Source organism: Streptomyces sp. NPDC052023 (assembly GCF_044548465.1).
GTDB lineage: Bacteria > Actinomycetota > Actinomycetes > Streptomycetales > Streptomycetaceae > Streptomyces.
In genome coordinates, this window is the sequence record NZ_JBIUBW010000018.1 from 56,754 (window position 1) to 169,506 (window position 112,753).

A 112,753-nucleotide genomic window follows, 5' to 3' on the forward strand; every position below is an offset into this window, starting at 1 on the left:
TGCTCAAGAAAACCGCAGGTCGGCGCTATGCGTGCTGGTACGCCACCAGGGAGATCCCCACGTAGTGCACGACGAACGCCGCCAGCGTGAGGGAGTGGAACACCTCGTGGAAACCGAACCAGCGCGGTGACGGGTTCGGCCGCTTGATGCCGTAGACGACTCCGCCCGCGCTGTAGAGCAGACCGCCGACGATCACCAGGACCAGGACCGCGATACCGCCGGTGCGCATGAAGTCGGGCAGGAAGAAGACCGCCGCCCAGCCCATCGCGATGTAGCAGGGCGTGTAGAGCCAGCGCGGAGCCCCCACCCAGAAGACGCGGAACAGGATGCCCGCCAGTGCCGCGGCCCAGATGCCCCACAGCAGCAAGCGGCCCTTGCTGCCCGGCAGGAGCAGCATGGTCAGCGGGGTGTAGGTGCCGGCGATGATCAGGAAGATGTTGGAGTGGTCCAGGCGGCGCAGTACGCCGTCCATCCGGGGGCTCCAGGTGCCCCGGTGGTAGAGCGCGCTCACGCCGAAGAGCAGGCAGGCCGTGAGGGCGTAGACGCCGCAGGCGACGCGGCCGCGCGGCGAGTCCGCGAGGGCGGTCAGGACCAGCCCCGCGACCAGCACCGCCGGGAACATGCCGAGGTGCAGCCAGCCGCGCAGCTTGGGCTTGACCGGGTGCGGCAGGGAGAGCGCTTCGGAGATCCGGTCGGCGACCGGCGTCTGCGAGGGCGTGTCGGGGGCGGACGCAGTCATGCGCCGCATCGTACCTACGGAACCGTAGGTTACGAATCAGGTCACCCGCGGGAGTGGCCATCATCTCACGGCAGTTGGATTCCGCGCACCCTCAAGGGTCGGTCATGCGAACTCAACGTGCACGTAAAGAAACGCAGGGGAACATAGAGGTGGTGGCGTTCCTCACGCCGCTCAGTTGGGCGGCCCTCTGGACAAATGCGCAGTAGACTCGGATGATCAAATGAGTGCGGTCGGCACCGGATGAGCGCCAAAGGGAGTAAGCGAAGCATCCGGGTCGCGGCCCCCACGGGGCAGACAGAGAAAAAAATCCCTCATTTAGGAGCGATCGTGGCGCGCGACATCGCGGCTCCCCCCGTCATCCCCACCAACCACCAGGAACTGATCTCCTGGGTGAACGAGATCGCCGAACTGACCCAGCCGGACAGCGTGGTCTGGTGTGACGGATCCGAGGCCGAGTACGAGCGACTGTGCGAAGAGCTCGTCGCGAAGGGCACCTTCCGCAAACTCGACCCGATCAAGCGCCCCAACTCCTACTACGCGGCGTCCGACCCGACGGACGTCGCCCGCGTCGAGGACCGGACCTTCATCTGCTCCGAGAAGGAGGAGGACGCCGGCCCGACCAACCACTGGAAGGACCCCGCCGAGATGCGGGAGATCTTCGCCGGTGACAAGGGCGTCTTCCGTGGCTCCATGCGCGGCCGGACGATGTACGTCGTCCCGTTCTGCATGGGCCCGCTCGGCTCCGACCTGTCCGCGATCGGCGTCGAGATCACCGACTCCGCCTACGTGGCCGTGTCCATGCGCACCATGACCCGCATGGGACAGCCCGTCCTGGACGAGCTCGGCTCCGACGGCTTCTTCGTGCGTGCCGTGCACACGCTCGGAGCGCCGCTGGAGCAGGGCGAGCAGGACGTGCCCTGGCCGTGCAACAGCACCAAGTACATCTCGCACTTCCCGGAGACCCGCGAGATCTGGTCCTACGGCTCCGGCTACGGCGGCAACGCCCTGCTCGGCAAGAAGTGCTACGCCCTGCGCATCGCCTCCGTGATGGCCCGCGACGAGGGCTGGCTGGCCGAGCACATGCTCGTCCTCAAGCTCACCCCGCCGCACGGCGAGCCCAAGTACGTCGCCGCCGCCTTCCCGTCCGCCTGCGGCAAGACCAACCTCGCCATGCTGGAGCCCACCATCTCCGGCTGGACGGTCGAGACGATCGGCGACGACATCGCCTGGATGCGCTTCGGCGAGGACGGCCGTCTGTACGCCATCAACCCCGAGGCCGGTTTCTTCGGCGTCGCGCCCGGCACCGGTGAGCACACCAACGCCAACGCGATGAAGACCCTGTGGGGCAACTCCGTCTTCACCAACGTCGCCCTCACCGACGACAACGACATCTGGTGGGAGGGCATGACGGAGGAGACTCCGGCCCACCTCACCGACTGGAAGGGCAACGACTGGACGCCCGAGTCGGGCACCCCGGCCGCGCACCCCAACGCCCGTTTCACGGTCCCGGCCGCGCAGTGCCCGATCATCGCGCCCGAGTGGGAGGACCCCAAGGGCGTGCCGATCTCCGCGATCCTCTTCGGCGGGCGGCGCGCCACCGCCGTACCGCTGGTGACGGAGTCCTTCGACTGGAACCACGGCGTCTTCCTCGGCGCCAACGTGGCCAGCGAGAAGACCGCCGCCGCCGAGGGCAAGGTCGGCGAGCTGCGCCGCGACCCGTTCGCGATGCTGCCGTTCTGCGGCTACAACATGGGCGACTACATGGGCCACTGGGTCGACGTCGCCAAGGGCAAGGACCAGTCGAAGCTCCCGAAGATCTACTACGTCAACTGGTTCCGCAAGGACGCCGAGGGCAAGTTCGTCTGGCCCGGCTTCGGTGAGAACAGCCGGGTCCTGAAGTGGATCGTGGAGCGCCTCGAAGGCAAGGCCGAGGGCGTCGAGACGCCGATCGGCATTCTGCCGACCAAGGACGCCCTGGACACCGACGGCCTGGAACTGGCCGACGCCGACCTGGACTTCCTGCTCACGGTGGACAAGGAAGTGTGGCGTGAGGAGGCCGGGCTCGTCCCCGGCCACCTCAACACCTTCGGCGACCACACGCCGAAGGAGCTGTGGGACGAGTACCACGCCCTGGTGCGGCGCCTGGGCTGACGTCCCGCGTGAAAGACCCCGCGGCCGGTCCAGCCGACAGTGCCCTGACCAGCAACATCGTCACGGCCGGCCGCGGTTCACTCCGTGGGTGGGGTGGGGGCGCCTGGTAGCTAGGGGGGCGCTGCGCGTCGGCGGGTGCGGGTCGTCTTCGGCTCGTCGCGAAGTTCCCCGCGCCCCTTGAGGCCGGCTACGGGGAGCGGTCCTCCAAATAGCGGGTGTGGGATTCCTGGCGGCGGGCCTCGGTTTCCCTGAGGTTAGCCGCCAGCCGTTCCGCCTCCTCGTGGAGCAGGGTGAGCTGCCGTTCCAGATGCTGCTCGGGCGGCTCCCCTCCCGGTGTCATGCGGTGCCACCAGCGGGTGCGCACGAAGGCGTCGACCGCCTCGGGTACGTCCTGCCGGACGGCCCGGGACAGCGCGTGCACGCCCTCGGGGTCCTGCGCCAGTACCTCGGCGACCCAGCCGGGCTCCAGCAGCGCCGCCAGCAGATCGCTCAGTCCGGCCAGGCGCCCCGACGCGGCCGGCGGCAGCTCCACCTCGGTGAGGTAGTCGCGCAGCCTGCCGAAGTCGCGGCGCAGCTCGTCCAGTTGCGCCGACGGGTCCGGGAAGTCGGGAAGAGCGGGCCGCTCCGGCGGCGCGATCAGCGCGCCCGCCCCGTACAGACCCGCGACCACGACGGGCCAGTACGGCCCTGCCACGCCCGTGAAGGTGAGCACCAGCCCCAGGAGCCCGCAGGCGCAGCCCGTGAGGTTCTTGCGGGACTCCAGGTACGTCAGTGCCTTACTGGTAGCCACGGATCTCCTCGAAGGCGCCGTCCAGGGAGCCCTGCTGGGCATCGAAGAGACGGCCGCCGGTCAGCTCGGCGATGCGTTCCAGCTCGGAGCGGTCGGAGTCGCCGAAGAGGATCGGGAAGACGGGGATGTCGCGCTGCTCGCCGGTGAGCCGGGCGTGGAACGCCCCGAACTCCGCCGCGGTCGCGCCGGCGGTGTTCTCCCCGTCGGTCATCAGCACGATCGAGGTGAACGTGTCGTCGTCGGCGCCCAGATGCTCGTACGCCTTCTCCAGCGAGGTGTAGATCGCCGTGTCGCCGTCGGCCTGGAGCGCCCGGGTGTCGCGGCGGATCCCGTCGAGGCCGGTCCCCGGATCCTCCGGATCCACGACATGCGTGCGCACGCTCTTCACGGCCGATCCGAACGGCATCAGCGTCACCTCCTCACGGTCCCGGAAGTCCGCGGTCAGTCCGGTGAGTGCCGCCTTCAGCCGGGTCAGCCGCTCGCCCACCATGGAGCCGGAGGTGTCCAGTACGTACACCGTGCGGGAAGGGCGGCGCAGTTCGTTCTCGTACGAGTCGAGCAGCCCGTCGGCGACGGAACGACTGCCCGGGAAGGGCAGTTCGCGCCGTCGCGTGGTGTCCAGGCCGGAGGCCGGGGTGACGGACGCGACGACCGGGCGGCGGTGGGTGCGGTCCGTGATCGCGCGCTGGATCCCGGGGCTGCGCAGGGCCTCGGCGAGGCGGCCCACGTCCTCGCGGGCCGCCGGGGTCGCGGCGGCGAGGGAGGAGAGCGGATAGTCGGCGGTGACCACGCCGTCCTTGGGGCGGATCACCGTCAGGTCCGGGATGCTCTTGAGGACCGACTCGTAGTTCAGCAGCGCGTCGACGTTGCCGCGCCGGGTGTACGCGCCGGCGAGCCAGCCCGACGAACCCGACGTCAGCTTCTGCCCCTTGAAGAACTCCCGCAGCCGCGGCGTCGCCTCACGCACATCGGCGTCGGTGAGCGCGGACTGGGCGCCGGAGAGGGCGGAGGCGACGGATACCAGGGTGGCGAAACCGGAGTTGGAGCGGGCCGGGTCGGTCATGCCGTAGGTCAGCTCACCGTCCCGGACGGCCCTCTCGACCTGGGACCAGGTGACGTCCTCGGGCGTCCAGCCGAGGGCACGGACGGTGGCCGGCTTGACGCCGACGGCGACCGGGCTCGTCATGACCGGCGTCTGCGACACCACCTTCCTCCGCGCCTCCGGGCGCAGTCGCAGATAGTCGTTGGAGGCCAGCCACACCGCGTCGTACGCCTGGTCCGCCCTGCCCCGGGCCAGCAGGTCGACGGCGTCGAGAGTGCCCAGGTAGGTGGGCCGCACGGTGATGCCGGTCTGCTCGCGGACCTGCTCCAGGACGGGAGCCATGTCGCTGAGCTCGCTGGAGGCGAGGACGCGCAGGGTGCCGGGAGCGTAGGCCGTGGGGTCGTCGTCGGGGGTGTCCCGCCCGGTGGTGCAGGCGGTGAGGAGGGTGAGGGCCGCGAGGGTGAGGGCCGCGATCCGGCGTCTCATGTCTGGCCTCCTTCCAGCGCGCCCTGCGAGCGGCTGCGCTCCAGGTGGGCGCCGGCGCTGCGGAGTTCGTTCGTCAGCGACTCCACGGTGACCGCCATCGCCTCCGTGGCCTGCGCCTTGTAGGTGTCGATGGCGTCGAGCGTGCGGTAGATCTGCTGGAAGGCGGTCCGCAGGGTCTCCGCGCCGACCGCCGGGTCCGCGGCGATCCGCTGGATCTCGCCGGACTGCGTCGCGAGCATCTCCGCGTTGCCCCGGATGAGGTCCTCGGTGGTGCCGCGCAGGGCGTTGACCTGGTCGACCACCTTCTTCTGGTGGTCGAGGGCGGAGGCCAGCATGACCGAGATGCGCAGCGCCGACACGGTGGTCGTGGCCGCCCGGTCGACGCCCTTGATCAGTTCCTCGTTGTTGCGGCGTACGACGTCCATGGCGAGATAGCCCTGTGCGCACACCGCGAGCTGGGTGAGCAGGTCCTGGTGCTTCTGCCGGACGGGGAAGAGGACGTCGGCGCGCAGGGTGTCGGCCTGCTGGGGGTCGGCGACCCTGCCGATGTGCTCCTCGACGGCGCCGTCGAGGGCCTCGGTCAGCACCACGTACTCCTGGAGCTTGCCCATGGTCTCCCACAGCCGGACGCGCTCGGTCTGCAGCGCGGCGCTGTCACGGCGCAGTTCGTCCTGTCCGCCGCGCAGCGACCCCACGATCTTGTTCAGGGTGCCCTGCGCGGAGGCGTACTTGGCGACGTGGTCGCGCAGCTTGTTGCCGCCGGGCAGCCGGGAGAGGAACGTGCGGCCCTTGCCGGCGGGCAGGTCGCGCGGGTCGAGGTCCTCGACGACCCGCCGCAGCTCCACCAGCGACCCGGCGACCTTCGTCTGCGCGTCCCCGCCCTTGCTGGGCAGGCTGCGTACGGTCCGCTCCAGCATGCGGTTGGACTGCGCGGCCGCGGTGCGCATCTCGCCGGCGCCGAGCGCGGTGATCTCACCGACCTTGCCGGCGAACTCGGGCGAGCGGGCGTCGAGGGCGGCAAGACCGGCGACGTAGTCGGCGGCCTTGCGGGCCATGTCCGTACGGACGCCGTCGTCGACGGGGACGAGCCCGCCGGCCTTCTCCCGCGGGACCGGCGAGACCGGCTCGGGCGGGGTGAGGCTGAAGGAGTCGTCGCGGCTGGCGCTGGTGTTCTGACTGGCGCTGTGGCCGAGGTCGTAGTCGCTCATCTGGCTGATCCCCCTATCCGCGCGCCCGGCGCGCCATCTCGTGCAGCACCTCGGAGGTGGGCACGGGCACCTGCCGCACGTTCAGCTTCTGCATCAGGTAGTCGGTGTGGTCGGCGGTGGCCGCGGTGAATTCGCGGGAGGCGCCCTGCGGGCGGAACCCGTACCGTACGGCCAGCTCGCGCAACGCCGGGTCGTTGAACAGCAGTTGCCCCAGTGCGCGGCCCTCCTCGGTCAGCGGCACGACGGTGTGGTCGCTGGTGGCTGTGATGTCCGGGTAAAGGACGACGAGGTCGTCGATGCCCTGGCCCGCGGCGAGCAGCGAGGCGACCTGGGACTCGTAGACGAGGACGAGCGGGTTGCCGGCGCCGCTGATGAAGTCCCGGAAGGCACCGTCCGAGCTGGACTGCTGGGCGCCCTGCACGGTGACCAGCTTGCGCAGCAGCGGCGCGGTGCGCTTCACGTCGGCCTTGCTCACGACGACGTTGCCGTCGTTGTCGACGTAGGAGGCGGCGGCCAGGTACAGGGCACCGGAGTTGGAGGTGACGGGATCGGTGCTGGCGATGTAGAGCGTGCCGCTCAACTCCCCGTACTTGCCGGCTCCCTTGAGCTGCTGCCAGGTGCGGTCCTCCCGGGCGGCGTCGAGATAGGAGTCCATCTTCAGCGTGCCGCGGTGGGGTTCGTCGAGCTTGGCGAGCCCGTTGGCCGCGAGCACCTCGGCGGCGCCCCGGTGGGCGACGACGACGAGCGGCGAGTAGAAGGGGCGCGGCAGCGGCTTCTGCGCACGGTACTTGTCGGCCAGCGCGTCGGCGGGCGCCGTGCTGGACGGAAAGGCGAAGTCGTAGCCCTTCAGGTCCAGGTCCTCCATGGCCCACGACCCGGACGGCTCCGTCTTCACGGTGTAGCCCTTGGCGGCAAGGGCGTCCACGACCTGCGGATCGGCGAAGAACTCCGCCTTCTCCGACCCGACCACGCCGCGCACGGTCTTCGTTGCCGTGCTCTGGTCCCCGTTGTCCCGGCCCGCCACGACGGCCGCCACCACGCCGCCGATCAGCAACACCGCGAGGACAATCCCTGAGATTCGTCTCACGCCGGGGAGCGTGCTCCCGGAACCCAACGTTCCCCGGCGTCCGCGGTGAACGACGGGTGACTTGAAGGTCCCGGTACGCAACGACGCTTCAGGGGCACGGGAAATCGCGCGATCACCCCGGGACGACGGAAAGCCGCAGGGCGACGAGGCGTCCTACGGCGAACAGTCCGGCTCGGTGACGACGCGGCGGCTTACGGCCTGTTGTCCGGCCCGGTCCGGCTCGGTGTGTGGCACCCGGTCCGCGCGTCGCTGCGGGTGCACGCGGACCGGGGCCGATCGAGAGGCCCGGGAGGGGCTCAGCGGGCGGCGAGATCGCGGGGCGCGAGCATGGCCGCGTGGGCGTCCATCCGCTCGGCCGTCAGGATCGCCACCGCCGTGTCGGCGCGGGACGCGGCGACCACCAGCGCGCGGCCGGCGAGGGTGTGGGCGCGCCGGTGCAGCGCGGCGAGATGCGGCTCGGCGGCCGTGGTCGCCGAGGTGCGGGCCGGCGGCCGGCCTCCCCGCAGCCGGGCCACCTGCTCCGCGAGCCGCGCGGCGGCGGTCTCCAGGTCGGCCGACGGGGCCAGCGCGCGCATCTCGTCGGTGACGGCGAGCAGCGCGGCGAGGTGGCCCGCGAGCTGGATGTCCAGCTCTTCCTCACGGGAACGGTGGGGGAAGTCGGAGGAGGTGCCGGCCATCGTGTGGACCGACTTGGCGCGGATCGGTTCGTACATGGGATGGCCTCCTGTCCTCGACAGAAGCCATCCTACCTTAGATTTCGTCTAAAGTTGAGTCGTTCACAAATCGGGGGACCCGCGTATCCGCAGCGTGAGCGTCAGGGCTGGCCGTAGCCGTCCAGGAAGCTGCCGATCCGGCCGACCGCGTCCCGCAGATCCGCGACCGTGGGCAGGGTCACGACCCGGAAGTGGTCGGGTTCGGGCCAGTTGAAGCCCGTCCCGTGCACGACCATGATCTTCTCGCGCCTGAGCAGGTCCAGAACCAGCCGGCGGTCGTCCTTGACCTTGAAGATCTTGGGGTCGAGGCGGGGGAAGAGGTACAGGGCGCCCTTGGGGCGCACGCACGTCACGCCCGGGATCTGCGTGAGCAGCTCGTAGGCGACCTCCATCTGCTCCTTCAGGCGGCCGCCGGGCAGCACCAGGTCGTTGATCGACTGGCGCCCGCTCAGCGCGGCGACCACGCCGTGCTGGCCCGGCATGTTCGCGCACAGGCGCATGTTCGCCAGGATCGTCAGGCCCTCGATGTAGGAGTCGGCGTGCGCGCGCGGGCCGGAGATCGACATCCAGCCGACCCGGTAGCCGGCCACCCGGTACGCCTTCGACATGCCGTTGAAGGTGAGGGTGAGCAGGTCGGGGGCGACCGAGGCCGTCGGGATGTGCGTGGCGTCGCCGTACAGGATCTTGTCGTAGATCTCGTCCGAGCAGACCAGCAGGTTGTGGCGGCGAGCGATGTCGGTCAGGCCCTTGAGCACCGCCTCGTCGTACACCGCCCCGGTGGGGTTGTTCGGGTTGATGATCACGATCGCCTTGGTGCGGTCGGTGACCTTGCGCTCGACGTCGGCGAGGTCCGGCATCCAGTCGGACTGCTCGTCGCAGCGGTAGTGCACGGCCGTACCGCCGGACAGCGACACGGCGGCCGTCCACAGCGGGTAGTCCGGCGCCGGTACGAGGACCTCGTCGCCGTCGTCCAGCAGGCCCTGCATGGCCATGGTGATCAGCTCGGAGACGCCGTTGCCGATGAAGACGTGCTCGACGTCCGTCTCGATGCCGAGGGTCTGGTTGTGCATGACGACCGCACGGCGGGCGGCCAGCAGACCCTTCGCGTCGCCGTAGCCGTGGGCCGTCGAGACGTTGCGGAGGATGTCCTCCAGGATCTCCGGCGGGCATTCGAAGCCGAAGGCGGCCGGGTTGCCGGTGTTCAGCTTCAGGATGCGGTGGCCGGCCGCTTCCAGGCGCATCGCCTCTTCGAGTACCGGGCCCCGGATCTCGTAACAGACGTTGGCGAGCTTCGTCGACTGGATCACCTGCATGTCTGGGAGCTTACGGCCGCCCGCCGCCCCCGGCGTCGTGTTTTCCACCACGTGAGACGCCCCGCGGCGAGGGCTGTGCACCCCTCGTCGCCCTCGCGGCCACGGCATATCCCTGGAATGCGGCGCCATGTCAGAGCCCCCCAGAACGGGTGACCCCCAGGATCCGCCGAACGTGTACGTGCAGCGGGAGCCGGTACGCCCGCCCGCCTACGAGGAGGACACCGACCCGGCCGCCGCGCACGGCCGGCAGAACGCCTACGACGAGACGCGGGAACTGCCCCCGGTGACGGTCCCGGTCCCGCGCGGCTCCCGCCGCAAGCCCGGGCCCTGGCGTCACCGGCGGGTGGCGGTGGCGGCCGGCGCGGTGGGCACGGTGTCCGCAGCGGCGCTGATCGCGGGTTTCGCCGGGCCGGGCTCCGGCGCTGGCACGCAGGGCGGTCAGGACCGGACGAGGTCGACCCCGGGCACCTCCGGGGGCGCCGGGCCCTCGTCCTCCTCCAGGGCGGACGAGGGCGCCTCCGCCGTGCCGGCGCGGGACAGCGCGAGCCCCTCGACGCCCGCTCCGGGCCCGGACCCGTCGCGGAGCGCGGGTGACGTCAGCGCCTCACCCACCCCCACCGGGGCCGGCCCCACGGCGTCCGCCGCGACTCCCACCGCCACGGAGAGCCCGTCAGCCGACGGACCGGGCAACGCCGACGGCGATCCCGGGCACGGCCGCGGTGGCATCAAAGGGCCCAAGTGAACTGTCACAGGGGCGTCCGGCGCACCGCCCGCCCCGCCAGTACGTCCGTCCGCCGGCCGTCCTCGATCACGAAGCGGCCGTCGATCAGCACATGAGGGATGCCGGTCGGGAGCGTGCGGGGCTTGTCGAAGGTGGAGCCCGCGGCGACCGTGACCGGATCGAAGAGGACCAGGTCGGCCCGGTACCCCTCACGGACCACGCCCCGGTCCGGCAGTCGCAGCCGGGCCGCCGGGCGTGCGGTCAGCCGGGCCACGCACTCCTCCAGCGACAGCACCCCCAGCTCCCGCACGTACCTGCCGAGGTAGTGCGGGAACGTGCCGTACGCGCGCGGGTGCGGCTTGGCGCCCTGGAGGATGCCGTCCGAGCCGCCCGTGTGCACGCGGTGCCGCATGATCGCCCGGACGTTCTCCTCGTGGCCGACGTGCTGGAGGATCGTGGGCCCGAGACGGTCCTCGACCAGCAGCCGGCGGGCGGTGACCCAGGGCGCCTCGCCGCGCAGGGCCGCCGAGTCCTCGACCGTGCGGCCGACGTACGCCTCCAGGGCCGGGTCGGTCACGCCGGAGATCTCGATCGTGTCCCACTCGACCGGTACGCCGTGACAGCCGTCCGCGCCGGCGACCTCCAGGTCGTGCCGGATCCGCTCGGCCGTCGCGTCGTCCGCCAGCCGCCGCAGGATCTGCTCCGGCCCGCCCTCGCCCGCCCAGCTCGGCAGGAGCGCCACCAGCGTCGTGCAGCCGGGCGTGTAGGGGTACGTGTCCAGGCTGATGTCCGCACCGGCGGCGAGGGCGTCGTCCAGCAGGGACAGCAGTTCGGGGGCGCGGCCCTTGTTGACGCCGAAATTCATGGTGGCGTGGGCCAGGTGCAGCGGGCAGCCGGCCTCCCGGGTCAGGGCGACCATCTCCTCGTAGGCCTCAAGGGCCCCGGCCCCGTACGAGCGGTGGTGCGGGCAGTAGTAGCCGCCGTAGCGCGCCACCACCCGGCACAGCTCGGTCAGTTCGGTGTCCGGGGCGTACATGCCGGGCGTGTAGGTGAGCCCGGACGACATGCCGACCGCGCCCTGCTCCAGTCCCTCCGCCACGAGCCGCCGCATCCGGTCCAGCTCCTGGGGGGTGGCCTCGCGGTCCTCCCAGCCGACGGCCAGCGCGCGGACCGTTCCCTGCGGGATCAGATAGGCGGCGTTGACCGCGATGCCCCGGTCCAGCCGGCCGAGGTACTCGCCGACCGAACGCCAGTCGAAGTCGACGTCGTCGCCGTGGCCGTTCCAGCCGGTGATGGCACGGCGGACCTCGCCGAGGGTGCGGTCGTCCACGGGGGCGTACGACAGCCCGTCCTGACCGATCACTTCGAGGGTCACGCCCTGCGCGGCCTTCGCGCTGTGGTCGGGGTCGCGCAGCAGGGCGAGGTCGCTGTGGGCGTGCATGTCGACGAAGCCGGGGGACAGGACGAGGCCGTCGGCGTCCAGCTCCCTGGTGGCGGTGGGGCGCTGGCAGCCCGCGGCCGCCGCCTCCTTGACGATCGAGACGATCCGGCCGTCGTCCACCACCACATCTGCGCGGTAGGCGGGGGCGCCGGTGCCGTCGACGACGTCCGCGTCACGGATGACGAGGTCTGCCATGCCGGGCCTCCTAGAAGAACGTGCGGATGTATTCGACGACCGTGCCGTCCGCCTCGGCCACCGGGATCAGCTGCCACTTGTCGAACGACGTGCACGGGTGGGACAGGCCCATGCCGAGCCAGTCACCGACCTCGAGATCCGCCTCCGGGGCGGTGCGCAGCCAGGCGTGCTGGTCGGACAGCGCGGTGACCTCGATCCCGGTCACCGGGCGCTCGGTGCCGTCCCGGCGGACGACCTGCGCGACGGGCAGGTCCAGGTCGTAGGCCGCGTCCCGCTTCCCGGCGTTGACGAAGGCCTGCTCCGCCGACGGCCGCGACACCACCTGCGCCCAGAGCCGGAACGCGGGCTCCAGGGCGCCCTCCCCGGTGACCCGGTTGAAGGGGGTCAGTTTGCGGTAGTGCCCGTCGTCGTGCGAGACGTACGCGCCGGAACGCAGCAGCTTCAGGACCGGCAGGCTCAGTTCGGGGATCTCGGCGAACACCTCGGCCACCGCGTCGAACCAGGCGCTGCCGCCCGCGCTGACCACGATCTCGTCCAGTCCCTGGAAGCGACCCGCCTTGTCGAAGTCCGCCGCCAGCGCCACCAGCCGGCGCAGCCAGGCGTGCACCCGCTCGGGGTCCGCGTCCGGTACCTCGCCCTCGTAGCCCGCGACGCCGGCCAGGCGCAGGGTGGGCGCGGCGGCCACCGCGTCGGCGACCCGCGCGCATTCCGCCTCGGTACGCACGCCGGTGCGGGCGCCGTCACCGGCGGCCAGTTCGACGACGACGTCCACGGGGCGTTCCGTGCCGCGCAGTGCCGCGTCCATCAGTTCGACGCCGCGTACGGAGTCGACGTAACAGACGAACGCGAAGGAGGGGTCGGCGGCCAGCTCGGCGGCGATCCAGCGCAGGGCCGCCGCGTCCACCAGCTCGTTGGCCAGGAAGATCCGCCGGATCCCGAACGCCCGCGCCACCCGCACCTGGTGCGGCACGGCGAGCGTGATGCCCCAGGCGCCGCGCTCGATCTGCCGCTGGAAGAGCTGCGGCGCCATCGTGGTCTTGCCGTGCGGGGCGAAGGCGAGGCCGTGGCGGGTGGTGTACGTCGCCATCAGCCTCAGGTTGTGTTCCAGGTGCTCGGCGGAGAGGGCGAGGACCGGGGTAGTGAAGCCGCCGGTGAAGAGGTTGCGGCGCTGGGCGGCCAGGTCCGCCACGGACAGTCCGCCGGTGTCGGGCGGGAGGCCCTTGAAGCGGTGGTCGACGCGTTCCTCGGCGAGGTCGGCCAGCGCTTCGGTGGCGATGCTGCCGGGGTCGAGGGCCATGGAGCCTCCCTGATCTGGTGCGTTGCGTTCTGTGCAACGTCCATTGCGTATGTCGCTTACTGCTGTCTAACATCTCGGCCAACGCGGGGTCAACGAAACCCGCACCAGCGCCGAGGAGCTACGACGATCGTGACCGCCACCGGAGCCGGCAACGCCCCCGACGTCGTGGACGTCGTCGCGCTCGGCGAGTCCATGGTCACGTTCCTGCCCACCCGGCCGGGCCGCCTCGCCGACGTCCCGTCCTTCGACCGGGGCATCGGCGGCGCCGAGTCCAACGTGGCCTGCGTGCTGGCGGCGGCCGGGCACACCACGCGGTGGGTCAGCAGGGTCGGTGCGGACGGCTTCGGCGACCACCTGGTCGAGGCCGTCGGAGCGTACGGCGTCGACGTGTCGGCGGTCCGGCGGGACCCGGCGCGCCCCACCGGCGTGTACTTCCGCACCGCGGGGGACCGGGCGGGCGACGGTCACGAGGTGGCGTACTACCGGGCCGGGTCGGCGGCGTCCGCGATGAGCGCGCGGAACGTCGACCTGGCGGCGGTGCGCGCCGCCCGCGTCCTGCACCTCTCCGGCATCACGGCCGCACTGTCGGCGGACTGCCTGAGCCTGCTGCGCGAGCTGACCGCCCCCCTGGCCGGGCGCCCGCTGATCTCCTTCGACGTGAACCACCGGCCCGGTCTGTGGCGGGACGCCGGCGGCGCCGGGGTCCTGCTGGAACTCGCGCGGCGCGCGGACCTCGTGTTCGTGGGGGAGGACGAGGCCGAGGAGGCCTGGGGGGCCACAGGGGGTCCGGAGGCGATCCGGGAACTGCTGCCCGAGCCGCGGTCGCTGGTCGTGAAGCAGGGCGCCGCAGGAGCCACGGTGTTCGAGCGGGGGCCGGAGCGGGAGGGCCGCGCCGACGCCCATGCAGCCCCCGACGCCGATGCCGCCCCCGGCACCGATGCCGCCCCCGGCACCGATGCCGACCCCGCGGGCGACGGCGGGGCGGCCGGGCCCGGCCGGGTCAGCGAACCCGCTCCTCGCGTCGACGTCGTCGCCTCCGTCGGCGCCGGGGACGCCTTCGCCGCCGGGTTCCTCTCCGCCACCCTGCGCGGTCTGCCCACCCGGGACCGGCTGCGGCACGGGCACCTCATGGCCGCCGCCGCCCTGACCGTCCCCGGCGACCTCGCCACCCCTGCGACGCGACAGCACGCCGACCGGCTCGCGGCCCTGGACGACGCCACGTGGGGGACACTTCGACTCGGCCCCGGCTGGACGCACGCCGTTGATCGGGCCCCCGAGGAGGTACGTACGCCATGAGTCAGACCGTCGACCGCGCGCTGAGCATCCTGCCGCTGCTCGCGGAGGGCCCCGCCGACCTCGGGCAGGTCGCCGACCGGCTCGGCGTGCACAAGTCCACCGCGCTGCGCCTGCTGCGCACCCTGCACGAGCACGGCTTCGTCTACCGCCAGTCCGACCAGCGCTACCGACTCGGCGCGCGCCTCTTCGCCCTCGCCCAGGAGGCGATGGAGAACCTCGACATCCGCGAGATCGGCCACCCCCACCTCGTACGGCTCAACGAGCAGTGCGGGCACACCGTGCACCTCGCGGTGTACGAGGAGAACGAGGTCCTCTACATCGACAAGGTGGAGAGCCGCTACCCGGTGCGGATGTACTCCCGGATCGGCAAACCCGTCGCCATCACGGTCGCCGCCGTCGCCAAGCTGCTGCTCGCCGACCTCCCCGAGCACGAGCGCCGCGCCCTCGCGGAGAAGCTCGACTACCCCATGTACACGGCCAGTTCGACACCGAACCCCGAGGCCTTCCTGCGGGAGCTGGCCAAGGTGCGCGAACAGGGCTGGGCCACCGACCTCGGTGGCCACGAGGAGTCCATCAACTGCGTCGCCGCACCGATCCGCGGCGCGGACGGCCGGGTCGTCGCCGCGATGTCGGTCTCGGCGCCCAACGTCGTCGTCACCGGCGACGAACTCCTCACCCTGCTCCCGCTGGTCCGCCGTACGGCGGACGCCATCAGCGGCGAGTACTCCGGCAGGACCCCGACGAAAGAGCTGGCATGACCGAGAAGACCGCCCTCACCCCCACGACCCACACCACCCCGCCCGCGAAGTTCTCCCACGGCGTGCGGAAGGGCAACATCCTCCAGGTCGCCGGCCAGGTCGGCTTCCTGCCCGCGGTCGAGGGCCGGCCCCCGACGCCGGCCGGCCCGACCCTGCGTGAGCAGACCCTCCAGACGCTCGCCAACGTGAAGGCGATCCTCGAGGAGGGCGGCGCCTCCTGGGACGACGTGATGATGATCCGCGTCTACCTCACGGACGTGGACCACTTCGCCGAGATGAACGCGATCTACAACGCGTACTTCGAGGAGCAGGGCCTCACCCAGCCCCCGGCCGCCCGGACCACCGTGTACGTCGGACTGCCCGCCGGTCTCCTGATCGAGATCGACGCCCTCGCCGTTCTCGGCTGAGCCCCCCTCACCTTCCGCACCCCGTTTGCCGTCACGGCACGGCGCCCTCTCCCCTTGGGCGCCGTGCCGTGAGCCCCCATGCCCGAAAGCACCAAGTGCTGACGCAGAGGACCCCCGAATGTCCTACATATCCGCGGCGCCGGCCCCCGAGACCCCGCCCCACACCGGCGGGCTGCTGCTCCTCGTCGACGGGACGGCAGGGCTCCTGACCGTCGCCGCAATCGGCATCGCGCTGCTGCTCTTCCTGATCATCAAGGTCCGGCTCCAGCCGTTCGTCGCCCTGCTCGCGGTCTCCATCGCCGTCGGCCTGATGGCGGGCCTGTCGGTCACCGAACTCTTCGGCACCGTCCAGAAGTCCGACGCCGTCTCCACCATCGAGTCCGGCATGGGCGGCATCCTCGGCCATGTCGCGATCATCATCGGCCTTGGCACCATGCTCGGCGCGATCCTCGAAGTCAGCGGCGGGGCCGAGGTGCTGGCCTCCCGCCTGCTGGGTCTGTTCGGCGAGAAGCGCGCCCCCCTCGCCATGGGCCTCACCGGCCTGATCTTCGGCATCCCGGTCTTCTTCGACGTCGGCATCTTCGTCCTCGCGCCGCTCGTGTACGCCGCCGCCAAGCGCTCCGGCAAGTCGGTGCTGCTCTACTGCCTGCCGCTGCTGGCCGGCCTGTCGATGACCCATGCCTTCCTGCCCCCGCACCCGGGTCCCGTCGCCGCCGCCGGTCTGCTGCACGTGGACCTCGGCTGGGTCATCCTGATGGGCATCGTCTGCGGCATCCCGGCCGTGCTGGCCGCCTGGGCGTACTCGGCGTGGATCGGCCGCCGCATCTTCGTGCCGGTCCCGCAGGACATGGCCGAGGCGGCCGAGGAGGCCAAGCGCGCCGTGCTCGACGAGCAGCGGGCGGGAGGCGTGGAGCCCCGTGAGGCGCCGGTCGGGCTCGGCACCGTCCTCGCCATCATCGGCACGCCGCTCGTCCTGATCCTCGCGGCGACCTTCTCCTCCATCGCGCTGGACCCCTCCACCGCGCGTTCGGTGATCGAGTTCTTCGGCCACCCCTTCGTGGCCCTCACCATCGCGCTGCTGCTGGCGTACTACCTGCTCGGCATCCGGCGCGGCTGGTCCCGCAAGTCCCTGGAGACGGTGTCGACCTCGTCCCTGAAGCCCGTCGGCAACATCCTGCTGGTGGTCGGCGCCGGCGGCGTCTTCGGCGCGGTCCTGAAGGCGAGCGGTGTGGCCCAGGCCCTGTCGGACACCTTCAACGACGTCGGCCTGCCGGTGATCGTCCTCTCCTACCTGATCTCGCTCGTGCTGCGGGTCGCCCAGGGCTCGGCGACGGTGGCGATCGTGACGACGGCGGGCATCGTGGCCCCGCTGCTCGCGGAGGGCGACCACTCGCAGGCGTTCGTGGCCCTGGTCATCATGGCCATCTCCGCGGGCTCCATCTTCGCCTCGCACGTCAACGACGGAGGCTTCTGGATCGTCGCCAAGTACTTCGGCATCAGCGAACGGGACACGCTGAAGACGTGGACGGTGCTGGAGTCCGTGCTGTCGCTGGCCGGGTTCGCGGCGGCGGCGGTGCTGAGCCTCCTCGTCTAGGCGGTGCCGCGAGAGGGCGCGTCCACGGCCGGGTCGGGCCCTGACGCGCCCTGATTTTCGCCCCGTTCGCGAGGTGGGCAGACCGCCGGAGTCGGCGACGTCACGGAGGCCGCAGGCGAGACGTGGTGGGCGCCCGTGCGACAGCGGCGCCGTGTTCTGCGCACCTGCGCGGCGTGACGGCCGCCCAGCGGGCCGGGTCCGAGGCGAAGCGGCCGCCCAGCGCGCCGAACTCGCGGCCCTCGACGGTCGCGCAGGAACTCGGGGCCCGGCTGAAACCGGCGTTCGTCCTGGACGCCTTCGCCGGCACCGTGCCGCTGTGCCGGGTCCACCCCGAGCAGATCGAGGAGATCCGTGCGTGGGGCCGGGAGCGGGCGGTACCGGCCGGTCGCGCCGTGACGACCGCGGGGGCGGGCGCCGCCACGCCGTCGCGGCGGATCGTCTTCAGGGACGAGTGACCTCATTCGCCCCCGGCGCCCCACGGCACAGGGATGTCCGCCATACTGCCCGCTGTGGAGCAGCGCATAGGTACGAGCAGTCAGCCCCTGGACGCCGGGATGAACCCGGCCCACATCCCCGGGCTCACCGGCCCGGACAAGGCCGCCGAGCCCGAGCCCGAGGACGCCGCGCCGGTCGGCGAGGAGGCCGGCGAGGAGGCCTCCGCTCCGGTGGAGCCCGAGGCGGAGGCCGAGGAGGCGGACGCCGGGCAGTCCGGCGGCCCCGTGTTCGAGGCCGCCGACCGCCGGGCCCGCATCGTCGCCGACGCCAAGGGCGTACGCCTCAGCCTCGACGACGAGAGCTGCGAGTTCCGCTGGGACGAGATCGGTGCGATCGAGACGGAGTCGCCGCGCTTCGGCAAGCGGTTCACGGTGACCGTGCACACGCCGGAGCGCCGCTGGTACCCGATCGAGATCGAGGCCGAGTCGAAGTCCCGTCACAAGGAGTGGGACGAGCAGCTGGACGCCGTCCTGGACGCGTACTTCGAGGCCGACGGCGACGACGACGCGGCCCAGGACGACGGGGAACCGCGCGACTAGCTGCAGTACTGGGCTTCCTTTCCGATCGACCGGTACATGCAGTCGGCGTTCTCCAGCAGTTGCAGCACCGCGTCCCGGTTCCGTGAGGTCTCCCGCTCGATCACCTCGTCGGGCGGGTAGAACCCACCTCCGGAGAAGCCTCGCGGATACATCTCGAACGTGTACCCGAAGATCTTCTGCGAGCCCCACAGCCAGTCGTCGATCGACCCGTCCGTGATGTACAGATCGCTGGACTGCTCAGGTGTGTAGCCGTTGCTCGCGGCCATCTTCTGCCCCACGGTGGCGAACGCGTTCCGGTCGTCCGCCGTCATCCCGGTGGTGGTGTCGGAGTAGGTGTACCCGAACGGCCAGAGCACCAGTTCGCTGTAGGTGTGGAAGTCGATCCCGGCCTTGATCTGCTGCTTGCCGCCCACGACGCGGCTGCGCACGAAGTCGGCGACGACCTTCACCTCGGGCGCCGACTCCGGCGCACGGCCGCGGTAGGTGTCGGAGGACGGCGAGCCGGACGACCCACCGCAGCAACCCCACCGGTAGTTCCAGTTCCGGTTCAGGTCCGTACCGACGGCCGACGAACCGGAGTTGGGCTGCCGGTTCTTGCGCCACGACCGGTACGAGCCGGTGGCGATGTCGTACTCGCCGCCGTCCGGGTTGAGGTCGGGCACGATCCAGATCTCCCGGCTGTTCACCAGGTTCGTGACGCGGGAGTCCGTGCCGTAGTCGGTCGTCAGCTCCCGCAGCAGGTACAGCGCCATCTCGACGGTGAGGTGCTCGCGGGCGTGCTGGTGGTGGGTGAAGAGCACCTCGGGCTCGGCCTCGTCCGTGCCGACGTTGTCGCTGATCTTGACGGCGACGATGTTCCTGCCCTGGTACGAGGTGCCGATCACCCGCTGGCTGACGAGGCCCGGGTAGGCCGCGACGGCCGAGTTGATCTCGCTCGTCATCTCCGCGTGGTTGTGGTAGCGGGAGTCGGCGGAGGGGAAGTCGAAGAGCCGGACGTCGTCCTCGCCGGCCGAGCGGTCGGGGGCGGCGCCGAGCGGGGTGATCTCGTAGCCGAGCGAGCGTAGCTTCCTGATCTGGTCCGCGCGGCCGGAGACGAAGACGGTGTGGTCGTCGGCGTCGTCCACGGTGACGCCCGCCCGCTGGATCGCGGTGCGGTCCTCGGGGGTCGAGTGGGTGTGGATCTCGTACTGGCGGATGTCGTCCGCCGAGGCCGCCGCCCTGCCCGCGCTGTCGGCGGTGGCGTCGGACGCCGTCGCCGAGAGCGGGGCCGCGAGGGCGAGGGCCAGCAGGGTGGCGAGCGCGGCGGTGCGTCTGCCGCCTCGGACGCCCGAGCCGCGGATGCGAAGTCGCATGAAGTCTCCTTGGGTCTCCAGGAATTCCGGGGTCTTCCGGAAGTGGGGAGTGGAGTTGTGGGGGTGGTTCTTCCGTGCGACGTACGACGTTCTGGTGCGGGTGTGGCGCTCATGGTGCGGGCATGGCATGACCAGGTCAAGAAGGGTTTCCGAACTGGCCGCCGAAACCGGCGGAAAACGGCCGCGGCGGACGCCGGGCGAGGGCCGCGCAGTGTACGCGGGCCGCCCCCGCCGGAATGGGTCCCCGGCAAATTCCACCCGCCGGTGTGAGCGGCGCGTGCATATATGTACACGGCGAGGAAGAGTGAGGCTCGCGCACACGACCCCACCCTCCAAGGACTGGCTGATCATGGGCGGATCAGCGCCACGACGGGACTGCCGACCGGCGGTGGAGACGACCAGCTTCGTCGACCGGCGGGCCGAACTCGCCGAAGGCCGCGAACTGCTGGCACGAGCCCGTCTGGTCACGCTCACCGGACCCGGGGGCGTCGGCAAGACCCGGCTCGCCGGACGCATCGCGGCCCGCGTGGCCCGCGCCTTCCCCGACGGCGTGCACGTCGTCCACCTCTCCGGCCTGCACGACCCGGCGCTCGTGGCGCTGGCAGCCGCGGACGCCCTCGGCCTGCACGACCACTCCGCCCAGCCACCGCTGGACGCGCTGGTGACCCAGGTACGGGACCGCAGGCTGCTGCTCCTCATCGACAACTGCGAGCATCTGCTGGGCGCCTGCGCGGAGTTGGCCGCGGCGCTGCTGCACGGCACTGCCGGTGTACGGGTCCTCGCCACCAGCCGGCACCGGCTGGGGCTCACCGAGGAGCACCTCCTGGAAGTACGGCCGCTGCCCGTGCCCGACCCGGACGGTGACCCGTCCGGTGCCGAACCAGGACCGGCGCTCGCCCTGTTCGCCGACCGAGCCGCCGCCGTCGTCCCCGGCTTCCGCCTCACCCCCGCGAACAGGTCCGCGGTGGCCCGCCTGTGCCGGCGCCTCGACGGACTGCCGCTCGCCATCGAACTCGCCGCCGTGCGGATGCGCGTGCTCTCGGTCGAGCAGCTCCTGGAACGCCTCGACGACCGCTACCGCCTGCTGTCCGCGGGCAGCCCCGCCGTCCCGCCCCGGCACCGGACACTGCGGGCGGCCGTCGACTGGAGCCACGACCTGTGCACCGGGCCGGAACAACTGGTGTGGGCACGCCTGTCGGTGCTCGCCGGAAGTTTCGACCTGGAGACGGCGGAGGCGGTGTGCGCGGACGGTGCGCGGATCCGGGCGTACGACGTCATGGAGGCCGTGGCCGGCCTGGTCGACAAGTCCGTACTGTGCCGTGAGCCCGGCCCCGACGGCGTGCGCTACCGCCTCCTCGACACCCTGTGCCACTACGGCCTGGAACGGCTGCGGGAACAGGCCGGCGAGGAACTCGCCACGCGGCGCAGGCAGCGGGACTGGATGCAGCAGCGGGCCGCCGCTTGCGAGGAGGCCTGGTTCGGCCCGGGCCAGCGCGAGATCGTGGCCCGCCTCCACGCCGACCAGGACAATCTGCGAGCCGCCCTCGCCTTCGGCCTGAACGAGCCCACCACCCCCGACGGCGTCCTCGCCACCCTGCGGCTGGCCGGCACCCTCTGGTTCTACTGGCATGCCTGTGGTGCGCCGCGGGAGGGCCGGTACTGGCTCGACCGGGCGCTCGAAGCCGGCCCCGAGCCCACACCCGAACGCGCCCGTGCCCTGTGGGTCGCCGGGCTCCTCGCCGGCTGCCCCGAGGACCTCACCCGGGGCCGCCGGCGTGCGCAGGAGGCGCGGACGCTGGCCCGGCGGCTCGGAGACGAGGCGGAGGCGGCACACGCCGAGTACGTGATCGGCGTGATCCTGCTGTTCAGCGACGATCTGCGGGCCGCCCTCGCCCACTTCCGCGCCGGAGTCGCGCGCGGCCCTGTCCCCGGCCAGCACCTCAGCCTCGTCGGCCTCGACCGCGTCGAACTCGCGTGCGCGCTGGGGTTCCTGGGCGAGGCCGACCAGGCCATCGCGGTCTGCGAGGAGACCCGGCGGATGTGCGAGCGGCACGGCGAGGAATGGGTGCTGTCGTATGTGCACCGCATGCTCGCCCTCGCCCACACCGTGAAGAAGGACCGCCGCCGGGCCGAACGGCACGCCCGCGAGGCCCTGCGGCTCAAACTCGCCGTCAACGACGTCACCGGCATCGGCCTCACGCTCGATCTGCTGGCCCAGATCGCGGGCCAGGGCGGTGCCCACGACCGCGCGGCCGTGCTGCTCGGCGGCGCCGACCGGGTCTGGGCCGACGTCGACCGTGACCGGTGGGGCTCCGCGGCCCTCGGCACCACCCGGCGCGGTACCGAGACCCGGTGCCGCGAAGCCCTCGGCACGGCCGCCTACGAGCGGTCCTACGAGCAGGGCGCCGCCCTTCGCCTCACCGGCATCGTGGGCTACGCCCTGGACGAGCAACGCCGCGAACCGCACGGCCCCGAACGCGCGCATCCCGGCGTCCGGCTCACCCGCCGCGAGACGCAGGTCGCCGAACTGGTCGCCGAGGGGCTGGCCAACCAGCAGATCGCCGACCGCCTGGTGATCGCCCGCCGCACCGCCGAGGGGCACGTCGAACGCATCCTCAGCAAGCTCGGCTTCAGCAACCGCAGCCAGATCGCCGCCTGGATCACCGCCCGCCGCTGACCGCACCACCGCCTCCCCGGCACCACCTCACGGCTACGCCGGGCAACCGCACTTCCCGCAGCACCGGCTACACCGCACCGCAGCACCGGACACGCCGCTTGACCGCACCACCCCGCAGCACCCGCACCAACGCCTCACCGCTTCACCGCTTCACCCACGCTCCGCACCACCGCTGTACCTGGCCACCGCGAAACCCACGCGACCAGTACTCGCCCCACCGCCCACCGCCCGACCGGCCGTTCGCAACACAGCGACACACCCCCGAATCGCCCACCCACCGGGGAACCCCGCGCCGACCACCCCCGGCAGGACCCCGGCCGGCCCCCGCCAGACAACCGCCCCACCCACCACCACCGACAGGAACCCCATGTCCACCCCACCGGCACTTGCCCAAGGCACCTTCGATCACCGCATGGCCGTCTTCTCCACCGACGAGGAGTTCGTCGCCGCCGCCCTGCCCTTCCTCGCCGAGGGGCTGGCCGCCCCCGACGAGCCCCCGCCCGTCGCCATCGCCGCCCCCGGCAGGCTCGACCTGCTCCGTGACGCCCTCGGCGGTGACGCCCGGAACGTCGGATTCGTGCCGCACACCGAGTGGTACACCGGTTCGGCCGCCAACGCCGTGGCGCAGGGCGCCGGTTACCTGGCCGCGCACGCCGGCCCCCAGGGCCGTATCCACCTGCTGATGGAACCCGACTGGGGCGGACGTGCCGGGCGCTCCGTGCGCGAGAGCAGCGAGTGGATCCGCTACGAGGCCTTCGCCAACCTCCTGTTCGCCCCGCTCGCGACCACCGCCCTGTGTGCCTACGACACCCGCACCGCGGGCCCGGCCGTGATCGCCGCCGCCCGCCGTACCCACCCCCGCACCGGCGTCTACGAGGACCCGCTGCGGATCGCCGCCGAGCTGGACGCCGTACCGCTGTCGCCGGTCCCGCGTGACGCACGGCCGCTGCCCGCGCCCGAACCGCGTGCCGTGCGCACCTGGGCCACCGGGCAAGGCCTGCCCGTGGCCGACGCGGAACTGTTCGCCGCGGCCGTGTCCGAGGCGGCGGAGCCGCTCGACCCCGTCAGCCAGGTCCTGCTGTGGGGCGAGGCCCCCGGCTGCGTCTGTGAGCTGCGCTCGCCGCGCCGCGTCGACGACCCGCTGGCCGGCTTCGTACCGCCGCCCGCCGTCGAACCGGCGTCCGGGCAGGGGCTGTGGTTCGCACGGCAGGTGTGCGCCTACGTCGACGTACGCGACGACGAGGCGGGCGCGGTCGTACGCCTGCAGTACGCGTAGCCCGATCCGTATGCGCACCCCCAGGCAGGTATGGAATCAGGTAGTCCTCCCCGTGTGCCCGGGACCCGGCACGCAGCACTGTGAAGCCATGCTGGAACTCTCCGGGGCTGGCCGCCCGGACCCTGACCCCCGGTACGGCGCCTATCCTCAACCACCCATAGGAGCGGGCCATGTGAGCGTCGCGTACGACCCGCGTCCGTCCGCCGTCCGGGAGGCGCGCGCGGAGGTGCGCCGGCAGCTGGAATGCTGGGGGCTGGCCGAGCCGGACGGCGTCGGCGGCGACCTGGTCGCCACCGCCCAGCTGCTGGTGAGCGAGCTGGCCACCAACGCCCTGGTGCACGCCGCGAGCCACTTCCGGCTCACGCTGTCCGCCGCCCACGGCGTCCTGCGCTGCGAGGTCTCCGACGGCGGCCGGCGGGTCCCGCAGGTGCTCGACGCGGGCACCTCCGAGAGCGGCCGGGGGATGTTCCTGGTGGAGGCGCTCGCCCGGCGCTGGGGCTGCCACCAGGACGGCCCGGGCAAGACCGTCTGGTTCGAGCTCGGCACCTGCGCGTGCGGCGGCTGCGGCCGGCGGCAGTCGTAGCGTGCCGGTCCCAGCCTCCCGGCGGCGCGCCAGGCCGCCGGGAGGCCCGCTCCTCGAACACATCGGGTGAAGATCCCGCACGCCCTCTTGTCCACCGACCGTCCATGGGCTTTCTTGACCTGCATGGCGGACACCACGGGAAACACCAGTGAAGCAGGGGCCGCAACCGACGCGAACTCCAACTCGGCTCCGCGTAAATCCAGTTGGAAGTACATCGGTCCCGGAATCGTCGTCGCCGCGACCGGTGTGGGGGCCGGCGACCTGGTCGCGACGCTGATCGCGGGCAGCAACTTCGGCTACACGCTCCTGTGGGCGGCGATCATCGGCTGCCTGGTGAAGATCTCCCTCGCGGAGGCGGCCGGCCGCTGGCATCTGTCGACCGGCCGCACGCTGTTCGACGGCTGGGCCGGCCTGGGCCGCTGGACCACGTACTTCTTCGTCGTGTACGTCGTGATCTGGGGCTTCGTCTACGGTGCGGCGGCCATGTCGTCGAGCGCGCTGCCCTTGCAGGCGCTGTTCCCGGACGTGATGGACCTGAAGTGGTGGGGGATCGCCTGCGGCCTGGTGGGCCTCGTCTTCGTCTGGTTCAACAAGTACGCCGTCTTCGAGAAGGTCATGACGGTCCTGGTCGGCGTCATGTTCGTGGTGACGGTGTACCTGGCGATCCGGGTCACGCCGAACCTGGGGGACGCCTTCGCCGGCCTGCTGCCCGTCCTGCCCGACGAGAAGGACTCGGTCCTCAACACCCTCGGCCTGATCGGCGGTGTCGGCGGCACCATCACGCTGGCCGCATACGGGTACTGGGTCAACGCCAAGGGCTGGACCAACACCGGCTGGATGAAGGTCATGCGCCTGGACAACCGGGTCGCCTACGCCACCACCGGTGTCTTCGTCATCGCGATGCTCTTCGTCGGCGCCGAGCTGCTGCACGCCCGCAACATCGCCATCGAGGGCGGCGACAAGGGACTCGTCCAGCTGAGCGACATCCTGGCGGCCGAATACGGCACGGTGACCGCGAAGTTCTTCCTGATCGGCTTCTTCGCCACCTCCTTCACCTCCCTGATCGGCGTCTGGCACGGCGTGAGCCTGATGTTCGCGGACTTCGTGGCGCGCTACCGGAAGCGGGCGCAGACCAAGGGCGAGGAGATCGCCTCGGGCGAGCGGGAACGGTCCTGGCCGTTCCGCGCGTACCTGCTCTGGCTGACCTTCCCGCCCATGGTGCTGCTCTTCGAGGGCCAGCCGTTCCGGCTGGTCATCATCTACGGCGTGCTCGGCGCGGCGTTCCTGCCGTTCCTCGCCGGCACGCTGATCTGGCTGCTCAACAGCGACCGCACGCCCCGGGAATGGCGCAACGGCTGGGTCAGCAACGGGATGCTGACGATCGCAGGCCTGCTCTTCCTGGTGCTGTGCGTGAAGCAGATCTGGGACCAGCCGTGGGCGGACTTCTTCTAGTGCCTGTCCGGCAGGCCCTGGCTGCCACCCTCACTTCAGCAGGGCGGGCCACTCGGGGGCGAGGGCGATGCCTCGAAGCTGCCCGATGGTCAGGGCGGGGGCTTCGCGGGTCGCCGGTGTCTGCTGGGAGCCGGAGTTGAAGGCGCTGATCACCACGCGCAGGCCGTCCGTGCGCAGGGTGTCCACGGTCCACATGACGACGCCCGCGCCGCCCTTCTCGCCGGGCACCTGCCGGTCGGTCACCAGTGTGCCGTCCGGCAGGGTCTCGGCCTCGCCGAACAGCTCGCCGGCGACGTCGGCCATGCCGGGCTGCACATTGATCTGCACGAGGCTCTGCCCCTTGCCGTCGTCGACGACCACGTAGCCGAAGTCGCCCGCGCCGCCCCTGCCCACCACCTTCGCGTCCGCGGGGAGCAGCGTCGCCAGCGTGTCCACGGCCGAGCCGGAGAACGTCGGCTGCGGGGCGGCGGGTCGGCCGTCCTGCCCCTGCCCCTGCCTCTTCGCTTCGTCGGGGGTGGCGGGGACGAGGGCCCGCCACTCCGCGGCCGTTGCGACCTTCTTCAACTGCGACAGGGAAAGCGGCGGTTCGGCCCGTGTGATCGGCGCGTCCTTCTCCGCCTCGGCGTTCCACTCGCTGACGCCGACGTGCTCGCCCTCGGGGGTGACGAGTTCGGCACGCCACAGCTTGGTGTCCACCCGGCGGTCCGGATACTCGTACCCCTGGAACAGCATCAGCACCGAGCCGTCGGACAGCCTGCTGGTGGTGCAACTGTCGTGCGGGACATAGACCTTGTCCGGGCAGGTGATGGCCTCGCGGGCCACCTGGCTGCCCGGTTCGACCCGGTTCAGTGCGACACTGATCGCGCCGCCGCCCTCGCCGTCGTCGTGGACCAGCCGCACGGACGGCATCGGGAGATCGCCCCCGCCGCCCCAGGCCTCCGCGCCGCTGACCTTCCCCTCGGGAAGCAGCCGCTCCAACGTGGCGATCAGGCGCTCGCCGGAGACGGGCTGCGGGGCGATCGAGGTGGCGGGCGGCGGAGTCGTACGCCTGGCTGCGGCGGGCTGCCGTTCCCGGGTGTCCTGGCCGCTTCCGCCGCCCGGCAGGACCAGCGCCCCCGTGACGCCCACCAGGGCGATGCCCGCGGCGCCACCGGCCACCGCGGCCCGGCGGCGCAGCCGCAGTCGGCGCCCGCGGGCCTGGCCTGCGGCGATCAGGGCGGGGCGGTCGGTGCCGAAGGTGTCCCCGGTCTGCCGCAGCGCGGTGCCGAGGCGGTGCTCGAAGGGGTCGTCCCGGTGGTCTGTGGGCATGGCGGATCACCGTCTCCTTGAGGGTGGTGGAAAGAAGATGGGGGGTGGGCGGGTGTGCGGGGTGGGACCGGTGGTCAGGTGGCCGCGTACTCGGCGAGCTCTTCGCCGAGCAGCTCGCGGAGCCGGGCGAGGGCGCGGGAGCAGCGGGTCCGTACGGCGGCCGAGCTGGTGTTCATGGCGTCGGCGGTCTCCTCGACGCTGCGGTCCTCCCAGTAGCGCAGCACGACGACGGCCCGGTCCTTGACGGGCAGCCGCGCGAGCGCGTCCAGCAGCGTCACCCGGAGGGTGGCGTCGCCACCGGAGACGGCCTCTTCGGGGAGTACGTCGGTGGCGCGCTCGGTGCTGCTGCGCCGCCGCCTCTGGGCGAGGAAGGTGCGGGTGAGGACGGTCTGCGCGTACGCCGCGGGATTGTCGACCCGGGAGACGCGCCCCCATCTCAGGTACAGCCGCCCGAGGGTCTCCTGCACGAGGTCCTCGGCGAGATGGGTGTCGCCGGCGGTGAGCAGGCAGGCGGCCCGGTAGAGGTGCCCCGCGCGCGCCGCGGCGAACTCCGCGTACTCGTCCCCGCGGACCTGCATGGCCGTCTCCCCCCGTCGTAGGCGCCGGCACCGCACGAATGCCGTCACCTCATTGATGCGGTGGGCCCGGGGAAATGTTTCACGCCCTTCGCAAGGCCTGCGTCCTGGGGCGTGCCGAAACCGTTGACAGGGCGCAGGCCAGACGAACAACTGCCGCCCCGCCGGACCTTGTCGGAGTGCTTCACCCCCGCCTCGCCCCACCGCCGTAACAGAAGCCCCACCGCCGTGGCAGAAAGTGAGTGTCGACCCGTGGCATCGACCCCGCCCCCTCCCGATCGCTCCTTCCGGACCGTCGGGGTGGTCATCGCCCTGTGCTGGCTGGCCGTTTTCTTCGACGGCATGGACGTCAACATCTACGGCGCGACCATGCCGCACCTGCTCGCCGACGAGAGCCTCGGCTTCAGCACCGCGCTCGCCGGGACCATCGGCAGCTGGACCACGTTCGGCATGCTGATCGGCGCGCTGGCCGCGGGCTCGCTCACCGACTGGCTGGGCCGCAAACCGCTGGTGACGGCGAGCGTGGTGCTCTTCTCGCTGGGCTCCGCCCTGTGCGCGCTCGCGCCGGGCGCGGCGGTCTTCGGAGCGGGCCGTTTCGTCTCCGGCCTCGGGCTCGGCGGCCTCATGCCGATCGGCCTGGCGATCGTCGCGGAGTTCGCGCCGCCCCGCCGGGCGGCCCTGGCGACCGGCCTGATGATGACCTCGTATCACGCGGGCGGCATGGCGGACCGGTTCGGCCCGGTGAAGGTCTCGGCGCTGTGGTTCCTCCTCACGGCCTGCGGCACATTCCTCCTCCGGACCGAACTACCGCTCGGCGCCGCGTACGCCGTCGTCTTCGTCACCGGCATCTGGCTGTTCAGCGCGCAGGTCATGGTCTACGCCGCCACGTCCCGCGTCTACGCCCCGAGCGAGCGTGCCACCGGCCTCGGCTGGGTCACCGGCATCGGTCGCACCGGCGCGGTGGTCGGCCCCACGGTGGGCGGCGTGGTCCTGGCGGGCGGCAACGCGGGCCTCGGCTTCACGACGTTCGCGCTGACGGCGGTGCTGGGGGCGGCGGCGATCTCCCTGGTCCCTCTGGCGAGGCCCGGCCACCGCGACACGATCCCACCACCCCTGACAGCGGCCGGCCGGCCGTCCCGGACCTGATACCGGCAAAGGCCGGCGCCGTCCGTGTCGCGGGGACACGGACGGCGCCATCCGTCCGGGGCCAGGAGTTAGGGCAGTGCGTCCACGTGCGGGCCCACCGTGTTCGACCAGGCGTTGCCGCTCGTCGCGTCCCAGTTGGTCGACCATGTCATCGCGCCGCGCAGGGCCGGGTACGTCCGCGGAGGCCTGAAGGAGCCGCAGTTCGTCGCGCGGGTCAGGCAGTCCAGGGCGTTGTTGACCACCGTCGGTGAGACATAGCCGCCGCCCGCCGCCCGCGTCGACGCCGGGAGGCCGAGGCCGACCTGGGACGGGGCGAGGCCGTTCTCCAGCTGGATGCAGGCCAGGGCCGTCAGGAAGTCCACCGAACCCTGGCTGTAGACCTTGCCGTCGCAGCCGAGCATCGAACCGCTGTTGTAGTACTGCATGTTGACGACGGTGAGGATGTCCTTCACGTTCAGCGCCGTCTGGAAGTAGGAGTTCGACGGCGACTGCATGTCGATCGTCTGCGGGGCCATCGTGAGGACCATCGAGGGCCCCGCCTTCGCGGACAGCGAGCGCAGTGCCTGCGTCATGTATGTCGCGTTGAGGCCGTTCTCCAGGTCGATGTCGACGCCGTCGAAGCCGTACGTCTGCATCAGTGAGTACACCGAGTCGGCGAAGTTCGCCGCCGAGGCGGAGTCGTTGACCGCGACCCGGCCCAGCTCACCGCCCACCGAGATGACGACCTTCTTCCCGGCGGCCTGCTTCGCCCGGAGGTCGGCCTTGAACTGGTCCACGGTGTAGCCGCCCAGGCCCGCCGAGTCCAGGTTGAAGGTGACGGCCCCCGGCGTCGCCGTCGCGTCCGCGAACGCCACCGCGATGATGTCGTAGTGGCCCGGCACGTCCGACAGCCGCTGCACGGTGGCGCCGTTGTTGAAGTTCTGCCAGTAGCCCGTCACCGCGTGCCGCGGGACGCCGGAGCCGCCGTCACCCGTGGGCGCCGTCGTGCCCGTCACCGTCGCCGACCTGGGCGACTCACCCGCCGCGTTGGCCGCCGTGACCTGGAAGGTGTACGACGTGGAGGCCGCGAGCCCGGTCACCGTCGCCGAAGTGCCGGTCACCGCGGTCACCTTCGTGCCGTTGCGGTAGACGTGGTAGCCCGTCGCACCCGAGACCGCGTTCCAGGACAGGGAGACGGAGGACGACGTCGTACCGGCGACCGACAGGCCGGCCGGGGCGCCCGGGATCGTCGGGGCCGGGTCGCCGCCTCCGCCGCCGTCGGGGCCGAACACCGAGACGTCGTCCACGTGGTACGCGGCCTGGCCGTACCAGCCGTGCGTGTAGACGGTCACCGAGCGCGTCGAGGAGCCGGTGGTGAAGGTCGTCGACAGCTTCTTCCACGACGGCGAATCCGGCGTCCATGTCGACACGTCCGTGGTGCCCGTGCCCGTGGCACCCAGGTAGGCGTACCCGCCCTGCACCCACGCGCTCAGCGTGTACGTCGAGTTGGGCTGGACCGCCACCGACTGCGTGCAGCGTGCGTTGTCCTGCCCGGCCGGGGTCGCCTTGAGTGCGGACGAGCCGGCGTGCACCGGTGAGGAGACGGCCGTACCGCTGCCCGCCGAGCAGCTCCAGTTGGTCAGGCCCGACTCGAAGCCGGCGTTCTTGGCGTTGTTGATGTCCGCGGCGGATGCCGGGCTGATCGCCGGCACGGTGAGCGCCAGGGCGGCGATCACCGCTCCCGGCCACAAGCGGGTACGTCTGCGTGCGCGGTCCACGGGGGGCCTCCGGTGGGGGGAGTGGGGACTCGACTTCGACGCCATCAAGTTGGTCCAGACCAATTCCGCTGTCAAGGGGTCCGGCTCGCCCACTCTTTTGGGTTCGGTCGGGATGCTCCCCCTGCCCCGATTTGACGTGTCTTGTGCAATAAGAGTTGCTGCTGGGCTACGGAAACGCTGTTCTCCGGTCATGGAGGCGTGGATACAGTGCTGAGGTAGTCACGCAATGAAGTCGTTCCGGTGCACGAGAGTTGCGTCGGCGGGCCGGACCTGGGTGGGGAGCGGGGAGCTGCGGTGCCAACAGCCGTTGCCGTGACCAGCGCCGACATGGCGCTGCCGGCGCAGGACGAGCGGACCCTGCCCGCCGTCGTCCTGCGTGAGGTGGACAAGTGCCCGCTGGACCAGGCGCTGGCCGAGATGCAGGCCCTGATCGAGGCGCACGGCCATGTGATCGTGGTGTGCTCGAGGGCCGTCCCGGCGGGAGTGGAGCAGCGGCTGCACACCATCCGCTCCATCCTGGAGAGCGACCGGATCGCCCTGTTCCGGCCCGGCCTGCCCCCGTTGGGACTCGCCGTCCTGGCACGCCAGTTGAGACAGCTCGCCTCCTGCGACCTCAACCCGGGCGTCCTCGCCTCGGCCGGCCGGCTCCTCACCCACTACATCCACGCCGGCGCGGTCCTCGGCAGCGTCGCCCGGCTCGACCGCGTGCCCGTCGGACTCACGTCGCACGCGAAGTCCTGGATGCCGGGGAGCCAGTTCGGCGTCGTCGCCCATCCCGAGCCGCAGCTGGTGCGGATCGGGCCCGAAGCGGCGCTGCGGGGGCCGGAGTTCGGCACCTCGATGCTGCTCGCCCGAGGACAGCTCCAGACCGACTGGGTCACCGCCGCGCTCGCTCCGTCCTGGCGTGTGCAGGGCCTGCGCGAGGCCCGGCTGCCCGCCGAGTCCGCCGACTGGTGGGGGACCGGCAAGCTTGTCGAGTTCTGCACCTACCTGCCCGACCTGTCCGTGCTCTACCAGCTGGTCGGCTCGGTCCGCCGGAGCAGCTGCCACTGGTGCGGCATCGACGTCATCGGTGACCGCTGCGTGTTCTGCTCCGCGACCGCGCCGTCGTACGACCACCAGCTCCAGCTTCCGGCGGGGTGACCCGCCGCCCGACGAGACCCAGACCCGTTCGACCCCACCCCCAACGAGGTTGCACGCTTCATGAACTCCCGTCAGCGCCGCGGCGTCATACTCCTGCTTCTGTCCGTCCTGTGCGCCCTCGGCGCGTTCGCGGGCGTGCTCTCCGTCATCAACGACGTGCAGTCCAAGGTCGGTCCCGAGGTCACCGCGTACCGTCTGAAGGACGATGTGGCGCCCTACACCGCCCTCACCGCCGACAAGTTCGAGCAGGTCGAGATGCCCGAGCGCTGGCTGTCCGAGAACGCGGTCACCGATCTGCGGCAGCTCAGCGGCAAGATCGCTGTCACCACCCTGCGCGAGGGCTCCCTGCTGCAGAGCGACATGATCGTCGATCAGCCGGCCCTGCGGGCCGGGCAGCAGGAGGTCGCCATCATGATCGACGCGGCGACCGGAGTGGCCGGCAAGATCACGCCGGGATCCACGGTCAACGTGTACGCCACCTTCGAGGGTGAGCGAGAGGGCGCCCCCGCCCAGTCGAAGATCATCGTGACGAACGCCCAGGTGATCGACGTCGGGAAGCTGACCTCCCTCAACCCCGACAGCGACGACCGCACCCGGCGATCCACCGACGCCGTGCCCATCACCTTCGCGCTGTCCACCCTCGACGCCCAGCGCCTCACGTACGCCGAGTCGTTCGCCGAGCGCGTCCGGCTCGCCCTGGTCGCGCCCGGCAGCGACACCACCGTCCCCGACGCGGACCGCACCTACGAACTCGCGAAGGACAAGTGAGGCCCGCATGCCCACGAGGATCCTGCCGGCCGTCGGCGACGCGGACGCGGTCCGCTCGGTCACGACCCTGCTCAGCCAGCTCCCGGACGCCGAACCGGTCGCGCCCGTGGTCGACTCCACCCAGCTGATCGACACCCTCGCCCGGCTGGCCGCCGAGTCCGTCGACGAACTGCCCGAAGTCGTCGTCGTCCACGAACGCATCGGCCCGGTACCGGCCCTGGAGCTGATCCGCGAGGTGGCGCTCCGCTTCCCCGCCGTCGGCGTCGTCCTCGTCACCTCCGACACGAGCCCCGGCCTCTTCCAGGCCGCCATGGATTCCGGCGCACGCGGCCTCGTCGCGCTGCCGCTGTCGTACGAGGAACTGGCCACCCGTGTGCAGGCGGTGGCCCAGTGGTCGGTGGGCGTCCGGCGGCACCTGGGCCACGGCGGCGACGTCTTCACCGGCGTCGGCGGCACGGTCGTCACCGTGAGCGGAGCCAAGGGCGGCGTCGGGGCGACGCTCACCGCGATCCAGCTGGCGCTCGCCTCCCAGGCGTCGGGCCGCTCCACCGCGGTGGTCGACATGGACCTCCAGACCGGGGACGTCGCCTCGTACCTGGACGTGCAGTTCCGGCGCAGCGTCGCCGACCTCGCCGGCATCACGGACATCTCACCGCGGGTCCTCGCCGACGCCGTCTTCCGGCACGACACCGGCGTCGCCCTGCTGCTCGCCCCCGGCGAGGGCGAACGCGGCGAGGAGGTCACCGACCGCGCCGCCCGCCAGATCGTCAGCGCCCTGCGCTCGCGCTACGAGACCGTCGTCATCGACTGCGGCGCCCAGCTCAGCGGCGCGGGGGCCGCCGCCGTCGAGATGGCAGACACCGCCCTGCTGGTCACCACGCCGGACGTGGTCGCGGTCCGGGGCGCCAAGCGGACGGTACGGATGTGGGACCGGCTCCAGATCCGCAAGGCCGAGGAGACCACGATCGTCGTCAACCGGCACACCCGGGGCACGGAGATCCAGCCGACTCTCATCCGGAGGATCACCGGCACACCGGTCGCCGCGACGGCCGTGCCCGCCAACTTCAAGGAACTGCAGGGCGTCGTGGACGCCGGCCGCGTCCACGAGCTGGACAGCAGAAGCGCGGTGAAACAGGCCCTGTGGGGCCTCGCGGGGGAGCTCGGCCTGGCCAAGGCCCCCGCGAGCGACCGAAGGAGCGGCCGGGCACGCGGGGACCGCGGCTCGATGACCTTCCGGCGACGGAGGGACGGATGAAGCCGGCTCCCGACCTCTCGACGCCGCCACGGGCCGACGCCCTCGCCCCGGCGACACACGCGGGACGGGGACCCGACGGGGCGCGGGGGCGCGCGTTTCGGGGGTTGTCGGGCTGGGCGGTGCTGCAGGGGCGAGGGTTTCGGGGGCTGTCGCGTGGGGCGGTGTCGCAGGGGCGCGCGCTTCTGGCGGTGTTGCCGGGGGTCGGGTGGCGGGCAGTGCTGATGCAGGGGCGGGAGATTCCGGCGGTGGTACGGGGTCGTGGGCCTCGGGCGGCGTTGCGGGGTCGTGAGCGTCGGGTGGCGTTGCGGGGGCGTGGGCGTCGGGTGGCGTTGCGGGGGCGTGGGGCTGCGGCGGTGTGGCTGGGGCGTGAGAGTCGGGCGGCGTTGCGGGGGCCTGGGCCTGCGGCGGTGTGGCGGGGGCGTGAGCGTCGGGTGGCGTTGCGGGGGCCTGGGGCTGCGGCGGTGTGGCGGGGGCGTGAGCGTCGGGTGGCGTTGCGGGGGCGTGGGCGTCGGGTGGCGTTGCGGTGGCGTGGGGCTGCGGCGGTGTGGCGGGGGCGTGAGCGTCGGGGCGGGGCACAGGTCGGTGGGTCTCGTGCGGTGTTGCGGGGTCCTGGGCGGCAGACGGCGGCGCAGGTCTGTGGGGTGCGGGCGGGGGGGCCGGGCCGTGAGGTTCCGGCGGCGGCGCCGGTTCGCGGGCCCCGGGCGGTGATGGCGGGGCGCGGGCTTCCGGCGGGAAGGCAGCGCCCTGGTCTCCCGGCGGCGACGCCCGGCCGTGGGCACCCGGCGGTGCGGCCCCCTCGCGGGTTTCCCGAGGCCGGGCAGGGGTGCCGGGTCGCGGTGATGCGGGGGAGTCTCGAGGACGGTGCGGCGAGGGCGCGGAAGGCTCCCCGCGTGACGGCCCGCCGGGGGCGCGACCGGGGCCAGGTCACCATCGAGTTCCTCGGCATGACCCCGCTGATCGTCCTGACCCTGGTGCTGCTGTGGCAGTTCGTGCTCGTGGGGTACACCTACACGCTCGCGGGGAACGCTGCGGACGAGGCGGCACGGGCGGGCACGGCGGCCACGGACCGTCAGGCGGCCTGTGAGGCGGCGGGCCGGGAGCATCTGCCGTCCGCGTGGGAGGGGGGTGCCGAGGTGTCCTGCGGCGAGAGCGGCGGCCTGGTCACGGCCGACGTACGGCTCGACGTGCCGGTCCTCTTCCCCGGCTCGGTCGGCTTCCCCTTCCCCGGCGTCGTGGGCCACGCGGGGGCCGTCGTCGAGGAGACGGACTGACATGACGTACCGGCGGCACGAGCACCGCAGTGACCGGGGCCAAGTGGCCCTGGAGTACTTGGGGTTCATCCCGATCCTGGTCCTCGTCGCGATCGCCGCCGTCCAGATCGGCCTGATCGCCTACACCGCCCAGCAGGCCGGCACGGCAGCCCGCACCGGAGCGCGCAGCGCCTCCCTCGACGGGCCGTACCAGCAGGACTGCGGGAACGCCGTCAGCTCCTGGCTGGAAGCCGACTGCACGAGTGCGCACCTGGGCGACGAGGTCGAGGTGACCGCCACGATCGACATCCCGTCGATCGTCCCCGGCTGGGACTTCGGCCCGGCCCGCAAGTCCGCCACCATGCCGATGGACCACTGAGCAGGGAGTTACGGCGATGAGTCTGCGCGCACGGATCAACTCCCCCGAGGAGACCGGCAGCCGGGGCGAGGACGGGCACCTGGTCGCCTCGTACCGGGCCAAGCTCCTGGAGGAGATCGACCTCGCGGAGATGAGCTCGCTCGCGGCCGCCGAGCGCAGGGCCCGGCTGGAGCGGGTGCTCGGGCACATCATCAGCCGTGAGGGCCCGGTGCTGTCGACGGCCGAGCGCTCGCAGCTGATCCGCAGGGTGGTCGACGAGGCGCTGGGCCTCGGCATCCTGGAGCCGCTGCTCGAGGACGCGTCGATCACCGAGATCATGGTGAACGGCCCGGACGCGATCTTCGTGGAGCGCGGTGGCCGGGTGGAGCAACTGCCCCTGCGGTTCGCCTCCAACGACCAGCTCATGCAGACCATCGAGCGGATCGTCTCGACGGTCAACCGCCGGGTGGACGAGTCGAATCCGATGGTCGACGCCCGTCTCCCGTCCGGTGAGCGTGTCAACGTCATCATCCCGCCCCTGTCCCTCACCGGCGCCACGCTCACGATCCGCCGCTTCCCGCGCTCCTTCACGCTCCAGGAGCTGATCCAGTTCGGCTCGCTGGAGGAGCCGATGGTGTACCTGCTGGCGGGGCTGGTGCAGGCGCGGTTCAACATCATCGTGTCGGGCGCGACGGGCACCGGCAAGACAACCCTGCTGAACGCGCTGTCGGGCCTGATCCCCGAGAGCGAGCGGATCATCACCATCGAGGACTCGGCGGAACTCCAGCTCCAGCAGCAGCACGTGGTCCGCCTGGAGTCCCGGCCGCCGAACGTCGAGGGCCAGGGCCAGGTGACCATCCGCGACCTGGTCCGCAACTCGCTGCGCATGCGCCCCGACCGGATCGTGGTCGGTGAGGTCCGTGGCGGTGAGTCGCTGGACATGCTCCAGGCGATGTCGACCGGTCACGACGGCTCCCTGGCCACCGTCCACGCCAACAGCGCGGAGGACGCGCTGATGCGCCTGCAGACCCTGGCCTCCATGTCCGACGTCGAGGTCCCCTTCGCCGCGCTGCACGACCAGATCAACAGCGCGGTCGACGTGATCGTGCAGCTCACCCGGTTCGCCGACGGGCTGCGCCGGGTCACCGAGGTCGCGCTGCTCGACAGCCACGGCGGTGAGCCGTACCGGCTGGCCACGGTCGCCCGCTTCAACGCCCGGCCCATGACCCCCGACGGCCGCATCCACGGCGGCTTCCAGTACTTCCCGCTCACCCGCCGCACCGCCGACCGCCTCTACATGGCGAGCCAGCCCATACCGCAGGCCTTCGGCGTCGCCCAGTCCGCAGACCAGCTGGCCACCCGAGAAGCCAGGTAGGCAGGAGCCGACCATGGAACTGACGACCCTCGTCTCCCTCACCACCGGTGTCACCCTGCTGACCTGCGTCCTCGCCGTGGCCGGCCTGCACGCGTACGCCATGGGGAGGGCGCAGCGCCAGGCCCTGGTGGAGCGTCTGTCCGCCACCGGACAGGTCCAGGCCACGGGCCGCCGGCGCCGGTTCCGCGATCTGGACCGCCGCCTGCGCCGTACGCGACCGGGCCGCAAGCTGGAGCTGCGGCTGCTGTCGACGGGCCTGGACGTGACCCCGGGCGAGTTCTTCGTCGCGATGCTCGCCACGGTCGCCGGCCTGTGGCTGGTCGGACAGGCCACCCTCGCCCCCTTCTTCGGCCCGATCGCCGGGCTGCTGGGCATCTGGGCGGCCGTGCAGTTCCTCAACTGGCAACGCCAGAAACGCATCGAGAAGTTCATCAACCAACTCCCCGAACTGGCCCGCATCCTGGCCAACGCCACCCAGGCCGGTCTCGCCCTGCGCACCGCGATCGGCATGGCGGCGGAGGAGCTGGAGGCCCCGGCAGGAGAGGAACTGGCCAAGGTGGCCGACCAGCTGTCGGTGGGCGCGTCGATGGACGAGGCGCTGGGCGAGATGGCCGAGCGCCTCCCGTCGCGCGAGCTGGTGGTCCTGGTCACCACGCTCGTGCTGTCCAACCGGGCGGGCGGCCAGCTGGTCAGCGCGCTCAGAAACCTCACGGAGACGCTGGAGGAGCGCAAGGAGACCCGCCGCGAGATCCGCACCCAGCTCTCGCAGGTGAGCATGACGTCGTACGCGGTCCCGGTGATGGGCGTGGGCTCGCTGTTCCTGATGAACGGCGTCAAGGACGGCGCCCTGGACCGGATGACGGGCTCTCCCGTCGGCCAGGCCTGCGTGATCGTCGCGTTCGCGCTCTACGCCGTCGGCTTCGTCATGATCCGCCGCATGTCCCGCATCGACGTCTGAGAGTCCGGGAAAGGGAGGGCACCGGCATGGCACTTCTGCTGGCACTCGTCATGGGCCTCAGCGTCTGGGGCGTCTTCGCCGGGATCCGGATGTACCGGGCGGAGGCGAAACTCCCCGGCGACCTCGTCCTGGCCCTGGAGGTCGGCTCCACCCGCACGGGCGCGGTGGACTCGCTGGTCGACCGGATGGGCATGCGGTACGCGCCCGCCGTACTGCGTCTGATGGGCCCCAAACAGGTTGCCCGGTACCGCCGCAGGATCGACCTGGCGGGCAACCCCGGTGGCCTCACGATCGACCGCTACGCGGCGCGCCGCGCGGTCTACGGCTTCCTCGGCGGCGTCGGCGGCCTGGTGTTCCTGCTCCAGGGCAACGTACTGATGACCCTGCTGCTGTTCGCCTTCGGCGCGTTCTGGACGGAGGTCGGCATCTGGTCGGCGATCCGGATCCGCAAGGACGTCATCGACCGCACCCTGCCCGACTTCCTCGACGTCCTCGCCGTCGTGGTCAGCGCCGGCCTCGGCTTCCGCCAGGCCCTCGACCGGGTCGCCTCACGGTACGAGGGTCCCTGGGCCGACGAGATCCGCATCACCCTGCGCCAGATGGACCTCGGCATGAGCCGCCGCCAGGCCTTCGCGGAACTGCGCCGGCGCAACGACTCCGAGCAGGTCGCCATGTTCGTGACGGCGCTGCAGCAGGGCGAGGAGCTGGGGGCGCCGATCGTGGACACGCTGGTGTCCCTGGCCAAGGACATGCGGCGTACGGACGCGCAGAACGCACGGCGCAAGGCGGCGCGGGCGGTGCCCAAGGCCACCATGATGATCACGACGTTCATGGTCCCGGCGACGATGCTGCTGCTGGGCGCCGGGCTGCTCCTGGGCTCCGGCACCGACTTCGGCACGCTGACGGGCGAGTGAGGACCATGACACTCACACCGACGGAGGGCGCGGGCCTGCGGGGGCGTCGCCGCCCGAGGCGACCGGCGATCACGGCGTCCACGCCGGGGACCGGGCTGCCCGCGCCTGCCTGCCCGAGGGCGCCGGGCGGTCCAGTGCCCCCGGGGCCGGCGTGGAGGGAGCGGATGGGACCCTCGGACGAGGCGGCGGAGGGAGCGGCGGAGCGAGCTGCGGGGCCGGCTGGGGCGCCTGGGACGGCGGACGAGGAAGCGCCGAAGCCGGTGGAGCGGCCCGGGACGAACGAACCGCCGGATGCGACGAGCCGCCGGCAGGGCGGGCCGGACGCCGACGGTGCCCCACAGAGGTCGTCCGCACCCGCATTGTCGATCCAGGTCAACGCCCTCCAGGCCCTGTGCCGTCAAGTCTTCGGCTTCCGCCTGGCCATGATCGCCCTGGCCGCCCCCGCCGCGCTTCTCAACGCCTCCCCCGGCCTGGGCGTACGTCTCGTCGGGGCGGCCGTGATCATCACCTTCATGGCCTCCTACGTCCTGTTCAGGGACTGGGAACGCTTCGCGCCCCTCCTCCTTCGCCACCCCACCCTCCTGGCCCTCGACACCCTCGTCGGGTCCCTGCCCCTCATCTCCGCGGGCCCCGACAGCACCCTCGCCTACGTCAGCGTCTGCACGCCCCTCCTGGCCGGACTCGTCTACAGCTGGCGCGGCGCCGCGGTCTTCGCCTCCCTCCAGTCCCTGATCCTGCTCCTGGTGCACGCCACCCTCGCGAGGAATCCCGACGCCGGGCCCGCCGAGACACTGCTGCTCCCCGGCCTCTGCGTCATCACCGGCGCGGCCGGCTCCACCCTCCGCAACCTCATGCTCCGCTTCGGCGAAGCCACCCACGCGCTGACCACGGTTCAGGCCCGGCTGGCCGTCACGGAAGCGGTGGCGGCGGAACGCGCCCGCCTGGCCCGCGAACTGCACGACACGGTGGCAAAGACCCTGCACGGCGTGGCCCTCGCGGCGGACGGCCTGGCGAACTCGGCCGGCGAACTGGACCCGTCCCTGGTCAAGGACCGGGCCGAGCTGGTGGCCCGCTCGGCCCGGCGGGCCGCGGCGGAATCCCGCGAACTCCTCGCGGACCTGCGCCGGGAAGCGGACCCGGCCCAGGGCACGGACATACTCGCCGAACTCGCGGCCCGGGTAGCCGACTTCACGGCGCGCACCGGCGTCCCCGCCACCTGCCACCCCGTGGCCGGCACCCCCGTGCCCCCGGTGCCCCCGGCGGTGGCCCGCCAGCTCCTGACCATCGCCACGGAGGCCATGGAGAACGCCCACCGCCACGCCGCCCCCACCCGCGTCGAGGTGACGGCAGGCGTCGACGGCGACCAGCTCCTCCTCAGCGTCCACGACGACGGGCGGGGCATGCCACCGGAGACCGACCTCGAACAACTGTGCAAGGCGGGCCACTTCGGCGTGGTGGGCATGGTCGAACGCGCTGCCTCGGTGGGCGCCCGCATCCGCATCGGCCGAGGCGACCACCCGGGCGGCACGGAAGTACGCCTGGAACTCCCGCTGGCGGCACTCGATCCCACCCCTGAGAGGCGGCCGAACGATGCCGGACGCTAGACACCCCGCAGCCGACGTCCCCCCACCGCCGGACCCGGCCGCCACGTCCTTGCGCGTGGTCGTGGCCGACGACAACCCCGTCGTCCGTGCGGGCCTCACGGCCCTGCTCTCCGGCCGCGAGGACATCACGGTGGTGGCGCAGGCACGGGACGGCCGCGAGGCCTACGAGGCGGCCCGAGCCCACCAGCCGGACGTGGTCCTCCTGGACGTCCGCATGCCGGGCGTGGACGGCATCTCGGCGCTCCCTCACCTCGTGCGGCTGGCCCCGGTCGTCATGCTCACCTACAGCCGGGAGCCGGACGTGGTCGAGGAGGCCTTGCGGCGGGGCGCGAGCGGCTATCTCGTCCACGGCGAGTTCACCGCGGACGAACTGGTGGCGGCGGTACGGGACATCAGGAGCGGCAGGCCGCACTTCACATCGACGGCGGCAGAGGCGCTCCTGACCCAGCTCCGCCAGAGCGCGCCCCCACCCGGCCGCCCGCCACTCCCGGACGACCTGGGCGCGAAAAGTGCGACTGCAAACTCCGCATTCCGAACGCCCATCGGCGGCTTCTCCGCACGGCGCATCCCACCACGGGCTACTTCTCCGGAAAACCTTTCGCAAGTGCAACCAGGTGTGGCACAGTCGTCGTCATACCGGTCACAGTCCCAACTCAGCACGCGGGAGGCGGAGATCATGGACCTCATCGCATCCGGCATGACCAACCAGCAAATCGCCGCCACCTGCTTCATCAGCGAGAAGACGGTCAAGAACCACATCAACCGCATCTTCGCCAAGCTCCACAGCACCAGCCGCTCGGAGGCCACCGCGAAGTGGCTGGGACTGGGGTGACCGCGATGCATCGTCCGCCGGCTCATGATTGGGCCCACGATTGGGCCCTGGGACCCTCTGCCGACCCGCCTGTCCCCGCATACGGTCGCGACCCAGAAGCCGCCACACCGGGAGGGCAACGCCATGAACAACCGGATGAACACCACCACGTCACAGCTCCGCACCCGCCCCACTCGCGACGACAAGGGCCAGACGGCGGTGGAGTACCTGGGGATCATCGCGGTTGTCGTGGCGATTGTGCTGGCTATTACGGGGACGGATATCGGCCAGTCCATTTACAACGCGATCACCGACAAGATCACCGAGGTGACCGGAGGCTGACCCGGCTTCGGAGGTCTCGCGACGCGGGGCAGGCTTTCCCCATCTACATCACGGTGGTGGCGGGCCTGCTCTTTCTCGCGTTCGCGTACCTTGCGGTCGGCCAGGCCGCTGCCACGCGTAGCGAGGCCCAGACGGCGGCAGACGCCGCCGCGCTCGCGGCGGCCCAGAACTTGCGGGAGCAGCTCGCGGGCGAGTGGCTCGAGAACGTGCTGGACCCCACATCCTGGCAGGGCATCTTCGAGGGTGACCTGGAACTGTTCGAGGACCCCTGTGAACGCGCCGGCCAGCTCGCGGCACAGAACGACGCTCACGTCGACGATTGCCAGGAGGACGGCCCCCTGGGCTACCGGGTCGCAGTGACGACCGACGAACCTGTCGGGGACACCATCGTGCCTGGTACGGAGAACCGACATGCGAGGGCGTTCGCTTCTGCCGTCGTGGAGCGGCGCTGCAACTTCGAACTCCCCGGTGAAGAGGCAGGGGACGACATCCTGCCCAGCCTCGACTGCGAGGGCGAGCAGTGGGACCCGGATCCGGAAGCCCCCGACACCCTTCCGGACCCCGAGGACCTCTTCGACGTCCATCTGGCCGACTGACAAGCGAACGACGAGTGATGAAGGAAGCAGAAGCATGAGCATTCGGTTCACCACGAAGGCCCGCAGGGGGATGGCCGCATTGACCGTTGCGGTCGGCCTGGCCCTCGGCGTGGCCGGCTGCGGCGGCGGTGGGAGTGACGATGAGAAGCCGAACGCCTCGGCTTCCGCGTCCAAGGACAACGGATCACGGCCGAGTGCTCAGGAAGGTCAGTCGGGCGCCCCGCTGGCCGAGCTGAAGGGCCCCGACAGTCTGCTCCTTCAGATCACTTCAGCTGTGCGGGACTCCGGGGGATTCGTCACCGTGAGCGGCACCTTGAAGAACGACGGCGCTGGGACGGTGAACGTGCCCGCCCAGCTGAGTGGAAACGAGACGGAGATCATCCGGAACGGAAGGTCGCTTGGAGGGGCCACCCTTGTGGACTCGCAGGGGAAGAAGCGCTACTACGTCCTGCGGGATACGGACGGCCGCCCCCTGACGACGACGAACTTTCCCGCCCTCAAGTCCGGAGAGTCGGTCCCTGTCTTCATGCAGTTCCCGGCGCCCCCGGACGGCACGTCTGAGGTCGCCTTCCAACTCCCGATGTTCGCCGCCGCCTCCATCGAGATCTCCGGTTGAGGCCACCCATGACCCGATCTCGCCTCCCCCTGGCCCTCACCACAACCTCACTCCTCCTCGCCACCACCCTCTGCACCACCACGACAGCCCACGCCGACGACGACCCCAGCGTCCCCCCAGGCACCGAGGCCACCGCCTCCGCCCCCGTCGAGGTCGACGCCAACGACCCCGATCTGAAGATCCCGGAAGGCGCCACCCTCGCCGAACCGAAAGTTCTCGACATCAAGCAGGTCGTGGAGGACCAGAGCGGTGAGGAACGCCGTGAGGACACCAACGCCGACGTGAAGTTCGCCCTCCAGGCGGAAGTCCTCTTCGGCAAGGACAGCGCCCGGCTCAGCGCCGAGTCGAAGGCCCGTATCGCCGCGATCGCGAGCGAGATCAAGACGCAGAACGCGACCAAGGTCCGCGTCTTCGGCTTCACGGACAACCTCGGCTCCTCCGCCCACGGCGACACCCTCTCCCGCCGCCGCGCCAACGCCGTCCACGACATCCTCGACTCGGAACTGAACGACCCGGACATCACCTTCGAGGTGCGCGGCTACGGCGAGCAGTACCCCATCGCGGACAACTCGTCGGAATCGGGCCGCAAGAAGAACCGCCGCGTCGAGGTCTCCTTCCCCCGCACCGGCAACTGACGCCCCGCCGGGCGGCCCACCCGGCGGCGGCCCATCACTCGAACGGGCCGGACTGAATGACCCCCGTGAAACTCACGCCACGGGGCAAGTGATTTCGATGGGACTCGGCTGGCGGACTCCACTCCGGAAGGAGCCTTTGTCAGACCTCACTGGCAAAGTGCCCAGCCATGGACACCTCTGAGTTCTGGACGATCATCGAGGCCGCCCGCTCGGCCGTCGGGGCAGACAAGCGTTTCGACGAAGCCCTGGTTGATGAACTGGCCACCCGCACCCAGGATGACATCCTCCGTTACCAGGAACGCTTCGACGAGGTGCATGACGCCATGTACCGATGGAACGTGTGGGCCGCCGCCTACCTAGTCGGCGGCGGCTGCTCGGACGACAGCTTCACGGACTTCCGCGCCGGCCTGATCGCGCTGGGTCGCGATTGGTACGAGAAAGCAGCGGCATGCCCAGACAGTCTTGCTGAGCACCCGGCAGTGATCGCCGCCGTGGAAGTGCAGCGTGACGATGCTCTCTTCTACGAGGAGGTCAACTACGCCGCCAGCGAGGCGTTCGAGCGCGTCACCGGCGGTGGAAAGGACTTCTACGAGGCATGGGACGAGTACAGAGCCTCACGGGACAGTACCGAACGGGACGCCGATGGCATGGGCGAAGACTTCGACTTCGATGACCCCCATGAGATGCGGCGTCGACTCCCGCGGCTCGCCGCCCTCTGTCTGCGTGACACCCCATGACAGACTTCGCCAAGCATCGACTCCGCAGTGCGATGTCCACCGTCGCGCAGCATGACCCCGGGCTTGGGAACATCGGTACAGCAGTTGGCGCTGAGATTGATCTAGGACGACAGGTGCTGATCCGCTAGCACAGGTGATCTGTCCCGTGGGGGGGCCTCGGCCAAAGCGCCACGGTCTGTCGTGGTGAGGTGGTTGTCTCCGCCGCATGCCGGTGGAATTTCTAACGGATGAGCAGGCTGAGGCGTACGGGAAGTTCGTCGAGGAGCCGACGCGCCCGGAGCTGGAGCGCTTCTTCTTCCTGGACGACGTGGACCGTGATCTGATCGCGCTGCGGCGTACGCGGTACCACCAACTGGGCTTCGCCCTTCAGATGTGCACGGTGCGCTACATCGGCAGGTTCCTGCCGGACGATCCGCTGGGTGTGCCGTGGCCGGTGGTGGAGCACCTGGCCGAGCAGCTCGGCATTGAGGACGTCTCGGTCGTGAAGCGGTACACCGAGCGGCCGAAGACCGCGTACGAGCACGCGTGGGAGATCCGGGACGCGTACGAGTACCACGAGTACGACGACCCGGAGTGGGGGCGGAAGTTCCGGACGTTCCTGCACGGGCGGGCATGGACCGCGCAGTCGGAGGGGCCGAAGGCTCTGTTCGACCACGCCGTGGGCTGGTTGCGCAAGCACCGGGTGCTGCTGCCCGGTGTTTCCGTGCTCGCGCGGGAGGTGTCCGAGGTCCGCAAGACCGCGGACAAGCGCCTGCACCCGACGGTCGCCAGGGCGGCCTGGCGGGCGGACCGGTCGCTGCCCGCGGATCTGGTGGCGCTGCCGGAGACACCGGAGGGCAGGCGGTACTCGTACCTGGAGACCTTTCGCCGGCCGCCGACGAAGACCACCGGTACGGCGATGAAGCGGGCGCTGGAGCGGGTGGACGAGATCGCCGTGTACCGGCTGGGGCGGGTGAAGCTGGACAAGCTCCCGCCGAACCGGCTGGCCGCGCTGGCCCGGTACGGCCTGGGGTCGAAGGCGACGAGCCTGGAGCGGGCGAGCGAGCCGAAGCGCACCGCGATGCTGACCGCGGTGATGCGGCACCTGGAGGCCAAGGCGATCGACGACGCGCTGGAGCTGTTCATGGTGCTGATGTCGACCAAGCTGATCAGCACCGCGAAGCGGCTCACGAACAAGGACCGGCTCTCCACGCTGCCGCAGCTGGAGAAGGCGTCCCGCATCACCGCCCGCATCTCGAAGGTGTTCATGGAGGAGCTGGAACACATCGAGGAGAGCGGCAAGGCGGTGGACGCGGCCGCGATGTGGAAGGCCCTGAAGGAGGTCGCACCCAGGGCCCAGCTGTGGAGCGCGGCCACCACGGTGGCGAGCCTGGTCCCGGAGGACGACGACTCGGCGGAGATCGCGATCCGCGAGGCGCTGGCCAACCGCTACAACACGGTGCGCCCGTTCCTGTCGCTGCTAGGCGACACCAAGATGCTCGGCGCGGCCCCGGCCGGGGAGCGGGTCCTGGCCGCGGTCAAGGGCCTGCCCGCGCTCAGCCGGCGCCAGGTGACGAAGAAGCCGCTGCTGAAGCGGGAGGTCGACGACAGGGTGGTGCCGCCGTACTGGCGCAAGGCGGTGTACGCGAACAAGGACCTGCCGCAGGGCGCGGTCGACCGCGACGCGTATGTGGTGTGCGTGCTGGAGCAGCTGTACCGGGCGCTGGTCAGCCGGAACATCTTCGCTTCCCCCTCGCACCGTTTCTCCAACCCGCGTGCCCGGCTGCTGGACGGCAAGCCGTGGCTGGCGGTGCGCGAGGACGTGCTGGCGGGCCTGAGCCTGGAGGCGCCGGTCGAGGAGCATCTGGCGGAGTTGGTGCGGGTGCTGGACGCGGCGTGGAAGCAGATGGCCGAACGCCTCGAAGAGGCCGGCGCGGATGCGAAGGTCAGCATCGAGATACCCGAGGGCGGCGGCCGCGCGAAGCTGAACGTCGACAAGCTCGGGGCGCTGGGGGTGCCCAAGTCGCCGGCCTGGCTGCGGCGCCGGGTGGAGAAGATGCTCCCGAAGATCGACCTGCCGGACCTGTTGTTTGAGGTGCACTCCTGGACCGGGTTCCTGGACGCCTTCGTGCACCTGGGCGACGGCAAGACCCGCATGAAGGACCTCACCACCTCGGTCGTCGCGCTGCTCGTCTCGGAGGCGTGCAACATCGGCATGACCCCGGTGACCAACCCCGGCCACGAGGCGCTGACCCGCTCCCGGCTGGTCCACGTCGACCAGTACTACCTGCGTGCCGACACCATCGCCGCGGCCAACGCCGCCCTGATCGAGGCCCAGGCGAAGGTGCCGATCGTGGCGCACTGGGGCAACGGGCTGCTCGCCTCCGTCGACGGACTGCGCTTCGTCGTCCCGGTGAAGTCCATCAGCACCGCCCCGAATCCGAAGTACTTCGGCTTCAAGCGCGGCATCACCTGGCTGAACGCAGTAAACGACCAGGTCTTCGGGATCGGGCAGATGGTGGTCCCGGGCACGCCCCGCGACTCCCTGCACATCCTGGACGCCCTGCTGAACCTGGACGGCGGGGTGAAGCCGGAGATGGTCGCCACCGACAACGCCTCGTACAGCGACATGGTGTTCGGCCTGTTCAAGATCCTGGGCTACAACTTCTCCCCGCGGTTCAAGGACCTGGACGACCAGCGGTTCTGGCGGGCGGAGATGGATGGGATCGAGACCGGCGGCTACGGGCCGCTGGCCGATCTTGCCCGCAACAACAAGGTGAACCTGAAGAAGGTGACCGCAGAGTGGGAGGAGATGCTGAAGGTGGCCGGCTCGCTGGTCACCAACCAGGTGCGGGCCTACGACCTGCTGCGGATGTTCGGCAATCATGGACGGCCCACGCCGCTGGGGCAGGCGTTCGCCGAGTACGGGAGGATCGCCAAGACCCTGCACCTGCTCCAGGTCGTCAACCCGGTCGATGACACCTACCGGCGGCAGATGGGCAAGCAGCTGTCCGTCCAGGAGTCCCGCCACACCCTCGCCCGGGACATCTGCCACGGCAAGCGCGGCACCATCCACCAGGCATACCGGGACGCCATGGAGGACCAGCTCGGGTCACTGGGACTGGTCTTGAACGCCGTCGTGCCCTGGACGACGAAGTACATCGACGCCGCGGTCGCCCAGCTGCGTGCCGAGGGCCACGAAATCAGCGACGAGGACGTCGCCCGCCTCTCCCCGCTGAAGTTCAAGAACCTCAACGTCCTGGGCCGCTACAACTTCATCCCCTCCACCCCGCCCCAGGGCCTGCGCCCGCTGCGCGATCCCGACGCCCCCGATCTCGACGACGACGAAGACGGCGACGTGTCAACAGCCCCCCGGGGCCCGGTCAGCTGTCGAGTTCGTGGCGGACGCGTCGGGAGGGGCTGAACGTGTAGAGGTCGAGGATGTCGGGTGCCTCGGCGAGGCCGGGGCCGCCGTTCTTGACCCAGGCAGTGATGTCGGCAGCGGCGCCGGGGTCGTTGACCTGGCCGAGCCAGACTGGGCGTCCGCCGGCCTTGCGGCCTTCGGCGGAGGGCTGGATGACGATGACGTTGGCGCGCTCGCATGCGTCCAGGCAGTCGGTTCGCCGGACCATCGCGACCCCGGCCAGCTGGGTGCGCAGGTCGGTGAGCTGAGCTTCGTGGTCCAGGTGCGGCACCTTGGCCGGGGTGCCGCAGCAGCAGCCTCGGCAAACGGTGACGGTGGGCCGGGCCGCCCCCGGTGCGGGGGCGGTCTTCCTGGTGCGGCGGCTCACCGCATGTCCTGTGCGGCGCGGTTCCAGGCGGCGTCGCGCAGCAGGCGCAGGCCGTTGAGGCCGACGATGACGGTTGAGCCCTCGTGGCCGAGCACACCGAGCGGCAGCGGCAGGTGACCGGCCAAGTCCCAGACGACCAGGCCGGAGATGAACACTGCGGCGATGACCAGGTTCTGCACCACCAGGCGGCGGGCCGCCCGCGACAGGCTCACGACCGTGGGGACGGTGGCGAGTTCGTCGCGGACGATGACGGCATCGGCGGTCTCCAGGGCAAGGTCGGATCCGGCGCGGCCCATGGCGATACCGCTGTGGGCGGCGGCCAGTGCGGGGGCGTCGTTGACTCCGTCGCCGATGACCAGGACCTTGCGCCCCCGGGCCTCCAGCCGCCGTACGGCTTCGACCTTGTCCTCGGGCAGGAGACCAGCGTGGACCTCGTCGCCGGTGATGCCGACCTCGGCGGCCAGGCGGGCGGCGGCGCGCGGGTTGTCCCCCGTCACCAGCATCGGAGAGCTGCCGGTCAGCGCGCTCAGCGCGGCGACAGTCGCGGCGGCGTCGGGCCGCAGCCGGTCGGCGATGCCCAGCACCCCGACCGGGGAGCTGTCGCGCAGGACCAGGACGGCCGTGCGGCCGCTGTCCTCCAACTCGGCCGCGACCTCGGCGGCGCAGGCCGCCTCGGTGTCGTCCGTGCCGTCGAGGAGGCGAGCGGGTGCGCCGACCGCGACCGTGTGGCCGCCGACGGTGGCGGTGACACCGACGCCGGGAGTGGAGGTGAAGTCCCGCATGTCGGCGATGGCCAGGCCGCGCGTGCGGGCGGCGTCGACGACGGCGCGGGCCAGGGGGTGTTCGCTGGGGTGCTCGGCGGCCGCTGCGAGCGCGAGCAGGGCGTCCTCGTCCAGGCCGGAGCCGTTCAGGGGGCGGATGTCGGTGACGCGGGGGGTGCCCTCGGTGAGGGTGCCGGTCTTGTCCAGGGCGACCGCGTCGACCTGCCCGAGACGCTCCATCACCACGGCGGACTTCACCAGGACGCCGTGGCGTCCGGCGTTCGCGATGGCCGACAGCAGTGGCGGCATCGTCGCCAGGACCACCGCGCACGGCGAGGCCACGATCATGAAGGTCATCGCCCGCAGCAGCGAGCCGGTCAGGTCCGCGCCGAACGCGAGGGGGACCAGGAAGACCGCCAGGGTCGCGAAGACCATGCCCAGGCTGTAGCGCTGCTCGACCTTCTCGATGAACAGCTGGGTGGGCGCCTTGGTCTCCGAAGCCTCCTCGACCATCGCCACGATCCGGGCGATCACCGAATCCGAGGCGTCCCGCTCGACCTTCACCCGCAGCGCACCCGTGCCGTTGAGGGTGCCGGCGAAGACCTCGTCCCCGGTCTCCTTCGCGACCGGCAGCGGCTCGCCGGTGATGGTGGCCTGGTCCACCTCACTGGCCCCGGTCAGGACGCGGCCGTCCGCGCCGACCCGCTCGCCGGGGCGGACCAGGATGGTGTCCCCGACCACCAGGTCCTCGGTGGCCACCGTCGCCTCGCTCCCGTCGTCGGCCAGCCGGGTGGCCGTGGTGGGTGCGAGGTCGAGCAGACCGCGCACAGCGTCCTGCGTACGGGCGGTGGCCAGGGCCTCCAGCGCGCCGGAGGTGGCGAAGATGACGATCAGCAGCGCGCCGTCCATCACCTGCCCGATAGAGGCCGCGCCGATCGCAGCGACGATCATCAGCAGGTCCACGTCCAGGGTCTTCTCCCGCAGCGCCGTCAGCCCCGCCCAGGCCGGTTCCCACCCGCCGGTGACGTAGGCGGCGGCATAGAGAGGGCCCCACGACCAGGCGGGAGCGCCGCTCAGCTGGAGCGGCAGCGCGATCAGGAACAGCACCAGCGCCGCGGCGGCCCAGCGAGCCTCGGCCAAGGCGAACACCCGGGTACGCCGCTTCGGTGCCGTACGCGAAGCGGCCGGAGCCGCCCGTTCGGGCCGCTGGAGCAGGTCAGAAGGCATGACAAAACAACCCTTCAGGGCAGAAGCAAGGCGACACATCCACGGTACAGGAACATCTGAACAGGTCTTCAGGTGTGCCCGGTAGGATGGGCGGCATGGGTCACGGAGTCGACGACAAGAACCACGCCACCCCCCGCGAGCGCCTGGACGCGGCAGGGGCCACCGACGTCGCCGCGACCCTCCAGGCCCTGGCCACCCCTTCGCGGCTGTATATCCTGGCCCGCCTCCAGGAAGGCCCGTGCGCAGTCGGCGACCTCGCCGAGGCCGTGGGCATGGAAGCCTCCGCCTGCTCCCACCAGCTCCGCCTGCTGCGCAACCTCGGGCTCGTCACCGGAGAACGCCGGGGCCGCTCCATCGTCTACGCCCTCTACGACAACCACGTCGCCGAGCTCCTGGAGCAGGCTCTCTTCCACGTCGAGCACCTGCGGCTCGGCCTGCGCGACACCCCCGCCGCCGAAGCGGCCCCGGCCGCGGTCCGGCGGTAGCCGGTCGCATTCCGCGACTCTCACAAACGGTCCTTTGCCCGAGCAAGATCAAATATGGCGGTCCGGTGATCACGAAGCGCCGGTTCGGTTCGCAGAACTCGTTCTCACTCAAAGGTGGGTTCGGGGTACTTCTGAGAATCGTTTGTGACAGCATCCGGTGCCATGACGGTCCCTCAAGACGCCTCCCCGAGCCACGCGGACGACGTCGAGCGCCATCCCTGCCCGCGCTGCCGGGCCGAACCCGGCTCGCCGTGCCGCTCACGCTCCGGCGCGGTCGCCGGCACCTACCACACCGGCCGTTTCACCAAGGTGCCCCGGCTCGCCAAACTCCTGCGCGTGCCCACCCCCGCCGACCGCGCCCCCGGCCAGCCGTGGCGCCCGGGTACTCCCGTACCGCTCGCCCTCGCGCCGGACACCCCGAGCGCCGACATCCGCATCGGGTACGCCCGGTGCTCGACGCTCACCCAGGAACTCCAGTCCCAGCTCGACGCCCTCGCCAAGCACGGCATCCCGCGCGACAAGGTGTTCTCCGAGAAGATCAGCACCCGCGTACGGGTGAGGCCCCAGTTCGAGGCCGCGCTCGCGCTCGCCCGCCAGATCAAGGCCCACGCCCCGCACTGCCGCGTCATCTTCACCGTCTACGAGATGAAGCGCCTGGGCCGCGACGCCGCCGAACTCACCGCGCTCGCCGACCACCTCACCGCCCACGGCCTGGTGCTGGAGATGCTCGCCGGGCCGCTGCCCGGGATGTACGACCCGAGCGGGCCCGGACGCCTGCTGTTCGCGTTCTTCGCGGCGATGGCGGAGACCGAGCGGGAGAACATCCGGGAGTCGACCCTCGAAGGACTCGACGCGGCGGCCCGCAAGGGCAAGCACGGCGGTCGGCCGCCCGTCATCACCGAGGACATGCTGCACACCGTGCTGCGGCGCCGGGCGAACGGCGAGTCGGTCGAGCAGGTCCAGCCCGACCTGATCATCCCCACCGGCAAGCGCAAGGGCCAGGCCCCCAGCGTCGCGAGCATCTACCGCGCACTCGCCGAGCACGAGAAGAAGGAGGCGTACCCCGACGCCATCGAGGCGGCGCACGCCGACTTCGCTGACCTCCAGGACATCGACGACATCCCTCGCCCCCGCCGAGTCCGCATCCGGCGCCCGGACGATCCGCTCACACCAGAGGAAGCCGGTCTCCGCCAGCGACTCCAGACCCAGCCCCACCCGAACTCGGAGACCGTCACCCAGGAAGCATGATCGTTCTCAGCGCCAACCGCTGTACCGATGTTCCCCAAGCCCGGACCCGTACCAACTCCAGCCCGACAGCGAGCGGCACCTTCGCTCCGTCGTAGAAGCCGGCCACGCCAGTTGGGAAGAGCCCGTTCAGCCCGAAGTCGTCCAGCGGCCGCTCCATGCCGAAGTGTGCGAGAGACGGGACCTGCGGCTCACGCACGGCCAGGTGATCGATGCCGGTGTCCAAGGCGAACGCCTCGATCGCTTGAAGGTAGGCATCCTCGACCTGACCGTGGTCGCTGACCGTCTCCTCGGCCCCGGTGTAGCGGTCGTGTTCATCACGGTCGGCAGGGTCGTACTTGGTGACGCGATGTACGTAGGGCAGCACACCCCATCTTCTCGTACGGCGTGGACGCGGCCCGAGGAATTGCCATGTTCACCCCGCCCCAGTCACCCCGGTCGCCCGGCCACGTCCCGGACCTCCACCCGTACCCCCGCGCGAAGCCCCCAGCCCGCCATCACCCCGGCCCCGGCCTCCAGCACATGCCGCGCCCGCCACCGGGGCATGCCTAGCCGCCCCGGCCTCATCGTCCGAACCGCGATGACGGTCAGCCCGCGGTCGAGATAGGCGACGTCGATGGGCATGCGCATCCGGAAGGTGTGGACGCTGTTGGCGGGGGACAGCAGCATCGCGCCCTCCACCGCGTCCCGCCCGAGCAGCCCCCGCGTACGGGCCCGGTACGACGTCGCGATCTCCAGCGGCACCCTCGTGCCCCCCGTCACACCCCCGTGCACGACCAACTCCCCCGGCCCGTCCCGCCAACGCCGCCCCGCGCCCATGCCCAGGCTCCTCCACGGTCCGCCCGCACCAGCTGTGCCAACCGACCGTACCCGCCACGAACAGCCCAGGCACCGGCGCCGGAACCACCTCACCGCCGCAACGCCCGCCGTTGCACCGACTCCAACGGCCCGTGCGGGAAACGCCGTAGCCACAGCGTCGAGGCCGCGACGAGCAGCGCGCACACGACCGCCCACATGGCCATCACCCACCACGGCCCGTCCTCCGCCGCGAACCGCTCGGCCAGGCCGAGGCCGAAGCCGTAGCAGAGCAGCATGCACAGCACGTTCTGGAGGACGTACGACGACAGGGCGGTGCGGCCGACCGCGGACAAACCGCTGGTGACCGCGGCGGGCAGGCGTCCGCGATCGAGAACGACGCCGATCAGACCCAGGTACCCGAGCGCGACCACCGGGGCCGCCACATAGCGGCCGAGGAAGAAGAAGTCCTCGCCGCCCAGTGCCGCGGCCGCGTTGAACGGGAGGCCCACGCCCAGTCCCCACACCGCCATCCTGGCCCGCAGCCTGCGGCCCCGTTCGGTGGGGCCGAAGGCTCCGGCGCGGTAGAGGCGGACGCCGAGCAGGAAGAGGAAGACCAGCAGGCCGAAGGTGACGACGGGCTCCATGCGCAGAGCGATCGCGTTCTCCAGGCGGAAAGCGATCTGGTCCGGCCAGCTGCCGTGCGCGTAGAGGTCCACCGCTTCGGCCCAGACCCCGCCCGACGGGGAGTCGTCCGCCGGCAGGGCCAGAGTGATCAGCGACATCAGCGTCACGTGCAGGCTCAGCGAGACCCACATCAGCACGCGCCGCAGCCGCTCCGAGCACACCAGCAACCGCGCGACGAGCAGCGCGGTGACGGCGTACCCCATCAGGACGTCGAAGCCGAAGACCAGGACGAAGTGGAGCGTGCCCTCGGCGAAGAGGAACAGGGCGCGGGGGCGGTAGCCACGCGGCCACGGGGTGCCGTGCCGGCGGGCGGAGTCGTACTGAACGGCCAGGCCCACGCCGAAGAGGATCGTCAGCAGCGCCAGGAACTTGCCGTCCGCGAGAAAGCGGAACAGCGCCTCCACCGGTTCGTCCAGTGGGCCGGCCATCGGCGCACCCCGCAGGAACGCCCACTCCGAACCGGGTGTGGCGAAGATCCACACGTTCGTCATCAGAGTGCCGAGGATCGCGACCCCGCGCAGCACGTCAAGCAGGGGCAGCCGGCCGCCGTCGGCGGGGGAGGGGCGGGAGGCAGGGGCGTCCGCGGGCGCGCGCGTGCTGTTCGGCGGGATACCAGGCATACCTCCAGCCTCCCGGCCCGACCCGCCCCGAACGTCCTGCGGCCGAACGAAACCGGCGTACATCCTTCGATGCAGCGAAGCCGCCGCAGAACCCCTGGCGGCGCGGCAACACGCCCACAGCACCAAGCGGTTGTCCGCGTCCCCCACCCCCAGGTAGGAAGTCCGCATGACAGGACTCGGCGCTGTGTTCCGTCCCCAGCTTCCCCCCGAGCGGCTGCGCGCCCTCGCCCGACTGGCCGACGACACCGGCCTCGACGAACTCTGGCTGTGGGAGGACTGCTTCCGCGAAGGCGGTGTCTCCACCGCCGCGGCCGCCCTCGCCTGGACCGAGCGGGTCCGGATCGGCGTGGGGCTGCTCCCCGTGCCGCTGCGCAACGTCGCCATCACCGCGATGGAGGCCGCCTCGCTGCACCGTATGTTCCCCGGCCGCCCGGTCCTCGCCGTCGGGCACGGTGTGCAGGACTGGATGGGCCAGGTCGGCGCACGTGCCGGTTCCCCGCTGACGCTGCTCCGAGAGCACCTCGACGCGCTGCGCGCGCTGTTGCGCGGGGAGCGGCTCACCACCGGGGGCCGGTACGTCAAGCTCGACGACGTCGCCCTCGACTGGCCGCCGCCGGACCCGGTCGAGATCCTCGCCGGTGCCACCGGCCCGCGTACCCTCCAGCTGTCCGGCGCGGCGGCGGACGGCACGGTCCTCACCGCGAACACACCCCCGGACGGCGTACGCCGGGCCCGTCAGCTCGTCGAGGAGGGGCGGGCCGCGGCCGGCCGAACCGACCCGCACCGCATCGTCGTCTACCTCCTCACCGCCACCGGCCCCGACGCCTCCGTCCGCCTGCGCGCGGAACTCGCCGCCGAGGGCGTCGCCGACGTCCCCGACCTCGGCGTCGCCGGGGACGCGGCGGCCGTCGCCGAGGCAGTCGAGCAACTCACCGAGGCGGGCGCCGACACGGTGATCCTCCAGCCCACAGCCGACGAACCCGACCCCGAGGCCTTCGTCCGCTTCACCGCCGAGGAGGTCAGGCCGCTGGTGGCGTAGCGGCTAGGCAGCGGGGCGGTGGTCGCCCGTCGTCCCGTCGATGAGTTCCCGCACGACGTCCATGTGCCCTGCGTGTCTGGCCGTCTCCTCGATCATGTGGACGATCACCCAGCGCAGGGACACGCTCCTCTCCCGCCATGCCGGGCTGCCTGTGTCGTCGAGCGACAGCTCGCCGATGGTGCGGTCGGCGGCGGCGCGGGCGCGGCCGTAGAAGTCGATGATCTGCTGGGTCGTCTCGCCCTGGTCGGCCCGCATGTCCTCGTTCTCGTACGGGTCGAACCACAGCGGCTCGACCTCACGGCCGAACGTCTCCACCAGCCAGCCGTACTCCACCGAACCAAGATGCTTCACCAGGCCGAGCAGGCTGGTGCCCGACGGTGTCATGGGCCGTCGCAACTGCTCGTCGTCAAGGCCCTCCAGCTTCCACAGCACCGCGTCCCGGTGCCGGTCCAGGCTCGCGTGCAGCGTCGCCTTCTCGCCGCCCCGGTACGGCATGCCTGCCCCGCCCTCGTTCGCCACACCCTCGTTCACCATGCCGGAAAATTAGCAGCGGCCACTGACAACGCCCTGCGACGATCAAGCCCATGCAGCACGAGCACCGAGACGCCCAGCCCCGCCCCACCTTCGAGGAACTTCTCGCCGAAGGGGCCGCCGTGCCCACCGAGGGCTGGGACTTCTCCTGGTTCGCAGGCCGCGCCACCGAAGCCCGGCCGTCCTGGCGGTACGCCGAGTCGCTCGCCGGACGCCTCGCACGCGCGCGTGCCGCCCTCGACATCCAGACCGGCGGCGGCGAGGTCCTCGACTTCGCGCTCGGCGCCGCCGCGCGCCGGCCCCCGCTTGCCGCGGCGACGGAGGGCTGGCCGCCGAACGTCGCCAAGGCCACCGGCCTGCTCCGCCCGCGTGGCGTCGTGGTCGTCGCCGCGCCGGAGGACGCCCCGCTGCCCTTCGCCGACGGCACCTTCGACCTCGTCTCCAGCCGCCACCCCGTACGGCCGCACTGGGACGAGATCGCGCGCGTGCTCCAGCCCGGCGGCACCTACTTCGCGCAGCACGTCGGACCCGGCAGTGTCTTCGAGCTTGTCGAGTACTTCCTCGGCCCGCAGCCCGAGGAGGTGCGCGCCGGCCGCCACCCGGACCACGAGCGCGCAGGCGCGGAGGCGGCCGGACTGGAGGTGGTCGAACTGCGCGCGGAGCGGCTGCGGATGGAGTTCCATGACATCGCCGCCGTCGTCCACTTCCTGCGCAAGGTGATCTGGATGGTGCCGGGCTTCACCGTCGAGGCGTACGCGGACGGGCTCCGCTCCCTGCACGAGCGGATCGAGACGCAGGGCCCCTTCGTGGCCCACAGCACCCGCCACCTCTTCGACGCCCGCAAGCCCACCGACTGACCGCCCCAGCAAGCTCTCCGACCGCCCCACCCGGCCCGGGCGCGCCGCCCGCCCCGCCGCCGGCCCCGCCAGGCACCCCCGCTGCGGGCCCCGCCAGGCACCCTCGCTGCCCCGCGCCCGCAAGCCACCCGACCGCCAATGCCCCGCCTTCAGCAGACCCACCGCGCCCGCAACCCACAAGACGCACCGCGCCCCCACCCCCGGCCCCTCAAGCCCCCACCCCACCGCGCTCAAGCATGGGCCCCCGCCGTCACCTCGCCGATCACCAGTTCCGCCCCGGCCCCGGCCTCCAGTGCCGCCGCCACCCGTTCGGCCTGCTCCGCCAGCTCCCGCTCCCGGCGTGCCGTCAGCGGGCCCAGCGGCTCCACCGTGACCGTCAGCCGCCGTCCCCGGCGCCGCTGGTGCCAGACCCCGGCCACCACGCCGTCGATCAGCAGCAGCGGATAGTTGCCCGCCTGGCCGCGCGCCAGCGCCCGTTCGCGGGCGCGCCCCGGGAACAGCAGCTCGCGGGGCTGCGCGGCGATGCCGTAGGCGTCGAAGTACGGCAGCAGCCGTACGCCCCGCACCGGTCCCTGCGGGAACTCCGTGTCGCCGGCCGCCACCCACGCGCGCGTGCCCTCGAACACGACCTCCTCGATCTCCCCGCCGGCGGCCAGCGTGGCGAACAGCTCGATGGCCCAAGCGGGTGACGCCGCCAGCCACTTCGCGAAGTGCCGCGGGGTGGCCGGCCCGTAGGCGTGCAGATGCCGGCGTACGAGAAGGCGCAGCGCCTCCTCCTGGGGCAGCGGAGTGCACAGGGGCGGGCGGGTGTACGTCGTCCTGCGGCCGCGGTTGGGGCCGAAACACGCGGCGCCGGACTGGCCGGCCAGATGCAGCACCGTCCGCCAGCGCGGCCACAGTTCCTGGAAGGCCGGCATCACCCGTTCGCCGGCCCATGGCCCGGTGCGCGCGACGATCGCCTCGCCCAGCTCGTCCACGGTGAGGCACACGCCGGTCAGCGCCTCACCGATGGCGGCGAGGACCTGCCCGGTCTGTTCGCCGGTGAGCCGCACACCGGGGGGAAAGGGGTCGGCGCCGGTGCGCACGGCGGTCAGGGCGGCGCTCCACAGGCGCAGTTCCCGGCTGTCCAGCAGATGCACGGTCCCGCGCGGGCCGTACGTCTTGATGAGCGAGCGTTCCTCCCAGAGCGCGGCGCGTACGTCCGCCCGGGTGACGCCCGTGGCCCGGATCCCGACGGACAGTTCCGCCGCCCCCATCACCTGGGCGTGCGCCCCGCGCATCGCGGCCACGACGTCGGCGACCGGAGTGGCGGCCGGTGCCGGATCGGCAAGGAACTGCCGCTCCAGCCGGCGGGCGCCCGCCAGCTCCCGCGTGATCCCTTTGCTCTTCACGGTCATGGGAGGACGGTAGGACCCAAGTAGGCCACCTCACGTCCTCCATGCGGCTTCCGGCCCTCCGCCGTCCTCCGTGCAGCTTCCACCCCCCGCTACGGCCCGCGCGCCGCCCCTGCGTGCCGCGGAACGGCGTGACGTATGGCCAAGGTTTTCCACATTGTTATCACCAACCGCTCGCGTCACCCCTGACACATCACGTAAGTTCAGACCAAGGTAATTCGCGTCAGCAAAGCTGCGCGGGGCGGCACCGCGCAGTGGAGGGGGCTGCGCGGTGCCCGGAACCTGTTCCCGCGCGTCAAGCCGCCGGCGGCCGGCAGGTCGCCCATCAGGGGGACGCCGTACGAGCCCCCTCATCCCCTGTGATCCGGCCATGAAGAGGCTCTGAAGAGGCTGCGAAGAGGCCCTGAAGCGGGCATTCCGCGGCCACCGGGGCGTCGCCACGTGATTTCGGAGAGTAGTTGTGTCGCGCCGATGCACGCAGCAGCCCTTACGAAGGGTTATGGTGGAAGCCCCCCCTCGGGCCGGTCCGTCTCCCCCCCACGGACCGGCCCGTTTTTCTGCCCTCACACCCGTTGAGGGCTCCGCGTACCACGGGGGTAGGCTTCGCCCCCGGGGACCGCCATGCGGACAGGGGGTCGCGCTCGGCCGCATCTGTCCGATCCGTACGGAGGGGCTGACAATCACGTGAACCTGCGCGACAAGCTGCGCGGCCTGCTGGTCAGGCTGTACGCACGCCGGGTGGAAGGCCACCTGGACCACGCTCAGGTGCCCAAGCACATCGGCGTCATCATGGACGGCAACCGGCGCTGGGCGAAGGCCTCGGGTTCCACCACGGTGCACGGTCACCGGGCCGGTGCCGAGAAGATCGGGGAGTTCCTCGGCTGGTGCACCGAGACGGACGTCGAGGTGGTCACCCTCTGGCTGCTTTCCACGGACAACTTCGACCGGCCCCAGGAGGAACTCGGCCCCCTGCTCGGCATCATCGAGGACGTCGTGCGCTCCCTGGCCGCCGACGGCCGCTGGCGGGTGCACCACGTCGGCACCCCGGACCTGCTGCCGTCCCCGATGCGCAACGCGCTGAAGGAGGCCGAGGAGGTCACCGCGCACGTCGACGGGATACTGGTCAACGTCGCCATCGGCTACGGCGGCCGCCAGGAGATCGCCGACGCGGTCCGTTCGATGCTGCTGGACGCCGCCGACCAGGGCCGCTCGGTCGAGGAGATCGCCGAGGCCGTCGACGTCGACATGATCGGCCGCCACCTCTACACGGGTGCTCAGCCCGACCCCGACCTGGTGATCCGCACCAGCGGTGAGCAGCGGCTGTCCGGTTTCATGCTGTGGCAGACGGCCCACTCGGAGTACTACTTCTGTGAGGTTTTCTGGCCGGCCTTCCGTAAGGTCGACTTCCTGCGCGCCCTGCGTGACTACGCGGCGCGGCATCGCCGCTACGGCGGCTGACGGAGCCGTCCCACCCCTTGCGGACGTAGAGCGCTTCACACGGAGTTCACCGGCGCGCCGTCATATGCCGTGGCATGGCGGCGCGTTTTCGAGGGCATAAGGCAAGCAGGTCGACACCCGAACCACGGGTGCCGTATCTCAGCGGACGGCACGGGGCCGTCCGCCCGGGAGGCCCCTTGCACCAGCCCGATCGTGCGGTCACAGCACGGACGAAGAGGCGACGGGCCGGTTTCCGGCCCGTGCATCGCGGCCGGCAACCGGTCCAGATTGTCTCCGTCGCTCCCCGACCTCATCCGAGGGGGTACGTCCTTCCGTGGTGACCAGCACAAAGCGCCACAAGCCCGACCGGCGCACCTATGTTCTCGACACCAGCGTCCTGCTGGCCGACCCGAACGCTTTGAGCCGCTTCGACGAGCACGAGGTCGTGCTCCCGGTCGTGGTGGTCACGGAGCTGGAGGCGAAGCGGCACCATCCCGAACTCGGCTACTTCGCCCGGCAGGCGCTGCGTCTGCTCGACGACTACCGCGTGCGGTACGGCCGTCTGGACGCCCCCATCCCGATCGGGGACCTCGGCGGCAGTCTCCGTGTCGAGCTCAACCACTCGGACCCCAGTGTGCTGCCGACCGGCTACCGCCTGGGGGACAACGACTCCCGCATCCTCGCGGTCGCCCGGAACCTGCAGGCCGAGGGGTTCGACGTCACCGTCGTGTCGAAGGACCTCCCGCTCAGGATCAAGGCGTCCTCCGTCGGCCTCCTCGCCGAGGAGTACCGCGCCGAACTCGCCATCACGGACTCGTCCGGCTGGACCGGAATGTCCGAACTGACCCTGCCCGGCGAGCAGGTGGACATCCTCTTCGAGGAGGGCCACGTCCACGTCCCCGAGGCCGCCGGACTGCCCGTCCACACCGGCCTGACGATCCAGTCCGAGCGCGGCAGGGCGCTCGGCCGGGTGACACCGGAGGGCAACGTCCGGCTGGTGCGCGGCGACCGGGAGGCCTTCGGCATCAAGGGGCGCAGCGCGGAGCAGCGCATCGCGCTGGATCTGCTGCTCGACTCCGAGGTCGGCATCGTGTCGATGGGCGGCCGGGCCGGCACCGGCAAGTCGGCGCTGGCGCTGTGCGCGGGCCTGGAGGCGGTCCTGGAGCGCCGCCAGCACGAGAAGATCATGGTCTTCCGCCCGCTGTACGCGGTGGGCGGGCAGGAGCTGGGCTATCTGCCCGGCTCCGAGGCCGAGAAGATGAGCCCTTGGGCGCAGGCGGTCTTCGACACGCTGTCGGCGGTCACCAGCCGCGAGGTCATCGAAGAGGTCACCGCGCGCGGGATGCTGGAGGTGCTCCCGCTCACCCATATCCGCGGCCGCTCGCTGCACGACGCGTTCGTGATCGTGGACGAGGCGCAGTCGCTGGAACGCAATGTGCTGCTGACCGTTCTGTCCAGAATCGGCGCCAATTCACGGGTCGTTCTGACGCACGATGTGGCGCAAAGGGACAATTTGCGGGTCGGGCGGTACGACGGTGTGGTCGCCGTCGTCGAGAAGCTGAAGGGGCATCCGCTCTTCGCCCATGTGACCCTGACGCGGTCCGAGAGGTCCCAGATCGCGGCGCTTGTGACCGAAATGCTGGAGGAGGGGGCGATCTGACCCTCGCGCCCCATCCCGGGGCGCTCGCACGGTAGTTGGCGCCGTTCGGCAAAGGCTCAGAGCCTAGCCGGGCGGCGCCTTCGCGTGTCGCTGTTTCTCGAAATCACAGGGGCCGAACAGCATGTGAGCTTTCACACGCAACTCGGAATTGCCTTGCGGTGTCGGGTTACGGCAGAGTCTCACTCCTGTCAGGCCCCGCATACGACACATCTGTACCCCTGGGGGTACCCCCACACTTTCGTAGTGGGGGAGGTACGGCACCACAGGAGCACCACCTCTAACTCCACAGCGTCGTCGTATGCCGCCCGAGCACCATGCGGCGCTCCTCCCGCAGGAGTTGCCCACCGGGCCCGTGCCTCCCGTGACCCGCAGTTGGGGAGGCCAGCGCCAGGGGCACGATTGCGTCCGCCAGGGTCACCGAGCGGGCGATGCTGGAAGGAAAACCGTGTGAGCCGGATTTCGGTCCGGGGATTCGCAGTGGCCTCGGCCACCGCGGTCACCGCTGTCGGAAGCGTCGTCGGCGTTGCCTCGGGCAGCACCGCGCAGACCAATGACGCCGAGGCGGCGGCAACCGACCTGACGCTCCTCGCGGACATCCCCGCGGGCCAGCACGCTCAGGTGCAGACCGCGTCCCTGACGCAGCAGGCCGACGTTCAGGCCATCGCGGCGGACGCGAGCGCCAAGAAGGACGCCGAGGAGGCCGCGCGCAAGGCGGCCGCCGACACCGCGATCGCGAAGAAGGAAGCCGCCGAGAAGGCGGCCCAGGAAGCCAAGGAGCGCGAGGAGGCGGAGGAGGCGGCCAGCCGTTCCGCCACCCGGGACGCGTCCAGCTTCGCGGTCCAGAGCTCGTACTCCATCTCCGAGATCCAGTCGATGGCTGCCGCGATGGTGCCGGGCGACCAGTTCCAGTGCTTCAGCAACATCGTGGACCACGAGTCCGACTGGAACTACCAGGCGGTCAACCCCTCCTCCGGTGCCTACGGCCTGTTCCAGGCGCTGCCCGCCTCGAAGATGTCCTCCGTCGGCGCCGACTGGCAGACCAACCCGGCCACCCAGATCAAGTGGGGCCTGAACTACATGAACGACCGCTACGGCAGCCCCTGCGGCGCCTGGTCGTTCTGGCAGGCCAACCACTGGTACTGAGCCCCCGGTCGGGCGACGTCCCACTCAACTTCCCCGAGCCCCTCACCGTCCTTCGGTGAGGGGCTTCGGCCATGTACGGTCTGACGGGACGACTCCGGGGGGAGTGGTGGGGACAGTTGGGGGAAAGGGACGGATCATGTCGCGAGTGCCAGGGTGGCTCGGTCGGGTCGGCACCCGGCTGACCGAGATGGGGCAACGGTGGGAGGCACGCCGGGCCGAGGCGGAGCGGGCTCATGGCGAGCCGGAGCCGGAGCCCGAGGAGCCGGCCGGCACGACGGGCTCCCCTTCCTACGTCCGTGCCGCTCCGGTCGTCCCCCGTCCCGACCCGGCGCAGGCCGTGCCGTGGGGCATGCGGGTGGCGGCGGAGGCCGGATGGCGGCTGCTGGTGCTCGCGGGCACGCTGTGGGTGCTGATGCGGGTCATCAGCGCCGTACAGCTGGTCGTGCTGGCCTTCGTGGCGGCGCTGCTCATCACGGCGGCGCTCCAGCCGACGGTGGCGCGGCTGCGGCGCCACGGGGTGCCGCGCGGACCGGCGACGGCGATGACCGCGATCCTCGGGTTCGTGGTGATCGGCCTGATCGGATGGTTCGTGACCTGGCAGGTCATGGAGAACATCGACAACCTCTCCGACCAGGTGCAGGACGGCATCGACGAGTTGCGGCGGTGGCTGCTCGACAGTCCCTTCCACGTCACGGACAAGCAGATCAACGACATCGCCGAGAACCTGCGGGAGGCGGTCGGGGCGAACACCGACCAGATCACCAGCGCGGGACTGGAAGGCGTGACCGTCGTCGTCGAGACGCTGACCGGGATCCTGCTCGCGGTCTTCTCGACCCTGTTCCTGCTCTACGACGGGCGGCGGATCTGGGAGTGGACGCTGAAGCTGGTGCCGGCGGCGGCGCGTCCCGGGGTGGCCGGCGCCGGGCCCCGGGCCTGGCGAACGCTCACGGCGTATGTGCGGGGCACGGTGATAGTCGCTCTGATCGACGCGATCTTCATCGGCCTCGGCATCTACTTCCTCGATGTGCCGATGGCCGTGCCGCTCGCGGTGTTCATCTTCCTCGGGGCGTTCATCCCGCTGGTGGGCGCGGTGATCTCCGGTGCGCTGGCGGTGGTGGTGGCGCTGGTGACGCAGGGGGTCTTCACCGCCGTGATGACACTGGCCGTGGTGCTCGCCGTGCAGCAGATCGAGGGCCACATCCTGCAGCCGTTCATCCTCGGCCGGGCGGTGCGGGTGCATCCGCTGGCGGTGGTGCTGTCGGTCGCGGCGGGCGGCATGGTGGCGGGCATCGGCGGCGCGGTGGTGGCGGTGCCGCTGGTGGCCGTCACCAACACCGTCGTCGGCTATCTGCGCGCCTTCTCCCACGAGCAGGCCCTGCGTCAGTCACCGCGCCCGCATGGCGCCACCGCGTCGGACGCCGCCCCGGCCTCGCCCACGAACCCTCCCGGCCCCGCAGACTGAGACCCGACGCGAAGGCCCCGTCCACCGGCCGGTGGACGGGGCCTCGGCACACGGTCCGCGGGACTACTCGGCGAGCGCCGCCTCGGCGTCCAGCGTGACCGCCACCGCCTGGACGACGGAAGCGATCTTGAAGGACTCCTGGATGACCTCACGGTCGACGCCGGCCTTGCGCAGCACCTGCTCGTGGGAGTCGAGGCACATGCCGCAGCCGTTGATGGCGGAGACGGCGAAGGACCAGAGCTCGAAGTCGACCTTGTCCACGCCGGGGTTGCCGATGACGTTCATCCGCAGGCCCGCGCGCAGGGTGCCGTACTCGTGGTCGGACAGCAGGTGACGCGTGCGGTAGAAGACGTTGTTCATCGCCATGACGGCAGCGGCGGCCTTGGCCGCCGTGTACGCCTCCGGCGACAGCGCCGCCTTCGCCTCCGGCTCCAGCTCACGCAGCACGATCGGGGAGCGGGAGGCGATGGCGGTGGCCAGCACCGTGCCCCACAGCTGCTGGGCGGGCAGGTCGGAGTTGCCGATGACCGAACCGAGGTTGAGCTTCAGGTCCTTGGCGTAGTCCGGGATACGGGACTTCAGGCTGTCGAGGGACATGCGCGGATCACTCCCCGGCGAGCAGGGCGACCGGGTCCAGGGTGTCCTCGCCCTTGCTCCAGTTGCACGGGCACAGCTCGTCCGTCTGGAGCGCGTCGAGGACCCGCAGGACCTCCTTGGGGTTACGGCCGACGGAACCGGCGGTCACCATGGTGAACTGGATCTCGTTGTTCTGGTCGACGATGAAGACCGCGCGCTTGGCGAAGCCCTCCTCGTCCTCGATGCCGAGGTCGCGCATCAGCTCGTGCTTGGAGTCGGCCATCATCGGGAACGGCAGGTCCCGCAGGTCGTCGTGGTCCTTGCGCCAGGCGTGGTGCACGAACTCGGAGTCACCGGAGAAGCCGAGGACCTGCGCGTCACGGTCGGCGAACTCGTCGTTCAGCTTGCCGAAGGCGGCGATCTCGGTCGGGCACACGAAGGTGAAGTCCTTGGGCCAGGCGAAGATCACCTTCCACTTGCCCTCGTAGGTCTTGTGGTTGATCTTCTCGAACTCCTTGCCCTTCTCCAGCGAGACGCAGGCGGTCAGTTCGAACTCCGGGAACTTGTCACCGACAGTGAGCACTAGCTCTCCTTGCAGCGCAGCAGGAAACACCCGCTTGTGGCGAGTGTTTCCCTTGGGTTGGACGAGCCTGATCGTGGCACAACGTGCATTGATCCGGGAAATAGCTACACTCGGTCGAGTTGATCGGAGGTAGCTATCAGTGACCGTAGGTAACACCAGCAGGAGGCGTCAGCCCAGCCTCGCCCAGCTGCGCGCGTTCGCCGCCGTCGCCGAGCATCTGCACTTCCGCGACGCCGCCGCCGCGATCGGCATGAGCCAGCCCGCCCTCTCCGGTGCCGTCTCCGCGCTGGAGGAGGTCCTCGGCGTCACGCTCCTCGAGCGTACGACCCGCAAGGTGCTGCTCTCGCCCGCCGGCGAGCGGCTCGCCGTGCGAGCCAAGGCGGTGCTGGGTGAGGTGGGGGCGCTGATGGAGGAGGCCGAGGCCGTGCGGGCGCCCTTCACGGGCGCGCTGCGGCTCGGCGTGATCCCGACCGTCGCGCCCTACCTGCTGCCGACCGTCCTGCGGCTCGTCCACGACCGCTACCCCAACCTCGACCTCCAGGTGCATGAGGAGCAGACCGCCAACCTGCTCGACGGGCTGACCTCGGGGCGGCTCGACCTGCTCCTGCTCGCCGTGCCCCTCGGGGTTCCGGGGGTGAGCGAACTCCCCCTGTTCGACGAGGACTTCGTTCTCGTCACGCCGCTCGACCACTGGCTCGGCGGGCGTGAGGGCATTCCCCGGGAGGCGCTCAAGGAGCTCAATCTGCTGCTGCTCGACGAGGGGCACTGCCTACGCGACCAGGCCCTCGACATCTGCCGGGAGGCCGGGCGCGAGAACGCGCCGGTCACCACCACGGCAGCCGGGCTGTCCACCCTCGTCCAGCTTGTCGCCGGTGGTCTGGGCTGCACCCTGCTGCCGCGTACCGCCGTCAAGGTCGAGACCAGCCGCAGCAACCAGTTGCTCACCGGTTACTTCTCCGACCCCGCACCGACCCGCCGGATCGCGCTGGCGATGCGGACGGGCGCGGCGCGCGGCGCGGAGTACGAGGAGCTGGCGGCCGCACTGCGCGAGGCACTGCGGCCGCTTCCCGTACGGGTGCTGCGGGGCGGCGGGTAGCCGGCTCACTCGGTGCGCAGGCCCTCCGGGCGCATCAGCCGCAGCAGGGGCGGCAGGCTGAGCAGGGTGACCAGGAGGACGACGCCCCCGCCGATGCCGATCATCGACAGCATGCCGGCCCAGTCGACGCTCACCGCGGTGGCCGTCATCTTCAGCAGCACCGTGCCCAGGGTGAGGCCGACCACCGCGGCGAGGGCGAGGCCCAGGACGATCGGGATCGTCGTCTGCCACAGCACGGACAGCGTGAGTGTGCGGCGCCGGGTGCCGAAGGCGACCAGGGCCGACAGCAGCCTCCGGCGTTCGCGCAGCTGCTCCAGCTGGGAGACGAGCAGGCTCGCGCCGATCAGGGCCAGCACGCAGGTGGCGCCCACGGACAGGCCGGTGCGGATGGAGTCGTAGCGCTCGGAGCGCTCGCCGGACACCCACACCATCGGCTCGGCGAACGGGTCCATGACCGCCGCCGTGTTGCGCACCAGGTCGTAGACGTCCGGTACGGTCTCGTCGAGTCGGAGGTAGACCTGACCGTCGAGGCCCTTCGCGGCCGAGGCCGGCAGCGCCTTCGGTGTGACCAGGAAGCCGCCGCGATCCGTCCCGGTGATGCCGGGACTTGCCTCGGCCCGCTTGACGGCGGGCAGTTTCCAGGGGGCCTCCGCGCCCTTGGGCTCGCCCTCGTAGGAGGGGTCGAAGTACAGGGTGCGGCCGGGCTTCGCGAGGCCGGGGGTGTGGTCGTCGTACTCGGCGCCCGCGACCGCGAAGACGTCACCGTCGCTGCATGACGGCAGCTTCGCCACCTGCCGCAGCGAGGCGCAGTCGCCGATCGTCACCTGGGAGGTGAACTCGGGATCCCTGCGCCGGTCGCTGACGTAGCCCTCCGAGTAGGCGTACACCTTGCTCACGCCCTCGGTCTGCCGGAAGTCCGCCACGGCCCGGGCCAGCGGTGTGCCCTCGGGCACGGACACCTGCATCTGCGCGCGGGTCTCGTCGTACGCCGTCGCCGTGGTGAAGTCGTCCTCCACACCGGCGAACAACATCTGCAGCGCGATCGCGCCGGCCACCGCCACGGCGATGCCGTTGACCGTGCGCGCCGCGCTTCCGCTGCTCAACTGAAGCCGCCGCACGGCCAGTTGCCAGGAGACGGAGCCGGCGCCGAGCCGGGCCACGACCGTCTCGACGATCCACGGCAGCAGCGCGGTGACGCCGATGAGCAGCAGCATCACACCGCCGATCACCAGGTACTGGTTGAAGTCGCCGCCACCGCTGCCCTGGCCGATCATCGGCGCGAGCAGCGCCAGACCGGCGATCGGCAGCAGCAGCCGCCACCACAGCCTGCGGCGGCTCGGCCTGGCCGTACGGACCACGCCGAGCGGCTCGATGACCACACCGCGCAGCGCCAGCAGGGTGACCAGCACCGCGGCTGCCGGGACGACGACCGCGACCAGCGCGGCGAGGGCGGGGGAGGGGTCGAGGTAGCTGGGGAAGACGCTGACCTCGAACACCTCGGCCTGCCCCGCGAGCCGGCGTCCGGCCAGGAAGAAGCCGGTGCCGAAGACCAGGCCGAGCACGGACCCGGCCAGTGCCTCGCCCGCGGCGACCCGGCGGGTCATCCCGCTGTCGGAGCCCACCAGGCGCAGCGCCGCGAGCCGCCGGTCCCGTCCCTCGCCGCCGAACCGCACGGCCGCGGCGACGAAGACGCCCACCGGCATCAACAGGACCACGAAGACGACCAGGACCAGCAGGATCAGTACCGGATCCCACGGGTCCGAGGTGCCCTGGACCGGCTCGCCGAACCGCTCGATCCGGGTGACCCGGCCGTCGTCGAGCCGCGCCGAGAGACTGTCGCTGCCCCGGTAGAAGGCCAGTTCGGCGGGGCCGACCAGACCGGGCTCGGCGATGGTGCCGACGATCCGGCCGGGCAGCCGCTCGCGGAGCAGCTTCCCCTCCGGTGACTCAAGGAGCGCCTTCAGCTTCGGGGAGACGACCATCTCGCCCACCGCGGGCATCTCGGCGACGCCGGGCGGCAGCGGCGCCCTCGGGCCCTCCGGCTCCAGCTCGCGGCCGCGGACGTCCTTGTCGCGGAAGGTGGTGCCGACGACGGCGACGAGCAGGGTGGCGTCCGACCTGGGCGGCAGGGTGTCGCTGAACGTGAAGTCGGTACGGGCCTGTTCCCGCGCGCGCCGGGCGTCCAGCGCGCTCGGTATCGCCGTGGTGAGCAGCAGCAGTGCCACGCCGAGGCCTACGCCGACCGCCGTGAGCACCGCGCGGACCCAGCCGCCCCTGCCGGTGAACGCGAACCCGAAGCCCATGGCCAGGTCCCTGAGGCTGCCCCAGGCTCTCGGCCCGGCTCGGCCAGGGCGGTTCCCCCGGCCGCTCATACGACGCGCTCCATGTCGCGGGACTTCCCGTCGCGGACGACGATCTCGCGGTCGGACCAGGCGGCGACCCGTGCCTCGTGCGTGACCAGGACCACGGCCGCGTTGGTGGAGCGGGCCGCGTCCGTCAGCAGCTCCATCACGCGCTCGCCGTTGAGGGAGTCCAGCGCGCCGGTCGGCTCGTCGGCGAACAGCACGCGCGGGCCGGTGACCAGGGAGCGGGCCACGGCGACGCGCTGGCCCTGGCCGCCGGAGACCTCGCCGGGCCGCTTCCTGCCGATGCCGTCGACCTCCAGGCGTTCCATCCAGGACAGCGCGGTGCGCTCGGCGGCTTTGCGGGAGGTGCCGTTCAGACGCAGCGGCAGGGCCACGTTCTCGACGCAGGTGAGCTCGGGCACGAGCTGGCCGAACTGGAAGACGAAGCCGAACTCCGAACGCCGCAGCGCGCTGCGCTGGGCGTCGTTCATCGTGGCCATCTCCCGGCCGTCGTAGCGGATCGAGCCCGTGTCGGGCGTGATGATCCCGGCGAGGCAGTGCAGCAGGGTGGACTTGCCGGAGCCGGAGGGGCCCATCACGGCGACGACCTCGCCGGGGTGGATGGAGAAGTCCGCGCCGTCCAGGGCGCTCGTGGGGCCGTACGTCTTGTGCAGGCCCTCGGCGACGAGCAGGGAACCGGTGGGAGTCACTTCGCCACCACCTCCGCCAGCTTGTCGAGCCGTGCGGCGGTCAGTTCCAGCCAGCGCAGGTCGGCCTCCAGATGGAACAGCGCGTGGTCGCAGATCAGCTGGTCCGCGAGATCGCCCTTGCGCTTGCGGTCGGTGAGGATCCGCATCATGCGCAGGTGCTCGGAGCGCTGGGTGTCGAGGATGTCGGCGGCGTCGCGCCGGGTGAGCAGGGCGAGGACGACCTTGGTGTACAGGGTCGACTGGAGGTACGGCTCCGGCTTCTCCGGCGTCGCGAGCCACCGCTCGACGTCGGTGATGCCGGCGTCGGTGATCGCGTACCGCTTCCGCTCCGGCCCGCCGCCCGGCTCGATGCCGTCGACCTCGACGAGGCCGTTCTTCAGCAGCCGGGACATCGTGGAGTAGACCTGGCCGTAGTGCAGGGGCCGGTCCTGACCGAACTTCTCGTCGAAGGCCCGCTTCAGGTCGTAACCGTGGCGGGGGCCGGACTCCAGGAGCCCGAGGAGGGTGTGACCGATGGACATGCGGAGCACTCTACATACCGGGTATACGTCGGGTGTATACGCGCAGTGTGTAGATCATGGAGAGGAGGGCTTCGCCGCAGGTGAGGGTCGATTGTCACGGTTCTGCTACTGCGGCGGGGAGCCTCCGGGTGGCCGGCCGCGGCGGGGCAGCGGCCCCGCGTCGCCGGGCAGCCGGCCCGCGTCCTTGAGGGCCTTGCGGAGCAGGAACTCGATCTGCGCGTTGGCCGACCGCAGCTCGTCCGACGCCCAGCGGGCGAGCGACTCGTACACCGCCGGGTCCAGCCGCAGCAGCACCTGCTTGCGCTGCTGCTGCGGCCGCCGCTTCGAGGAAGCCTCGGAAGAGTCGGTCACTGGTAGAGCGACCCGGTGTTGACCACGGGCTGGGTGGCCCGGTCGCCACACAGCACCACCATGAGGTTGGAGACCATCGCCGCCTTCCGCTCCGAGTCCAGCTCCACGATGTCCCGCTCCGTCAGCCGGGCCAGCGCCATCTCGACCATGCCGACCGCGCCGTCCACGATCTGCCGCCGGGCCGCGACGACCGCGCCGGCCTGCTGCCGCTGGAGCATCGCCGAGGCGATCTCGGGGGCGTAGGCGAGGTGGGTGAAGCGGGACTCGATGATCTGCACGCCGGCCGCCTCCACCCGCGCGTGCAGCTCGACGGCGAGCTTCTCGGTGATCTCCTCGGCGTTCTCACGCAGGGAGAGACCGTCCTCCTCGTGGGAGTCGTAGGGGTACTCGATGGCGATGTGCCGCACGGCCGCCTCGGTCTGGGTGGAGACGAACTCGATGTAGTCGTCGACCTCGAACGAGGCCTGCGCGGTGTCCTCGACCTTCCACACCACGACCGCGGCGAGCTCGATCGGGTTGCCGTAGGCGTCGTTGACCTTGAGCACCGCCGTCTCGTGGTTGCGGACGCGGGTGGAGATCTTGGTGCGCGAGGTGAGCGGATTCACCCAGCGCAGGCCGTCCTGCCGGATCGTGCCCCGGTAGCGCCCGAAGAGCTGCACGACGCGGGCCTCGCCCGGCGCCACCATGTTCAGGCCGCACATCGCGACGAACGCGCAGACGGCGATCAGGATGCCGAGGACGATCAGCGCTGCCTTGGCGCCGGTCGCGGCGACGGTGGTGGCGGCCACCACCATGGCGACGCCGCCCAGCAGGCCGATCAGGCCCAGGAGCAGGGCGAGTCCGCCGCCGATGCTGTGCGCCTGGAACTCCCGGACGCGTGGGGCGGGCATCTCCGGGACGTCGGCGACGGCCGTCGAGTCTTGCGTGGACACTGGGGTCCCCCGTTCTCTAGCTTCGTTCTAGCTAAGTGATAACACTTTACCCCGTCACAGCAACCCCGACCCCGCTTCGGACGTCGGTTCCGTAGGAAGGCGTGCTGATTGTCACGTCCCAAAAAGACCGAATCAGTCGGCCTTTGTCATAGAGGGCGGTGTTAGCTTTCTGAGCTGACCTGAGCCACGACACCCAAGTGACACCCGAGAGCGGAGCGGAGCGGACGGACTCATGGGACGAGCGGAAGACAGACGAGCGCGACAGCGCGGTGGCCACCGCGCCGCGCCGAAGAACCGCCGTTCGTCGCGCACAGCGAGCCCGGCGGGCCCGGCCGGTCCCGGCCGCCGCCGGAGCAGGACCGGCAAGTCCGGGAAGACCGGCATACGCAGGTTCTTCACCTGGAAGAAGATCCTCGGTACCTTCCTCGGCCTGTGCCTGCTCGGCATCGGCGGCTTCATCCTGCTGTACCTGCTCGTGCCGGTCCCCGAGGGCAACGCGGCCGCGAAGCAGCAGAGCAACGTCTACAAGTACGGTGACGGCCGGGTCCTGGCCCGCAGCGGCGAGGTCAACCGCGAGCTCGTCGACCTGGCAAGGGTGCCCAAGGGCGTCCAGCGGACCTTCGTGGCCGCCGAGAACAAGACCTTCTACCAGGACAACGGCATCGACCTGAAGGGCACCGCCCGCGGCCTGGTCAACACGCTCAGCGGCAAGGGCGCGCAGGGCGGTTCGACGATCACCCAGCAGTACGTCAAGAACTACTACCTCAGCCAGGAACAGACGGTCACCCGCAAGCTCAAGGAGCTGGTGATCTCGCTGAAGGTGGACCGCCAGACGTCCAAGGACGACATCCTGGCCGGCTACATCAACACCAGCTACTACGGCCGCAACGCCTACGGCATCCAGGCCGCCGCGCAGGCCTACTACCGCGTCGACGCCGACGAACTCACCGTCGAGCAGGGCGCGTACCTCGCCGCGCTGCTCCAGGCGCCGAGCCAGTACGACTGGGCGGTCGCCTCGGACACCGGCAAGAAACTGGTCAAGAACCGCTGGAACTACGTCCTGGACAACATGGTCGAGGAGGGCTGGCTGAGCGCCTCCGAGCGCCAGGGCATGGAGTTCCCGGTACCGAAGGCGCCGCAGGGCGCGCCCGAGATGGAGGGCCAGACCGGTTACTGGGTCGACGCGGCCAACGCGGAGCTGGCACGGCAACTGGTGGCCCAGGGGGCGGCGGAAGACCAGGACGACGCCTTCGCCCTGGTCAAGCGCGGTGGCTGGACGCTGACGCTGAACATCGACAAGGACAAGCAGCGACAGCTGGAGCAGGCCGCGCAGGACCAGCTCGTCAGCAAGCTCGACCCGAAGAAGCGGAAGGTCGACGCGAACATCCAGCCCGGCGCCGTGTCCGTCGACCCGAAGACCGGCAAGGTCGTCGCGATGTACGGCGGCGAGAACTACTTCAAGCACTACACGAACAACGCGACGCGCCGCGACTACCAGCCGGCCTCCACGTTCAAGCCCGTGATCCTGGCCGCCGCCCTGGAGGAGGGGGCCGAGACCCAGGACGGCGAGCCGATCACCGCGAACACCGTCTACGACGGCGACAGCAGGCACCAGGTCGTGGACAACGGCAGCAAGGTCGGCTTCGCCCCGCCGAACGAGGACGACGTCGACTACGGCGACGTCACCGTGCAGACCGCCATGAACAAGTCCGTCAACGCCGTCTTCGCACAGATGGGCGTCGACGTCGGCATGGACAACGTGATGGAGGTCGCCGGCAAGCTCGGCATGGACACCGAGGGCATGCAGGCGGTGCCGGCCCAGACGCTCGGCTCCATGGGCGCGAGCCCGCTGGAGATGGCCGGCATCTACGCCACCCTCGACAACCACGGCAAGAAGGTCACGCCCGCGATCCTGGCCTCGGCCGAGCACAAGGACACGGTCGTCGAACTGCCGGACCCCATAGGCGAACAGGTCATCAGCCGCGAGGCCGCCGACACCGTCACCTCGGTGCTCACCGGCGTGGTCGACGACGGCACGGCCCGCACGTCCGTACGGGACAACCCGGAGCGCGACGGACAGCAGGTGGCCGGCAAGACCGGTACCTCCGACTTCGGCAGGTCCGCCTGGTTCACCGGCTACACCCCGGACCTCGTGACCTCGGTCGGCCTGTTCGGCCAGGACGCCAAGACCGGCAAGCAGGTGAACATGGCGGGCGCCACCGGCACCCTCCCGGGCAAGGGCCGCGTCAACGGCGGCGGCTTCCCGGCGCAGATCTGGGCGGCGTACACCTTCGGCGTGATGGACGAGGTCAGCAAGTTCGACCTGGACACCACGCAGGGCGCGGCGGTGAAGCCGACGTACACCCCGACCCCCGACGACGAACCGACCACGCAGTCGCCCACGTCGGAGCCCCCCACCTCGGCACCCCCGACGTCCGAGTCCCCGACCCGGACGCCGTCCCAGACGCCGAGCCAGACCCCCAGCCAGACGCCGAGTCGGACCCCGACGACCGAACCCCCGCCGTCGACGCCCACAGACGGGACGACACCGGACAACCCACTCTTCCCGGACGACGAGCGATAGAGGAGGGCGCCCGGCCGAAAAGACCGGGCGCCCTCAACTCGTCCAGGGGCACGGGGAACCGCGCGGCACGCCACCGACGTCCCGCAGCCGCCGTACGCCACACAGCCGCACGGCGACGCGCGCCTCACCCGCGATTCAGCTCGAACCAGACGACCTTGCCGGTGCTGAGCCGAGTCGCCCCCCACCGCCGGGCCATCCGGTTCACCAGATACAGCCCACGCCCGCCCTCGTCCGTCGCCCGAGCCTGCCGCAGGCGAGGCAGCTGCGGCACGTCGTCGCCCACCTCGCACCGCAGCACGTCCGTGCGCAGCAACCGCAACGTCACCGGCCGCGACGCGTACCGGACGGCGTTCGTCACGACCTCACTGACCAGCAGCTCGACGGAGTCCGACAGTTCCTCCAGACCCCATCGGGCCAAAGCGCGCCGGGCCAGCCGCCGGGCCTTGCCGGGTGCCATCTCCTCCGGCTCCAGGAACCAGTACGCCACATCGCTCGGCGCGATCCCGTCGAACCGGGCGGCGAGCAGCGCGATGTCGTCGTCCCGGTCACCGGGCCCGAGCATGTCCAGCACCTCGTCGCACAGCGCTTCCAGCGGCGGCGGATGATCCGGCCCCGTGAGCTGCGCGGTCGCGGCCAGTTTCTCGCGCAGCTGCTCTATTCCGGTCCACACGTCCCGCAGCCGGGACTCGACCAGCCCGTCCGTGTACAGCAGCAGCGTCGCCCCGGCCGGCGCGTCCAGCTCCACCGCTTCGAAGTCGACGCCGCCGACGCCGATCGGCGCGCCCGCCGGGACCCGCAGCACCTCGGCCCGCCCGCCCAGATGCAGCAGCACCGGCGGCGGATGGCCCGCGTTGGCGATGGTGATCCGGTGCGACACCGGGTCGTAGACCGCGTACAGGCAGGTCGCCATCCGGTCGGTGCCGAGCCGCTGGGCCTGCTCGTCGAGGTGGTGCAGGACCTCCTGCGGAGGCAGGTCGAGCCCCGCCAGGGTCTGCGCCGTCGTGCGCAGCTGGCCCATGATCGCGGCGGACGTCATGGAGTGCCCCATGACATCACCGACGACGAGCGCCACCCGGCTGCCGGGCAGCGGGATGGCGTCGTACCAGTCGCCGCCGACCCGCGCGGTCTCGGCCGCCGGAAGATAACGGGAGGCCAGCCGGACACCGGTCGGCTGGGGCAGGGTCTCGGGGAGCATGGTGCGCTGCAACTCGTCGGCGATGTACGCCTCCCGGCCGTACAGCACCGCCTTGTCGATGCCGAGCGCGCTGTGCGTGGCGAGCTGCGCGGCGATGAGCAGGTCGTCCGCCTCGAACGCCGTGCGTTCCGGGCGACGCAGGAAGACCGCGGCACCGATGACCCGGCGCCGGCCCCGCAGCGGGGCGAGGATCGCCCGCTGGCCCGCGGGGATCACCGCCTCGCCGTTCTCACCGAGCAGTTCGGGCAGCGCGGCGCGGGCGGCGGGCGCGTCGGCGAACACGGGACGTACCCCGCGCAGCACCTCGGCGAGCGCGCCGCCGGGCCGTACCTCGCACAGCTCGGCGGTCGGCGAGGCCAGCTCCGCCGGCTCCAGATGGAGTGCGGGCAGACCGCCCTCGGTGTCCCGCTCCTCCGGGATCCGGTCGGTGCGTCGCAGCCGCAGCACGACCGGACCCGTGGGCCGCTCGTCGCCGACCGGCAGCGGGTCGCGCAGATAGACGAGGATCGCGTCGGAGAACGTCGGCACGGTCGCCCGGCACAGCCCCATCACGATCTCGTCGAGGTCGATGCCGCGGGCGATCCGCCGGGTGGCCGCGCCCACGAAGCGCAGCCGGTCGCCGTCCCGCCGCATGGGCGTGGGCCGGCCGAGCGGGGCCGGCTGCCCGGTACGGCGCTCCTGCCCGCCGGGGCCGGAACGGTCCGGGTCGGTGCCGGGCTGCGCCGGGATGGCCTCCGGCGCGGGGCGCGGGCGGTGGGTGTCGGGCTCGGCGGCGGCCGGCTGCGAGTGCTCGGGGCCGCTGCCGTCGCCGGGCGTCACGGACGTGCCCGAGGGCGTCTCACCGGTACTGCGGGCCTGAGCGGGTAAGGCGGCGGCGCCGGGCGTCAGCGGGGCCGCCGGGGTACGCAGGAGCGCCCCGCGGGGATCCGCGGGGTCGATGCCCGCCTGGGGGCGCTCGAAAGAGGTCGGCTGCTCCGTCACGCGTGTCGAATCCATCCGTCCGGGGCCGTGCGCGCCTTGCATCGCGCGTGCAGTTCGTCCCGCAGAAGTCCCGATACCCGGAATACATGCCCCAGGAACGGAATTCCCGCGTGGTCAGAGGCTGTTCCTGTGCCACCGGCGGACCGGTCGCGGCCCGCACGGGTGTTGCCCTCGTAGCCCTCGCTCACGTCCTGCCGCCCCTCGGTGACATCCGGTCAAGCACACTGCGCGCCCCGCGAGTTGCCGCCGCGCGCCCCTTGCGGAGGACGATCCTACGTTTCCTGCCCGGGGGCGCAGCAAGGGTCTCATGAGGACACACGCGCAGGCATACGATCCCAGTCCTGTGGAAGTGAGGGTACGGCCCAGGCCGGATCCGGCCGCCAGTGCTGCCAGCCGTCGGCGAACGGCGGCCCCCACGCGCGGATCACCTCCACCGCGGCCCGGCCCGCGTCCCGGACCCGTTCGGCCTGCCCGGCGTCCATCAGGCCGTCCCGCTGGGCCTGCGCGAACTCGTCCTCGTCCCGCCAGTGCCAACTGCGGTCCGGCTGAACGGAGATGTCGAGAAAGTGATCCTCGGAATCCACCCCGCCGCCCCAACGCGCCAGCGGCTCCTCAAGGTTGACGTACCAGTTCTTGAACTGCCAGCCCGGGTCCCAGAACAGCCACACCGACCAGGGCTCACGGGGCCGGGCGAGCTTCAGCACGCCGGTGCCGAACCAGCGGTCGCGCTGCACCGCCCGTGGCTTGGTGTAGCGCGTCTGCAGGGGCTCCAGGTGCACCGGCGTCCCGTCGGCGAGCACCGGCCTGACACACTCCGTGCCCGGCGCCATCCACACGGCGAGCAGGTCGGCGTCGTCGCGCACGACGGTGACGGGGCGCGCGATGTGGAAGCGGTCGCCTGCGTTCTCCCGGTAGCGCCACAGGATGTGACTGCCCGGTGCCCAGAAGGCCGTAGCTCCGCCCGCTTCCACGCGTCTCACCGCTCCGTCGTCCGTCATGCACAGATATTAGGTGTCAACGGCATACGACGCTGCGGCGCGTGTCACGGTTCACGCGCCGCTCCCCCGGTCCCGGCGGCCCGTCACGGACGCGTCATCCGCAGCACGTCCAGCGCCTCGTCGAGCTGCTCCACGGTGAGGTCGCCGCGCTCCACGTAGCCGCTCTCCAGCACGACCTGACGGATCGTCTTGCGCTCCGCCAGCGACTTCTTCGCGACCTTGGCGGCCTCCTCGTACCCGATGTACTTGTTCAGCGGTGTCACCACGGAGGGCGACGACTCGGCGTACTCCCGGGCCCGTTCCCGGTTGGCGGTGATGCCGTCCACGGTCCGGTCGGCGAGCAGCCGGGAGACGGCCGCGAGCAGCCGGACGGACTCCAGCACGTTCTTCGCGATGACCGGGAGCATCACGTTCAGCTCGAAGTTGCCGGACGCGCCCGCCGTGACGACCGTGGCGTCGTTGCCGACGACCTGCGCGCAGACCATGAGCACGGCTTCCGGGATGACCGGATTGACCTTGCCCGGCATGATCGACGAACCGGGCTGGAGGTCGGGCAGGTTGATCTCGCCGAGCCCCGTGCGCGGCCCGGACGCCATCCAGCGCAGATCGTTGGCGATCTTCGTCAGGCCGACCGCGATGGTGCGCAGCTGGCCACTGGTCTCCACGATCCCGTCCCGGGCGCCCTGCGCCTCGAAGTGGTCGCGGGCCTCGGTGAGCGGCAGGCCGGTCGCACGGGCCACCTCCGCGATCACCGCCGCCGGGAAACCGGGCGGGGTGTTGATGCCGGTGCCGACCGCCGTACCGCCGAGCGGCAGTTCGGCGAGCCGGGGGAGCGAGGCCTCCAGCCGCTCGATCCCGTAGCGCACCTGGGCGGCGTACCCACCGAACTCCTGCCCCAGTGTCACGGGCGTGGCGTCCATCAGATGGGTCCGCCCCGACTTCACCACGTCGGCGAACTCCGCCGCCTTGCGCTCCAGGGATTCGGCGAGGTGGCGCAGCGCCGGGATCAGGTCACGCAGGACGGCCGCCGTGGCGGCGATGTGGAGGGAGGAGGGGAAGACGTCGTTGGACGACTGGGACGCGTTGACGTGGTCGTTGGGGTGGACGTCCCGGCCGAGCCGCTCGCTCGCGAGGGTCGCGATGACCTCGTTGGTGTTCATGTTGGACGAGGTGCCGGAGCCCGTCTGGAACACGTCCACGGGGAAGTGCTCGTCCCAGCGTCCCTCCGCGACCTCCCGCGCCGCCTCCTGGACGGCCTCGGCGATGTCCTTGTCGAGTACGCCGAGCTTGGCGTTGACGGCCGCGGCCGCGGCCTTGATGCGCGCCAGGGCCTCGATGTGCGCGCGCTCCAGCCGCTGCCCGGAGATCGGGAAGTTCTCCACGGCCCGCTGGGTCTGCGCCCGCCACTTCGCGTCGGCCGGGACCCTGACGTCGCCCATGGAGTCGTGTTCGATGCGGTATTCACTCATACCCGCTACAGCGATCTGCGGGCCCGCGATGTTCCGGGGCCTGGGCCGAAAGCACCCAGACCCCGGCCACCGTCAGACCAGCCCGGGCCCACGCACCGGAATCGACGTGAACGTCGGGGCGGGTGCCGGGTCCTGGAAGAAGTCGTTGCCCTTGTCGTCGACCACGACGAACGCCGGGAAGTCCTCGACCTCGATCTTCCAGACGGCCTCCATGCCGAGCTCCTCGTACTCGACGACCTCGACCTTCTTGATGCAGTCCTGGGCGAGGCGGGCGGCGGGGCCGCCGATGGAGCCGAGGTAGAAGCCGCCGTGCGTGCCGCAGGCGTCGGTGACCTGCTTGCTGCGGTTGCCCTTGGCCAGCATCACCTTCGAGCCGCCCGCCGCCTGGAACTGCTCCACGTAGGAGTCCATGCGGCCGGCCGTCGTCGGGCCGAAGGAGCCGGAGGCGTAGCCCTCGGGGGTCTTCGCCGGACCGGCGTAGTAGACCGGGTGGTCCTTCAGGTACTGCGGCATCTCCTCGCCCGCGTCCAGCCGCTCCTTGATCTTGGCGTGCGCGATGTCGCGGGCCACGACCAGGGGGCCGGTGAGGGAGAGGCGGGTCTTGACCGGGTACTTGGTGAGCTCCGCGAGGATGTCGTCCATCGGCTGGTTGAGGTCGATCTTCACGACGTCCCCGGCCTCGTCCAGCTGCTCGTCCGTGGTCTCCGGCAGGAACCGCGCCGGGTCGGTCTCCAGCTGCTCCAGGAAGACGCCCTCGGCGGTGATCTTCGCGACAGCCTGCCGGTCCGCCGAGCAGGAGACGGCGATGGCGACCGGGCAGGACGCGCCGTGCCGGGGGAGGCGGACGACGCGGACGTCGTGGCAGAAGTACTTGCCGCCGAACTGCGCGCCGATACCGATCTTCTGGGTCAGCTCGAAGACCTTCTCCTCCAGCTCCTTGTCCCGGAACCCGTGCCCGAGCGCCGAGCCCTCGGCGGGGATCTCGTCCAGGTAGTGCGCGGAGGCGTACTTCGCGGTCTTCAGCGCGTACTCGGCGCTGGTGCCGCCGACCACGATGGCCAGGTGGTACGGCGGGCAGGCGGCCGTACCCAGGGAGCGGATCTTCTCCTCCAGGAACTTCATCATGGAGGCCTCGTTCAGGACGGCCTTCGTCTCCTGGTAGAGGAACGACTTGTTGGCGCTGCCGCCGCCCTTGGCCATGAAGAGGAACTTGTAGGCGCCGCCGTCGGTGGCGTACAGCTCGATCTGCGCGGGGAGGTTGGAACCGGTGTTCTTCTCCTCCCACATGGTGAGCGGGGCCATCTGGGAGTAGCGGAGGTTCAGGTTCTGGTAGGCGTCGTAGATGCCCCGGCTCAGGGCCTCCTCGTCGCCGCCCGCCGTGAGCACGTTCTGCCCGCGTTTGCCCATGACGATCGCCGTGCCGGTGTCCTGGCACATGGGCAGCACGCCCGCGGCGGCGATGTTGGCGTTCTTCAGCAGGTCCAGGGCGACGAACTTGTCGTTGCCGGAGGCCTCCGGGTCGTCGATGATCCGGCGCAGCTGGGCCAGGTGGGCCGGGCGCAGGTAGTGCTGGATGTCGTGGATGGCCTCTTCCGCGAGCTTGCGCAGCGCCTCCGGCTCGACCTTGAGGAACGTCCGGCCGTCGGCCTCGAAAGTGGAGACACCCTCGGAGGTCACCAGCCGGTACGGGGTGGTGTCCTCCCCCATGGGGAGCAGATCGGTGTACTCGAACTCAGGCATCGCGCCCATTCCTCACTCACGGCAGACAGCGGCTGGCATCCATTGGCAGCGTCCACCAGCGTAGGACGTGGTGTCGGCGGCGAGCTTGTGAGGTAAGGCTCAGTTCGAACGGCGGGTGCTCGCCCGGTCCCTGGGGTGTCGCGATCTATCGTGTTTGGGTACGCTGCTGTCGTGGACCTTCAGAAGCAGACCGCGGCAGGCTCCGAGCTCCGCGCCTCCGATGCCGACCGCGACCACTTCGCGGACATCCTGCGTGACGCCATGGCCGAGGGCCGCCTCACCGCCGAGGAGCACGCCGAGCGGGTGGAGGGCGTCTACGGCGCCAAGACGGTCGGCGAACTGGAGCCGTACGTGCGGGACCTGCCCGGCGTGCACCAGGCCCGGGCCACTCCCGCGTACACCCCCGTGCCGCAACGCCCCACGGCCGGCGCGATACCGGCGGACCCGGACGAGAACGTGGTCGCGGTCTTCAGTGCGGCGGTGCGCAAGGGCCGCTGGCGGGCGGGCCGCCGTATCCACGCGTACTCGGTCTTCGGCAGCGTCGAGATCGATCTGAGCGAGGCGGTCTTCGAGTATCAGCAGGTCGTCATCAAGGCCTGGTCCGTCTTCGGGAACGTCGAGGTCCGCGTGCCGGAGAACGTCTCGCTGCGCGGCTCCGGCGGTGGCGTCCTCGGCAACTTCGAGGTGGACAACCAGGACGCCGCCGATCCCGACGCGCCCGTCGTCTTCGTGGACGGCTGGGCCGTGCTCGGCAACATCGAGGCGCGGCCCAGGCGCGGGAAGCTCGTGGCGGACATCCTCGACCGCGTACAGCGCAAGGTCGACAAGGGCCTGCGCAAGCATCTCGACCGTTGACGGGTGCGAAGTCGCCTTCGGCCGAGGGTATCCGGCCACTCTCCGGCCGTTCCGGGCAGCGCATCCGAATGCCCTGATTCCGGTCGTTGGGGACTCCCTGCATAGGCGCGCGTACAGCGGGTAGACCTTGCTGCATCGTCTCTCGCTCGCGAAGCCGTCGTCAGGAGTAGACCGTGCTGCAACCGCCGCATTCGTCCCTGCAGGTAGCTGGCGTTCCGGCCCAGCGGGTGCCAGCGCGAGACAGGGACCAAGACGCCCCTTGGCACACGGAAGCCGTGTGCCGGCGCGACGAGGCCGGCCTGTTCTTCGCGCCCTCCAAGGAGCCCACCGCCGCCCGGCTCTCCCGCGAGGAGGCGGCCAAGCGCGTCTGCGCCCGCTGCCCCGTCATGGTCGAGTGCCGCGAACACGCACTCCTCCAGCCCGAGCCCTACGGCGTCTGGGGCGGCCTCACCGCCGCCGAGCGCCGCGTCGTCCTGGCCCGGCGCCGCCGCCGGGAAGTGGAACTGAAGAAGGCGGCCCGGGCGGACAGCCGCATAGCGGCAGCCGGCTGACCCCGAACCACACGGACGAAGGCGCCCCTTCCGCACAGGGGGCGCCTTCGTCGTGCCGGTCGGCCGGCGGGCACTTCAGGGGTGGGGCGGTGCGCGCGCCGCATCACTGCGGCGCCGCGCCACCCCGAAGATCAGGCCCCTACTTCGCCCGCTCGAAGTCGATCGCGCTGTACGCCCGCAGCTTGCTCAGCCGGTGCTCGGAGTCGATCCTGCGCACGGTGCCCGACTTCGAGCGCATCACGATGGAGTCCGTGGTGGCCGTCTCCGACCGGTAGCGCACCCCCCGCAGCAGCTCTCCGTCCGTGATGCCGGTGGCTACGAAGAACACGTTCTCCCCGGTGACCAGATCCTCGGTCGTCAGCACCCGGTCCAGATCGTGCCCGGCGTCGATCGCCCGCTGCCGCTCCTCGTCGTCCTTGGGCCACAGCTTGCCCTGGATGGTCCCGCCGAGGCACTTCACGGCACAGGCCGAGATGATCCCCTCCGGCGTCCCGCCGACGCCCAGCAGCAGGTCCACGCCCGTGCCCTCGCGCAGCGCCAGGATCGACCCGGCCACATCGCCGTCGGAGATCAGCTTGATGCGCGCGCCCGTCTCGCGGACCTCCTCGATGAGCCGCTCGTGCCGCGGCCGGTCGAGGATGACGACGGTCACGTCCTCCGGCGCGGACCGCTTGGCCTTGGCGACCCGCCGGATGTTCACCGAGACCGGCGCGTCGATGTCGACGAAGTCCGCCGCCTCGGGCCCGGTGACCAGCTTGTCCATGTAGAACACGGCCGACGGGTCGAACATCGACCCCCGCTCCGCCGCCGCGAGCACCGCGATGGCGTTGGTCATGCCCTTCGCGGTGAGCGTCGTGCCGTCGATCGGATCGACGGCGATGTCGCACTCCGGCCCGGTCCCGTCACCGACCCGCTCCCCGTTGTAGAGCATCGGTGCCTCGTCCTTCTCGCCCTCCCCGATGACGACGACGCCGTTCATGGAGACGGTCGAGACAAGGGCGCGCATGGCGCGCACCGCGGCACCGTCGGCGCCGTTCTTGTCCCCGCGGCCCACCCAGCGGCCCGCGGCCATCGCCGCGGCTTCGGTCACCCGGACCAGCTCCAGGGCGAGGTTGCGATCGGGGGCCTCGGAGGGCACATCGAGTTCGGACGGCAAGTGATGCTCGGTCATCGGAGCGCACCTTTCTGATACGACGACGGCCGGATGAGGGTTCGACGACGACTCTATCGTCAGAGCGACAGAATGAGCAGAGCCCCCCACGGATGAGCGGCCGGGGCACCTGCGACGATAGGAGGCGTGGCAGGTGTGAACGGCAAGCAGAACACGGTCCGGGACATGGTTCTCTCCCTGGGCCTGATCGTGCTGGCGGGATTGGTCATGTACCTCTTCATCCCGCACGACGACGACCAGGAACCAGACGTCAAACGGGTCGACTACCGGGTCGAGCTGCTCACGGCACGGCGCGCCGCCGCCTATCCGGTGGCCGCGCCGCAGGGCCTGCCGCAGGCCTGGAAGCCGACGTCGGTCCGCTTCGACGGCCAGGAGCACGACTCCTGGCACCTCGGCTTCCACGCTCCCGACGGGGAGTACGTCACGCTGAAGCAGTCCATGGACAAGCGGATCCCGTTCATCGAGGACACCACCCAGGGCGCGGAGGAGACGGAGGTCACCGAGGAGATCGGCGGCCGTACGTGGATCCGCTACACCGGCGGCCGGTACGACGCGCTCGTCCTGTCCGAGGACGACGACGCCAAGGGCACGACGACGGTGGTGGCGGGAACGGGCTCGTTCGAGCAGCTGGCGACGATGGCGAAGGCCCTGAGGACGTCGTGACCCTGCAGCCCGCGTGACATGGGAGAGGCCCCCGGCGCCGTACGCCGGGGGCCTCTCGCGTGCCGGGGGTCGCTCACACGGTGGTGACGACGTCCTCGTAGGCCAGTCGCGGCGAGCGCGCGGTCCACGCGTCCGGGCCCGGGCGGCCGATGTTCACGACCATCAGCGGAGTGTGGTCGTCGTCCAGGAACTCCTTGCGCACGCCCTCGAAGTCCAGGCCGGTCATCGGGCCGGCGGCCAGGCCGGCCGCGCGCACGCCGACGATGAAGTAGGCGGCCTGGAGGGCGGCGTTCATACCGGCCGCGCGCTCGCGGACCGGGCGTTCGGCGAAGAACGCGTCCTTGACCTGCGGGGCGTGCGGGAAGAGCTCCGGCAGCTCCTCGTGGAACTCGTTGTCCGCGGCGAGGATCGCGACCAGCGGGGCGGCGGCGGTCTTGGCCCGGTTACCCTCGGACAGGTGCTGGACCAGGCGCTCACGGGCCTCGGGGGAGCGGACCAGCGTGATGCGCAGCGGCGACTGGTTGAAGGCGGTCGGGCCGTACTTGACCAGGTCGTAGATCGCCTGCATCTGCTCGTCGGTCACCGGCTCGTCGGTGAAGGTGTTCGCGGTGCGGGCCTGGCGGAAGAGCAGGTCCTGGGCGGCGGGGTCAAGAACGAGAGACATGCGTGATCTTTCTCGGTGCTGCGTCGAATCTGTGTACTGCGCACGGATCCACTGACAGGTCGACGGTACGCCAAGTAAGTTCAACTTTCAACAAAAGCGGGCGCGCGGTGATCGGCTTCACACCGCGCCGCAGGTCAGCCCCGCGCCGCGCCGCTCACTCCTGTTCGGTCCCCGCCCCGGTCCCGGTCTGCGCCGACTCCTCGGCCAGCGCCGCGTCCAGCCGGGCCCGCGCGCCCTCCAGCCACCGCCGGCACACCTTGGCCAGCTCCTCGCCGCGCTCCCACAACGCGAGGGACTCCTCCAGCGTCGTACCGCCCGCCTCCAGCCGCCGTACGACCTCGATCAGCTCGTCCCGCGCCTGCTCGTAGCCCAGCGCCTCGTCCACCTTGCTGCTCATCCGCCCACCCTAAGCATCGACACGTACGGAGAACTCACCCTCGGCCACCCGCGCCCGCAGCCCCTCGTCCGCCGTCACCTCGTCCGGTGCGCGGACCACATGCCCATCCGCCTTCTGCAGCACCGCGTACCCCCGCTTGAGGGTCGCCGCCGGCGAGAGGGCCACCACGCGCGCGTGCGTGTGCGTCAGCTCCGACTCGGCCCGGTCGAGATGGTGCCCCAGACACCGCCGCCCGCGCTCGACCAGCGCCGCGACCTGTTCGGCCCGCTCGTCGATCATCCGGTGCGGGTCCTCCATGGACGGCCGCGCCAGCGCGTGCGCCAGTCCGCGCTCCTCCCGCTCGACGAACGCCGCCATGCACCGGCGCGCCCGGTCCCGCAGCTGCCGTACCCGCTCGAACTCCTCGCCGACGTCCGGTACGACCTTCTTCGCGGCGTCGGTGGGCGTGGAGGCCCGCAGGTCGGCGACGTGGTCCAGGAGCGGGTTGTCTGGCTCGTGGCCGATGGCCGACACCACGGGCGTACGGCAGGCCGCGACAGCCCGCACCAGCTGCTCGTCGGAGAACGGCAGCAGGTCCTCCACGCTGCCGCCACCCCGGGCCACGATGATCACGTCGACGTCCTGGATCTCGTCGAGCTCCTTCACCGCCTGCACGACCTGCGGCACGGCGTGCACTCCCTGCACGGCGACGTTGCGCACCTCGAACCGCACGGCGGGCCAGCGGTGCCGGGCGTTCTCCAGCACGTCCCGCTCCGCGGCCGAGGCCCGGCCGCACACCAGCCCGATCAGCTGCGGCAGGAACGGCAGCGGCCGCTTCCGCTCCGGCGCGAACAGCCCCTCGCCCGCCAGCTTCTTCTTCAGCTGCTCGAGACGCGCGAGCAGCTCCCCGACCCCCACGGGCCGTATCTCGGCGGCCCGCAACGACAGCTGCCCCCGCGGCGCGTACCACTCCGGCTTCGCCAGGACGACGACCCGCGCGCCCTCGCTCACCACGTCGGCGACGGCGTCGAACACCTGCCGGTAGCAGGTGACGCCGACCGAGATGTCGTACGACGGGTCCCGCAGCGTCAGGAACACCACGCCCGCGCCCGGCCGCCGTGACAACTGGGTGATCTGCCCCTCGACCCAGACCGCGCCGAGCCGGTCGATCCACCCCCCGATGAGCCGCGACACCTCACCGACGGGCAGGGGGGTTTCCGGGGACGTGTTGACTGCCATGCCGCGAGCGTAATGGGCGGCACCGACAAACCCGGCCCCTCCTCAGCCGCCGGACGGGCTCCGCCGGCCGGCCTGCGCCACCAGCACCACCACACCGATCACCAGCCACACCGCCCCCACCACCTGCGCGCTCCGCGACGCCTCCACGATGACCGCGATCGTGATCGCCGCGCCCAGCACCGGCACCAGCACATGCCGCCACCAGCTCACCGCGCCGCCCTTGCGGCGTACCGCGAACCACCCCACCACGCTCGCGTGCAGCAGGGTGAAGGCCGTCAGGGCACCGACGTCGACCACCGACACCAGGTGGTCCACACCGTCGTCCCGCCGGGCCGCCCACACCGCCGCGACCATCGTGATCACCGCCGCGCACAGCAGGGCCACCCGCGGCACCCCGGAGTCCGTCCGGGACAGGGCCCGCGGCAGCCTCCCGTCCCGCCCCATCGCGAACAGCAGCCGCCCCGCCGCGGCCTGCCCCGCCAGCGCCGCGAAGGCCGCGCCGAGCGCCTTGCTCGCGGCTACCAGATCGTGCAGCCAGGTCCCCACGGAGGCGTCCACGGCGTCGTAGAAGGCCGATCCCTGCCTGGCGGGCTCGGCGGCCAGCTCGGCGGACGACACCGGCTCCAGCAGGGCCACCAGATACGTCTGCGTGACGAACAGCACTCCCGCGAGACCGAGGCAGAACAGCACCGCCCGCGCCACCTGCCGCGAGCCGCCGGTCACCTCCTCGGCGAAGGAGGCGATCGCGTCGAAGCCGAGATACGACAGCACGGCGATCGACACGGCCCCGATGACCGCCGACACCGCGAACGCCCCTTGCGTCCCGTCCCCCGACAACGGCGACAGCCACGCCCGCTCGGCGCCCTTGCGCGCGAGGACGGCGCTCGCCGACACCACGAAGACGACCAGGACCACGATCTCCAGCGCGAGGACGAGGAGACCGACCCGGGCCGCCGCGCGGACGCCCCACAGGTTCAGCAGCGTCGTCACCACCACCGCCAGCGCCGTCCACACCCAGCGTGAGACCTCCGGGACCAGCGCCTCCATGGCGATGCCGGAGAAGAGATAGGCGACCGCCGGGATCAGGAGGTAGTCCAGCATCGCCATCCAGCCGGCTACGAAACCGGCCTCCCCGCCCAGCGCCACGCGCGCGTACGCGAACACGGACCCCGCCTGGGGGACCACCCGCACCATCTGCGCGTAGCTGAATGCGGTGAACGCCATCGCCACCGTGGCCACGACGTACACCAGCGCGACCGCCCCGTGCGACCGGGCGTCCAGGGTGCCGAAGACACCAACGGGGGCCATCGGCGCGATGAACAGCAACCCGTAGACGACCAGGTCCCGAAAGCCCAGCGTGCGCCGCAGGTCATGGTGCTCGTCCACCCTGGGCGCCGCCGTGCCGGTCTCGGACATCAGCAGCCTCCGGCGGTCGCGTACGTGGTGCCCTTCCCCACCCCTCCCGGCTCAAGGCCAGTCTCCCCAGGAACGTCACAAAGGCGCGATCTTTGACCCCCCGAACGCGGCCTTACGATGGGTGCCATGACTGCTTCGCCTGGCCGCCGTGTCCTGCTCGCCGCCCCCCGGGGCTACTGCGCGGGAGTGGACCGCGCCGTGATCGCCGTCGAGAAAGCCCTGGAGCAGTACGGCGCTCCGATCTATGTCCGACACGAGATCGTCCACAACAAGTACGTCGTCCGGACCCTGGAGAAGAAGGGCGCCATCTTCGTCGAGCAGACGGAGGAGGTCCCCCCGGGGAACATCGTGATGTTCTCGGCGCACGGCGTCGCCCCGGTCGTCCACGAGGAGGCCGAGCGCGGCAAGCTCGCCACCATCGACGCGACCTGCCCGCTCGTCACCAAGGTCCACAAGGAAGCCGTCCGCTTCGCGAACGAGGACTACGACATCCTCCTGATCGGCCACGAGGGCCATGAGGAGGTCATCGGCACCTCCGGCGAGGCCCCCGACCATATCCAGCTCGTCGACGGCCCCGGCGACGTGGCGAAGGTCGAGGTCCGCGACCCGTCCAAGGTCGTCTGGCTGTCCCAGACCACGCTGTCCGTCGACGAGACCATGGAGACCGTCGACGCCCTGAAGGAGAAGTTCCCGCAGCTGATCTCGCCGCCCAGCGACGACATCTGCTACGCCACCCAGAACCGCCAGCTCGCGGTGAAGCAGATGGGCGCCCAGGCCGAGCTCGTCATCGTCGTCGGCTCCCGCAACTCCTCCAACTCCAAGCGGCTCGTCGAGGTCGCGAAGCTCGCCGGCTCACGCGCGGCCTACCTCGTGGACTTCGCCGACGAGATCGACGAGGCCTGGCTGGAGGGCGTCTCGACGGTCGGCGTGACCTCCGGCGCGTCCGTCCCCGAAGTGCTCGTCGAGCAGGTGCTGGAGTGGCTGTCCCGGCGCGGCTTCGAGGACGTCGAGCTCGTCAAGGCGGCCGAGGAGTCCATCACCTTCTCGCTGCCCAAGGAACTCCGCCGTGACCTGCGCGAGGAGGCGGCGGAGCTGATCGCGCAGCGCAAGGCAGAAGTGGACTCCGGCGAGCGGTGAGCGAGCGGTGAGCCACGCGGCGGGGGGCGTGACGCCGGGCAGCGCCGCCGACGGTGGTCGCGGGCACCTGGCGCGGTGGCCGCGGTCGACCGTGGCCTCGTGACTGTCGGTGGTCCGTCGTAACGTGGTGCCATGCAGATCTTCGGCGTGGACATCGGCGGATCCGGGATCAAGGGCGCTCCTGTGGACCTCGACAGGGGTGAGCTCATGGACGAGCGTTTCAAAGTGCTGACCCCTCACCCGGCCACGCCGGACTCGGTGGCCGACGGCGTCAAGCAGGTCGTCGACCACTTCGGCTGGACCGGCCCGATCGGCGCGACGTTCCCGGGCGTCGTCACGGGCGGCGCCATGATCCGTACGGCGGCGAACGTCGACAAGGGCTGGATCGACAAGGACGCGCGCGTGCTGCTGGGCGACCGCCTGGGCGGCCTGGCGGTGACCGTGGTGAACGACGCGGACGCGGCGGGCATCGCCGAGATGGCCTTCGGCGCCGGGCGGGACCGCAAGGGCACGGTCATCGTGCTGACCTTCGGCACCGGCATCGGCAGCGCCGTCTTCACCGACGGCGTCCTCGTCCCCAACACCGAGCTGGGCCACCTCGAACTGCACGGGCACGACGCCGAGAAGCGAGCCTCCAGCAAGGCCAAGGAGGACCACGACATGTCGTGGGAGCACTGGGCGCACCGGGTGCAGCAGTACCTCGCCCACGTCGAGATGCTCTTCTCCCCCCAGCTGTTCGTCATCGGCGGCGGCGTGAGCCGCAAGGCGAGCAAGTTCCTGCACCACATCGAGGGCATCAAGGCGGAGATCGTGCCGGCCGAGCTGCAGAACAACGCGGGGATCGTGGGCGCGGCGATGAGGGCGGCGCAGGGGGGATAGGCCGGGGCCGGGGCCACCGGAGCGGCGCGTCACACAGGCGGTCGGCTGCGCACCGGTCGCCGCCGCATCTGCCGCACCTTCCGCACGGTCACGATCGACCCGGCCACAAGAGTCCCCCCGTACAACCATCCGGCCTGGGTGGCGAGCGCGGTGAACAGGCCCACGGCACGGCCACTCAGCCCCTCGCCGCTCTGGGCGACCGGCACAAGTCCCAGGGCGAAGGCGATCGGCACCACGATCGGCACGGTCACCAGGTCGACCCCCCGCACCCACACCGCCGCCAGCACACAGACCGGCAGGAACAGCACGCCGTAGACGACGAGCGACCGCCCGAACAGCAGCGAGTCGAGCAAACCGAGCGCCAGCATCACCGCCCCGCAGAACAGCCCGCAGCCGAGCCCCGTGAGCCGGGGGTTCGGCAGCCGCCGTACCGCCTGGACGATGGGCGGGGCAGACCGCCGTACCGCTGCCGGAGAGCGCGCCGCACCGGCGGGACGGCCCTTGGGCCGCGCTGCGGCGGGCTTGGCGGGCTGCGCCGCGGAGCCACCGCCTCCGGCGCCGCGCCGCGCCTGCGGGGGCAGGGGTGTCGGCGGCGAGGTACCGCGTCGCGGTCCGTGCTGAGTAGAACGCGCCCTGTGTTGCTCCACTAGGCCAACTTAGGTCGATTAATGTGCCAAATAGGCCGTCCGACACGCCGTTGGGCAGAGCTTGGCCAAGCGTTCGACAGGGCGCCCGGCCGGATGCCGGTACCCCGTAAACTGGTGGATCGGCCCGCCGGTCCCCGGCTCCCGGCCCTTGGCCCCCCGGCCCCCATGCCCCTCTCACGTACGGGAAGTCGCAACGTGTCGCTCACGATCGGAATCGTCGGTCTGCCGAATGTCGGCAAGTCGACCCTGTTCAACGCCCTGACCAAGAACGACGTGCTGGCGGCCAACTACCCGTTCGCCACGATCGAGCCCAACGTCGGCGTGGTCGGCGTCCCCGACCCGCGGCTGGCGAAGCTGGCCGAGATCTTCTCCTCGGAGCGGGTGCTGCCGGCCACGGTCGACTTCGTCGACATCGCGGGCATCGTGCGGGGCGCGTCCGAGGGCGAGGGCCTGGGCAACAAGTTCCTGGCGAACATCCGCGAGTCCGACGCGATCTGCCAGGTCATCCGCGCCTTCAAGGACGAGAACGTCGTCCACGTCGACGGCAAGGTCTCGCCCAAGGACGACATCGAGACGATCAACACCGAGCTGATCCTGGCCGACCTCCAGACGATCGAGAAGGTGCTGCCGCGGCTGCAGAAGGAGTCGCGCATCAAGAAGGACGTGGCGCCCAAGGTCAAGGCGGTCGAGGAGGCCAAGGAGATCCTCGAGAAGGGCGACACGCTCTTCGCGCACGGCATCGTGCAGGGCACCGAACGCAACGAACTCCTCCACGACCTCCACCTCCTCACGACCAAGCCCTTCCTCTACGTCTTCAACGTCGACGAGGACGAGCTGACGGACGAGACCTTCAAGAACGAGCAGCGCGCCCTGGTCGCCCCCGCCGAGGCGATCTTCCTCAACGCCAAGCTGGAGGCGGACCTCGCCGAGCTCGACGAGGACGAGGCGCTGGAGCTCCTGCAGTCCGTCGGCCAGGAGGAGCCGGGCCTCGCGACCCTCGCCCACGTCGGCTTCAACACCCTCGGCCTGCAGACCTACCTCACGGCCGGCCCCAAGGAATCCCGCGCCTGGACCATCAAGAAGGGCGCCACCGCCCCCGAGGCCGCCGGAGTCATCCACACCGACTTCCAGAAGGGCTTCATCAAGGCCGAGGTGATCTCCTTCGGCGACCTGGTGGAAACAGGCTCGGTCGCCGAGGCCCGCGCGAAGGGCAAGGCCCGCATGGAGGGCAAGGACTATGTGATGCAGGACGGGGATGTGGTGGAGTTCCGCTTCAACGTGTGACGTCTCGTCAAGAACTGTACCCGCCCCGCCTGTTGGCGGGTCGGGCACAGGCGTCTGCCGGTGTGGAGCCCTTGCCCCGCGATGTGGGGCAGCGGCAGGTCCGGTCCGCGTCAGGCTGCCTCAGACCTTGACGACCTCCACGGAAGGGCCGCACAGGAGTGTCAGATCCTCGGGGTCGGACGTGAGGACGGTGACCGGCCGGGGTGCGTTGCGGGCGATGACCGCGAAGGCGGCATCGATGGCGTACTTGTGGCCGTGGAGGTCATGGGCACGCAGGAGCACGGCGGCCTGGTCGGTGATCTCCTTGGTGACGTCGTGAACGTCGACGCGGGAGAGGACCCACTTGATGCGGGCCGGGTGGATGCGGTCGTAGTCGGCCTCGAGGGTGGTCATGGCGCTGGTGGTGACGCGAATGCCTTCTTCCGACGCCGCTTGGACCAGAGCCACGACGGTCCGGTCCTTGCGGTAGAGCTTCGAAAGTCCTTCGCTGCCGAGCAGGAGGGTGCCGGGCATCAGGCGGCGGCCCCGCCGGCCTGCCGGTGGTCGTGGCGCAGCTGCGCCCGGGCGGCCTCGACCTCCTCGCGGGTGAGGGCTTCGTTGTCGGTCTCGAAGTCGGCGACGATCTCCCGGAGCTTGTCCATGGCGACCCGCTGTTCGAGTGCCTCGGCTACGTAGGCGGAGAAGCCGCCGGGGCCCACGTGGGCGCGTACGGCCTCGGCGAGGTCCTCGGGCAGGCTGATCGAATACTTCCTGCTACCACTCATGGTGCCGATCCTACCGGCGGTCGTAAGAGGTCGGGACTGTAGACGGATACCCGTCATGGATCGGTGCCCGCGATGGGAGGATGCGGGGACGGTGCAAGAGGGGCGGGAAGCGTTGGGGCGTGGCGAGCGGGACACGGTCGCGAGGGGAGTGCGACTGTACGACGCGGCACAGGCAGTGATCGGTGACCACGGTAGGGCCGTCGAGGCGGTGCGGGCGGCGCTGAAGCCGATTCACGACGCGGCTGTCACTCGCGAGCTCGAGGCCATCCCCGTCACCCGGCTGCAGGACGTCACCGAAGGACGCCTGCGGCTGGGACACGTCGAGAAGAGCGGCCTTGGCACGGTGGGCCGTGTTCTCGAAGCGGGTCCCTATCGGTTGCGGCAGATTCCCGGTGTCGGGCAGCGCACCGTCGACCAGATCCTTGCCGCTGCTCGCCGGCTTTCCGAAGCGGTGCACGAGACGGTGGCCGTCCACATTGACGTGGACCGGCCGGAGCCGAGCACCACCGCGCTCGTCATGGCCCTGCATGTACTGGTGGAAGCCGGCCCGGAATCCCGGCGCGCGGTGGACCGAGCCGCAGCCCTGTCGGAACGGCTCGGCCCGTTGCTGGTCGACGCGAAGCCCGCCACCGGGCGCTTCAGGATGCTGCTGGCCGGCCAGGAGAGGAAGGCACGTGCCCTGGCGGCGGTCGACGAGATCCGCTCACTCGTGGACGAAGCAGAGCGGGCCGACCTGCCTGAGCTGCTCGCTCAAGCCTCGGTGGACCTGCTACGTGGATCTTCGTCCGACGTCGCGGCATGGGTGGACTTCGAACTCCGCTCCGCGGAGTACTACAGCCTGCTCGCCGAGATCTCCGGGCGGCCGCCGGACACGGCAGCCGCCGAGGGGTTCTTGCCGGAGGAGATCGCCGAGCGGGTACGGACGCAACAGCTCGACGACTCGCATCGGCGGGTCTCCCTGCGCGGCTACCAGGCGTTCGGCGCGAGGTTCGCCCTTGCACAGCGCAAGGTGATACTCGGCGACGAGATGGGTCTTGGGAAGACCATCCAAGCGATTGCCGTGCTGGCACACCTGGCCGCCGAGGGGCAGAGTCACTTCATGGTCGTCTGCCCGGCCAGCGTTCTCGTGAACTGGACTCGGGAGATCGAGGCCCGCAGCGCCCTTCGCGTCATGGTGCTCCACGGACCCGACCGGCACTACGCGTTCGCCGACTGGAAGGGGCGGGGCGGGGTGGCGGTTACCACGTTCGACGCACTGCGCGGATTTCCGGCGCCGGGCGGCGGGGAGGTCGGGCTGCTCGTCGTCGACGAAGCTCACTCCGTGAAGAACCCGAAGACCAAGCGGTCTCAGTCGGTCGCCCTGTGGACGGAGCGTTGTGAGCGCAGCCTCTTCATGACCGGAACACCGATGGAGAACCGGGTCGTGGAGTTTCGCAACCTGGTCCGGATGCTCGATGGAGGGGTGGCGGATTCCCTGGGCGAGCGGGACGCTTTGCCGGGATCCGTCGCCTTCCGCAAGGCCGTCGCCCCGGTCTACCTGAGGCGTAACCAGGAAGACGTGCTGACGGAACTCCCGAGTCTTCAGCAGACCGACGAGTGGGAGGAGCTGAGCGCGTCGGACGAGGAGGCGTACCGCGATGCGGTGCGCGCAGGCAACTTCATGGCCATGCGCAGGGCTGCGTACATGCGCCCTGAGAGGTCGGCCAAGCTGGACAGGCTCCGCGAGATCGTTCAGGAGGCTGGCGAGAACGGGCAGAAGACCGTGCTCTTCTCCAATTTCAAGGACGTGCTGGGCGTGGTGAAGGGGGCGCTCGCTGTGGGTCCCACTGCCGGTACTCCGATGTTCGGCCCGCTTACCGGTAGCGTCCCGGCCGGGCGACGGCAGCAGATCGTCGACGACTTCGCCGGGGTCTCGGGACCAGCGGTGCTCCTGGCACAGATCCAGGCAGCCGGCATCGGCCTCAATATGCAGGCTGCCTCCGTGGTCATCATCTGCGAGCCGCAGATCAAGCCGACCATCGAACACCAGGCGGTGGCCCGGGCCCACCGTATGGGCCAGGTCAGGTCGGTTCACGTGCATCGTCTGCTCGCCACCGGAGGAGTGGACGAACGCATGGTGAAGATGCTGGAGGAGAAGGCCCGCCTGTTCGATGCCTACGCCCGCCGTAGCGCCGTGGCGGAAGCCACCCCGGACGCGGTCGACGTGTCGGACACCGAGCTGGCCCGCCGGATCGTTGAGGAGGAGCAGGCGCGTCTGGGTCTGAAGGATGGAAGCCCCAGGGCATCCGGGTGACGGTGCCCTCCGGTCCGCAACCTGTCCGCAGGACGCCCGCAAACGACCGTCGGGAGTCAACGCAGGCCGACGGAGAGATGGCTGGTCAGAGCGGTGTATGGGGCTCCGCCGCAGGTCAGGATCAGACCGCAGACATTCCGGTTCTACGTCTCATACGTTCGGCTAAAGGCCGTCTGCCCTGCTGCGGCGCGGGTCGGGCGGCCTATGTGCCCGCACTTCTCGCCGACGCCGACTGTGAGCGAGGCTGCGCGGGCCCGGCTACAGCAGTTGGGTCTCGAAGTCCGGGTGGTCGGCCCGAAAGTCCGAGCCGAGCTCGCTGATCGCGAAGCCCTTCGCCAGGTCGCGCCAGAAGGGCAGCACCATGGTGGGTGTGATGGCGTCGACGAGGTCGGTTCCGATCAATGTGGCCTGGCCCTCCGAGTCGGCGCACCGGACGGGCCTCTCCTCCGCCCCGGCCTCCCCGCACAGGTAGCACGTGCCGCCGGCGCCACAACCGGCTATCGGCTGGAGGGGGATCCTGGTAGGAAGGGCGAGTTCCTCGATGGGATCCCCGTGCTCGAGGTCGACATCTCCAGGCCGGGCCAGGCCAGCGCGGCGGCAAGGGCGGGCTCCTGCTCGATGCGGCGGAGTAGGTCGTCTCCGACTGCTGCTGGGCTCATGGCGTGACGAGTGGCTCACGGAGGCTTCGGCCTACGCGCGCCGTTACCGCCTTCGTCGGAGCCGATGCCGATCAGTTCCGCGCGGGCGTCGTACGACGGGCCGGTCAAGTCGTCGAGCTGCTGGATGAGTTTCTTGATGTGGGCGGTCATGGGTGGTCCCGGCGCCAGAAGGTGGGGAGCCACCAGCAGGGCACTGAGCGGTCGTCGGGCCACGGGGCACGGTCCTCGGCTTCCCGGTCCTCGAAAGAGTCGCGTGTCAGATCGATGGGGCGCCAGGCGGGGTCGAGCGGCTCGTCCTGGGCCGGGGGGCGGACGTACCGCCGGCCGTGCTGGTAGCAGGCGCCGAAGTCCTGGTAGCTGCGCTGGGACTCGATCAGGGAGAACTGATTCGCCCCGCCGGGCATGGTCGGCCGGCGGAATTGGACCCCGTCGTCCTCCCAGAGGCAGACGGGGCAGATCTCGTAGGAGCCGGGCGTAGTCTCGTCGCAGATCCGGCCGGCGTGCCACGGATTTCTCTGCATCGGCACCCCCGGCCAGTCCGTGTCACGTGGAGGCGTTGCCGGCCGAGGACGGTCAGGCCCCCGTCGAGCGGTGCTCCGCATCCAGCGTCGCTCCCGCAGCCTCCAACGCCCTCTGCGCCACCCGCTCCAGGTGCCGCGCGAACACCTCCCGCGCCTGCGGTGTCAGTGTGCGCAGGGCCACCAGTGCCGTGATCGTCACATCGCACAGTTCCGACTGAACGTCCTCCCAGGTGTGGCTCACGCCCTTGCGCGGGTTCTGGCCGGTCGCGCCGATCACCGCCTGGGCCGCCTCACCGACCTCCTCCTGGAGCTTGAGCATGCGCAGCAGGACCCCTTCGCGGCCGTTGACCGGCTGGTCCGCTTCCAGCCAGCGCCACAGCGCGTCGACGGTGGTCCACAACTCGGGCGATGCAGCGTCTCGTTCAGCCATGCCAGCAGGGTGCCATCTCCTCGTCGCGGCCCCGTGATCCGTATGACCGGTCAGCGGAACGGGCTCATCGTCGAGGTATCGCTTCACCGTTCGACATGTCACACGTCCCGCTGAAAAGTCCGCGACACAACGGTCACCGCGCGCGCACGGCCCCCCCTTGATCAAGCTGGTGTCTTCTGCGAAGGAGACGCCACCGTGCGAATTTCTGACATTCAGCGCTGTGAGGTCCGGCCCGGACGACTCGTCGAGTGGACGTTCAGCAAGGCGACCGTCGCGGCCGCGGCAGTGCTGCCGCCGGATCCGCGGCCGCCGGCATACATCCAGGAGTCGCACATCAGGACGGCGCGATCGGTGCGGGAAGACGGATTGTTCGTACCGACCTGGCTGGGCACCGCGTTCGACCTGCCCGGCCGGGTCGACCTCGACGCGCTCGAACAGGCTTTGCGTGACTGGACGATGCGCCACGAGACGTTGCGCAGCGGCTTCAGGTGGTCCGGCGACGACATGCACCGTTTCACACTGCGCGGCAACGACGTGTCGCTGCGGCGCGAGGAGATCGGAGACTTCGCAGAAACGGAGACGCTGACGCGGTACTTGCAGGATCGATTCGACGTCGCCGCGGACGCGCTCGGCTGGCCGAACCTCATCTACGCGGCGGTCGTCCGCGACGAATCCACCAGTGTGTACATGGCCTTCGACCACACCAACGTCGACGCCTACTCCCTGCAGCGCATCCCTGACGAGATCCACGAACTCTACGTCGCGGGCGTCACGGGGAGGCCCATCGCCGGTACGGCCGCGGGAAGTTACGTCGACTTCTGCCAGCAGGAACGGGCCGACGCGGACGGGATCGACGACACCCACACCATCGTCGCGCGCTGGCGGGAGTTCATCGGCCGCTGCGACGGGAGGCTGCCGGAGTTCCCCGTCGATCTGGGGCTGCGCCCCGGAGATGCTCTGCCCGCCCAGAAGCTGGTGTGTGAGCCGCTTGTCGACGCGGAGGCCGCGGCCGCGTTCGAGGCGCGCTGCCGGCCCTACGGCGGCAGCCTGGTGGGCATTCTGGCCGCGACCAGTCTGATCGTGCACGAACTCGGCGGGCAGCCGGTCTACCGCACGGTCGTGCCCTTCCACACCCGGTTGAAGTCCGCGTGGTCGGACTCCGTGGGCTGGTACGTCGGCGGTGCCCCCATCGAAGTGCCCGCGGCGCGCGACTTCGACGCGGCGCTGGAGACGGTCCGCGCCGAGCTACGGGCCAACCGGTCGCTGGCGCGCATTCCACTGGCGCGTGTACTGCGGCTGCTGGGCAAGGACTTCCGCCCGACCTCGCCCGACATGTACTCGATCGTCTCCTACGTGGACGCCCGCCTCATCCCGGGTTCGGCCCGCTGGACCGAGAAGAGGGCGTACGGGCTGATCCGGGTGTCCTACGGCGACCAGGTGTGTGCCTGGGTCAACCGGCTGCACGAGGGACTCTGGTTCGCCTGCCGCTACCCGGACACCGACGTCGCCTACAAGAACGTGCGGCGGTACGTCGAGGGACTGCGGGACCTGATCGTCTCCACCCCGGCGCGCGATCATCTCAGGGCCGCGGAACTGGAATTCTCCTGACGCGATTGCTCCGTCTTTTCAGCTGAGTTGACAGGGGTGCCGAGCCGTCGCCACCCCTTCTTCTCGCGGCTTGACAGCACAAGTCGCACGGTAATCCAGCCTTTTATACGGTCAATTGGCATCCATCCGGTGATGGTGTGAGCCGGTGCCCCTCGAAGGGGCGCCGAGTGTGGAAAGCCGCGAATGATTACTGCTAGTGTCTGCGCAGTCACGGTAGGCAATCAGCCTCGATGTACGAGCGAAGAACCGAGGGTTCCATGCGCAAGCTTCAGCAGGTCGTGATCGCAGCAGTGGCGGCGGGCGGCCTGTCCGCCGTCGGCGCCGGCACCGCTACCGCCGACACCCCCGACAGTGGCGTGCGGTTGACCGACCTCTACCGGCCCTACCAGGAGTGCAGCCCGCAGACGGTGTCCGAGAACGACATCCCGATCGGTGTGCTCGGACTCGCCGGCACCGTGGACACGGCCTGCGGTCAGTACAACAACGCCTTCACCGGCTGAGCCAGGCGGCGTCGTCGTCCCGGCGCTCGGTGCGGGACTCTGCGGGATCAGCCTCGAAGGGCCCCCTTCCCCGGGCCGGTTGTCCGAGTGTCGAAGACAGTGCCCGGCGCGCCCGGTGTCCGAGCGTGCCGGGCATTCCTACGAAGGGAAGCGCATCACATGTTCAGCAGGAAGAAGATCGCCATTGTCTCGGTGCTCGCCGGTGGCCTCGCCGTGGCCGTCACGGGTACGACCCATGCGAATGTCGCGCCATCGCCGGGTGGCTGCACGAACGACCTCCTGGGCGGCATTTCCTGCACCCAGCGGATCCAGGGCGTGATCCCCGAGGACGGTGTGATCCCCCATCAGGAGACCTGTGTGCCGGTGAAGCCGCTCACGCTGCCCGCCGCCTGGGGGACCGGATCGACGCGAATCGGACCCGAGGTGACCTGTTCCCCCACGACCACGGGGGCGGCTGATGAAGCTGACGGCGTGCAGGAGACCTTCGGCCTGACGCGCTGAGTTCAGGAGGCGAATTCCTCCGGCCGGCGGGGTCCTTGCCGCGGAACAAGCGACTGGGCCGACACGACAGCCGTGGCGTAGATCCTGAGATGTGACGAAATGTGCGTATATGATCACAGGCAGTAGTCAAGCCGGGCTTCCTGCCTGGATAAGAAGGGATCATTTCATGCACAAGTTGCAGCGTGTTGCCGTTGTAGCCGTCGCGGTCGCAGGGCTGTCCGCTTTCGGTGCCGGGGTCGGCTTCGCCGGTGAGGGAGACGTGGCTCCGCCGGTCACCGCCGTGGCCAACTCGTCGGCCAGTGCCGTTGCCGTCGGCGGTGGTTACTACGCGCAGCCGCAGGCCGCGCCGCAGGCTGCCCCGCAGCCCGCGCCCGAGCAGCACAAGAGCACCGAGCCCGAGCAGGACTACGGCCAGCACGGCGAGGGTGAGCACAACGAGGGCGAGCACGGCGAGGGCCAGTAAGGGCGTATCGCATCTCCGCAGCGGCCTGATCCCAACTCGGCCTGTCGAGCGGTGTGCTGAGTGACAACCGTGGCGAAGGCAGCCCGGACGCGTGGCAGTCCATGACTGTGTGCGTCCGGGCTGCGGCTATACCACCGCCGGGCGCGGCTGACAATGCGTCCAGGCGCAGAACGACCGGTTTCGACCATCACAGGCCCGGGCGCACACCGGTGAATGGCAAAGGCGCCCGGGCCTACGTCGTAAAGGAATGCAGCACATGTTCACTGCGCAGAAGATCGCCACCATTTCGGGGATCGTCGGAAGTCTCGCCGCCATCTGTGCCGGCGCCGGAAACGCATACGCGGACGGACGCTCGGGCCAGTGCGAAAGCACCACCCAGGGCGGCACGGTCTGCGTTCGCAAGAGCGAGACCCGCACGGACAAGGGCGGCGAGCATGTCATCAGGCAGGAGCAGGAGTGCTCGACGATCGACCGGCCGAACATCGTGTTCCGCGACGAAGCGCTGCTGGACGGCGGGTCGGCCAGTGTCGGGCCGGTCGTGGACTGCTCCAACACGGCGCGGCTGCCGGAAGGCTTCAAGAAGCCGCGCGTCGAGCTCTGAGCGCAACGGCGAATGCCGGGCCGGGATCCTTCCCGGCCCGGCATTTCTCTTTTGTGGCGCCGCACTGTGCGGCCGCGCGCCGGGCCCCGCCGCTCTGTGCGACCGGTGCTGCTGCGATGCGTGGTGGGAGGCGTTTCCCCCCTGGCGCCTTTTGCCCTCCGAGGGTTGTGGAGGAGCTCCTCGCGAAGTGGGGGGAGGCGGGCTTCGTTCTGTGCGCGGGTGAGTGCCGGCGACAGATATCACGCAAAGGGAACGTGCTCCGGGGGACTTGCGTTATTCCCGCATCACCCCGAAATCCGCGGGCACATGCAGATGGTCCCGGCGCCTAGCCCTGAGGCCTGGTGCCGGGACCATCTAGTTGCCGACTGTGCGCCGGCCGGAGTTTCAGAAGGCGCTGTTGTTGCAGCCCATGGTCGAACCGATGTGGGTGGACTGGGCGCCCGGGTTGCCCTCGCCGTTGAGCCCGTTACCCAGCAGGCCGTTGAGCAGGCCGACCTGGCCAAGGATGTCGAGGTTCAGGTCGTGCGACTTGCACTGGGAGCTCTGCGTGATGTTGAACTTGTCGCCGTCCTTGCCCTTGCCCTGGTCGGCGTGGGCCGTGCCGCCCACGAGGCCGATGCTGCCGATTGCGGCGACCAGGACGGCAACGTTGCGAAGCTTGCGCATGTCATCTCCGGTGGAGGTGGGGTGGTTGCGATCTGTGGAAGATCGACTTTTTACAGTTCCTGGAGATTAATACGAAATGCGGCAAAGCGGGCATCGACGCGCCGATCTTGCAAGTGCGGAGCAAAAACACCCGAAAGCCGTATCGCATGTCAACTGGCCTGCACACAAGGCGTCGAGGCACCGGTGCCGTGCGGCGACGCCTGGCTCTCCGACAGCGTTAGCGGGCGCGGGCGTGGGCGAAGGAGTTGGCCTGGCTGTTGGCCTGCGTGCAGTCGACGCCGCGGGTCTGGGAGGCGGCGAGCAGCGCGACCGGGACGTTCGCGTTGAGCAGGTTCTGCGGGCTGCACTCCTGAGACGGGCGGAACAGGTTGGCCTGGCCCACCGGGCCGCTCTGCCCGGCAGGTGCCGCCTGCGGCGCCTGCGGAGAAATCTGCGGGCTGATCTGCGGGTTCAGCTGAGGGTTGACCTGCGGGCTGACCGAGGTGCCCCGCGGCGGAGCCGCCTGCTGCGGAGCCGGCGAGCCATAGGTCTGCGCGGACGCCTGCGAGGAGGTCGCCGAGGTGGCCTGGGCGTCCGGCTGGGAAACGGGGGGCGGCGCGGCCCCGTCGTAGGCGAGGGGTGTGGCGGCGGAACTTGGGCCGGCGCCGACGGCGGACAGACCACCGGCTGCTGCGACGACGAGCGCGACTCGCTGAAGTTTGCGCATGAAATCCTCGGCCCTTCATTGACCTGTGCACGGAACCTTGTGAAATGCAGAAGGGGCGGCGCGGTTGGCGCAGTTGAGTTGTCCGAAGGGGCTGCGACAGACCATCCATCCTTCCTGCCCGTGGGGAACGAGGTGAGCGCGAAGCCAGATACGGGCCGTCTGTCGTGGTCACCCATTTGACGCAAGGGTGCGGGGGGCCGGCCCGAGTGACGTGCCGTTAGTGGCAAATGGGTGACGGGTCATGGCGCGCCGTGACCACCGCGAGGAAAACCTCGTTCCACGTGGGGAGGGCAGCGACCGTGGACCCGAAGACGCGTGAGGGAATGTGCTGCTGGCTCCTATGCGAAGTCCGCGGGCTCCTCAAGCTTGACCGCTGCTGACGGTGCAGTTGCGAGTGTCGCGCCGAGTGCACGCGTGACGGCGCACTGAATGCAATGGATCACCAATTCAGGTATCGAAGGGCCGAGGGTTTCATGCGCAAGCTTCACAAGGCCGCGCTCGTTGTAGCGGCGGCCAGCGGTCTGACCGGTGTCGGTGCCGACGCCAGCCATGCCACTGTCCCCGCCGGATACGGCGGTGCGGCTCCGATGGCGGCTCCCGACTACCCGGCCCCGCAGGGCGCCCCGCCGCCCGGTCCTACCGCCTCGGCCGCGGCGCAGGGGACGGCACAGGGAACCGCACAGGCCGCGCAGCCGTACCAGCAGCCTGCCCCGCAGTATCAGCAGCCGGCTCCGCAGTACCAGCCCGCTCCGCAGTATCAGCAGCCGGCTCCGCAGTATCAGCAGCCTGCCCCGCAGTACCAGCAGTACCCGCAGCAGGCCGCCCCTCCGGCGCCGCAGCAGTCCGGGCACGCCTACGCCGCGGCCTCGTCGCAGGGAACCGCGCAGGCCGCCACGCAGCCGTACCAGCAGCCGGCTCCGCAGTACCAGCCCGCTCCGCAGTATCAGCAGCCTGCCCCGCAGTATCAGCAGCCGGCTCCGCAGTATCAGCAGCCTGCCCCGCAGTACCAGCCGCAGGCCCCCCAGCCGCAGCCGGCCCAGGTCGTGCCGCAGGTCATGCCCCAGGTCATGCCGCAGGTGGCCCCCCAGGTGGCCATGCCCCAGGCTTTCGCCCCGGAGCCCCCGATGCAGGTCACTCCGCAGGTGAACCCGCAGGTCAACCCGCAGCTGAACCCGATCGTCAGCCCGCTCATCTCCCCCGGGACCGCACCGCAGTTGGCGCCGGTCGGCCTCGGGCAGATCGCGGCGCCGCCCGTCGGTCAACTGGGGCTTCCCCAGCTCGGCTGACCGGCCTCCCCGGTGCCGCCCGCAATCTCAACACCACGTGTTGCAGACCCCACCCGCTCGACCAACGGAGAACCAATGCGCAAGTTTCAGAAGGCCGTCCTCGTGAGCGCCATGCTCGGCAGCGTCGGCTCCTTCGGCGCCGGCACCGCCGTCGCCGACGAGCCGTACAGCGACCTCGACATCACGCAGGGCATCGAGTGCCGCTCGCACGACATGAACATCGAGGTGCTGGGCAGCATCGGCGCCCTCACCGGGCTGGCCGGCAACATTCTGAACGGTGAGGGCAACCCGGGGGCGCAGCAGAACCACCTCGGCTCGGACATGGGCTGCAACAGCCAGGCGCTCTGACCTGGACGACCCCCAGGGGCACTTCGTCTCGACGACGATCGCATCAGAGAGAGGGACGCCGGCATCGGCCGGCGTCCCTCTCTCTTGCCTCTGTCCAACCGCGTTCCGGATACCGGATGCCACTCCGACTCGTCCTCGATCGGGAGCCGGTGCGGGATGTGCGGAAACAGACCGCCGCCGCCCCGGCGCTTTGTCAGCGACGGTGACGGCGGCTTGACCTGACAGGTGCTGATCGAGATCAGTATCAGTGGGTGCGGGCCGGGCGGAAACGGCGGTACAGCGTCGCGCCCGTGACGAGGAGCGCGGCGCTGCCGGCGACGGCGGACGCCGTGAGGTCCGCGCCGGTGTGGGCCAGCGTGGGAATCTCCAGGTCCGCGCCGGGCTCCTCCTGGACGAGGGGAGGCTCCACGACCGGAGGCTGCGGCGCCGGGGTTTCCGTTACCGGGGGCTTGGGTGTCGGGGTGTTCGGAGCCGGGGTGCTCGGTGGCTGGAGGGTCTCCTCCCCGGGGCCGTTGACCGACTGGTTGCCGAAGACCGGGTTGCCCAGGCCGACCACGTTGACACTGTTCCCGGAAACGTTCACCGGCAGGTCGATGGGGAGCTGGATGCCGTTGCCGGAGATCAGCCCGGGCGAATCCGTGACGACGGCCTCGGCCGTCGCACCGCCGGACGTGGCCGAGCCGCCGGTGGACTCCGTGCTGGAGCTGTCCGCCGATTCGCCGCTCGTCGCCGAACTGTCCGTGTCCTTCGCACCGCCGGCCTTCGCCGCGCCCTTGTTCGAGCAGGTGTTGCCCGCGGCCGGGTTGAGCAGACCTACGACGTCCACCGTGTTGCCGCAGATGTTCACCGGCACGTCCACCGGGAGCTGGATGGTGTTGCCGGAGGCCAGCCCGGGCGAGCCGGCCGCCGCACCTTCGGCACCGGCTCCGTCGGCCGCGAGGGCGGTGGACACCGGGAGTGCCATGACCATCGCACCGGACGCGGCGACGACGGCGAACACACCGTTTCGGGTAGCCCGTCTCATAGGTTTCCTGCCTTCCTGACTTCATCGCGGGCACTCACCCGCACCTCATAAACGCAGGTGCGCCATTCAAGTTATGGGTGCCGTCCTGGAGGCACCCTCGGGCACCAGTTCTTCAGACTTCTTGACCGAGCGGCAGGAGCCGGATGAGGGACTCCGGAAACGAAACGGGGCCTCCCTGGAGGAGGTTCCCGAGGGGTGTCGGTTCCGAAATTTCGGCGTGGGTCGACGCGGATTTCGGGTAAGGGGCTGCCTGAGCTGGGGAAACGGAAAGAAGTGCGGTGGCTGCCGCAGTGACAACTGCTGGCAGAAGAAGCGTCCTCATAGCTCTCTCAACGAGACCTGATGCAAATGGTTCGGAAGTAGGAGCGAGGGTCACCGTGTAGCGCGCAACAATCTTATTACCCGCGAATTCACGGGAGCGGCGCGTGATCTGGAGCGGGCGGAACGCCGCCGTCGTCGACAGCGGGATGTGCGGGAGGCCGGCGGCCCCGGGGCGTCGCGTCCGAGGGCTGAGCGGCAGGCGCCTCTCCCGGGGCGTAATCGGCTTCGGGATGCTCTTGACGGGCCATCATGTCGGGTCTATGGCGGGCAAGTTACGTTCGTGCACGGCCCTTGTGCAATTCCTGTGGAAGCCTCAATCTTTCGGCTGACGCACAGGTGAGCGCCCAGTCATTGTCATGCCCCTGCTCATCTGGGCGTCGACCCCCACACCAACGCACCACCGATTGAGGAGGACCCCTCAGATGGCAGTGATGCGTACTCCCCGCCCCACCACCCGGCGAAGACTGGCCGCGATCGGCGCCCTGACCAGCGCCGCACTCGCCGCGGGACTCGTCTCCGCGCTGCCCGCCGGGGCGGCCGAAGGCCACATCCAGTACGAGGGCGCGGCGAACGCCGTCGCCGACAGCTACATCGTGACCCTGAAGGCGGACCGGGCGCGCTCGGGCTCCGCCGAGGGACGCGCGCTGGCCGAGAAGTACGGCGCCACCATCGAGCGCACGTACAAGAAGGCCCTCAACGGCTATGCGATCGAGGCCTCCGAGACCGAGGCGAAACGTCTCGCCGCCGACCCGGCCGTCGCCTCCGTGGTCCAGAACCGCACCTTCACGATCGACGGGACCCAGCCCAGCCCGCCCTCCTGGGGCCTGGACCGCATCGACCAGCGCAACCTCCCGCTGAACAGCTCGTACACCTACCCGGACTCGGCCGGTCAGGGCGTCACGGCGTATGTCATCGACACGGGCGTCCGCATCACCCACAGTGACTTCGGGGGCCGCGCCTCCTACGGCTACGACGCCATCGACAACGACAACACCGCCCAGGACGGGCACGGCCACGGCACCCACGTCGCCGGCACGGTCGCCGGCAACGCCTACGGCGTCGCCAAGAAGGCGAAGATCGTCGGCGTCCGTGTGCTGAACAACTCCGGGTCCGGCACGACCGCCCAGGTCGTCGCCGGTATCGACTGGGTCGCCCAGAACGCGGTCAAGCCGGCCGTCGCCAACATGTCGCTCGGCGGCGGCGCCGACACCGCCCTCGACACCGCCGTACGCAACGCCATCGCCTCCGGGGTCACCTTCGCCGTCGCGGCCGGAAACGAGACCACCAACGCCTCGACCAGGTCACCCGCGCGCGTGACCGAGGCGATCACCGTCGGCGCCACCACCAGCACCGACGCCAAGGCGAGCTACTCCAACTACGGAACGGTCCTGGATCTGTTCGCCCCGGGCTCGTCCATCACGTCCGCCTGGAACAGCAGTGACTCGGCCACCAACACCATCTCCGGTACGTCGATGGCGACCCCGCACGTCGCCGGAGCGGTGGCGCTCCACCTGGCCGACAACCCCACGGCCTCGCCCGCCCAGGTGTCCAACGCGCTGACGTCCGCGGCCACCCCCAACGTCGTCACCAGCCCCGGCGCCGGCTCGCCCAACCGCCTGCTGTACGTCGGCGGCGGCAACCCGACGCCGCCCGGCCCGCGCTTCGAGAACACCGGTGACTTCGCCATCGCCGACAACGCGACGGCCGAGTCCCCGGTGACGGTCACCGGAGTGTCCGGCAACGCGCCCGCAGCGCTGTCCGTCGAGGTCCACATCGTGCACACCTACATCGGTGACCTCCAGGTGCAGCTTGTCGCCCCCGACGGCACGGCGTACACGCTCAAGGGCTACGGCACCGGCGGCAGCGCGGACAACATCGACGCCACGTACACCGTCAACGCCTCCTCCGAGGCCGCGAACGGCACGTGGAAGCTGAGGGTCAGCGACAACGCGCGGTACGACACGGGGCGGATCGACGCCTGGGCGTTGCAGTTCTGACGCCCGGTCGTCGTCCGTGATCGGTGACGTCTGACCGATTCCGGCGATCGTTTCCCCCGTTCGTTCTCGTCCCCGTGGTCCCGGGCGGTGCGCCCGCCCGCCGCGGGGACGAGGCCTGTCCGTCAGGAGACCTCGGGGTTGCCCGGGGTCGTCCGAGTCCTCGGGGCGCCCCGGACGTCGCCGTGACGGACTGCCCGGCCGATCCGATGGCCGGCTTCTCGGGCGCCGGCGCGCGAGGATGCCGGCCCCGGCTTGCGGCACCTGGCTTGGTGTCATCCCTTCCTCTCCCAGGGGCAGATGGACGTCGATGCGTCCTGCCGGGTCCCAGGCGCCGTCGGCCAGTCCTGGTCGGGCGCAGCCAGTCCGTACGGAGGCCCGGCGTACGGCGTGTGCCGTGGCCCGCGTGATCCGCGTTCCACCCCCGCTGGTCCCCGCATACGATGCGCCAGTCGTGCATCTCGCGGCCGCGAGCCGGACGACGGTTACCCTCGCCTGCCGAAGTCCGAACCAGGAGCACCGTACCCGTGTCCATACCCCCGCCCCCCGGGTCCCAGGTGCCGCAGGGTCCTCATGGTCCCCACGGCCAGTACCCGCCTCCGCAGGCCCAGGGACCGTACGGCGCTCCGGGGCCCTACGGCCCGCAGCCGTCGTACGGGGGATGGGCGCCGTATCCGCCGCCGGGGCTGCCGCCGGTCAACGGTGCCGCCATCGCCGCCCTTGTACTCGGCATCCTGTGCTTCCTGCCGGGCGTCGGGCTGGTGCTCGGACTGATCGCGCTGCGCCAGATCAAGCGGAAGGGCGAGCGCGGCAAGGGCATGGCGGTCGGTGGGGCCGTGGTGTCGGCCGTCGGGCTGGCGCTGCTGGCTGTGTCGCTCTCGACGGGCGCGGTGTCCGCCGTCTGGGAGGGCTTCAAGGAGGGGGCGCGGGAGAACGTGATCGTCTCGCCGGACAAGGGAGAGTGCTTCGACGCCCCTGACGGGTCGCTGGAGGGGGAGACGTACGACGTCGAGGTGGTGCCCTGCTCCGGCAGACACGACGGCGAGGTGTTCGCCACCGTCACCCTGCCCGGCGGCACCTTCCCCGGCGACGACCAGGTAACGAAGGTCGCCGACGACAGGTGCTACGCCCTGGAAGGGGCCTACGCGATGGACAGTTGGGCGCTGCCGGACCATGTCGACGTGTACTACCTGACGCCGACCCGGGAGACCTGGATCCTCGGCGACCGGGAGATCACCTGCCTCTTCGGCAACGCCGACGGGAAGGGCGGTCTGACCGGCTCCCTGCGCAACGACCGGACCACCCTCGACGCGGACCAGGTGGCCTTCCTGGAGGCGGCTCTGGCCATCGACGCCGTCATGGGCGAGGAGCCCGAGGCCTTCCCCGAGGAGGACCTGGCGGCGAACCGGGCCTGGGCGCAGGACATGCACGACGTGCTCGCCGGGCAGGGCGCCGCGCTGGAGGGGCGCACCTGGCCCGCCGGGGCCGAACGGCCCGTGGCCGCCCTGGTGCAGGAACTGGCGTCGGCCGGCGCCGACTGGGCGAAGGCGGCGGATGCCGGGGACGCGGACACCTTCTACGTCCACTACGACGAGGGCTACGGGTTCCACGACGGCCCGGCCACCGTCACCGCGCGCGAAGCTCTGGGCCTGGACACCACTCCGCCCGTCGGCGCCTCCGGCGGAACCGCCCCGGAGACGGACGTGTGAGCGCCCCATAGCGGGGACAAACTGCCTGCGTAAAGCCTGCCAGGGCCAGAAGTCATCACATCGAGTGATTCTCTGGCCCTCGCTTGCCTGGCTCAACCCACGGTTGCCACGCTGTTGCTGTCTGTACAACCTGATGGGAGTGGCCAGTGACATTCGGTGAGCAGCCGGCGTACCTGCGCGTCGCGGGTGATCTCCGCCAGAAGATCGTCGACGGTCAGCTGCCACCGCACACCCGTCTGCCCTCGCAGGCGAGAATCCGCGAGGAGTACGGCGTCTCGGACACGGTCGCGCTGGAGGCCCGCAAGGTGCTCATGGCGGAGGGCCTGGTCGAGGGCCGCTCCGGCTCCGGGACCTATGTGCGCGAGCGGCCCGTGCCACGCAGCATCGCCCGCTCGGGGTACCGCCCGGCCGGTGGCGCCACCCCGTTCCGGCAGGAGCAGGCCGACGCGGCCGCGCGCGGCACCTGGGAATCCAGCAGCGCGCAGACCGAGGCGAGCGGCGCGATCGCCGAGCGGCTGGGCATCCGGCCCGGCGACCGCGTGATGTGCACCAAGTACCTGTACCGGGAAAGCGGCGAGCCGATGATGCTCGCCACCTCCTGGGAGCCGCTCGCTGTCACGGGGCGTACGCCGGTGATGCTGCCCGAGGAGGGCCCGCTCGGCGGCATGGGTGTCGTCGAGCGCATGGCCGCCATCGACGTGGTCGTGGACAACGTCACCGAGGAGGTCGGCGCCCGCCCCGGACTGGCCGAGGAGCTGCTGACACTCGGCGGCGTCCCCGGTCATGTCGTCCTCGTCGTGCAGCGCACCTTCTACGCTTCCGGGCGCCCGGTCGAGACGGCGGACGTCGTGATCCCGGCCGATCGGTACCGGGTCGCGTATCACCTTCCGGTGAAGTAGCGCACCACCTCACGGCAGTTGCTCCCGGCACAGGCGTGCCGGGAGCCCCTCACGCGCCGGTGGAATCCGGACGTCTTGGCAGGTGAACCCCTGCGTGCCCGGCATGCCGCTGACCGGATGCGCCGAGGTGCGCGGACGGCGCGTCCGCCCTCGCGCGCCCCCCTGACGCTGGCTTGTTGCGTACCTCTTTGTGAAAAGCCGTATTCGCTGCGTGAAGGTAAGGCGTAGGCTCGGGCATATGCGGATTGCGGTTTCCTTGGCGGGCGGGGCGCGCGGGCCGAGAGCAGGAAGCGGAGGGGCGCGATGAACGACAGCACGGTGACTCTTCCGTGGCTGGTCATACGGCAGGACGACAGCGGCAATCGTTACCGCGTGGGCAGGTATGCGACGCGGTCCGAGGCACAGAAGATCGCGGACAGTCTCGACAGCCGGGGACACAAGCAGCTCTATTGGGTGGAGCGCATCGGGGAGGACGGGCCCTAGCGGTGAGCGGCGCCGCCGGGGCGCTCCCGTAGGCTCCGGCGCATGACGGAACGGATCGTGGTGGTGGGCGCCGCCCTGCTCGACGGCGGCCGGCTGCTCGCCGCGCGCCGCAGCGCGCCCCCCGAGCTGGCAGGCCGTTGGGAACTGCCGGGCGGCAAGGTCGAACCCGGCGAGGCGCCCGAGGCCGCGCTGGTGCGGGAGTTGCGGGAGGAACTGGGCGTCGAGGCGGAGGCCGTGCGCCGCGTGCCGGGGGAGTGGCCGCTCCGCTCGCCGTACGTCCTGCATGTGTGGACCGCTCGGCTGCGCGCCGGTTCCCCCGAGCCGAAGGCCCTCCAGGACCACGACGAACTGCGCTGGCTCACGGCTGCGACGCTGTGGAGCGTGGAGTGGCTCGAGCAGGACGTGGCGGCGGTCCGCGAGGTGGCGGGGGAGCTGGACGCCGGGAACGCCGGAGCGTGACCGGCCTGATCCGTGGGCCCGTGGGAGCGCGACGGGCGTGATCCGTGGGCTTGTGGAAGCGCGACCGGCGTGATCGGTCGTTCGCGTCGGGCCGTTGGCGTTCGGCTGGGAGCCGTACGCCGTTGGTGCCACAGTGCGCCCCTCCCGTGGGTACTGCGCTCGGTATATCGGGTATGTGCCCATTAACCCCACGAAACCGGACATGGGTGGGCTCACTGTCCTGGGAAGTGATCGGTGTGATCGACACCGAAGGCGACTGTGCCGAGTGGACGTTCCCCGCCGACCCCACAGCCGTGCGCACCGCGCGGTCCGTCGTCCGCCGCCAGTTGCACGGCTGGGCGCTCGACAGTGTGAGTGACGTCACGGCACTGCTGGTCAGCGAGCTGGTGACGAACGCGTTGCGGCACGCCACGGGCCCCATCGGGGTGCGGCTGGTGCGCCCCGCCGGCCTGCCCGACGTCCTGCTCGTGGAGGTCTCCGACCCGCTCCCCGAACCACCCCGCGAACGCGCCGCCCGCTCCGAGGACGAGAGCGGGCGCGGGCTGCAGCTGGTGGCATCGTCCTCGCGCCGCTGGGGAACGAGGCCCGGGGAGTCGGGGAAGACGGTGTGGTTCGAGCTCGCCGTCCCGGGCTGAAGGACGGTTCCGGGGGGCTTACAGCGGCCGTACTCCTGTCCACGGGCCGGATCCGGCCGGAAGTCGTTGCCCCCAGGCGTGATTCGAGGGTGTGTCCCCTGGTTAGAAGACTGGAAGTGTTGTCGCGGCACGGTCCGAAAACCGCCTGGACCGTGCTGTGATCGTGAACACCGTGTTGCGCGGCGCCGTAGTGCTGGATACTGCGGGCAGCCGCCCCCGGTGACCGGTACCGGACGCGGTGAGCTGGAGGGGACGGTTCGCGTGAGCGAGATACCAGCGAAGGCCACGGAGTCCGAGGACCCGTCGGACGGCGCGAGGACGGAGGCCGCGGGTGCCTTCATGGAGATGCCGCCTTCGGACGCCCTGTGGCAGAGCAGTCCGCCCGGCTCGATCTACGACTACATAAAGGTCGCGTCCTTCTCCATCGGACCCGACGGCCTGGTCGACCAGTGGAGTCTGCGCGCGGAGAGCCTCTTCGGCATCCCGCCCGCACGCGCCGTCGGCATGGACCCCATCGAGGCGTTCATCGACCCCGACCTGCGCGAGCGCGGGCAGCGGAAGATGGCCGAGATCCTCGACGGGCGGGAGTGGACCGGTGTGGTCCCCTTCCGGCTGCCCGACACCGCCGACGGCGGGCGCGGCGGCAGGGGTCTCGCCGAGGTCTACGTGATGCCGACCCGCACGGAGGACGGTGACAAGGCGGCCGTCTGCATCGTTGTCGACGTCCGTGTACTGCGCCGCATCGAGACCGACCTCGCCGCCTCGCAGGCCATTTTCGGTCAATCCCCGTTCGGCTTCTTGCTGATCGACCCTGATCTGCGGGTGCGGCGCGCCAACCAGCGGTTCGCGTCCGTCTTCGGGGGCACGCCCGACGACCACCGCGGCCGCGGGGTGCACGACTATCTGCCGCGCGGCGAGGCCGAGCGGGTCGCCGCGACCATGCGCCGGGTCCTGGAGACCGGCGACAGCATCACGGACATGCACGTCACGGGCTTCCGCCCCGGCTCCGACGAGCGGCGTCACTGGTCGGTCAACCTCTACCGCGTGCACAGCGGGACCGGCAGCCCCATCGGCATCGCCTGGCTCGGAACCGACATCACCTCCCGCCGCGCCGCCGCCCGCGAGGCCGCCGCCGCCCGGCGCAACCTCGCACTGCTCAACGAGGCCGGCGCGCGCATCGGCAACTCCCTCGATCTGGAGACCACCGCCCGCGAACTCCTCGACGTCGTCGTCCCCGGCTTCTGCGACCTGGCCACCGTCGACCTCTACCAGGGGCTCCTGGTCGGCGACCAGACCCCGCAGGGCCTCGCCGACGGCAGCGCCGAACTGCGCCGGGTCGCCTTCGCCAGCGCCGTCTCCGACGCGCCGTTCGCCGGCACGGGCGATCCGGTCACGGTCGGCGCGGTGCACCACTACCCCTTCAACTCGCCCTGCGCCGACGCCCTGCGCACGGCCCGCCCGCAGACCGTCCCCGCCGCGGAGGGCGCCCTCGTCCAGTCCACGCTCGCCGTGCCGATGGTCGCCCACGACACGGTCGTAGGCCTCGCGCAGTTCTCGCGTACGAAGGGCAGCGAGCCGTTCGGCGAACGGGACCGCGATCTCGCCGTGGAACTGGCCGCGCGGGCCGCCGTCTGCATCGACAACGCGCGGCTCTACCGTCGCGAGCACGAACGCGCGTTGATACTGCAACGGTCGCTGCTCCCGCCCGGCGACCCGGTCGCCTCCGGCCTCGACATCGCCTGCCGCTATCTGCCGGGGAACGCCTCCACCGGGCGGCCCAGCGAGGTGGGCGGTGACTGGTTCGACGTCATCGAACTGCCCGGACACCGTACGGCGCTGGTGGTGGGCGACGTCATGGGCCGCGGCCTGCGCGCCGCCGTCGCGATGGGCGAACTCCGCACGGCCGTCCGCACACTGGCGCAGCTCGACCTCGAACCGGCCGAGGTGCTCTCCCAGCTGGACGAGATCGCCCGTGGCCTCGGCACCCCCGGCGGCATCCAGCAGGCCACCCGGGCCGCCCGGCGCCCCCGCGAGGCGGACCTGTCGGAGGTGTACCTGGCGACGTGTGTGTACGCGGTCTACGACTCCGTCACCCGCCGGTGCACCTTCGCCAACGCGGGCCATCTGCCGCCGGTCCTGGTCGAACCGGGCGAGTCGGCGCTGATGCTCGACGTGCCCCCGGGCCTGCCGCTGGGGGTGGGCGGGGAACCCTTCGAGGAGGTCGAGGTCGAACTCCCCGAGGGCGCGCTGCTCGCGCTCTACACGGATGGACTGGTCGAGTCCCGGGACCACCCGCTGGACGAGGGGCTCCAGGCGTTCGTCGGGGCGCTCACCGATCCCGCCCGGCCTCTCGAGGACGTCTGCGACCAGGTTCTCCACACCCTCGACAGCCACCACGGTGAGGACGACATCGCCCTGCTGATGGCCCGCGTCCAGGGGCTGCCGGCCGAGTCGGTGGGCGACTGGACACTGCCGCGCGAACCGCGCAGCGTGGGCCGGGCCCGCGAGTACGCGCGTGCCCAGCTCCTGGGCTGGGGTCTGGAGCCGCTGGTCGACACGACGGAGCTGCTCGTCAGCGAACTGGTGACGAACGCGCTGCGCTACGGCGAGGGCGAGATCAGGCTGCGCCTGCTGCTGGATCGCACCCTGGTCTGCGAGGTCTGGGACTCCGGCCTGGTCCAGCCGCGTCGCCGCCGCGCCCGCGACACCGACGAGGGCGGCCGGGGGCTGCAACTCGTCGGCCTGCTGTCGGCCGCGTGGGGCTCCCGCCGGACGCACCGCGGCAAGACGGTGTGGTTCGAACTGCCGCTGCCGGACGGGGAGAACGGGGTGAGGGATCCGGCGGAGGCGTTGCTGAGTTTGTTCTAGGCTCCTGCTCTCCTGCGGGTGGGCGGGCTCGGCGAAGGCGTGGCCATGACGCCGGACACCGGCAATCCCCGCGGTGGTACGAGTCCGTGGCCGGGCACTTCGCCGACCGCTCGCGACCGCCCGCATGGACGCGGTGGGGGTACGCCGGCTTGCCGGGCCGGCAGCCGCCGGCCGGGGACCCGGTTCTAGAATCACCGGGCATGAGTGATGTGTTCGCCGTGGATCTGGCCCTCGACCTGACGCCGACCGCACCCCGCGCCGTGCTCGACCTGCTGCGCCGGCATCTCGGGCTCGACGACGCGGACGACGGCGGTGACGCCGTGGAGGACGTGCCGGACTTCGTCGCCCTTCTGGCGGGCCGGGGCCCGGCGGTGCGCATCGGGGGAGTCCTGATGGCGGAGCTCCTCCAGGGCGACGGCCACTGGTCCCTGACGGCACGGCAGGAGATTCACGCCGAGCTCCTGCCCGAGCTGGATGCCCTGGTGGAGATGCTCGCCTTCCACGCGAAGACCGAGGGCTTCATCGGACAGCTGAGGTTCTACGAGGACGACGCTCCCGAAGTTCTCCTCAACAGGGCGGGCAAGGTCGTCAGGATGCCCCTGCGGGCAGCCGACCCGTCGGCTTCACAGTGACCGAGGACCTGGCTGCCACGCCGGGGCGCCGACGTGAGGATTCCTTCCGGAATCCTCAGCGGGACTCGCCGGATTCGCCCATCAGGTCCTCCAGTGACATGTGACCGACGGATTCCTCGTCCACCACCGGAATCAAGTTCAGCGTGGCCTCGGCATTCGCAATCATCCGGCCGATCTCGATCGGAAGATTCTCGAATTCCTCCATCACCACGTCATAGGGCTCGACGCGACCGGGCTTGCCGTCCATGCCTTTCGCTTCCACGAAGTAGCGGTGACCGGCCGGGGAAGTGGAATCGGCGACCTGGACCCACCGTGCGCCGTGCCTGCGCACGAGCAGGTCCCCGAGGAACGAGGTCAGGTCCGTGTGCAGCCCGATCCAGTCGGTCTGCTCGAACTCGGCCAGCGGAAGCCGGTCGACGTAGCTCTGCAGGCCGGGCAGCAGAAGCAGGGGGTCCTCCGCGTACCGCTCCGGTGCCAGCCCGAGCGAGGCCGCGAGTCCGGCGGCATTGCGGTGCGCGCCCTCCGTCCACTCCTCGGCAGCCGCCCC

Annotated in this window: 108 protein-coding genes (1 of these 108 running past the window's edge); 61 read left to right on the plus strand and 47 right to left on the minus strand. The window is 70.9% G+C overall.

Annotated features, from left to right (window positions below; translation table 11 throughout):
- Positions 1-25 precede the first annotated feature (25 nt).
- The gene (locus tag ACIHCM_RS28710) at positions 26-739 is read right to left on the minus strand and encodes a hemolysin III family protein (RefSeq protein ID WP_399901813.1); all 714 of its coding nucleotides are present in this window, start codon (positions 737-739) and stop codon (positions 26-28) included.
- 327 nt (positions 740-1,066) lie between these two features.
- On the opposite strand from ACIHCM_RS28710, the gene ACIHCM_RS28715 reads away from it, so the two are divergent.
- Entirely contained in the window at positions 1,067-2,890 is a 1,824-nt protein-coding gene (locus ACIHCM_RS28715) for a phosphoenolpyruvate carboxykinase (GTP) (RefSeq protein ID WP_399901816.1), read from the plus strand.
- A 187-nt stretch (positions 2,891-3,077) separates the two neighbouring features.
- Here ACIHCM_RS28715 and ACIHCM_RS28720 read toward each other — a convergent pair whose 3' ends face one another.
- From ACIHCM_RS28720 to ACIHCM_RS28745, 6 genes are all read right to left on the minus strand, one after another.
- Positions 3,078-3,680 carry a hypothetical protein gene (locus ACIHCM_RS28720; RefSeq protein ID WP_399901818.1) on the minus strand — a complete coding sequence of 201 codons (603 nt, stop codon included), beginning with the start codon at positions 3,678-3,680 and terminating at the stop codon, positions 3,078-3,080.
- Positions 3,667-5,208 (minus strand): substrate-binding domain-containing protein, encoded by a 1,542-nt coding sequence (locus tag ACIHCM_RS28725; RefSeq protein WP_399901821.1) that lies wholly within the window; start codon positions 5,206-5,208, stop codon positions 3,667-3,669. Before ACIHCM_RS28725 ends, ACIHCM_RS28720 begins: the two co-directional genes overlap by 14 nt.
- Positions 5,205-6,416: a toxic anion resistance protein gene (locus tag ACIHCM_RS28730; RefSeq protein ID WP_399901824.1), complete on the minus strand. Its 1,212-nt coding sequence runs from the start codon at positions 6,414-6,416 to the stop codon at positions 5,205-5,207. Before ACIHCM_RS28730 ends, ACIHCM_RS28725 begins: the two co-directional genes overlap by 4 nt.
- Positions 6,417-6,429: 13 nt before the next feature.
- Positions 6,430-7,503, minus strand: a complete 1,074-nt coding sequence (locus tag ACIHCM_RS28735; protein WP_399901827.1) for a hypothetical protein — start codon at positions 7,501-7,503, stop codon at positions 6,430-6,432.
- Between the two features lie 296 nt (positions 7,504-7,799).
- On the minus strand, positions 7,800-8,216 hold the full coding sequence (locus ACIHCM_RS28740; protein ID WP_399901828.1) for a hypothetical protein: 417 nt from the start codon (positions 8,214-8,216) through the stop codon (positions 7,800-7,802).
- 101 nt (positions 8,217-8,317) lie between these two features.
- On the minus strand, positions 8,318-9,529 hold the full coding sequence (locus ACIHCM_RS28745) for a pyridoxal phosphate-dependent aminotransferase (RefSeq protein WP_399901831.1): 1,212 nt from the start codon (positions 9,527-9,529) through the stop codon (positions 8,318-8,320).
- Positions 9,530-9,656: 127 nt separating this feature from the next.
- Between ACIHCM_RS28745 and ACIHCM_RS28750 the strand changes: the two genes are divergently transcribed.
- Positions 9,657-10,271 carry a hypothetical protein gene (locus tag ACIHCM_RS28750; RefSeq protein ID WP_399901834.1) on the plus strand — a complete coding sequence of 205 codons (615 nt, stop codon included), beginning with the start codon at positions 9,657-9,659 and terminating at the stop codon, positions 10,269-10,271.
- A gap of 4 nt (positions 10,272-10,275) precedes the next feature.
- Here the strand turns inward: ACIHCM_RS28750 and ACIHCM_RS28755 are convergent, their stop codons facing one another.
- Entirely contained in the window at positions 10,276-11,886 is a 1,611-nt protein-coding gene (locus ACIHCM_RS28755; protein ID WP_399901837.1) for an amidohydrolase family protein, read from the minus strand.
- A gap of 10 nt (positions 11,887-11,896) precedes the next feature.
- Positions 11,897-13,183 carry an amino acid deaminase gene (locus ACIHCM_RS28760; protein ID WP_399901840.1) on the minus strand — a complete coding sequence of 429 codons (1,287 nt, stop codon included), beginning with the start codon at positions 13,181-13,183 and terminating at the stop codon, positions 11,897-11,899.
- Between the two features lie 129 nt (positions 13,184-13,312).
- Here ACIHCM_RS28760 and ACIHCM_RS28765 point away from each other — a divergent pair, with 129 nt between their 5' ends.
- From ACIHCM_RS28765 to ACIHCM_RS28790, 6 genes are all read left to right on the plus strand, one after another.
- Positions 13,313-14,479 carry a sugar kinase gene (locus ACIHCM_RS28765; protein ID WP_399901843.1) on the plus strand — a complete coding sequence of 389 codons (1,167 nt, stop codon included), beginning with the start codon at positions 13,313-13,315 and terminating at the stop codon, positions 14,477-14,479.
- Positions 14,476-15,237, plus strand: a complete 762-nt coding sequence (locus ACIHCM_RS28770; protein ID WP_399901847.1) for an IclR family transcriptional regulator — start codon at positions 14,476-14,478, stop codon at positions 15,235-15,237. The genes ACIHCM_RS28765 and ACIHCM_RS28770 overlap by 4 nt, the downstream gene beginning before the upstream one ends.
- Positions 15,234-15,644, plus strand: a complete 411-nt coding sequence (locus ACIHCM_RS28775; RefSeq protein WP_399901849.1) for a RidA family protein — start codon at positions 15,234-15,236, stop codon at positions 15,642-15,644. The genes ACIHCM_RS28770 and ACIHCM_RS28775 overlap by 4 nt, the downstream gene beginning before the upstream one ends.
- A gap of 118 nt (positions 15,645-15,762) precedes the next feature.
- A complete protein-coding gene (locus tag ACIHCM_RS28780) occupies positions 15,763-17,238 on the plus strand; it encodes a GntP family permease (protein ID WP_399901852.1) in 1,476 nt (491 codons plus the stop codon).
- A 173-nt stretch (positions 17,239-17,411) separates the two neighbouring features.
- On the plus strand, positions 17,412-17,693 hold the full coding sequence (locus ACIHCM_RS28785; RefSeq protein WP_399901855.1) for a hypothetical protein: 282 nt from the start codon (positions 17,412-17,414) through the stop codon (positions 17,691-17,693).
- A gap of 54 nt (positions 17,694-17,747) precedes the next feature.
- Positions 17,748-18,272 (plus strand): hypothetical protein, encoded by a 525-nt coding sequence (locus tag ACIHCM_RS28790; protein ID WP_399901858.1) that lies wholly within the window; start codon positions 17,748-17,750, stop codon positions 18,270-18,272.
- Here the strand turns inward: ACIHCM_RS28790 and ACIHCM_RS28795 are convergent.
- On the minus strand, positions 18,269-19,624 hold the full coding sequence (locus tag ACIHCM_RS28795; protein ID WP_399901860.1) for a M14 family metallopeptidase: 1,356 nt from the start codon (positions 19,622-19,624) through the stop codon (positions 18,269-18,271). The two genes, ACIHCM_RS28790 and ACIHCM_RS28795, sit on opposite strands and share 4 nt — an antisense overlap.
- Before the next feature lie 349 nt (positions 19,625-19,973).
- On the opposite strand from ACIHCM_RS28795, the gene ACIHCM_RS28800 reads away from it, so the two are divergent.
- From ACIHCM_RS28800 to ACIHCM_RS28815, 4 genes are all read left to right on the plus strand, one after another.
- A complete protein-coding gene (locus ACIHCM_RS28800) occupies positions 19,974-22,301 on the plus strand; it encodes an ATP-binding protein (RefSeq protein WP_399902121.1) in 2,328 nt (775 codons plus the stop codon).
- Between the two features lie 367 nt (positions 22,302-22,668).
- Positions 22,669-23,577: an anti-sigma factor RsbA family regulatory protein gene (locus ACIHCM_RS28805; RefSeq protein WP_399901863.1), complete on the plus strand. Its 909-nt coding sequence runs from the start codon at positions 22,669-22,671 to the stop codon at positions 23,575-23,577.
- Between the two features lie 172 nt (positions 23,578-23,749).
- Complete coding sequence (locus tag ACIHCM_RS28810) at positions 23,750-24,160, plus strand: ATP-binding protein (protein ID WP_399901866.1); 411 nt, start codon at positions 23,750-23,752, stop codon at positions 24,158-24,160.
- 123 nt (positions 24,161-24,283) lie between these two features.
- Complete coding sequence (locus tag ACIHCM_RS28815) at positions 24,284-25,612, plus strand: Nramp family divalent metal transporter (RefSeq protein ID WP_399901869.1); 1,329 nt, start codon at positions 24,284-24,286, stop codon at positions 25,610-25,612.
- A gap of 30 nt (positions 25,613-25,642) precedes the next feature.
- Here the strand turns inward: ACIHCM_RS28815 and ACIHCM_RS28820 are convergent, their stop codons facing one another.
- Both ACIHCM_RS28820 and ACIHCM_RS28825 read right to left on the minus strand, forming a co-directional pair.
- A complete protein-coding gene (locus ACIHCM_RS28820; RefSeq protein WP_399901872.1) occupies positions 25,643-26,920 on the minus strand; it encodes a hypothetical protein in 1,278 nt (425 codons plus the stop codon).
- A 74-nt stretch (positions 26,921-26,994) separates the two neighbouring features.
- Positions 26,995-27,498: a SigE family RNA polymerase sigma factor gene (locus ACIHCM_RS28825; RefSeq protein WP_399901874.1), complete on the minus strand. Its 504-nt coding sequence runs from the start codon at positions 27,496-27,498 to the stop codon at positions 26,995-26,997.
- A 249-nt stretch (positions 27,499-27,747) separates the two neighbouring features.
- Here ACIHCM_RS28825 and ACIHCM_RS28830 point away from each other — a divergent pair, with 249 nt between their 5' ends.
- A complete protein-coding gene (locus tag ACIHCM_RS28830) occupies positions 27,748-28,641 on the plus strand; it encodes an MFS transporter (RefSeq protein ID WP_399901877.1) in 894 nt (297 codons plus the stop codon).
- A 68-nt stretch (positions 28,642-28,709) separates the two neighbouring features.
- Here ACIHCM_RS28830 and ACIHCM_RS28835 read toward each other — a convergent pair whose 3' ends face one another.
- On the minus strand, positions 28,710-30,443 hold the full coding sequence (locus ACIHCM_RS28835; protein WP_399901880.1) for a chitinase: 1,734 nt from the start codon (positions 30,441-30,443) through the stop codon (positions 28,710-28,712).
- A gap of 249 nt (positions 30,444-30,692) precedes the next feature.
- On the opposite strand from ACIHCM_RS28835, the gene ACIHCM_RS28840 reads away from it, so the two are divergent.
- From ACIHCM_RS28840 to ACIHCM_RS28915, 16 genes are all read left to right on the plus strand, one after another.
- Positions 30,693-31,541, plus strand: coding sequence for a hypothetical protein (locus tag ACIHCM_RS28840; protein WP_399901883.1), 849 nt, complete (start codon positions 30,693-30,695; stop codon positions 31,539-31,541).
- A 60-nt stretch (positions 31,542-31,601) separates the two neighbouring features.
- Positions 31,602-32,309, plus strand: coding sequence for a Flp pilus assembly protein CpaB (gene cpaB, locus ACIHCM_RS28845; RefSeq protein WP_399901886.1), 708 nt, complete (start codon positions 31,602-31,604; stop codon positions 32,307-32,309).
- A gap of 7 nt (positions 32,310-32,316) precedes the next feature.
- Positions 32,317-33,564, plus strand: a complete 1,248-nt coding sequence (locus ACIHCM_RS28850; protein WP_399901889.1) for a CpaE family protein — start codon at positions 32,317-32,319, stop codon at positions 33,562-33,564.
- An 890-nt stretch (positions 33,565-34,454) separates the two neighbouring features.
- Positions 34,455-34,835 carry a TadE/TadG family type IV pilus assembly protein gene (locus ACIHCM_RS28855; protein WP_399901892.1) on the plus strand — a complete coding sequence of 127 codons (381 nt, stop codon included), beginning with the start codon at positions 34,455-34,457 and terminating at the stop codon, positions 34,833-34,835.
- A gap of 1 nt (position 34,836) precedes the next feature.
- Complete coding sequence (locus ACIHCM_RS28860; protein WP_399901895.1) at positions 34,837-35,193, plus strand: TadE family protein; 357 nt, start codon at positions 34,837-34,839, stop codon at positions 35,191-35,193.
- A 16-nt stretch (positions 35,194-35,209) separates the two neighbouring features.
- Complete coding sequence (locus ACIHCM_RS28865; RefSeq protein WP_399901898.1) at positions 35,210-36,547, plus strand: CpaF family protein; 1,338 nt, start codon at positions 35,210-35,212, stop codon at positions 36,545-36,547.
- A gap of 13 nt (positions 36,548-36,560) precedes the next feature.
- Complete coding sequence (locus ACIHCM_RS28870; RefSeq protein WP_399901901.1) at positions 36,561-37,505, plus strand: type II secretion system F family protein; 945 nt, start codon at positions 36,561-36,563, stop codon at positions 37,503-37,505.
- 26 nt (positions 37,506-37,531) lie between these two features.
- Positions 37,532-38,419 (plus strand): DUF5936 domain-containing protein, encoded by an 888-nt coding sequence (locus ACIHCM_RS28875; RefSeq protein WP_399901904.1) that lies wholly within the window; start codon positions 37,532-37,534, stop codon positions 38,417-38,419.
- Positions 38,420-38,424: 5 nt separating this feature from the next.
- Complete coding sequence (locus tag ACIHCM_RS28880) at positions 38,425-40,023, plus strand: sensor histidine kinase (protein ID WP_399901907.1); 1,599 nt, start codon at positions 38,425-38,427, stop codon at positions 40,021-40,023.
- Positions 40,010-40,855: a response regulator gene (locus tag ACIHCM_RS28885; RefSeq protein WP_399901910.1), complete on the plus strand. Its 846-nt coding sequence runs from the start codon at positions 40,010-40,012 to the stop codon at positions 40,853-40,855. The genes ACIHCM_RS28880 and ACIHCM_RS28885 overlap by 14 nt, the downstream gene beginning before the upstream one ends.
- Before the next feature lie 123 nt (positions 40,856-40,978).
- On the plus strand, positions 40,979-41,176 hold the full coding sequence (locus ACIHCM_RS28890; RefSeq protein WP_399901913.1) for a Flp family type IVb pilin: 198 nt from the start codon (positions 40,979-40,981) through the stop codon (positions 41,174-41,176).
- Positions 41,173-41,772: a pilus assembly protein TadG-related protein gene (locus tag ACIHCM_RS28895; protein WP_399902124.1), complete on the plus strand. Its 600-nt coding sequence runs from the start codon at positions 41,173-41,175 to the stop codon at positions 41,770-41,772. Before ACIHCM_RS28890 ends, ACIHCM_RS28895 begins: the two co-directional genes overlap by 4 nt.
- A 34-nt stretch (positions 41,773-41,806) precedes the next feature.
- Positions 41,807-42,388, plus strand: coding sequence for a hypothetical protein (locus ACIHCM_RS28900; RefSeq protein WP_399901916.1), 582 nt, complete (start codon positions 41,807-41,809; stop codon positions 42,386-42,388).
- An 8-nt stretch (positions 42,389-42,396) separates the two neighbouring features.
- Positions 42,397-43,023 (plus strand): OmpA family protein, encoded by a 627-nt coding sequence (locus ACIHCM_RS28905; RefSeq protein ID WP_399901919.1) that lies wholly within the window; start codon positions 42,397-42,399, stop codon positions 43,021-43,023.
- 167 nt (positions 43,024-43,190) lie between these two features.
- Positions 43,191-43,760: a DUF4240 domain-containing protein gene (locus ACIHCM_RS28910; protein WP_399901922.1), complete on the plus strand. Its 570-nt coding sequence runs from the start codon at positions 43,191-43,193 to the stop codon at positions 43,758-43,760.
- A gap of 205 nt (positions 43,761-43,965) precedes the next feature.
- Entirely contained in the window at positions 43,966-47,163 is a 3,198-nt protein-coding gene (locus ACIHCM_RS28915; RefSeq protein WP_399901925.1) for a Tn3 family transposase, read from the plus strand.
- Here the strand turns inward: ACIHCM_RS28915 and ACIHCM_RS28920 are convergent.
- Complete coding sequence (locus ACIHCM_RS28920) at positions 47,123-47,530, minus strand: (2Fe-2S) ferredoxin domain-containing protein (RefSeq protein ID WP_399901928.1); 408 nt, start codon at positions 47,528-47,530, stop codon at positions 47,123-47,125. The genes ACIHCM_RS28915 and ACIHCM_RS28920 overlap by 41 nt on opposite strands.
- Positions 47,527-49,518: a heavy metal translocating P-type ATPase gene (locus tag ACIHCM_RS28925; RefSeq protein WP_399901931.1), complete on the minus strand. Its 1,992-nt coding sequence runs from the start codon at positions 49,516-49,518 to the stop codon at positions 47,527-47,529. The genes ACIHCM_RS28920 and ACIHCM_RS28925 overlap by 4 nt, the downstream gene beginning before the upstream one ends.
- A gap of 95 nt (positions 49,519-49,613) precedes the next feature.
- Here ACIHCM_RS28925 and ACIHCM_RS28930 point away from each other — a divergent pair, with 95 nt between their 5' ends.
- Together ACIHCM_RS28930 and ACIHCM_RS28935 are read left to right on the plus strand one after the other, a co-directional pair.
- Entirely contained in the window at positions 49,614-50,003 is a 390-nt protein-coding gene (locus ACIHCM_RS28930) for an ArsR/SmtB family transcription factor (RefSeq protein WP_399901934.1), read from the plus strand.
- A 162-nt stretch (positions 50,004-50,165) separates the two neighbouring features.
- Positions 50,166-51,251, plus strand: coding sequence for a recombinase family protein (locus ACIHCM_RS28935; protein WP_399901937.1), 1,086 nt, complete (start codon positions 50,166-50,168; stop codon positions 51,249-51,251).
- Here ACIHCM_RS28935 and ACIHCM_RS28940 read toward each other — a convergent pair.
- From ACIHCM_RS28940 to ACIHCM_RS28950, 3 genes are all read right to left on the minus strand, one after another.
- A complete protein-coding gene (locus ACIHCM_RS28940) occupies positions 51,235-51,615 on the minus strand; it encodes a hypothetical protein (RefSeq protein WP_399901940.1) in 381 nt (126 codons plus the stop codon). The genes ACIHCM_RS28935 and ACIHCM_RS28940 overlap by 17 nt on opposite strands.
- Positions 51,616-51,677: 62 nt before the next feature.
- Positions 51,678-52,067, minus strand: coding sequence for a DUF192 domain-containing protein (locus tag ACIHCM_RS28945; RefSeq protein WP_399901943.1), 390 nt, complete (start codon positions 52,065-52,067; stop codon positions 51,678-51,680).
- Positions 52,068-52,156: 89 nt separating this feature from the next.
- Positions 52,157-53,350 carry a DUF418 domain-containing protein gene (locus ACIHCM_RS28950; RefSeq protein ID WP_399901946.1) on the minus strand — a complete coding sequence of 398 codons (1,194 nt, stop codon included), beginning with the start codon at positions 53,348-53,350 and terminating at the stop codon, positions 52,157-52,159.
- Between the two features lie 166 nt (positions 53,351-53,516).
- On the opposite strand from ACIHCM_RS28950, the gene ACIHCM_RS28955 reads away from it, so the two are divergent.
- Entirely contained in the window at positions 53,517-54,389 is an 873-nt protein-coding gene (locus ACIHCM_RS28955; protein WP_399901949.1) for an LLM class flavin-dependent oxidoreductase, read from the plus strand.
- Positions 54,390-54,392: 3 nt separating this feature from the next.
- Here the strand turns inward: ACIHCM_RS28955 and ACIHCM_RS28960 are convergent, their stop codons facing one another.
- A complete protein-coding gene (locus ACIHCM_RS28960; protein WP_399901952.1) occupies positions 54,393-54,923 on the minus strand; it encodes a DinB family protein in 531 nt (176 codons plus the stop codon).
- A gap of 50 nt (positions 54,924-54,973) precedes the next feature.
- Between ACIHCM_RS28960 and ACIHCM_RS28965 the strand changes: the two genes are divergently transcribed.
- The gene (locus ACIHCM_RS28965) at positions 54,974-55,777 is read left to right on the plus strand and encodes a methyltransferase domain-containing protein (RefSeq protein ID WP_399901955.1); all 804 of its coding nucleotides are present in this window, start codon (positions 54,974-54,976) and stop codon (positions 55,775-55,777) included.
- Between the two features lie 230 nt (positions 55,778-56,007).
- On the opposite strand, the gene ACIHCM_RS28970 is transcribed toward ACIHCM_RS28965, so the two are convergent.
- Positions 56,008-57,174 (minus strand): winged helix DNA-binding domain-containing protein, encoded by a 1,167-nt coding sequence (locus ACIHCM_RS28970; protein ID WP_399901958.1) that lies wholly within the window; start codon positions 57,172-57,174, stop codon positions 56,008-56,010.
- Between the two features lie 681 nt (positions 57,175-57,855).
- Here ACIHCM_RS28970 and ACIHCM_RS28975 point away from each other — a divergent pair.
- From ACIHCM_RS28975 to ACIHCM_RS28990, 4 genes are all read left to right on the plus strand, one after another.
- Entirely contained in the window at positions 57,856-58,629 is a 774-nt protein-coding gene (locus ACIHCM_RS28975) for an isoprenyl transferase (protein WP_399901961.1), read from the plus strand.
- A 313-nt stretch (positions 58,630-58,942) separates the two neighbouring features.
- Positions 58,943-60,268, plus strand: a complete 1,326-nt coding sequence (locus ACIHCM_RS28980; protein ID WP_399901964.1) for a PhoH family protein — start codon at positions 58,943-58,945, stop codon at positions 60,266-60,268.
- A 447-nt stretch (positions 60,269-60,715) separates the two neighbouring features.
- A complete protein-coding gene (locus ACIHCM_RS28985; protein WP_399901967.1) occupies positions 60,716-61,411 on the plus strand; it encodes a transglycosylase SLT domain-containing protein in 696 nt (231 codons plus the stop codon).
- A gap of 136 nt (positions 61,412-61,547) precedes the next feature.
- Positions 61,548-62,873 (plus strand): AI-2E family transporter, encoded by a 1,326-nt coding sequence (locus tag ACIHCM_RS28990; RefSeq protein ID WP_399901971.1) that lies wholly within the window; start codon positions 61,548-61,550, stop codon positions 62,871-62,873.
- 63 nt (positions 62,874-62,936) lie between these two features.
- Here the strand turns inward: ACIHCM_RS28990 and ACIHCM_RS28995 are convergent, their stop codons facing one another.
- Positions 62,937-63,470, minus strand: coding sequence for an alkyl hydroperoxide reductase (locus ACIHCM_RS28995; protein WP_399901973.1), 534 nt, complete (start codon positions 63,468-63,470; stop codon positions 62,937-62,939).
- A 7-nt stretch (positions 63,471-63,477) separates the two neighbouring features.
- Positions 63,478-64,032, minus strand: coding sequence for a peroxiredoxin (locus tag ACIHCM_RS29000; protein WP_399901976.1), 555 nt, complete (start codon positions 64,030-64,032; stop codon positions 63,478-63,480).
- A 139-nt stretch (positions 64,033-64,171) separates the two neighbouring features.
- On the opposite strand from ACIHCM_RS29000, the gene ACIHCM_RS29005 reads away from it, so the two are divergent.
- Complete coding sequence (locus ACIHCM_RS29005) at positions 64,172-65,128, plus strand: LysR substrate-binding domain-containing protein (protein ID WP_399901979.1); 957 nt, start codon at positions 64,172-64,174, stop codon at positions 65,126-65,128.
- Between the two features lie 5 nt (positions 65,129-65,133).
- Here the strand turns inward: ACIHCM_RS29005 and ACIHCM_RS29010 are convergent, their stop codons facing one another.
- The 5 genes from ACIHCM_RS29010 to ACIHCM_RS29030 all read right to left on the minus strand — a co-directional run bounded on the left by ACIHCM_RS29010 (position 65,134) and on the right by ACIHCM_RS29030 (position 69,945).
- Entirely contained in the window at positions 65,134-67,431 is a 2,298-nt protein-coding gene (locus ACIHCM_RS29010; RefSeq protein ID WP_399901982.1) for an ABC transporter permease, read from the minus strand.
- A 65-nt stretch (positions 67,432-67,496) separates the two neighbouring features.
- A complete protein-coding gene (locus ACIHCM_RS29015) occupies positions 67,497-68,183 on the minus strand; it encodes an ABC transporter ATP-binding protein (protein WP_399901986.1) in 687 nt (228 codons plus the stop codon).
- On the minus strand, positions 68,180-68,704 hold the full coding sequence (locus ACIHCM_RS29020) for a PadR family transcriptional regulator (protein ID WP_141310442.1): 525 nt from the start codon (positions 68,702-68,704) through the stop codon (positions 68,180-68,182). The genes ACIHCM_RS29015 and ACIHCM_RS29020 overlap by 4 nt, the downstream gene beginning before the upstream one ends.
- A 105-nt stretch (positions 68,705-68,809) precedes the next feature.
- Positions 68,810-69,055, minus strand: a complete 246-nt coding sequence (locus ACIHCM_RS29025) for a hypothetical protein (RefSeq protein ID WP_399901989.1) — start codon at positions 69,053-69,055, stop codon at positions 68,810-68,812.
- Entirely contained in the window at positions 69,052-69,945 is an 894-nt protein-coding gene (locus tag ACIHCM_RS29030; protein WP_399902127.1) for an SPFH domain-containing protein, read from the minus strand. Before ACIHCM_RS29030 ends, ACIHCM_RS29025 begins: the two co-directional genes overlap by 4 nt.
- Positions 69,946-70,219: 274 nt before the next feature.
- On the opposite strand from ACIHCM_RS29030, the gene ACIHCM_RS29035 reads away from it, so the two are divergent.
- Positions 70,220-72,571 (plus strand): transglycosylase domain-containing protein, encoded by a 2,352-nt coding sequence (locus tag ACIHCM_RS29035; RefSeq protein ID WP_399901992.1) that lies wholly within the window; start codon positions 70,220-70,222, stop codon positions 72,569-72,571.
- Positions 72,572-72,695: 124 nt separating this feature from the next.
- Here ACIHCM_RS29035 and ACIHCM_RS29040 read toward each other — a convergent pair whose 3' ends face one another.
- From ACIHCM_RS29040 to ACIHCM_RS29055, 4 genes are all read right to left on the minus strand, one after another.
- Positions 72,696-74,762 carry a SpoIIE family protein phosphatase gene (locus ACIHCM_RS29040; RefSeq protein ID WP_399901995.1) on the minus strand — a complete coding sequence of 689 codons (2,067 nt, stop codon included), beginning with the start codon at positions 74,760-74,762 and terminating at the stop codon, positions 72,696-72,698.
- Positions 74,763-75,052: 290 nt separating this feature from the next.
- Positions 75,053-75,745 (minus strand): DUF402 domain-containing protein, encoded by a 693-nt coding sequence (locus ACIHCM_RS29045; protein WP_399901998.1) that lies wholly within the window; start codon positions 75,743-75,745, stop codon positions 75,053-75,055.
- An 83-nt stretch (positions 75,746-75,828) separates the two neighbouring features.
- Positions 75,829-77,214 (minus strand): class II fumarate hydratase, encoded by a 1,386-nt coding sequence (locus ACIHCM_RS29050; RefSeq protein ID WP_399902001.1) that lies wholly within the window; start codon positions 77,212-77,214, stop codon positions 75,829-75,831.
- 72 nt (positions 77,215-77,286) lie between these two features.
- On the minus strand, positions 77,287-78,954 hold the full coding sequence (locus tag ACIHCM_RS29055) for a fumarate hydratase (protein WP_399902004.1): 1,668 nt from the start codon (positions 78,952-78,954) through the stop codon (positions 77,287-77,289).
- A 171-nt stretch (positions 78,955-79,125) separates the two neighbouring features.
- Here ACIHCM_RS29055 and ACIHCM_RS29060 point away from each other — a divergent pair, with 171 nt between their 5' ends.
- Both ACIHCM_RS29060 and ACIHCM_RS29065 read left to right on the plus strand, forming a co-directional pair.
- A complete protein-coding gene (locus ACIHCM_RS29060) occupies positions 79,126-79,809 on the plus strand; it encodes a DUF1707 domain-containing protein (RefSeq protein WP_399902007.1) in 684 nt (227 codons plus the stop codon).
- Between the two features lie 173 nt (positions 79,810-79,982).
- Positions 79,983-80,360: a WhiB family transcriptional regulator gene (locus ACIHCM_RS29065; protein WP_399902010.1), complete on the plus strand. Its 378-nt coding sequence runs from the start codon at positions 79,983-79,985 to the stop codon at positions 80,358-80,360.
- A gap of 139 nt (positions 80,361-80,499) precedes the next feature.
- Here the strand turns inward: ACIHCM_RS29065 and glpX are convergent, their stop codons facing one another.
- Positions 80,500-81,531: a class II fructose-bisphosphatase gene (gene glpX / locus ACIHCM_RS29070; protein WP_365450980.1), complete on the minus strand. Its 1,032-nt coding sequence runs from the start codon at positions 81,529-81,531 to the stop codon at positions 80,500-80,502.
- A 126-nt stretch (positions 81,532-81,657) separates the two neighbouring features.
- On the opposite strand from glpX, the gene ACIHCM_RS29075 reads away from it, so the two are divergent.
- Positions 81,658-82,194, plus strand: a complete 537-nt coding sequence (locus tag ACIHCM_RS29075) for a DUF4245 domain-containing protein (protein WP_399902013.1) — start codon at positions 81,658-81,660, stop codon at positions 82,192-82,194.
- Positions 82,195-82,267: 73 nt separating this feature from the next.
- Here the strand turns inward: ACIHCM_RS29075 and ACIHCM_RS29080 are convergent, their stop codons facing one another.
- The 4 genes from ACIHCM_RS29080 to ACIHCM_RS29095 form a co-directional block, all read right to left on the minus strand.
- The gene (locus tag ACIHCM_RS29080; RefSeq protein ID WP_399902016.1) at positions 82,268-82,858 is read right to left on the minus strand and encodes a malonic semialdehyde reductase; all 591 of its coding nucleotides are present in this window, start codon (positions 82,856-82,858) and stop codon (positions 82,268-82,270) included.
- A 154-nt stretch (positions 82,859-83,012) separates the two neighbouring features.
- Complete coding sequence (locus ACIHCM_RS29085; protein ID WP_399902019.1) at positions 83,013-83,255, minus strand: exodeoxyribonuclease VII small subunit; 243 nt, start codon at positions 83,253-83,255, stop codon at positions 83,013-83,015.
- Positions 83,256-83,264: 9 nt separating this feature from the next.
- Positions 83,265-84,473, minus strand: a complete 1,209-nt coding sequence (gene xseA / locus ACIHCM_RS29090) for an exodeoxyribonuclease VII large subunit (protein ID WP_399902022.1) — start codon at positions 84,471-84,473, stop codon at positions 83,265-83,267.
- Between the two features lie 42 nt (positions 84,474-84,515).
- A complete protein-coding gene (locus tag ACIHCM_RS29095; protein ID WP_399902025.1) occupies positions 84,516-85,889 on the minus strand; it encodes an APC family permease in 1,374 nt (457 codons plus the stop codon).
- Between the two features lie 117 nt (positions 85,890-86,006).
- Between ACIHCM_RS29095 and ACIHCM_RS29100 the strand changes: the two genes are divergently transcribed.
- The gene (locus ACIHCM_RS29100; protein WP_399902027.1) at positions 86,007-87,026 is read left to right on the plus strand and encodes a 4-hydroxy-3-methylbut-2-enyl diphosphate reductase; all 1,020 of its coding nucleotides are present in this window, start codon (positions 86,007-86,009) and stop codon (positions 87,024-87,026) included.
- Positions 87,027-87,158: 132 nt separating this feature from the next.
- Positions 87,159-87,905 (plus strand): polyphosphate--glucose phosphotransferase, encoded by a 747-nt coding sequence (ppgK, locus tag ACIHCM_RS29105; RefSeq protein ID WP_399902030.1) that lies wholly within the window; start codon positions 87,159-87,161, stop codon positions 87,903-87,905.
- 29 nt (positions 87,906-87,934) lie between these two features.
- On the opposite strand, the gene ACIHCM_RS29110 is transcribed toward ppgK, so the two are convergent.
- Positions 87,935-88,552 (minus strand): DUF6542 domain-containing protein, encoded by a 618-nt coding sequence (locus tag ACIHCM_RS29110; RefSeq protein ID WP_399902033.1) that lies wholly within the window; start codon positions 88,550-88,552, stop codon positions 87,935-87,937.
- A 195-nt stretch (positions 88,553-88,747) separates the two neighbouring features.
- Here ACIHCM_RS29110 and ychF point away from each other — a divergent pair, with 195 nt between their 5' ends.
- A complete protein-coding gene (gene ychF / locus ACIHCM_RS29115) occupies positions 88,748-89,836 on the plus strand; it encodes a redox-regulated ATPase YchF (RefSeq protein WP_399902035.1) in 1,089 nt (362 codons plus the stop codon).
- Between the two features lie 120 nt (positions 89,837-89,956).
- On the opposite strand, the gene ACIHCM_RS29120 is transcribed toward ychF, so the two are convergent.
- Positions 89,957-90,349, minus strand: coding sequence for a DNA-binding protein (locus tag ACIHCM_RS29120; protein WP_399902038.1), 393 nt, complete (start codon positions 90,347-90,349; stop codon positions 89,957-89,959).
- Complete coding sequence (locus ACIHCM_RS29125; RefSeq protein WP_399902041.1) at positions 90,349-90,600, minus strand: hypothetical protein; 252 nt, start codon at positions 90,598-90,600, stop codon at positions 90,349-90,351. The genes ACIHCM_RS29120 and ACIHCM_RS29125 overlap by 1 nt, the downstream gene beginning before the upstream one ends.
- Before the next feature lie 55 nt (positions 90,601-90,655).
- Here ACIHCM_RS29125 and ACIHCM_RS29130 point away from each other — a divergent pair, with 55 nt between their 5' ends.
- Positions 90,656-92,893 (plus strand): DEAD/DEAH box helicase, encoded by a 2,238-nt coding sequence (locus ACIHCM_RS29130; protein WP_399902044.1) that lies wholly within the window; start codon positions 90,656-90,658, stop codon positions 92,891-92,893.
- 258 nt (positions 92,894-93,151) lie between these two features.
- Here the strand turns inward: ACIHCM_RS29130 and ACIHCM_RS29135 are convergent, their stop codons facing one another.
- From ACIHCM_RS29135 to ACIHCM_RS29150, 4 genes are all read right to left on the minus strand, one after another.
- Positions 93,152-93,295 (minus strand): hypothetical protein, encoded by a 144-nt coding sequence (locus ACIHCM_RS29135; protein ID WP_399902047.1) that lies wholly within the window; start codon positions 93,293-93,295, stop codon positions 93,152-93,154.
- Positions 93,296-93,567: 272 nt separating this feature from the next.
- Positions 93,568-93,702, minus strand: a complete 135-nt coding sequence (locus ACIHCM_RS29140; protein WP_399902050.1) for a hypothetical protein — start codon at positions 93,700-93,702, stop codon at positions 93,568-93,570.
- A complete protein-coding gene (locus tag ACIHCM_RS29145; protein WP_399902053.1) occupies positions 93,699-94,073 on the minus strand; it encodes a CPCC family cysteine-rich protein in 375 nt (124 codons plus the stop codon). Before ACIHCM_RS29145 ends, ACIHCM_RS29140 begins: the two co-directional genes overlap by 4 nt.
- A 52-nt stretch (positions 94,074-94,125) precedes the next feature.
- Positions 94,126-94,503 carry a MazG-like family protein gene (locus tag ACIHCM_RS29150; protein ID WP_399902056.1) on the minus strand — a complete coding sequence of 126 codons (378 nt, stop codon included), beginning with the start codon at positions 94,501-94,503 and terminating at the stop codon, positions 94,126-94,128.
- Between the two features lie 195 nt (positions 94,504-94,698).
- Between ACIHCM_RS29150 and ACIHCM_RS29155 the strand changes: the two genes are divergently transcribed.
- The 5 genes from ACIHCM_RS29155 (at position 94,699) to ACIHCM_RS29175 (ending at position 98,176) form a co-directional block, all read left to right on the plus strand.
- A complete protein-coding gene (locus tag ACIHCM_RS29155; protein WP_399902058.1) occupies positions 94,699-96,111 on the plus strand; it encodes a condensation domain-containing protein in 1,413 nt (470 codons plus the stop codon).
- Positions 96,112-96,368: 257 nt separating this feature from the next.
- Positions 96,369-96,611 carry a hypothetical protein gene (locus ACIHCM_RS29160; RefSeq protein ID WP_393109856.1) on the plus strand — a complete coding sequence of 81 codons (243 nt, stop codon included), beginning with the start codon at positions 96,369-96,371 and terminating at the stop codon, positions 96,609-96,611.
- A gap of 159 nt (positions 96,612-96,770) precedes the next feature.
- A complete protein-coding gene (locus ACIHCM_RS29165) occupies positions 96,771-97,112 on the plus strand; it encodes a hypothetical protein (RefSeq protein WP_399902062.1) in 342 nt (113 codons plus the stop codon).
- Positions 97,113-97,278: 166 nt separating this feature from the next.
- A complete protein-coding gene (locus ACIHCM_RS29170) occupies positions 97,279-97,575 on the plus strand; it encodes a hypothetical protein (RefSeq protein ID WP_399902066.1) in 297 nt (98 codons plus the stop codon).
- 256 nt (positions 97,576-97,831) lie between these two features.
- A complete protein-coding gene (locus tag ACIHCM_RS29175; protein WP_399902068.1) occupies positions 97,832-98,176 on the plus strand; it encodes a hypothetical protein in 345 nt (114 codons plus the stop codon).
- 384 nt (positions 98,177-98,560) lie between these two features.
- Here the strand turns inward: ACIHCM_RS29175 and ACIHCM_RS29180 are convergent, their stop codons facing one another.
- Positions 98,561-98,842, minus strand: a complete 282-nt coding sequence (locus tag ACIHCM_RS29180; RefSeq protein WP_399902071.1) for a hypothetical protein — start codon at positions 98,840-98,842, stop codon at positions 98,561-98,563.
- Positions 98,843-99,059: 217 nt separating this feature from the next.
- Positions 99,060-99,548, minus strand: coding sequence for a hypothetical protein (locus tag ACIHCM_RS29185; RefSeq protein WP_399902074.1), 489 nt, complete (start codon positions 99,546-99,548; stop codon positions 99,060-99,062).
- 473 nt (positions 99,549-100,021) lie between these two features.
- Between ACIHCM_RS29185 and ACIHCM_RS29190 the strand changes: the two genes are divergently transcribed.
- Positions 100,022-100,834 carry a hypothetical protein gene (locus ACIHCM_RS29190; protein ID WP_399902077.1) on the plus strand — a complete coding sequence of 271 codons (813 nt, stop codon included), beginning with the start codon at positions 100,022-100,024 and terminating at the stop codon, positions 100,832-100,834.
- 75 nt (positions 100,835-100,909) lie between these two features.
- Positions 100,910-101,182, plus strand: coding sequence for a hypothetical protein (locus ACIHCM_RS29195; RefSeq protein WP_399902080.1), 273 nt, complete (start codon positions 100,910-100,912; stop codon positions 101,180-101,182).
- Between the two features lie 244 nt (positions 101,183-101,426).
- Here ACIHCM_RS29195 and ACIHCM_RS29200 read toward each other — a convergent pair whose 3' ends face one another.
- Positions 101,427-102,182, minus strand: a complete 756-nt coding sequence (locus ACIHCM_RS29200) for a chaplin family protein (RefSeq protein WP_399902083.1) — start codon at positions 102,180-102,182, stop codon at positions 101,427-101,429.
- 767 nt (positions 102,183-102,949) lie between these two features.
- Between ACIHCM_RS29200 and ACIHCM_RS29205 the strand changes: the two genes are divergently transcribed.
- The 8 genes from ACIHCM_RS29205 (at position 102,950) to ACIHCM_RS29240 (ending at position 112,206) form a co-directional block, all read left to right on the plus strand.
- A complete protein-coding gene (locus ACIHCM_RS29205) occupies positions 102,950-104,524 on the plus strand; it encodes a S8 family peptidase (protein WP_399902086.1) in 1,575 nt (524 codons plus the stop codon).
- A 524-nt stretch (positions 104,525-105,048) separates the two neighbouring features.
- Positions 105,049-106,230, plus strand: coding sequence for a DUF4190 domain-containing protein (locus tag ACIHCM_RS29210; RefSeq protein ID WP_399902089.1), 1,182 nt, complete (start codon positions 105,049-105,051; stop codon positions 106,228-106,230).
- A 146-nt stretch (positions 106,231-106,376) separates the two neighbouring features.
- Complete coding sequence (locus ACIHCM_RS29215) at positions 106,377-107,129, plus strand: GntR family transcriptional regulator (protein ID WP_393109832.1); 753 nt, start codon at positions 106,377-106,379, stop codon at positions 107,127-107,129.
- Positions 107,130-107,432: 303 nt separating this feature from the next.
- On the plus strand, positions 107,433-107,612 hold the full coding sequence (locus tag ACIHCM_RS29220; protein WP_399902093.1) for an SPOR domain-containing protein: 180 nt from the start codon (positions 107,433-107,435) through the stop codon (positions 107,610-107,612).
- 42 nt (positions 107,613-107,654) lie between these two features.
- Positions 107,655-108,071: a (deoxy)nucleoside triphosphate pyrophosphohydrolase gene (locus ACIHCM_RS29225; RefSeq protein WP_399902095.1), complete on the plus strand. Its 417-nt coding sequence runs from the start codon at positions 107,655-107,657 to the stop codon at positions 108,069-108,071.
- A gap of 173 nt (positions 108,072-108,244) precedes the next feature.
- Complete coding sequence (locus tag ACIHCM_RS29230) at positions 108,245-108,706, plus strand: ATP-binding protein (protein ID WP_399902098.1); 462 nt, start codon at positions 108,245-108,247, stop codon at positions 108,704-108,706.
- 261 nt (positions 108,707-108,967) lie between these two features.
- Positions 108,968-111,574 carry a SpoIIE family protein phosphatase gene (locus tag ACIHCM_RS29235; RefSeq protein WP_399902101.1) on the plus strand — a complete coding sequence of 869 codons (2,607 nt, stop codon included), beginning with the start codon at positions 108,968-108,970 and terminating at the stop codon, positions 111,572-111,574.
- Positions 111,575-111,774: 200 nt separating this feature from the next.
- The gene (locus ACIHCM_RS29240; RefSeq protein WP_399902104.1) at positions 111,775-112,206 is read left to right on the plus strand and encodes a hypothetical protein; all 432 of its coding nucleotides are present in this window, start codon (positions 111,775-111,777) and stop codon (positions 112,204-112,206) included.
- Positions 112,207-112,261: 55 nt separating this feature from the next.
- On the opposite strand, the gene ACIHCM_RS29245 is transcribed toward ACIHCM_RS29240, so the two are convergent.
- Positions 112,262-112,753, minus strand: the 3' portion of a protein-coding gene (locus ACIHCM_RS29245; protein ID WP_399902106.1) for a hypothetical protein. 21 nt of this gene lie beyond the right edge of the window; 492 of the gene's 513 nt are visible here — the last part of the coding sequence; the start codon falls outside the window, past its right edge; the stop codon is at positions 112,262-112,264.

Coding starts and splice junctions, on each gene's coding strand:
- ACIHCM_RS28710 (WP_399901813.1), bottom strand. CDS start 739: ATGACTGCGTCCGCCCCCGACACGCCCTCGCAGACGCCGGTCGCCGAC.
- ACIHCM_RS28725 (WP_399901821.1), bottom strand. CDS start 5,208: ATGAGACGCCGGATCGCGGCCCTCACCCTCGCGGCCCTCACCCTCCTC.
- ACIHCM_RS28730 (WP_399901824.1), bottom strand. CDS start 6,416: ATGAGCGACTACGACCTCGGCCACAGCGCCAGTCAGAACACCAGCGCC.
- ACIHCM_RS28740 (WP_399901828.1), bottom strand. CDS start 8,216: ATGTACGAACCGATCCGCGCCAAGTCGGTCCACACGATGGCCGGCACC.
- ACIHCM_RS28745 (WP_399901831.1), bottom strand. CDS start 9,529: ATGCAGGTGATCCAGTCGACGAAGCTCGCCAACGTCTGTTACGAGATC.
- ACIHCM_RS28750 (WP_399901834.1), top strand. CDS start 9,657: ATGTCAGAGCCCCCCAGAACGGGTGACCCCCAGGATCCGCCGAACGTG.
- ACIHCM_RS28755 (WP_399901837.1), bottom strand. CDS start 11,886: ATGGCAGACCTCGTCATCCGTGACGCGGACGTCGTCGACGGCACCGGC.
- ACIHCM_RS28760 (WP_399901840.1), bottom strand. CDS start 13,183: ATGGCCCTCGACCCCGGCAGCATCGCCACCGAAGCGCTGGCCGACCTC.
- ACIHCM_RS28770 (WP_399901847.1), top strand. CDS start 14,476: ATGAGTCAGACCGTCGACCGCGCGCTGAGCATCCTGCCGCTGCTCGCG.
- ACIHCM_RS28775 (WP_399901849.1), top strand. CDS start 15,234: ATGACCGAGAAGACCGCCCTCACCCCCACGACCCACACCACCCCGCCC.
- ACIHCM_RS28780 (WP_399901852.1), top strand. CDS start 15,763: ATGTCCTACATATCCGCGGCGCCGGCCCCCGAGACCCCGCCCCACACC.
- ACIHCM_RS28795 (WP_399901860.1), bottom strand. CDS start 19,624: ATGCGACTTCGCATCCGCGGCTCGGGCGTCCGAGGCGGCAGACGCACC.
- ACIHCM_RS28800 (WP_399902121.1), top strand. CDS start 19,974: ATGGGCGGATCAGCGCCACGACGGGACTGCCGACCGGCGGTGGAGACG.
- ACIHCM_RS28805 (WP_399901863.1), top strand. CDS start 22,669: ATGTCCACCCCACCGGCACTTGCCCAAGGCACCTTCGATCACCGCATG.
- ACIHCM_RS28815 (WP_399901869.1), top strand. CDS start 24,284: ATGGCGGACACCACGGGAAACACCAGTGAAGCAGGGGCCGCAACCGAC.
- ACIHCM_RS28820 (WP_399901872.1), bottom strand. CDS start 26,920: ATGCCCACAGACCACCGGGACGACCCCTTCGAGCACCGCCTCGGCACC.
- ACIHCM_RS28825 (WP_399901874.1), bottom strand. CDS start 27,498: ATGCAGGTCCGCGGGGACGAGTACGCGGAGTTCGCCGCGGCGCGCGCG.
- ACIHCM_RS28835 (WP_399901880.1), bottom strand. CDS start 30,443: ATGGCGTCGAAGTCGAGTCCCCACTCCCCCCACCGGAGGCCCCCCGTG.
- cpaB (WP_399901886.1), top strand. CDS start 31,602: ATGAACTCCCGTCAGCGCCGCGGCGTCATACTCCTGCTTCTGTCCGTC.
- ACIHCM_RS28850 (WP_399901889.1), top strand. CDS start 32,317: ATGCCCACGAGGATCCTGCCGGCCGTCGGCGACGCGGACGCGGTCCGC.
- ACIHCM_RS28860 (WP_399901895.1), top strand. CDS start 34,837: ATGACGTACCGGCGGCACGAGCACCGCAGTGACCGGGGCCAAGTGGCC.
- ACIHCM_RS28865 (WP_399901898.1), top strand. CDS start 35,210: ATGAGTCTGCGCGCACGGATCAACTCCCCCGAGGAGACCGGCAGCCGG.
- ACIHCM_RS28870 (WP_399901901.1), top strand. CDS start 36,561: ATGGAACTGACGACCCTCGTCTCCCTCACCACCGGTGTCACCCTGCTG.
- ACIHCM_RS28875 (WP_399901904.1), top strand. CDS start 37,532: ATGGCACTTCTGCTGGCACTCGTCATGGGCCTCAGCGTCTGGGGCGTC.
- ACIHCM_RS28880 (WP_399901907.1), top strand. CDS start 38,425: ATGACACTCACACCGACGGAGGGCGCGGGCCTGCGGGGGCGTCGCCGC.
- ACIHCM_RS28885 (WP_399901910.1), top strand. CDS start 40,010: ATGCCGGACGCTAGACACCCCGCAGCCGACGTCCCCCCACCGCCGGAC.
- ACIHCM_RS28890 (WP_399901913.1), top strand. CDS start 40,979: ATGAACAACCGGATGAACACCACCACGTCACAGCTCCGCACCCGCCCC.
- ACIHCM_RS28900 (WP_399901916.1), top strand. CDS start 41,807: ATGAGCATTCGGTTCACCACGAAGGCCCGCAGGGGGATGGCCGCATTG.
- ACIHCM_RS28905 (WP_399901919.1), top strand. CDS start 42,397: ATGACCCGATCTCGCCTCCCCCTGGCCCTCACCACAACCTCACTCCTC.
- ACIHCM_RS28910 (WP_399901922.1), top strand. CDS start 43,191: ATGGACACCTCTGAGTTCTGGACGATCATCGAGGCCGCCCGCTCGGCC.
- ACIHCM_RS28915 (WP_399901925.1), top strand. CDS start 43,966: ATGCCGGTGGAATTTCTAACGGATGAGCAGGCTGAGGCGTACGGGAAG.
- ACIHCM_RS28925 (WP_399901931.1), bottom strand. CDS start 49,518: ATGCCTTCTGACCTGCTCCAGCGGCCCGAACGGGCGGCTCCGGCCGCT.
- ACIHCM_RS28930 (WP_399901934.1), top strand. CDS start 49,614: ATGGGTCACGGAGTCGACGACAAGAACCACGCCACCCCCCGCGAGCGC.
- ACIHCM_RS28935 (WP_399901937.1), top strand. CDS start 50,166: ATGACGGTCCCTCAAGACGCCTCCCCGAGCCACGCGGACGACGTCGAG.
- ACIHCM_RS28945 (WP_399901943.1), bottom strand. CDS start 52,067: ATGGGCGCGGGGCGGCGTTGGCGGGACGGGCCGGGGGAGTTGGTCGTG.
- ACIHCM_RS28950 (WP_399901946.1), bottom strand. CDS start 53,350: ATGCCTGGTATCCCGCCGAACAGCACGCGCGCGCCCGCGGACGCCCCT.
- ACIHCM_RS28955 (WP_399901949.1), top strand. CDS start 53,517: ATGACAGGACTCGGCGCTGTGTTCCGTCCCCAGCTTCCCCCCGAGCGG.
- ACIHCM_RS28960 (WP_399901952.1), bottom strand. CDS start 54,923: ATGGTGAACGAGGGTGTGGCGAACGAGGGCGGGGCAGGCATGCCGTAC.
- ACIHCM_RS28965 (WP_399901955.1), top strand. CDS start 54,974: ATGCAGCACGAGCACCGAGACGCCCAGCCCCGCCCCACCTTCGAGGAA.
- ACIHCM_RS28970 (WP_399901958.1), bottom strand. CDS start 57,174: ATGACCGTGAAGAGCAAAGGGATCACGCGGGAGCTGGCGGGCGCCCGC.
- ACIHCM_RS28990 (WP_399901971.1), top strand. CDS start 61,548: ATGTCGCGAGTGCCAGGGTGGCTCGGTCGGGTCGGCACCCGGCTGACC.
- ACIHCM_RS28995 (WP_399901973.1), bottom strand. CDS start 63,470: ATGTCCCTCGACAGCCTGAAGTCCCGTATCCCGGACTACGCCAAGGAC.
- ACIHCM_RS29010 (WP_399901982.1), bottom strand. CDS start 67,431: ATGGGCTTCGGGTTCGCGTTCACCGGCAGGGGCGGCTGGGTCCGCGCG.
- ACIHCM_RS29020 (WP_141310442.1), bottom strand. CDS start 68,704: ATGTCCATCGGTCACACCCTCCTCGGGCTCCTGGAGTCCGGCCCCCGC.
- ACIHCM_RS29030 (WP_399902127.1), bottom strand. CDS start 69,945: ATGCCCGCCCCACGCGTCCGGGAGTTCCAGGCGCACAGCATCGGCGGC.
- ACIHCM_RS29035 (WP_399901992.1), top strand. CDS start 70,220: ATGGGACGAGCGGAAGACAGACGAGCGCGACAGCGCGGTGGCCACCGC.
- ACIHCM_RS29040 (WP_399901995.1), bottom strand. CDS start 74,762: ATGGATTCGACACGCGTGACGGAGCAGCCGACCTCTTTCGAGCGCCCC.
- ACIHCM_RS29045 (WP_399901998.1), bottom strand. CDS start 75,745: ATGACGGACGACGGAGCGGTGAGACGCGTGGAAGCGGGCGGAGCTACG.
- ACIHCM_RS29050 (WP_399902001.1), bottom strand. CDS start 77,214: ATGAGTGAATACCGCATCGAACACGACTCCATGGGCGACGTCAGGGTC.
- ACIHCM_RS29055 (WP_399902004.1), bottom strand. CDS start 78,954: ATGCCTGAGTTCGAGTACACCGATCTGCTCCCCATGGGGGAGGACACC.
- glpX (WP_365450980.1), bottom strand. CDS start 81,531: ATGACCGAGCATCACTTGCCGTCCGAACTCGATGTGCCCTCCGAGGCC.
- ACIHCM_RS29080 (WP_399902016.1), bottom strand. CDS start 82,858: ATGTCTCTCGTTCTTGACCCCGCCGCCCAGGACCTGCTCTTCCGCCAG.
- ACIHCM_RS29085 (WP_399902019.1), bottom strand. CDS start 83,255: ATGAGCAGCAAGGTGGACGAGGCGCTGGGCTACGAGCAGGCGCGGGAC.
- xseA (WP_399902022.1), bottom strand. CDS start 84,473: ATGGCAGTCAACACGTCCCCGGAAACCCCCCTGCCCGTCGGTGAGGTG.
- ACIHCM_RS29095 (WP_399902025.1), bottom strand. CDS start 85,889: ATGTCCGAGACCGGCACGGCGGCGCCCAGGGTGGACGAGCACCATGAC.
- ACIHCM_RS29100 (WP_399902027.1), top strand. CDS start 86,007: ATGGGTGCCATGACTGCTTCGCCTGGCCGCCGTGTCCTGCTCGCCGCC.
- ppgK (WP_399902030.1), top strand. CDS start 87,159: ATGCAGATCTTCGGCGTGGACATCGGCGGATCCGGGATCAAGGGCGCT.
- ACIHCM_RS29120 (WP_399902038.1), bottom strand. CDS start 90,349: ATGCCCGGCACCCTCCTGCTCGGCAGCGAAGGACTTTCGAAGCTCTAC.
- ACIHCM_RS29125 (WP_399902041.1), bottom strand. CDS start 90,600: ATGAGTGGTAGCAGGAAGTATTCGATCAGCCTGCCCGAGGACCTCGCC.
- ACIHCM_RS29130 (WP_399902044.1), top strand. CDS start 90,656: ATGGATCGGTGCCCGCGATGGGAGGATGCGGGGACGGTGCAAGAGGGG.
- ACIHCM_RS29140 (WP_399902050.1), bottom strand. CDS start 93,702: ATGACCGCCCACATCAAGAAACTCATCCAGCAGCTCGACGACTTGACC.
- ACIHCM_RS29145 (WP_399902053.1), bottom strand. CDS start 94,073: ATGCAGAGAAATCCGTGGCACGCCGGCCGGATCTGCGACGAGACTACG.
- ACIHCM_RS29150 (WP_399902056.1), bottom strand. CDS start 94,503: ATGGCTGAACGAGACGCTGCATCGCCCGAGTTGTGGACCACCGTCGAC.
- ACIHCM_RS29160 (WP_393109856.1), top strand. CDS start 96,369: ATGCGCAAGCTTCAGCAGGTCGTGATCGCAGCAGTGGCGGCGGGCGGC.
- ACIHCM_RS29165 (WP_399902062.1), top strand. CDS start 96,771: ATGTTCAGCAGGAAGAAGATCGCCATTGTCTCGGTGCTCGCCGGTGGC.
- ACIHCM_RS29170 (WP_399902066.1), top strand. CDS start 97,279: ATGCACAAGTTGCAGCGTGTTGCCGTTGTAGCCGTCGCGGTCGCAGGG.
- ACIHCM_RS29175 (WP_399902068.1), top strand. CDS start 97,832: ATGTTCACTGCGCAGAAGATCGCCACCATTTCGGGGATCGTCGGAAGT.
- ACIHCM_RS29180 (WP_399902071.1), bottom strand. CDS start 98,842: ATGCGCAAGCTTCGCAACGTTGCCGTCCTGGTCGCCGCAATCGGCAGC.
- ACIHCM_RS29185 (WP_399902074.1), bottom strand. CDS start 99,548: ATGCGCAAACTTCAGCGAGTCGCGCTCGTCGTCGCAGCAGCCGGTGGT.
- ACIHCM_RS29190 (WP_399902077.1), top strand. CDS start 100,022: ATGCGCAAGCTTCACAAGGCCGCGCTCGTTGTAGCGGCGGCCAGCGGT.
- ACIHCM_RS29195 (WP_399902080.1), top strand. CDS start 100,910: ATGCGCAAGTTTCAGAAGGCCGTCCTCGTGAGCGCCATGCTCGGCAGC.
- ACIHCM_RS29205 (WP_399902086.1), top strand. CDS start 102,950: ATGGCAGTGATGCGTACTCCCCGCCCCACCACCCGGCGAAGACTGGCC.
- ACIHCM_RS29220 (WP_399902093.1), top strand. CDS start 107,433: ATGAACGACAGCACGGTGACTCTTCCGTGGCTGGTCATACGGCAGGAC.
- ACIHCM_RS29225 (WP_399902095.1), top strand. CDS start 107,655: ATGACGGAACGGATCGTGGTGGTGGGCGCCGCCCTGCTCGACGGCGGC.
- ACIHCM_RS29230 (WP_399902098.1), top strand. CDS start 108,245: ATGTGCCCATTAACCCCACGAAACCGGACATGGGTGGGCTCACTGTCC.
- ACIHCM_RS29240 (WP_399902104.1), top strand. CDS start 111,775: ATGAGTGATGTGTTCGCCGTGGATCTGGCCCTCGACCTGACGCCGACC.